This window comes from Rhodanobacter ginsengisoli, assembly GCF_042657065.1.
In the GTDB taxonomy this organism is placed as follows: Bacteria; Pseudomonadota; Gammaproteobacteria; order Xanthomonadales; family Rhodanobacteraceae; genus Rhodanobacter; species Rhodanobacter ginsengisoli.
In genome coordinates this window covers 1,062,478-1,171,660 of the sequence record NZ_JBHSNF010000001.1, presented here as the reverse complement: position 1 = coordinate 1,171,660, position 109,183 = coordinate 1,062,478, and the positions used below count along the sequence as shown (strand labels likewise).

Below are 109,183 nucleotides of genomic sequence, written 5' to 3'. Positions count from 1 at the left end.
TTGATCGGCAGGCCAGTGAAATTGCTCGGAGCGCCGAGCTGCGAACTCGGACCGCCGAGCAAAAAGCTCGGCGGTCCAGACATTTCTTTCGGCGGATCGGGCGGAAAGCCCGGCGATTGAGGTTCCCCGCACCGACCTTGGCCCCGCGACTGCGGCGCCCGCCCAGAGAAGCCCGACGTTTGCGACAAAAAGGTGGACACATCGAGCGCCGTACTCGGTTCCTCATCCACGACTCGCGTCAGTGGTAAATGGCTAGACAGCCATCGCTCATTCGTCGTGCGTCGCCTCGATCAGAAGCGCCTCATAGGCATCCCATCGCCCGCCCAGCCCCACCAGCCACCACGAAAGAAAGTAGGCGAGGAAGAGTGCCCACAGCAGCAGACCGCCCACCATGTGCACCTGTCCGAACGCTTGCCAGTCACCAAAGCGCCAGTCCTTGAACTGCAGGTAGAGGATGGCCAACAGCGGCAGGACGCCCAGTCGCTGCAGGCTACCCGTGAAGAGTCCCGTGCGATACGCAAGCGACGACTTGCGTGCGCTCAGGTAGCGCAGCCGCCGTGCCAGTTCGGCTATTGGAAAGCCCCTCATCTCCTTCACAAGTACTTGCCACCGGTCATAGTCGCGATCCAGCTCGCGCGACAGCTTGTCGTGTCTGCGGTAGAACGTGCGCCATTCGCGCCGGAGCATGCAGACAAAGCCGATCAGCATAGCGATCACACTGAGCCAAATGCCCATTTGCAGAACTAGCAACGCAACGCTCGACTTCACGAACGGTGCCGCGGTACACACCGAGACAAGCAGCCCTACAGAAGCCAACGCAGCGCGGCGCTCCAACGCCCCCAGCTTTTCATCAGAAACATCCCTGGCATATTTTTCGATCTTCTTCTCGATCAATGCATAGGTAAGTGGTTCGTTCGTCATGGGCGTCCCAGCAGGCGATTTCATCGGCGTCATCATGGCGCAACGCCCGGTATACAGCGAGAGCACGCCGCACTGTTCCCGACTCGCCCGCCCTTTTCGGCTAACCTGGTGCGAGGGAGATCGAATGGCTTACTGGTGGGTCAACCACAAACAGACGCGCGACCACGAAATTCGTGGTGGCTACCTGTGGTCGCCCTACCGAAATACGAACGGCGCCTTCAACCAGACCTACGAAAACATGAAGCTCGTACGCCCGGGAGATATCGTGTTCTCGTATGCCCACGGCGGCATCGGTGCCGTCGGTCGTGTCACTGAATCCGCCACACCCAGTCCCAAGCCGCTCGAATTTGGCAACGTGGGCGATTACTGGTCCAACGAGGGTTCGCTTGTCGACGTGGATTTCAAGCAGGCCCACCGCCCGCTACAGCCCAAGGCGCACATCGCGTCCATCGGCCCGATGCTCCCCAACCGCTATTCACCGCTGCAGAAAAACGGCAACGGCAATCAGGGCTGCTACCTCGCCGGCATCTCCGATGCGCTTGGCCATGTACTGATGGCGCTACTGGACATGCAGCAGGTACGCGAACTCGATCAGCCTTCACCGTACATGATCGACCAAGTACCCAACGCCCATGTGCTGGACGATATCCACCGCATCGAGTCGGACCCATTGATCCCGGAAACCCAGCGCCTTCAGCTCGCCAAAGCGCGCGTCGGCCAAGGCTTCTTCCGCAAACAGGTGATCCTTCTCGACAACGCCTGCCGCGTCACTGGCGTCACCGACACCCGCCTGCTGATCGCCAGCCACATCAAACCCTGGCGCGAAGCCAACAACGCCGAACGCCTCAGCGGCCACAACGGCCTGCTGCTCTCGCCGCATGTCGACGCGCTCTTCGACGAGCAGTTCATCACCTTTGAAGACGACGGAAAGATGCATGTGCACCCGTCGCTGTCACGCGATGTGCTTGAACGATGGTCGATTGATCCCAGCAAGTGCGTTGAGCGGTTCCGGCCGGAGCAAACGACGTTTCTTGCGCACCATCGGGACTTGTTTGCCCGGAAATCGACGTCCGTCTAGCAGCTCATAAGTGAAAGCTTATCTGGATCAGAGCCCCTTCCTACGCAGCCAGCACCGCCAACTCGATCCGATACCCCACTGCATTCAGCGCTGCCTCCACCTGCTCCAGCTTCGAGCTGTGCCGCAGATCGAGCAGGCGATCGACTTGCGGCAGGTGCACGTCGAGCAGGCGGGCCAGATCAGCCTTGCGCAGCCCCTTGGCCTGCATCGCTTGATACAGGCCGATCTTGGCTACTGCCAGCGGCGGAAGACTGACCAGTCGCTGGCCGCGCTTGCGTTCGCTGGGCACCGGGATGGGGCGGCGATCCTGCATGTACAGCTGCAGCGTGGTCTCGATGCCATCCACGGCCTCGCGCAGCGCTTCTTCTTCAGTGTCGCCCACGCTGGAACACTCCGGCAGGTCAGGACACGTCACCATCACCGCGCCTTCGACACGCGTCAGCTTGACCGGGTATTTCATCGTTGCTCCTTCGCTTCTTGTTCGTGCGGCGCGGGCTCACAGACCCGGGTCCTTCAGGATCTTTTTCCGCAGCGGCTCGGGCATCTCCTTCGATCCATGCGACGGAAACACCGAAGTTCGCCCCCTGTACCGCGCCATCAGGTGACTACCTTTGCCGGACTCAAAACGCACGCCCTGTCGCCTGAGCCATCGCTGGAACTCGCTGTATTTCATCGCCACATCCCTATGGGCACGAGCCCAGCGTAACAACATTTTTGTTGCAAGCAACATAAATGTTGTTTTCGCCGATCCCTGCGCAGAACCGAGGCCATCGCTCCATCGCCCGCGCAGCGGGCGCACCGAGTGCGGGCCATGGCTAGGGCATGGCGAAGGCATGGCGAAGGCATGGATGCCTGAGTTGAGGCAACGCAGGAGCGGTTGCCCGATGCCAGAGTTGAGGCAACGCAGGAGCAGTTGCCCGATGCCCGTTCGAAAAGCCCGGCCCCGGCTCACGGACTTGCCGGGCATGGCGAGGGCATGGATGCCCGAGTTGAGGCAACGCAGGAGCGGTTGCCCGATGCCCGGCAAACGCCAAGTGGGGTGGCCTTCTCTGTTGGTTACTTTTCTTTACTCCGGGCATCCTGCCCTCCGCCCTTCGGGTCGGCTTCGCCGTTCGCGCCCGTTCCGGACGGGCGCGTGGCCACGCAAGAGAAAAGTGACTCGGGCGCCGAAGGCGCACGAAAGCCTTTCGCTTGCCAGCCAGATCGCACCAGCGTAGCTACTCAAGACGCTGGATCCCAGCGTTCGCTGGGATGACGGCAAATTAAGAAGGCCCTCCAGTTGGCCGGCATCCTCAGGCACCTCGTTTGATCAGCAAGACCAACGCGATGAATCAGACGGCCGTGCGGCCACGCCAAAACGCATCACGCCCTGCCGATGCCATCCAACGCCACCATCACCTCCTCCCCCAACCGCAACCCCGCCACCGCCAGGTTCTCGCGCAAATGCCCCAGCGACGACGTGCCGGGGATCAACAGGATGTTGGGTGCCCGCGCCAGCAACCAGGCCAGCGCCACCTGCATCGGTGTGGTCCCGAGGCTGGTGGCCACGTCCGACAACGTCTGCGATTGCAGCGGCGTGAAACCGCCCAGCGGGAAGAACGGCACGTAGGCGATGCCCTGGGCGGCGAGCGCATCGACGAAGGCATCGTCCGCGCGATGAGCGAGGTTGAACTGGTTTTGCACACAGACCACCGGCGCGATGCGCTGCGCTTCGGCGACCTGGCTGGGGGTGACGTTGCTCAGGCCCAGGTGCCGGATCAAACCCTGCTGCTGCAGCTCGGCCAGCGCGCTGAACTGCGGCTCGATCGAACCTTCGGCCGGCGCATGGACGTCGCCCATGATGCGCAGGTTGACCACGTCCAATACGTCCAGCCCGAGGTTGCGCAGATTGTCGTGCACCGCCCGCACCAGCTCGGCCGGGCTCTGTGCCGGATGCCACGAGGCATCCTCGCCGCGCCGCGCGCCCACCTTGGTGACGATCACCAGCTCGTCGGCGTACGGGTGCAGCGCCTCACGAATGAGCCGGTTGGTGACGTGCGGGCCGTAGAAGTCGCTGGTGTCGATGTGGTTGACGCCGGCGGCCACCGCTTCGCGCAACACCGCCAGCGCGGCGGCGTGGTCCCTGGGTGGGCCGTACACGCCGGGCCCGGCCAGCTGCATGGCGCCGTAGCCCACGCGGTGGACGGTGCGATCGCCGAGCGAAAAGTTGCCTGCCTGCGCCAGCTTGTTCATGGAGTGCTCCGGGATCACGAGGGTGGGGACGGGATGAACTATAGGCACCACGCGACCATCTGATAATCCGGCACAATCGGCACGGGTTGTACGGAGTGCAGGACAATGGCGGCCGAGCTGCAGGATCTCTACGCGTTTCTCTCGGTGGTGCAGGCGGGCGGCTTTCGCGAGGCCGCACGTAGCGGCAGCGATTCGGCCTCCCGGCTCAGCGAGGCGGTGCGACGACTGGAAACGCGGCTGGGCATGCGCCTGCTCCATCGCACCACGCGCAGCGTGTCGCCCACCGAGGCGGGCGCGCGCCTGGCCGAGCGGCTGGCCCCGGCGCTGGCCGAAGTGGAAGCCTCACTGGACGTGGTCAACCACTTCCGCGACCGCCCTGCCGGCACGCTGCGGCTCAACGTGCCGGCCAACGTGGCGCGCACGGTGCTGCCGCCGATCGTCACGCCGTTCCTCAAGCGCTACCCCGAGATCCGGCTGGAGGTGATCGTCGAGGACAGCCTGGTCGACCTGCTGGCCGCCAATTGCGATGCCGGCATCCGCTACGACGAGCGGCTGGAGCAGGACATGATCGCGCTGCCGATCGGTCCGCGCACGCAACGCATGATCACCGCCGCCGCGCCCGACTATCTGGAGGCGCACGGTCGCCCGGAACATCCGCGCGACCTGCTGCAGCATGCCTGCATGCGCGGGCAGTTCTCCGGCGGCGCGATTCCGGCGTGGGAGTTCGAGCGCGACGGCGAGATCGTGCGCATCGACCCGCCCGGCCCGTTGCAGGTGCGCCTGGGCGCCGCCTTCGATCTGGCGGTACAGGCGGCCATCGACGGCCTGGGCATCATCCACCTGTTCGAGGACTGGCTGCGCCCGCACATCGACAGCGGCGCACTGGTGCCGGTGCTCGAGCCGTGGTGGCAAAGCTTCAGTGGTCCGTATCTGTATTACTCCGGCCGCCGCCACCTGCCCTCGCCGCTGCGGGCCTTTGTCGATTTCATCCGCGAGACCTGAGGCGCTCCGCACCGCCGCGCATCGCCTCGACCGGGTTCGGCCCCTACCTGTCGGCAAACAGGGCCTGGATCCGCCCATAAGGCATGGCGCCCTCGGCCAGCGACTCGGAGCGCCCGTTGTCGAGGAAATCCCGCGCCAGTGTTTCGGCGTGCCCCCACAGCATCTGCGCGATGCCGGAGCCCGCACTGAAGCGCCGCACGCCGAGCCGGCCCAGCTCGTGGACCGGCAGCAGTTCCGGCCAGGCCATCAGGTTGAGCGGCAGGTCCACGCCCGCCACGATGGCCTGGATCTCCGCCGGTTCGTGCAGGCCGGGAACGAACAGGCCATCGGCGCCGGCCGCGCGATAGACCGCGCCGCGCGACAGCGTTTCATCGACCCGGCGCGAGGCGTCGGCCAGGCTGGCCAGGTACACGTCGGTGCGGGCGTTGACGAAGATGTCCGCGCCCATCTTCGCGGCGGTGTTCCTGATTGCCTCGATCTTCGCGGCCAGCGCAATCGGCGCGTCGGTGCCGTCCTCGATATTGATGCCGGCGACACCGACGTCGAGCAGTCGCCGGATCGTCTCGCCGACCGCCACGGGGTCGTCGGCGTAGCCGTTTTCCATGTCGACCGACAACGGCACCTTGAGCACGCGCGCGATGCCGGCCGCGGCGTGGATCGCGGCGTCCACCGGCAGCTTCCCTCCATCCGCGTAACCGAGCGCCCACGCCAGCCCCGCGCTGGTGGTGGCGATGGCCGTGGCGCCCAGGCTTTCGAACAGCCGGGCGCTGCCGGCGTCCCAGGCATTGGGCAGCCGCAGCGGCTGCGGACCGGCATGCAACTGGCGGAAGAGGGCTGCGTTCGTTGACATGTTGAGCTCCGATGCATGGACGATGCGGACCGGTGCATTCTGCGCAAAGTTTCGTCCCGGTAACAGGCACCCCCTGGAGCGGTTCGCCGTGATGGCGTGCCGCGCATGGCCAGACCCCCTCGGAGGACCGGAGCCGATGCTCCCGCATCCGCCGGTCGGGCCGGAAGGTGTCTGCATGCGGCCGCCGGACTCCTAGGAAAAAACGACATTCACTTCGCCACCCGGAACGGGCACTCTAGGCTCGATTTTTTTGTCCCGAACATCCGGCATCCACGCTTCAGGAGCACGACATGGCTACGGCTTCCATCGAAATGGCCCCGAAGGTATTCCCCCTTGTCGACGTGGCAGGCGTCTTCGCCCCGAACGAGGTCGTGAAGCTGCAGGGCCTCAAGGGCGATCTGCGCGGGGTGGTGCAATCGGCGAGCAACGTGCGAATCGCCGGCCAGCGGAATCCCATCCTCGGCGTGAAGATTTCGGTCGATCGCGGCGACGTCGGCGAATTCAGGAACGGCGGCTTCGCCGGCTATACGGTGACGTCGGCCGGCGGTGCCACCGGCAAGGTGCTGGAGCCGCCCTTGCTGACCTACGCGGGCAGATTGCTGAAAGCCACCGAAATGCAGAAGATGCTGGTCGCCGCCGAGTCCCTCATCCGCAAGGCGGCCACCTTCAAGAGCGACGGCAATGCGCGGAAGTGGTTCGGCACGAAGGCCACCAGCCGCGACGCGCTGGCGACCATCCACCGCCGCTGCGGGGAGCTGCATCGGGGCGTCGCCGGTCTCGCCAACGTCATCTTTCAATGCACCAACGGCGAGACCATGGGGGGCATTTCCACCACCGATCCGCTGCGGGGCGGGCCGACCTGCCGCATCCAGCTGGGCCGGGGAGTGACCTACGACCGCTACAGCTGGGGCGAACGGGTCTGCACCATCGTCCACGAGATGACGCACTGGTTCCTGGACACGGTAGACGCGGTATCGACTCGGGGCAAGGATGCCTACGGCTACGAATGCATCAAGATGGCCGACAGCGACACGGAGTGCGGCAAGGTGCTGAACAACGCCGACAACTGGGCGTTCTACATCTGCGAATACCGCTCGAATGAGGAAGCCGGCGACTGGAGAAACTTCAGCGAAGCCGAGCTCAGGGATCGCCCTGCCTTCGTTCCGGGTGGCTACAACGTCGACCAGTCGCTGATCGCGCGCTACAACTAGCCCGCGGAATTACGCGGCTTTCCCCGCGGGGACACTGCACCGGGGCCGTGGTCGATCCACTCCCGTTGTACCGGTGAACCGGGAACGACGGACCGCGGCTAGATCCGCGCCGTCGGATACAGCCAGCGCGCATGGGTTCGCGTGAGCAGTTCCGGTACGCCGGAACTCTCGTTCCACAACGCCGCACACTGCCGGCAGCGCATCAGGAAGCTCGGCACGTCAGGCTTCGTCGCGAGGCGCTCGAAGCGGTCATAGGGCGCGTGGTAACCGGATTGGCAGTCGGTGCAAAGCATGCGATCAAGCAAGTCGAGGAAGGACGGCGGTCGTTGACGGGCGGGTGCCGACGAGAGCGCGGCACAGCTTACGCCACCCTCGCCGCCAACTCGACCCGCCACCGCACGGCATGCCGCGCCCGCAAGAGAAAAGCCCGCCGGGTGGCGGGCTTTCTCACTTCAAGACGGCGCGGCGCGTCTTATCCCAGCAGCACCCGGTTCATCCGCTGCACGAACGCCGCCGGGTCCGGCAGCTGCGCGCCCGCGGAAATCTCCGCCTGCTCCAGCAGCAGGGTGGCGAGGTCGCGCGCCTTGGCCTCGTCGGCCTCGGCTTCCACCCGCTTGACCAGGGCGTGCGCCGGATTGATCTCCAGCGTGGGCCTGGACTCGGGCAGGTCCTGGCCGGCCTCGCGCAGCAGGCGGGCCAGATGCGGCGCCATCTCGTAGTCGCTGAGGGCCAGGCACGAAGGCGAGTCGGTGAGGCGGGCGGAAACCTTCACCTCACCCACGCGATCGCCGAGCAGGTCCTTGAGCTTCTTCAGCAGCGGCTCGGCCTCCTTGCTGGCCTCCTCCTGCTTTTTCTTGTCGGCCTCGTCCAGCGGCACGTCGCCCTTGGCCACGCTCTTGAGCTTCTTGCCCTCGTACTCGCTCAGGCTGCCGATCATCCACTCGTCGATGCGGTCGAACATCAGCAGCACTTCGATGCCCTTGGCCTTGAATGCTTCCAGCTGCGGGCTGCCCGCGGCGGCGGCGTAGCTGTCGGCGGTGATGTACCAGATCGCGTCCTGGCCCACGGGCATGCGGCCGATGTAGTCGTCCAGCGAGACATCCTGCCTGGCCGCCTCGCCCCTGGTCGAGGCGAAGCGCAGCAGCTTGGCGATGCGCTCGCGGTTGTTGGCGTCCTCGCTGATGCCTTCCTTGAGCGTGTTGCCGAACGCCTGGTAGAACGTGGCGAATTTTTCCGGCTCGTCCTTGGCCAGCTTCTCGATCAGGTCGAGTACGCGCTTGACGCAGGCGGCCTTGATGCGGTCGAGCTGGCGGTTCTTCTGCAGCAGTTCGCGGCTGACGTTGAGCGGCAGGTCGTCGGCGTCGACCACGCCGCGCACGAAGCGCAGGTAGTTCGGCAGCAGTTCCTCGGCGGCGTCCATCACGAACACGCGCTTGATGTACAGCTTCAGTCCCTTGCGCTCGTCGCGGCCGCCCATCATCAGGTCGAACGGCGGCTGCGAGGGCAGATACAGCAGGGTGGTGAAGCTCTGGCTGCCCTCGACGCGGTTGTGCGTCCAGGCCAGCGCGTCGTTGAAGTCGTGGCCGAGCGACTTGTAGAAGCTCTGGTAGTCCTCGTCGGAGATGTCGGCCTTGGGCTTGGTCCAAAGCGCCGAGGCGGTGTTGGCGGTTTCCCACTCGTCGGTGGGCTTGTCGTCCTTCTCCTTGGGCATGCGGATCGGGAAGGCAACGTGATCGGAATACTTGCGGATCAGCGAGCGCAGCTGCCAGCTCTTGAGGAACTCGTCCTCGTCGGCCTTCAGGTGCAGGATGACCGAGGTGCCGCGTTCGGCCAGCTCGACCTGCTCGAGCGAATACTCGCCCTTGCCGTCGCTTTCCCACTTCACGCCCTCGGACGCCGGCGCATCGGCGCGACGGCTCAGCACGGTGACCTTGTCGGCGACCACGAAGGCGGAATAGAAGCCCACGCCGAACTGGCCGATCAGGCGCGCATCCGCCTTCTGCTGGCCCGACATCGCCTCGAGGAAACGGCGCGTGCCGGAGCTGGCGATGGTGCCGATGTTGGCCACCACCTCGTCGCGATTCATGCCAACGCCGTTGTCGCGCACGGTGATGGTGCGCGCGGCCGGATCCCAGCTCACGTCGATGTGCAGCTCGCTGTCGCCGGCGGACAACTCCGGGTTCGCGATCGACTCGAAGCGCAGCTTGTCGCAGGCGTCGGAGGCGTTGGAGATCAGCTCGCGCAGGAAGATCTCCTTGTGCGAGTACAGCGAGTGCGTGACCAGGTGCAGCACCTGGGCGACTTCGGCTTCGAACTTGCGGGTTTCGGCGGGTGCGTTCATGCGTGGGCGACTCTCATCAGACTTGAAGGATTGAAGATGGAACAAAACAGGTGTTGGCGAGGTGTCGACGCTGCCGACCCCTCGCACGCCTATCCCGCGGGAGAGGGGTCAGGCGCGAGCGCCGCCCTGCAGCACGGCGATGCGCTGGTCCAGCGGCGGATGACTCATGAACAGCGCCTTCAGGCCCTCGGCCAGCGGGCCGGAGATGCCGAAGGCGGCGATCGTGCCGGGCAGCGTGCTGGCGCCGTGGTTCGCCTGCAACCGCTGCAGTGCGGAGATCATCGCACCGCGGCCGGCGAATGTCGCACCGGCCGCATCGGCGCGGAACTCGCGCCAACGCGAAAACGCCGCCACGATCATCGAGGCGAACAGGCCGAACACCACCTGCAGCACCATCACCACCACGAAGTAGCCGAGGCCGCCGCCGCGGTTGTTGCTGCTGCCGGAGAGCCAGCTGTCCACCGCGCGACCGACGAGGCGCGCGGCCAGGATCACCAGCGTGTTGAGCACGCCCTGGATCAGGGTCAGCGTGACCATGTCGCCGTTCGCCACATGGCCGATCTCGTGGCCGAGCACGGCGTTGACCTGCTCGCGATTCATCTGCTGCAGCAGGCCACTGCTGACGGCGACCAGCGCACTGTTCTTGGTCATGCCGGTGGCGAACGCGTTCATCTCCGGTGCGTCGTAGATCGCCACCTCGGGCATGCCGATGCCGGCCGCCTGCGCGTGCCGGCGCACGGCATCCAGCAGCCAGCGCTCGGTCTCGTTCTGCGGCTGGGCGATCACCCGCGCGCCGGTGGAGCGCTTGGCGATCCACTTCGACAGGGCCAGCGAGATGAACGCGCCGCCCATGCCGAACACCGCGGCAAATGCCAGCAGGCCGCCCATGCCGCCATAGCCACGAGCCGCCGCCATCTGATCGATGCCGAAGATACGGCAGACGATGCTCAACAGCAGCAGGACGGCAAGGTTGGTGGCGATGAACAATGCAATGCGACGCATGGCTGTCTCTCGGGTGGCAGTCATGAAGGAACGGGGCGGCATTTGCCGCCCCTGATTATTCGGGGCGGCAAGCGGCCGTTTCAAGGGTGTGACGGCCGCCACATCTTCGCCGTCGACTTCCGCTGGCGGCCATTTCCCGGTCACTATGTCGCACTAGCCGGCCACCGAGTCACCCTAGAATATTCGCATGACCTACCGCGGCCGCTTTGCTCCCTCCCCCACCGGACAACTGCATTTCGGCTCGCTGGTCGCCGCCGTCGGCAGCTGGTTGTGTGCACGCCATGCCAATGGCCAGTGGCTGCTGCGGATGGAGGACATCGACCCGCCGCGCGAGGTCGCCGGCGCGGCCGCCAGCATCCTCGCCACGCTGCCGGCGTTTGGCCTGGTGGCGGATGCACCGACGCTGTTCCAGTCGCAGCGCAAGGCGGCGTATGACGCCGCGTTCGAGCAGCTGCGCACGGCCGACCTGGTGTTCCCGTGCACCTGCAGCCGCAGCGAACTGGCCGCCAGCGGCGGCATCCATCGGGATGGTCGGTGCGTCAAGCCGGCCCGGCCGGAACGCACCCCCGCGTGGCGCCTGCGGGTGCCGGATGTGGAGGTGACTTTCGACGATGCGCTGCAGGGTCCGCAAGGCGAAAACCTGCGCGAGCTGGTCGGCGATTTCGTGATACGCCGCGCCGACGGTTTCTATTCCTACCAGCTGGCCTGCGTGGTGGACGATGCGTACCAGGGCATCACCGAAGTAGTGCGCGGCCACGACCTGCTCGACTCCACCGCGCGACAGATCTGGCTGCAACGCTGCCTGGGCCTGCCGACGCCCGCCTACCGGCACCTGCCGGTGGTACTCGACGCCGACGGCAACAAGCTGTCCAAGTCCGCCCAGGCATGGCCGATCGACCCGGCCGATCCCACGCCGACCCTGCGCCGCGCGCTGGCCTTCCTGCAGCGGCCGCTGCCGACCCTGGTCACCGACGTGGACGGCCTGCTGGCGCACGCGCTGATCGCCTTCGAACCCGCGCTTTTGCCGCAATGCAGCGGTAATTCTTTCGCCTGAGAGGCTATAAAGAAGCAGCGTGCCGGACAGCAGCGCGATGATCTGCAGCATTCATCGGCGATGATCTGGCGCTACCCCTCTGCTTCACCTCACAGGAGATCGGCAACATGACTCAGCGCACGGCATTGGTCACGGGCGGTACCGGCGGCATCGGCACGGCGATCGTCCGCTATCTGGCCGGTCAGGGACACCGCGTGGCCACCAACTACCGCGACGCGAACAAGGCCGAGGCCTGGCGCAAGGCCATGGCCGAAGAAGGCATCGAGGTGTGCATGGTCGAGGGCGACGTCTGCAGCCCGGACGCCAGCGCGGCGATGGTGCGGGCGATCGAGGCCAAGTGCGGGCCGGTCGACATCCTGGTCAACAACGCAGGCATCACCCGCGACTCCACCTTCCACAAGATGGACTACCAGCAGTGGACGGATGTGGTGAACACCAACTTGAACGCCTGCTTCAACGTCACCCGCCCGGTGATCGAGGGCATGCGCGCACGCAAGTGGGGCCGCATCGTGCAGATCAGCTCGATCAACGGCCAGAAGGGCCAGTACGGCCAGGCCAACTACGCCGCGGCCAAGGCCGGCATGCATGGCTTCACCATCTCGCTGGCGCAGGAGAACGCGAAGTTCGGCATCACCGTCAACACCGTCTCGCCCGGCTACGTGGGCACCGACATGGTGATGGCCGTGCCCGAGGAAGTGCGCGAGAAGATCGTGGCGCAGATCCCGCTCGGCCGCCTCGGCCGGCCGGATGAGATCGCCCACGCCGTGGCGTTCTTCACCGGCGACCAGGCCAGCTGGATCACCGGCGCGAACCTGGCCATCAACGGCGGGCACTACATGGGCTGGTGACAAAACAGGAGTGAGTGAAGAGGAGGGAGAGTCGAGAGAAACGGCACAGCTACTCTCTTTTCTCACTCCTCCACACTCACTTCTCACCCGCCGAGCCGAAGCGGCACGACCCGACGGTCACCCGCCAACCATCCCGGAAGCGCCGCGACCCGTGAGTCCGGAGCACGCCATCGCACCACTTCGGCTGGAACGTCGATGCCCGCAACGGGAAGTCCGGTGACTCCAGATCACTAACTACGAAGAGTGGTGTACATTGCATGCGCATTGGTGCATGATTTTCATCGCGAAGCCGATTCCAGCCATGGATCGGGCTTTGCGCCGCGAAATGACGGGCGAATTTTCGGAATGAAGGGGAAGTGCGAGTCGAGGCGGGACCAACCCAGGCCATACGGAGGAATCAGTCATGAAAATGCACGACTTTCCACGGGTTCACCTGCAGCGCGGGCTGCCGGCCATCGCCTGCCTGCTGTTGGCATTCCCCCTTGCGGCCATCGGCCAGATTTACCGGGGTACTTCCTCCATGCCGTCGCCGGGCCATCCCACCGCGGCCTCTTATGACTCGGACCCCGACTTCGGCTCACAGTCATTCGGGCACGACAACACACCGGAAGCCGACGCCAGACCGGGCGAGTATTACTTCAGGATTGCCGCCGCGGCCTTCAGAAAAAAACAGTATGACTACGCGATCGACATGTACACCATCGCGGCATCCTGGGCCTACAAGCCGGCCGAGTACAACCTGGGCGTGATGTATTTTCGTGGACAGGGCGTTCCCGTGGATCGCCCCCTCGGCACGGCGTGGATGGTGCTGGCCGCGGAGCGCGACACCGAGCACTACGTCGCGGTGCGCGACCTGTTTGTCAGCTTGCTCGACGACGCCGAGTTCAGCAAGGCCGATGCATTGTTTGGCCAGTTGCAACCCACCTACGGCGATGCCACCGCCCTGCACAAGGCCGAAGTGCGCTGGGCGCAGACGCGTGCGGCGATGACCGGCTCGCACGTTGGCGGTGTCACGGGCCCGCTGAGCATAGGAGCTCCCGGTGGCACGGGTCGCGGCGGGACTGCCGCCCTCGTCGTCAACCAGAATGTCAGGGGTACCCAGCTTGCCGGGGGGCGACCGAGCATGAACATGCTTATCGGGGCCCAGCAGTCCGTGAACGCCACGGTGTTTCAGGAAGACCACCTGCAGGGCACGATCGCCTACCGGCAATTCCGTCTGAGCGATAATCCGTACGACGTGAAGTTCCTCAACAATTCGATCGGCATCACGTCGGTCGGACCATTGCAGGTGATCAAGCACAAACCTGACGCCTCCCCATCCGACAAGTCTGCCGAAGATACGCCGCACGACTGAGCGCCAGGGGACTGCAACCCGTCGCCCTCTCCTTCCTGGGAAACGGCTTGGGCAAGTAGTCGCTCCCTCGTGTCGTGCACGACAGCGCCGCTTCGATCGGGCTCCTTCGCGCGAGCACCTGCTGCTCGCCTCAGCCCTCTCCCCGTTGGGTGGAGGGGGCAGCGAGCAGCTTCTCCAGCACCTTGCCCACCGCGGCAAAGGCAAACGCGCCGGTGACGTGGGTGGCCGCGCCCAGCCCGCCGCCGCAGGCCAGGTTCAGCGCATCGCCACCGGGTGGACGGGTGCCGCACACCGTGCCGTCCGGTTGCGGGTACTGCACGTTCTGCAGCGAATAGACGGCTGAAACACCGAAGTAGCGATCCGGGTTGCGCGGGAAATTGAAGTCGGTGCGGAGCTTCTTGCGGATCAGGCTGAACATCGCGTCGTGCTCGGTGCGCGACAGGTCGCGCACGCGGATCTGGGTCGAATCGGTGCGCCCGCCGGCCGAACCCACGCTGACGATCGGCAGCTTGCGCCGACGGCACCAGGCGATCGTCTCCAGCTTCACCCGGAACGCGTCGCAGGCATCGAGCACCACGTCGTAGCCGCGATCGAGCAGCTCATCCAGCGTGGACGGGGTGAGGAAACGCTCGATCGCCTCCAGCCGTATGGTCGGATTGATCGCATGCGCGCGTGCGGCCATCACGCCGACCTTGGGCTTGCCGAACTCGCCGTCCAGCGCGTGCAGCTGGCGGTTGGTGTTGGACACGCAGACCTCGTCGGCGTCGATCAGGGTGAGCCGGCCCACGCCGCTGCGTGCCAGCGCCTCGGCGGCCCACGAGCCGACGCCGCCGACGCCGATCACGCAGACATGCGCCTGCGCCAGCGTGGCCACGCTGCCGGAGCCATAGAGCCGCTCGACGCCGGCGAAGCGCTCGGCCGGAAAGCTCGCGTCATTCATGCGCTGCCGCCGGTGACGGCGCTGGTCTGTCTTGAAGTATCACGGGTCTGCCCGATGGTGAGGAATGTCATTTTATCGCGCCTGCATGGATGCGACGCACCCGTGCAGGCTATCCTTGCGCCCTTCTTCGTCACCGATGGAACCGAACCGATGCGTGTTGCCCTGATGATTCTGCTGGGACTGGTGATCGGCATCCTGGGTACGGTCAACGTGATGAGCGCGCTGGACGCGCGCCATCCGATGCCCAAGGCGGTGATGCACACGATGGGCTACCACATGGGTGAACTCGCTCATGCGCTGAAGGCGAAGCAGTGCGACGCCGCGCAGGTCCGGCACCATCTGGAGCGGCTGCAATCCACCGCCACCGATATCGTGCCGGTGTTCGGCATCGCCGAAAAAGACTTCACCGGCAAGGCCACCGAACTGCAGACCCGCCTGCAACAGGCGCTGCAACCCGCGCCGACGAGCTGTGCGGCGCTGGCCACGGCGATCAAGCCGATCGACGACGCCTGCAAGAGCTGCCACCAGCAATACCGCTGAGGTCCCCGCCGCGGCGACGGCACGGGCTAGAAGCGGATCTTGCCGCTCAGCATCTGCCCATACATCACCCAGTCGCCGAGCAGGCTGTACAGCGGGTGCCTGAACGTGGCGGGCCGGTTCTTTTCGAAGCCGTAGTGGCCGATCCAGGCAAAGCCGTAGCCGGCCACCGGCGCCAGCCAAAGCCAGCGCCACTCGCCACTCCACAGCGCAAGCAACACCACCCCGAGCACCAGGCTGCTGCCGACGAAGTGCAGGCGACGACAGGTGCGGTTGCGGTGTTCGCCCAGATAGAAGGGGTAGAACTCGCTGAAACTGCTGAAACCGGACATGTCGTACTCCGTCAGGAATGCAGCTGATTCTGCCACGCCGGGACGGCCGTGCGTCGCTCAGACCAGCGGCAACGGGATGAACTCGTCCTCGTCGCCCGGCACCGTGCCGAACGCCTGCGCCTGCCAATCGGCCTTGGCCCGCTCGATCCGCTCGCGCGTGCTGGCCACGAAGTTCCACCACAGGTGTCGTTCGCCATCCAGCGGCGCGCCGCCGAACAGCATCAGCCGGGTCGGCGCGCCGGCCCGCAGCGCCGGAGCCGACGGCCCGGCCTGCACCGCCATCTGCGTCGCCGCGACGTCGAGTTCGCCCCATTGCACCGCGCCGTCGGTCACGAAGATGCCGCGTTCCCGGTGTTCTTCGGGCACGGCGAGTTCGGCGCCGGCGGCCAGGCTCACTTCCAGCAGGAACATCGGCGCGAACACCTTCACCGGCGACTGCTCGCCATAGGCGCTGCCGGCCACCAGCACGGCCTCGACGCCGGGCAGGCGGATCTGCGGCAAGGCCGCGCGCTCATGATGGTGGAACTCCGGCGCGATCTCGGCATCGCCCTGCGGCAAGGCCACCCAGATCTGCACGCCGTGCAGGGTCTGCCCGTCGCGACGGGGCTCCGGCGGCGTGCGCTCCGAATGCACGATGCCGCGCCCGGCGGTCATCCAGTTCACCTCGCCCGGACGGATGTCGGCCAGGCTACCCAGGCTGTCGCGATGGCGGATCGCGCCGTCGAACAGCCAGGTCACCGTGGCCAGGCCGATGTGCGGATGCGGCCGCACGTCCATGCCGTTGCCGGCGGCAAACACCGCCGGCCCCATGTGATCGAAGAACACGAACGGCCCGACATGACGTGCCTGCAACACCGGCAGCATCCGGCGCACGGTGAAGCCGTCACCCAGGTCATGCAGCTTGCCTTCGATCAGGAACGGTTCTGCTTCCATCGTCTTCTCCACCGCGCGCTCTATTGCCATGCCCGCTGATACTGCACCGGTGCATCGATCTTCGCACCCAGAAGCTGCGCGGCGCGTCTGGGAAAGTACGGGTCGCGCAGGCTTTCGCGGGCGATCAGCACCACGTCGGCCTCGTCGTTGGCGACGATCGCGGCGGCCTGCGCGGGCTCGGTGATCAGGCCGACCGCGCCGGTCGCGATCCCGGCCTCGCGCCGGATCCGCGCCGCAAACGGCACCTGATACCCGGGCCCCAGCGGAATCTGCACGTGGGGCAGCAAGCCGCCGCTGGAGACGTCGATCAGATCCACGCCGAGCGGCTCGAGCTGCTGCGCCAGTTGCACGCTCTGCTCGATATCCCAGCCACGCGGGCCGTCGGCCGGCGCCCAGTCGGTGGCCGAAATGCGCAGCCACAGGGGCAGTTCGGCCGGCCAGACCTGGCGGACGGCGCTGACGATCTCACGCACGATGCGCGTGCGATTGTCGAAGCTGCCGCCGTATTCGTCGCTTCGCCGGTTGCTCAGCGGCGACAGGAACTGGTGCAGCAGATAGCCATGCGCCGCGTGCAGCTCGATCAGTTCGAATCCCGCGGTCAGGGCGCGCTGGGCGGCAGCACGAAAGTCCGCGACAACGGCCTCGATGCCGGCGACGTCCAGCGCCTGCGGCGTGTGCCAGCCGCTGTCGAACGGCAACGCCGAGGGCGCCACGGTCAGCCAGTCGCCCTCGCCGGCGGGCACCGGACCGTGTCCTTCCCATGGACGCCGCGTGCTCGCCTTGCGCCCGGCATGGGCCAGCTGCACGCCGGCGATCGCGCCCTGGGCCTTGATGAAACGGGTGATCGGCTGCCACGCATCCAGCTGGATCTGATTCCACAGCCCGGTATCCTGCGGCGAGATGCGAGCCTGTGCCGATACCGCCGTGGCCTCCGCGATCACCGCACCGGCACCGCCCACCGCGCGGCTGCCCAGATGCACCAGGTGCCAGTCGTTCGGCACGCCCTCGACAGCGGAGTATTCGCACATCGGCGAGACCACCAGACGATTGCGCAAGGTGAGGCTGCGTTGGGTCAACGGTTCGAAAAGATTCATCAGGGGATTCCAGCGCGAATGAGCCACCGAGATGCAGGCGAACTCCGCCGGAATCAAGCGACCGCGCCGGGCGGCGCGACGAACACTGCGTTCCGCGCCTCGAGCCAGCGGGCGATATGCGCCGCGATCGGTGCGGGACTCTTCATCCAGCCGAAGTGATCGGCCGGCTGCTCGCCCAGGTCCGCCGGCGTGATGAGCTCGACCGTGCGGTCGGCGCGGACCAGCTTGTCCAGCAGCCAGTCCAGCGAGGCGGCGGGCCCGAACCAGTCATCGCGCAGGCGCAGCGCCAGCACCGGCAACTGCAGGGCCGCCAGTTGTCGTTCGAAATCCTCAGCCATCCCGTCCACCGCATAGCGTCCGGTGCGCCCGCTACGCGCCCAGTCACGAATCACGCCGCGCGCCTCGTTTCCGCCAAAGCCGATCCGGCGTCCCGGCAGATAACCGAGCAGGTCAGCCAGCAGCGGCGCCAGCGTGTAAGCCAGACCGATCAGCCAGCCATGCCGGAAGCGGCGCCAATAGGGCGACCCGCTGGCCACCAGCAACAGGCCGGCGAACGCATCCGGATGCAGGCTGGCGAACAGTGCACCCAGTTGCCCGCCCAGGCTGTGCCCGCCGATCCAGCAGTTGGCCTGCGGCCAGCGCCCGCGCGCCACCGCCAGGCCGGCGGCCAGGTCATCCTGCAGCAACTCGCGATAGCCCCAGTTGCAGCCGCGGCCGGCGCGAACATCGCTGGAGCCGATGCCGCGCCATTCATGCACGATCATCGCCACGCCGTGCACGGCCAGTGCATCGGCCAGCGCCAGATAGTGCTTCGCCGGTATGCCCATGGCTGGAATCCAGTAGATCAACTGGCGCCATTCCGCGGCCGGCTCGCTCCCGAGCAGGTCGAAGCGGCAGCCGTCGGTAGCGGATACCGGGATCACCAGCGGCTCCTTCACCGTGGTCGCTGTCGCGGGCATCGGGTCGGATGCATTTTCAGACAAGGGGTCGGCCATCCCGACAGGCTAGCGAATTGGCGTGACCACCACAAAAAAGGGCCGGCATGCGCCGGCCCTTGCTGATCCCGTCAATTGCAGATCAAACAGGGGTGACGTCCTCGGCCTGCAGGCCTTTCTGGCCATCGACAACCTTGAAGCTCACTTTCTGGCCTTCCTGCAGGCTCTTGAAGCCCGAACCCGTGATGGCGCGAAAATGCACAAATACGTCGGGGCCGCTCTCACGACTGATAAAGCCGAAACCCTTCGCGTCATTGAACCACTTGACTGTACCCACTTCACGATCCGACATGACTCACTCCGATCCATTCCAGACTCTGAGACAAACCGGCCCAACGGGCCGACGGCTTACTGGGCGTGACAAGGTCCGGTGCATCGGCGGATTCAGGAAATTCGCGCCGGGCACGCGTGTGGCCAAGCAGACACAGTGGGCCAAGCATAACGGATTTCGCGCATAAAGTGATTTGTCAAGCAGCCTGTCATGACCATTATCCGGGCATGAAAAAACCGGGCATCGCTGCCCGGCTTCCCTGACACGAATACACGATCAGGCCGGAGTCACTTCATCGGCCTGCAGACCCTTCTGGCCCTGTACCACCTTGAAGGAGACCTGCTGGCCTTCCTGCAGACTCTTGAAGCCACCGCCGGTAATGGCGCGGAAATGCACGAAAACGTCCGGACCATTGTCACGGGCAATGAAACCGAAGCCCTTGGCATCGTTGAACCACTTGACGGTACCGATCTGGCGATCAGACATGAACAATCACTCCACAAGGTTTATGGGTTCGCCAGGCACAGGTGCTGCCGGGCGACTTAACTGGTATGCAAGGAAACAACCCTGGAGGTAAACGATGTGGCAGATCGCGGATCGGCTGCATCGGGCCACAGACTCTGCTGACCCCGGCAAACACAGTGGCGCGGATCATAGCGGGAGTCCGGGGTGGAACGGAATGAGTCCGATTCGGCTCTATATTTGTCCGGCGAGCGACAAATTCAGATTTCCTTTACCTCCCACCCTGTCTAGTAGGGGTAATTACCTGACCCACTGTCGGCGAATCGTCCAGGTTCAGTCGGCAAGGTCGCCCCGTTGAGGAGAGCGATAATGATCACCCTGTCCCGTCTGGCCCTGGCCACCACGATTGCCGGCCTGCTGCTGACTGGTTGCGCCGAGCACCCCGCTGCCCGGTCGACGAAGGTATCGACCTCATCGGCGACGGTAACGACAACGGAAACCGGCACAGTGCACCGCCAGCACAGCGTGGCCTCCGGCAGCCGAACCGCCACCGAGGCGAACCTGCCCGATCGCACCGGCATCCCCGCCTGCGACGACTACCTGTCCAGCTATCTGGCCTGCCACCGCGCAGCCGCCATTTATGCGCCGGACCAACTGCAATACCGCTACCAGGCCATGCGTACCAGCCTGCTGCGCGATTCGCGGAACCCGGACATTCGCCCGCAACTGGGAGCGCGGTGCAACTCGCTGGCCACCCAGCTGCGCCAGGCCCTGCATGGCAAATCGTGTGCGGAGAACCCGGCCCCGGCCGCCAGTACCCCTTGAGCGCACGCGCCGCCGCCACTCAGGCGGCGCTGTCGAGTGCGGCGCGCAGCGAGCGGGCCAGTCCGGCTGGCTGGGTCCGGCCCAACCGGACTTCCGGAGTGCCATGCCAACGCGCCGTGTCGGCAATCGTCGCGGCCAGGGCCTTCACCAGCAGCGGTCCGGCGCTCACCCCCGGCTCCAGAAAAAGGGCCTTGATCTCGAACACCCCGTCGCCGCGATGGGCCTTGGCATCCAGCCGGCCGACCAGCCGGCCGCGATGCAGGATCGGCAGCACGTAGTAGCCGTAACGTCGCTTTGCGGCCGGCGTATAGCACTCGAGCGTGTAGTCGAAATCGAACATCGCCCGTACCCGCGCGCGATCCCATACCAGCGGATCGAACGGCGACAGCAGCGCGGTGTGGGTAGCACGCAGGCGACCGTGCAAGGCCTTGTCCAGCAAGCCGGCGTGGTCGCGGTGCACATAGCCAGGGCTGGTCCATCCCTGCACTTCAACCGCCAGCAGCTCGCCGCTGGCCAGCAACGGCGCCAGCTCCCGCTGGGTCACCTTCGGCCTCAGCCGGAAATAGTCGGCGATCCAGCCGGCCGGGGTCACGCCCAGCGCGCGCACGCTGTCGAGTATGAAGCGTTGCCGCTGGTCCGCGGCGGAACGCGTGGCGATGGCCGGATCCAGTGGCGGGTCCAGCGCGGCGAGCACATGTTCGGCCAGGTCGTACACACGCTGGAAATTCTCGCGCCGCGCCACCATCAGCTCGCCCAGGGCGAACCACGCCTCCAGCCAGCGCTTCTCCGGTTTCCATGCCCACCAGCCCGGCTTGCCCGCGGCTTCCTTGCTGGCAAAGTCGGCCGCGCGCACCGGACCGGAGGCGCGAATGCCGGCAAGCAGTGCATCCATGTCGGTACGCTGCTCGCGATGCATCCGGGCCGCGTGCCGCTGCGCCCAATGGTGCATGCGCTGGTCCTGCCCGCCCCGGTGCCATGCAAAATCCGCGGCACTGACAAAGCACGCCTCGTGGGCCCAGCATTCGGCCAGTTGCCCCCGGGCGAGCGCCTCGTCCAGCCAGGCCATCGGATAGTCGCCAAGGCGCGCATGCAGCACCAGATAGGGGCTGCGCGCCACCACGTGGATGGTATCGATCTGCAGCAGGCGCATCCGCTCGATCGTGGCCACCACGTCGTTGCGTCGTGGGCGTCGGCGCAACGGCCGCAGCAGGCCCTGGGCAGCGAGTTGCAGCAGCCGCGCCTGGCCAGCACTCAGCATGTGGCGACCAGCTGAAGCGGTGCCCAACGACACCGCTTCTTCACGGCCGGATGGGCAGGATATTGAGCCGGCATTTACAAAGTCCCTGCTAGCTTGAATCTCGAGTTGGGCCACCGGCACGGAAGTACCTCGCCCGATGAATGGCGGATATCCGCACAACCTCACCGAAGCATTCTGGCATGGAGTCTTGACCATGAAATCACGCAAGCCATTGTTGACCGTCGTTACCGCTTCCGCGTTGCTGTTCGCCGGCAGCCTGCTGGCACAGGACACACCTGCAACGTCACCGCCCGCCGAACCGGCAGCGGCAACATCGGCAGCCGCTCCCGCCACGGCTACGCCGACAGCCACCGCCACCCTGAACACGCCATCCGGCGAACTGGTTGTGCACTCGGTCATGCCTCCGCCGCCGGAGGCCGGCCCGGCCCCGGATTTCAAACAATTGTCCGGTGGCGGAAAATACATCACCGAGGATCAGGCCGCAGCCTACCCGCTGCTCGCCAACGATTTCCTGTATGCCGACCACAATCGCGATGGTCGCATCAGCAAGAGCGAATACGAGCACTGGTTGTCGAACAAGTAATCCGCCCCGCCCCTTGCGCCGGCCGCCCCCGCGGCCGGCGCCTTCATGTGCCAGTCACGGTAGCTTGAAGCCGAGCCGCTAGACTGGCGCGCCGCCCCGTCTGGAACCCTATTCATGAAGCGATTGACTGCTGCCGTCTTGGCGGTGCTGTCCGCAGGCATCGTTGCCAGTCCGCTGCACGCGCAGAACCCGGACCCGACCGATATCCGGGGCTGCACCGCGATCGAGAGCGATGCGCAACGGCTGGCCTGTTACGACCAGGTGACCGGCCGGGTGAACCTGCCGGTCGCACAGAAACGGGCCGATCGGGAGATCAGCGCTCCGGGCATCTTCAACCGCGACACCAGCAGCGCAGCGGCGGTGGCCGCGACCGGCAACGACGCCGTGGCCAAACCGCTGTCGTTGCTCGACAGTCGCTGGGAGCTGACCCCGGAAAGCAAGCTGGGCACCTTCAACATTCGCGGGTACAAGCCGGTCTACGTGCTGCCGGCCTTCGCCACCAGCAACCAGAACGAGCAGCCGCACAGCCCCAACCCCGACAATACCGTGGCTCAGGGCGAACAGCTGGACAACATCGAAGCCAAATTCCAGCTCAGCCTGAAAACCAAGGTATGGCAGGGTGTTTTCGGTGATGACGGCGACGTGTGGGTGGGCTATACCCAGTCCTCGCGCTGGCAGATCTACAACACCCGGCTGTCGCGTCCGTTCCGCGAGACCGACTACGAGCCCGAAGCGATGCTGGTGTTCGACACCCACTATGGGCTGTTCGGCTGGGAGGGCCGGTTGCTGGGCATCGGGGTAGATCATCAATCCAATGGCCGCGGCAACCCGCTGTCGCGTGGCTGGAACCGGGTCATCGCGAATGTCGGCTTCGAGCGCGACGGCTGGACCGTGATGGTTCGCCCCTGGTGGCGCATTCCCGAGTCGAAGAGCACCGACGACAATCCCGACATCAGCAACTACATGGGACGCGGCGAGGTGGAGATCGTGCACGAATGGCATGGCCAGGAGTTCGGCCTGTTGCTGCGCGACTCGCTGCGCGGCGGCAGACGCCAGCATGGCGCCGCCAGGTTCAGCTGGAGCTTCCCGATCGCGGGCAACCTTCGCGGCTACGCCGACGTGTTCAAGGGCTATGGCGAAAGCCTGATCGACTACAACCACAACGCCACCTACGTGGGGCTGGGTGTCTCGCTGCTCGACTGGTATTGAGCCGTCCACCAACGACGACGGCCCGGCGATTCGACATCGCCGGGCCGTCTGTTTCAACGCGCCGCGTCAGATCGCAGGGCGATCAGTGCTGATGGCCACCGGCACCGTGCACGTGGCCGTGTTCCAGCTCTTCCGCACTCGCCTCGCGCACGTCGGTCACTTCGATGGCGAAATGCAGGGTCTTGCCGGCCAGCGGGTGGTTGCCGTCGATGAACACCTTGTCGTCCTCGACCCTGGTCACGGTGACGTTGATCTCACCCTGCGGGCCACGCCCCTGGAACTGCATGCCGGGCTGGATGTCCTCGACGCCCTGGAAAGCTTCCCGCGGCACTTCCTGCATCAGCTCGGCGTGGTGCACGCCGTAGCCCTCTTCGGGTGCCACGTCGGCGGTGAACTTGTCGCCGACCGAACGGCCTTCCATCTGCTTTTCCAGCCCCGGCACGATCTGGCCGCTGCCGTGCAGGTAGGTCAGCGGATCGCGACCTTCGGAACTGTCGATGACCTGGTTCTGGTCGTCGGTCAGCGTGTAATGGAAGGCAGCAACGGAGTTCTGGGCAATCTGCATAAACGTCTCGCGAATAGGTTCAAATCCGCCGGCCAGGTGCCGACACGAGCTGACAAGGTTACCAGAACAACGCCGAACCCCCTGCAGGCGCCGACCGGATTGGCGATACTGGGGGCATGATTCAACTGTCACGATGCTGCCTGCACCACCTGTCCCTCCGCCTGCCGATGGCCGCCTGGCTGCTCGCCGCAACGATGCTGGCGACCGCTGCGGAGCCGCCGGCCGCCGGCAACCAGGCCGCGCTGGCGGCGCGGATCGATGCGCTGATCGATCAACCGCGTTTTTCCGGGGCCAGCTGGGGCATTGCGGTGGTCTCGCTCGACAGCGGGCACACCTTGTTCGCCCATCGGGCCGACCAGTTGCTGCAGCCGGCATCCACCGCGAAGCTGTTCACCGCGGCGCTGAGTCTCTCCACGCTGGGCCCGGAGTACCGGATGCCGACCCGGTTGCTGGCCAGTGGGCGTATCGCGCACGGCCGGCTTCATGGTGATCTGGTTCTTTACGGTACCGGCGACCCCACGCTCGGCACGGCCGGCAGCGCCGACTGGGCCGACCAGTTGGCCAGCCAGATGGCCGCACGCAACGTGACCCTGGTGCGCGGCGACCTGATTGCCGACGACAGTTATTTCGCCGGCCCGGCCTACGGCAGCGGCTGGGAGGCGGATGACCTGCAGAGCTCGTTCGCGGTACCGGCTTCGGCGCTCAGCGTGCAGGAAAATATCGTCCAGGTCACCGTGAGCCCGGGCGCGGCGGCCGGTCGTCCGGCACGGCTGCAGTTCGAGCCGAGCGACGCCCGCCCCGACGTGGCAGGCGAGCTGCTCACCGCCGCGCCGGGCACGCCCGACGACATCAACCTGTATCGCGCGCCGGGCCAGGACACCGTGCATGCGTTCGGCGACATCGCAGCCGATGGCCCGGCACAGCACTTCAAGCTGGCCGTGCCCGATCCGGCACAACTGGCGGGCTTGCAGTTGCGCGAGGCATTGAAGCGTCACGGCATTCGAGTCACCGGCAAGCTGCGGGTGCTGCACTGGCCGCAGGATGATCGCGCCCTGCTCGCACAAGCCGGCCTGCTCGGCGAAGTGCTGTCGCCACCGTTGCAGGAGATCCTGCAACGCGGTCTGAAGCGCTCGCAGAACCTGTACCTGCAGAACCTGTTGCTGAACGTGGGTGCGCATGTGCAAGACCCGGTCGACACCGGGTTCAGCAGTACCGAAAGCCGCGGTATTGCGGTACTCGGGCAATTGCTGGGCGAGATCGGCATCCCGCCATCGGCCAGCCTGCTTGGCGAGGGCACCGGGCTGTCGCGGCGCGATCTGGTCACGCCGCAAGCGCTGGTGCGCATCCTGGTCTACCTGGCGGCTCAACCGTATGCCGCGATGGTGCGCGAGGCGCTGCCGATCGCTGGCGTCGACGGCACCCTGATCGGCCGGATGCGCCGCACCGCCGCCGAAAACAATGTGCACGCGAAGACCGGCAGCATGAGCTACGTGTCCTGCCTGGCCGGTTATGTCACCAGCGCGTCGGGCGAACACCTGGCGTTCGCGATCATGCTCAACAACTACGACCGCCCCGCCGATGCACCGGATGCCAGCACCGACGTGGATGCGATCGCCGTGCTGCTGGCCAACTACCGCGGACGCGACTGAACGCAGGCGTCCGGGTTCAGCCGCCGAGTCGGACCAGCATGTCCTTGCCGATCTTCTCCGGCGTGTCGGTGGAAGCGTAGCGCTTCACCACCTGACCCTCGGTATCGACCAGGAACTTGGTGAAGTTCCATTTGATCGCTTCGCTGCCGAGGATGCCCTTGCCCTCGCTCTTAAGCCACTTGTACAGCGGATCGGCGTTGTCGCCGTTCACCTCGACCTTGGCGAACATCGGGAAGGTGACGTCGTACTGGGTCGTGCAGAAGCTCTTGATCTCGGCCTCGTCGCCGGGTTCCTGATGACCGAACTGGTCGCACGGAAAACCCAGCACCACCAGCCCGATGTCACGCTGGTCCTGCCACAGCGTTTCCAGTCCCTTGTATTGCGGGGTGAAACCACACTTGGACGCGACATTGACGATCAACAGCCTCTTGCCACGCCATTCGGCCAGCGAGCGGGGCTTGCCGTCGATATCGTTGACAGTGAAATCGTAGACACTTGACATGCACGCACTCCGTCGAAAGAAGACCTGATCAGGCAGTCTACGCCATCGCGCCGGTCACCCGGCGAAGTCCGGCCGTGCACCCGCGGGACGCAGCCGCCGGATCGCTACCCGGCGCGGCTCAGTCCTCGACGGCGGGAATCTCGAACACCTGCCGCAGGTACGTCACGTAGGCCTTGTCCTCGCACATGTTCTTGCCGGGCGAATCGCTCAGCTTGGCCACCGGCTGGCCGTTGCAGCGGATCATCTTGATCACGATGTTGAGCGGCTGCGGCCCCACGTCATTGGTGAGGTTGGTGCCGACGCCGAACGCCAGCAGGCAGCGCCCACGGAAGTGCGTGTACAGCTGCATCACCTTGGGAATGTCGAGCCCGTCGCTGAAGACCAGCACCTTGTTGCGCGGATCCACCCGGTTCGCGCCGTAGTGCGCGAGTACCTTCTCGCCCCATTCGAACGGATCACCGGAGTCGTGCCGGGTACCGTCGAACAGCTTGCAGAAGTACATGTCGAAATCGCGCAGGAACGCGTTGAGTCCGTAGACATCGGACAACGCGATGCCGAGATCGCCGCGATACTCCCTCGCCCATGCCTCCAGCGCGGCCACCTGCGAATCACGCAGGCGCGGGCCCAGTGCCTGGTGCGCCTGCAGGTATTCGTGCGCCAGCGTACCCAGCGGGGTCAGCTGCAGCTTGCGCGCCAGCCACACGTTGCTGGTGCCGGCCAGTTGCGCCCCCAGATCGTCACGCAGCGTGGTCACCACTTCCTCATGCCACGTCCGCGAGTAACGCCGACGCGTGCCGTAGTCGGCGATCCGGCAACCCGCGTAGTCCGGCGTATCGCGCAACAGCGCGATCTTCTCGCGCAGTCGCCGTCGACCCTCGGCAAGATCCAGGCCTGCGCTGGTCCGCCGGAAATACACCTCGTTGACGATCGCCAGCAGCGGCACCTCGAACAGGATCGTGTGCAGCCACGGTCCGCGGATGCGGATCTCGATCTCGCCGTTGCCCGCCGCCGCGGGGCTGATCTGCACGTACTTCTCGTTGAGCTGGAACAGCCCCAGGAAATCCACGAAGTCGCTCTTGATGAAGCGCCAGCTGCGCAGATAGTCCAGCTCGTCCACGGTGAAACGCAGCTGGCACAGCGCCGCCAGCTCGGCGCGGATTTCCGCGATGCATGGCACCAGGTCGATGCCCGGGTTGCGACACTTGAAACGGTACTCGACCTGTGCGGCCGGATACTGATGCAGCACCACCTGCATCATCGAGAACTTGTACAGGTCGGTGTCGAGCAGCGAATCGATGATCATCAGTGGCTCAAGCGGGGAAGGGGTTGCCTGCGCCGACCATTATCCATGCCGGAGGCCTCCCCCCGTGAACTGCCCGGCGGAGGCAAAAAAAAACCTCATCAGCCAGGGGAGGACTGATGAGGTTTGTCAGGCGGTCTCCAGAGGAGGAAAGACCAGCCCCTCAGCAACACGGTGATCTGTGCCGCTTCCTGTCGCCCTCACGGCGATACAAAAGGTTAGTGCGGTCGACCGGAAAAAGGTTCAAGGTCTGCCGGGGCGATATTCAGCGCGGCTACAGCTCACTTTCGCGCGCCCCCTCCACGAATACATCGAAGAGCCATTGCTCATCGACGGGATGATCCGCCTCCCGATGGTATCGAGACGTGAAAATGATGTAGACGGCCGAACGAATTTCGAGGGCCGCGTGACCACCCCCACCGAACCCCGGCCGCCCCCGCACACGAGGCGCCGCATGATCGCGCGGTTCGGCGCTACCATCGCCCCACCCGCAGTCGATGGCCGCACCGGATCCGGCCGCTGAAGGGCGTGATCGCGGTGAACCGGCGTGGCTGCCGATGACCGCACGAATCAAGCACACAGGGGCAACTGTCTTGCACGGGAACACCTTGAAACGGTTGTTGGCGGGCCTGGCCCTGAACCTGCTGGCCCTCGCGCCGACGATCCGGGCGGCCGAACTGAAGCTCGAGCTGGGCCATGGCGTCCGCGTCTACCACACCGCCGAGCTGCTGCAGCGCAAGGATGTCCGCCGCATCACGGTACCGGCCGACGTGGCGTTCGGGCGGGTCATGCACTACCGCGCGATACCGCTGCGCGCCCTGCTCGACGGCATAGCGCCCGACGATCATCTGCAGTTCGTCGCCACCGACGGCTTTGCCGCCGAGATTCCGGCCGCGCTGATCCTGAACGGTCACGGCAGTGTGGCCTGGCTGGCGATCGAGGATCCGGCGCAGCCATGGCCGGCGCTTGCCAGCGGCCATGGCCATGCCGGTCCGTTCTATCTGGTCTGGACACAGCCGCAGGCCGCGCACATCGGCCCCGAGCAGTGGCCATACCAGCTCGCCGCGATCCGCCAGCTGGCTGGCGTGGCCGAACGCTTTCCGGCGATCCTGCCCGATCCGTCCCTGCCGGCGGGCAGCGAAGTGCGACGTGGCTTCGCGGTGTTCCAGCGCACCTGCTTCGCCTGCCATACGCTGAACGGCGAGGGTGACGCGAAACTCGGACCGGATCTGAACCTGCCGCACAATCCCACCGAATACCTGGGCAACGAGCTGCTGCGTGCCTACGTCCGCAACCCGCAGTCGCTGCACCGCTGGCCGCAGGCGAAGATGTCCGGCTTCGATCGACAGACGCTGTCCGATGTGGAGCTGGACGCGTTGCTGGCGTATCTGCGGCACATGGCGGGGCGCAAGGCGACGACTGCCGGCGCGCCGTGAGGAGGACACGCCGACCGGAACCGGCCATGCGATCCGCTGCGCACGATCGCGCGCCCTGCCCGTGTCGCACCCATCGGCGGCATACTTCCAGCCATCGCAACCGAGCAGGGATCCCCACGCATGCCTGAAACTGCTGCCGACCCCGAGATCGAACTGGCGGAGTGCGTGCTGCCCGCCGGCAACCTCTCCGAGACCCTGCGCTTCTTCGTCGACACGCTCGGGTTCCGCCTCGACAGCATCATGCCCGCCGATGATCCGCGGATTGCCCAGCTCAGCGGCTACGGCCTGCGCCTGCGGCTGGACACGGCCCATGAAGGCGATGCCGGCGTGCTCCGCCTGGGCACCGCCCGGGGCGTCGACCGCGCAGCGCTCGTCGCACCCAACCGCACCCGCATCGAGTTCGGCCCGGCCCGACTTCCGATACGCCTGCCGCCACTGCAGCCCAGCCCGGGCATCCAGCACTTCGACGACCGGCCGGGCGCCTGGAAATCCGGTCGTGCCGGCATGCAGTACCGCGATCTGATCCCCGATCGCCAGGGCGGCCAGTTCATCGCCTCGCATATCCGCATCCCCGTCGGCGGCCCGGTGGGCGACAACGTGCACTATCACGACATCCGCCTGCAGCTGATCTACTGCCATCGCGGCTGGGTACGCCTGGTTTACGAGGATCAGGGCGACCCGTTCGTGATGCGCGCGGGCGACTGCGTACTGCAACCGCCGCGCATCCGGCATCGGGTGCTGGAATCGTCGGACGGCCTGGAGGTGATCGAGATCGGCAGCCCGGCCGAACACATGACCCATCTGGACCACACGATGCAGCTGCCGACCGGCCGCCGGTTGCCGGCCCGCGATTACGACGGCCAGCGCTTCGTGTTCCACCAGGCGGAAAAGGCGCGCTGGAGCCACCTGCCGGACTCCGGTTGGGCGCTGCGCGACCTCGGTCTCGCCGCAGCCACCGGCGGACTGGTCGATGCGCGGGTGTTGCGCCGGGAACCGGCAAGCGAATCTGCCGACGTGCCCGCATTGCAGGACCGGATGTTCGCGTTTGGCTTCGTGCTGCGGGGAAGCATGAGCCTGCGCGTCGACCGGCTGCCCGCGACGCGGCTGACGGCAGGCGACGCATTCGTGGTTCCGTCCGGCATGCAGCCGCAATTCGACGACTGCTCCGACGACGGGGAACTGCTGCAGGTCGCGCTGCCTGCGTGGCAACCCGCCATGCCCTGACCGTTCAGTCGCGCGGTGCGGTCGCCTGCGTCACGGTCATGTCGCGGGAGGGCAGCAATGACTGCAGCTCGCGATCGCGCCGGGCCTTCGGCTCGTGCGCCAGCTGGCGCACGCTGGCATAGAACGCCGGCCAGCTGCGACCGGCACGCCGGAACAGCACCTCGAACGCGGGCGTCCAGCGATCGTACAGGCCGAACGGCAGCAGCCGCGCATTGTTGATCGGCTGCGCCACCCAGCTGTCGTAGCGATGATCTTTCGGCCACTCGCGTTCGCGCCATCGGGCATAACGGCGGCGGAATGCCGCGATCTCGCGCTGCTTGCCCGCGGCCAGCGTCGCATCGTCGGCGCCGCTGGCGTACAGCGCTTTCAGGCGCTGGCGCAGGTCCAGCACCTGTCGGGTGAAGCCGTCGTCCATGGCCTGCCCGGAATCGTCCTGCGCCGGCAGTCCGCGCGACGAGCGCCACTGGCGCAGTCCTTCGCGCTGCACGAAGGTGGCAAAGGATTCATCGAACGCGGTGTCGCCCCGGGCGTAGATCAGCTGGTGCGCCAGTTCGTGGAAGATCGTGCCGGCCAGCTCGTCGTCGTCCCAGCGCAGCATGCTCGAGAGGATTGGATCGGCGAACCAGCCCAAGGTGGAATACGCCGGGACACCGCCGACCCAGACGTCGTCGCCACGTGCCTGCAATCTCGCCGCGTCGGCCCTGGCGGCGGCCTCGTCGAACCAGCCGCGATAGGCCACGCAGCCGGCGATCGGAAAGCATTGCGGCACCGCTTCCACCGAGAAGCGCGGTGCGGCAAACACGTTCCAGACCACGTAGGGACGATCCAGCGCGACATAACCGGTATAGCTGCGATTGTCCGGCAGGCCCAGTTGGCGCGAGGCGAACCGGCGGGCCTGCTGGGCCAGACGCAGCCGCGTCGCGAGCTTCGGATCGGTGGCCGGGTCGCTCAGCAGCTTGCTGACGGCGCGTCGATGGACGATCAATGCACCCTGCCCCTTCGCCGCCTGGGCGTAATAGCGCAGGCTGCCGCAGGCGCACAGCGCCAGGCCCAGCGCGATGATGGCGATGAGCCTGGACAAGTGTTGGCATGGGCGCAGAAAGCGGAACCGGAACATCCGGTGATTGTGCACCACCCGTCAGTGGCGCCTAGTGGCGGTGATCGCGAGGATCGCGCCGATCGGCACGTCGATCGCTGCCGCCATGATGGCCGCTGGAACGGTCGGCGCGAGGCTCGCGGGCACCGCCGGAAGCGCGCCCGCTATCCACGTGACCACGATGATCGCCGTCGTGGTCGCCACCATGCCTCCAGTGGTCGCCCCGGTGGTCATCATGGTCGCCCCGGTATCCGCTGCCCCGGTAGTCCCGATAGCCGCGATAACGCGATCCGCCGTACCAGCCGCTGCTGATGCCGATGCTTACGCCCGGCGCGTAGCAACAGCCGTAGTAGCCGTCGTAATAGCCACCGCCGTAATAACCGTCGTAATACCCGGGCGCCGCGTAGTAGGCACCATCGCCCTGCCCGTAATAGGCATCGCCGCCGTAACCGGAGTTGCGCACATAGCTGTAACCCGGATCGTAATAACAACCCGACAACGCCGCCGCGGCGGTGATCAGGGCAAGGCTGGCCAGCAGGCGTTTCATGATCCGTCTCCACGGGAGTGACGACACCACGCTATTACATCGCGCTTGAATGCGTACTGAGTCGGCGGCACATGGCAGGGCGGCGTTTAGCCGCCAGCCATGTGCCCGCATGACCCGTGCGGGGCGGGGATGACCCGATCAGCCCTTGCGCTTGCCCTGCTCGTTGCGCTGGGACGTCTGCACGCGACCGTCGCCGGCGCCGCCATCGCCGGACACCGGCGGGTGCAGTGCCTGGCCGTTGGAGCCCGCCGCATGCGTCGGGTTGGCTCCCGGCCAGCTCGGGCCACGCTGTACTCGCTCATGCTTGGCATCGAGCAAGGCCTGGATATGCGCCACGGCCTCTTCCGGGCTGATGTGCTGGACCGGCACCTCCACCGGGGCACGCTTGCGCGCGACCGGCCGTTTCGGCGCCGGCTTGGCAGCCGACCTGGCGGCGGGTTTGCCGGCCACCTTGCCGACGGCCGTCTTGACCAACGGCCGCCTGGCGGCCACCGGCTTGCCCGCCGCCGCTTTCTTGACGGCGGCCTTCTTCACGACCTGCTTGCTGGCTGCCTTGCGGGCGACCGGCTTCTTCGCGACGGCCTTTTTCGCGGCCGGGCGCTTTGTCGCGGCTTTCTTCGCGACCGCCTTCTTTGCCGCGGGCTTTTTCAGCGCGGCTTTCTTCAGTGCCGGCTTGCGCGTCGCAGCCTTCTTCACGGCGGCCTTCTTCACGGCCGACTTCTTCACGATAGCCTTCTTCGCTGCCACCTTGCGTGGCGACGACCTGCTCGCGCTGCTCGCCGGTGCCTTCTTCGCAACGACCTTCGTGGCCGTTGCCTTCTTGGCAGTTGCCTTTCTGGCCACGGACTTCTTCGCAGCCGACTTGCGGGTCATAGCCATGCGTTTGTTCTCCAGCGGTGATCAAGGGAAACGCAACCAGTATGCACGCCTCGACCGCAGGCGGCATTCCGCACCGCACGAAGCGTTCATCTCCGGCGTGACGAAATGCCTGTCCCGAAGATGGGCTGCCGCTTGTCAGAAGCTCGGATGGGTCAGGGCGTCGATGAAATGCGGCAGCACCCGAGGGTTCACCAGGATGGCGAAGATCACTCCGTACGCGGCGCCCCACAGGTGCGCGCTGTGGTTGACGTTGCCCTGCCCGCGCCGATCCATGTAGATCGAGTAGCCGGTGTACAGCACCGCATAGACGATCGCCGGCATCGGGACCACCAGCACCAGGATGCGCTGCCATGGCGCCAGCAGGATGAAGGAGAACAGCACCGCCGACACGGCGCCCGAAGCGCCGAGACTGCGGTAGTTCGGGTTCGCGCGATTCTTCAGGTAGGTCGGCAGGATCGAGATCACCAGCCCGCCGATATAGAACAGCGCGAAGCCGAGCGTGCCCAGCGAGTTGCTGAAGAACGGCTCCATCACCCGGCCGAAAAAGAACAGGGTGAACATGTTGAACAGCAGATGCCCGAAATCCGCATGCACCACGCCATAGGTCACCAGCCGGTGGTATTCGCGCTGACGGGTGATGGCCGGCGGCCACAGGATCAGGTCGCTCATCAGCCGGCTGTTGTTGAACGCCATGAACGAGACGATGCAGGTGATGGCGATGATGACCAGGGTAATCGGCATGAACGGCTCCACGGCAGGCGGGCAAAGCTTGGCATCTTGGCGCGCCGGTCCGGCCTTGTCGACTTGCCGCCGCCGGCGCAGCCGACCCGGCCGGTGCTTATGCCGCGGGTTCACCCCCATATTCCAACGGGTCACTGCCGGGATCGGCGCCACACGGTTATCATTGCGTGCTTTGAGCGGCCACGCGCTGCCCGACGGATACCATGGCCTCGCTCCGCTACCTGCATCTGGACGTCTTTGCCGCCACCCTCGGCGGCGGCAATCATCTGGGCGTGGTCATCGGCGCCGATGGCTGGAGCGGCGCCCAGATGCAGCGCTTCGCGCGCTGGACCGCGCTGGTGGAGACCACCTTCGTGCTGCCACCGACCGAGCCGAAGGCCAGCTACCGCGTACGCATCTTCACTCCGCACAAGGAAATCCCGTTCGCCGGCCACCCCAGCATCGGCAGCGCGCATGCGGCGCTGGAGTGCGGACTGGCCGAGCCGCACCATGGCATGTTGTGGCAGGAATGCGCGGCCGGCGTGCTGCCCCTCCTGGTCGAGGGCCGTGGCGCCGAACGCGAACTGCTGCTGCAGTCCCCCGGCGAGCGCATCGTCAGCACCGGCCGCGATGCGCACCCGCTGCTGCCGGCGGCGCTGGCCGGTATCGCACCAGGCGTGCTGCCGCCGGCCCTGGTCGACGGCGGTCGGCGCTGGTGGCTGACCGAAGTGGCGGACGAGGCCAGCCTGCGCGCATGGCAGCCCGATCACCACGCCATCGCCAGGCTGGCGCGCGCCAGCGACAGCATGGGGCTGTGCGCGTTCGCGCGGGCGGCGCATGCCGACTACCAGCTGGTGGTGCGTGCCTTCCCGGCCGGCGTGGGCATCGTCGAGGATCCGGCCTCCGGCGCCGCCAACGGACTGATCGCCGCGTACCTCGCGCAGAGCGAACCGCATGGCACGCTGGCGCAGGGCTACCACGTCAGCCAGGGCCGCGAGATCGGCCATGACGCGCGGCTGGTGGTGCAGATCGACCACGAGGCCATCTGGACCGGCGGACGCAGCCATACCGTGATCGACGGCACGCTGGACTGGACACCGCCCGCTTGAACGACGCGGCGCAAATCTGGGTCGACGCCGACGCCTGCCCGGTGGTGATCAAGGAGATCCTGTTCCGCGCCGCCGAGCGCGCCCGGGTGATGGTGACCCTGGTGGCAAACCAGCACCTGCGCACGCCGCCGTCGCGTTTCATCCGGGCGATCCAGGTGCCGGCCGGCTTCGATGTGGCCGACAACGAGATCGTGCAACGCGTCGCCGCGGGCGACCTGGTGATGACCCAGGACATTCCGCTGGCCGCGCTGGTGATCGCCAGGGGAGCGCTGGCGATCAATCCACGCGGCCTGATGTACACGCCGGAAACGATCGCCCAGCAGCTGTCGATGCGCAACTTCATGGACGAGCTGCGCGGCTCGGGCGTCGACACCGGCGGCCCGTCCGCGTTCCATCCGCGCGACCGCCAGGCTTTCGCCAACCAGCTCGATCAATGGCTGGCGCGACGCCCCGGGAGCTAGTGGCCCTCGCGCTCGTCCAGGTGCGCCCGTTTTGCAGCCACCAGTGACAGCGCCGACCAGTCGAGATCCTCGTCGCCGGCAGCCATCGCCTCGAGCAGGCTGTCGCGCAACACCCCGGCAAACGGCAGCGGCACCCGTGCCGACTCGGCCGCCGCCTGGGCCAGCCCCACATCCTTGAAGCCCAGCGGCAAGGAGAATCCGGCCGGCTTGAAGCGCTGCTCCGCGATCAGCCTGCCGTAGCCCTGATAGGCCGGCGAGGCGAACAGGGTGTTGGTCATCACCTCGAGAAAATCCGCCGCGCTGACGCCATAGGCACGGGTCAGCGCGGTTACCTCGGCCATGCTCTCGATCGCACTGGCCAGCATGAAATTGCCGGCGATCTTGGCCACGCTGGCACGCTCCGGCGCCTCGCCCAGCGGCCACACCTTGCTGCCCATCGCCTCGAGCAGCGGCCGCACCCGCTCGATCGCCGCGGGCTTGCCCGCCGCCAGGATATTCAGCTTTGCGGCGGCGGCCATGTCCGGACGACCAAACACCGGCGCGGCGACATAGTCGAGCCCGCGCCGGGCATGCTCCGCCGCCAGCTCCTGCGCCAGCGCCACCGAGATCGTGGCGTGATTCACATGCACCGTGCCGCGATCCATCGCGTCGAGCAGGCCGCTGTCGAGGATCACCTCGCGCACCGCGCGGTCGTTCGCCAGCATGCTGCACAGCACCTCGCCCTGGGCCGCCCGTTCGGGCGTCGACGCCACCCTGGCACCCAGCGAGGCCAGCGGTTCGCACGCCGCCGCGGAGCGATTCCACACGGTCACCGTGTGCCCGGCCGCGACCAGGTTGCTGGCCATCGCGCTGCCCATCGCTCCGAGACCGATAAATCCGACTTTCATGGAAGGCTCCTCGTCATTGTCCGGCGCGCAGTGAAGCACGCGCGGTGTTCAGGATGCGCGAAGCGCGGGCGGTTCGGCATGCGCCGAAGCGGTACGGCGACGACCTGGATGCCGTCACCATGATCCGGTCGCGGCGACGAGCGACGCAGCGGGAAAGCGCAGTCAGGTAGAGTGTCCGGAGGTGCCGCGCTGACACCGGGGTTTCCGTCGCCGTCCGGTCGCATCGGCCCCGGCCGGCCGGCCGCGATGTCATCCGGCTCATCATGCCTGGAACCAGGGGGAGCGCATGACCTTGTTTCATCCACTGCAATGGCTTGGTCGCCGCCTCGCCCGGTTCCTGTCGAAACCGCGCGCGGTGGAAATGCACTTCAGCACCTCGCGGTTCGATCTGCTGAGCGATTCGCTGTTGAAAGGCGACGTGCTGCTGGTCGAGGGCAGCAGCCGTTTCAGCACGGCCATCAAGTACCTGACCCAGTCGAGCTGGTCGCATGCCGCGCTGTATGTCGGCGATGCGCTGCATGAGCTCCGTCCGGAACTTGGCCTGCAGGTGCTGATCGAGGCCGACGTGATCGAGGGCGTGCGGGCGATCGCGCTGGACGAGTACCGCGGCGTGCACACCCGCATCTGCCGCGCGGTCGGCCTCCAGGCGAGCGAGATCGACAGCGTGATCGGTCATGCCGCCCGCCGCCTCGGCCAGCGCTACGACATCCGCAACCTCGTCGACCTGGTGCGCTACCTGCTGCCGACGCCACCGGTGCCCGGACACTGGCGACGGCAGATGCTGGCGCTGGGCGCGGGCGATCCGACCCATGCGATCTGTTCCACGCTGATTGCCGAGGCGTTCCACAGCGTGCGCTATCCGATCCTGCCGATCATCGATCGCGACTACCGGGCGCTGCCCGGCACCCGTACCGCGCGGAAGGAAATCCTGCGTATCCGCGACTCCAAGCTGTTCACCCCGCGCGACTTCGACATCTCGCCGTACTTCCGCATCGTCAAGCCGATGATCGAGCACGACTTCGACCCGCACCGCATTCACTGGGCATCATCGGCGCCGACCGGTGCGCACAGTCCATCCCTGCCACCGCCCGCCTGACGCGGACGCCGAATGCGCCCGGCCGAGGTCGGCATCGGGCTTCACCGTCCGACATCAACGAACTCGACGTCGGCTATCCAGCGGCGCTGTCTCCGCGCCAGGCGCTCCTCCTTCGTCTCGTCATCCAGATGCGCCGCCGCATGCCGAAGCAGCGACGGATCGACATCCTCGAACGCATTGACGTTGACTACCGCGTACAGCCGGCCGTCGATCAGGCTGGTGGCGACCGGCACCACGCCGCAGCGGGAGCAGACGTGGAACTCGGCGGTGCGGCTGCCGAAGGCGTAGCGCGACACCCTGGCGGGATCCTTGACCGTGACCTTCAGGGTGCCCGCCGGATGCGAGGTCCACACGCCGCCGTGCCTGACGCAGAACGAGCAGCCGCAGGCACGCGCCGGAATCTCGGCGGGATCGGGCTCCCAGCCCAGCACGAAGGCGATGTTGCCGCAGTGGCACCGGCCGTGGATCAGCATGCGTGGAATCTCCGTCGTCGCCCGATCGACCCTGCGCTCCTGAGAGCACTCGCGCCGCGCCACGTGGCGGCCGCTGCAACGACGCCGCCTGGCCCGAGGCCACGCGCGATGCCGTGCGGAAAGGCGATCGTCATTGCAGCTCGGGCAGCGCGGCCAGGCATTTCCTGCGGCAGAGGTAGCGCTTGTTCAGCGCCCCACCGTCATACAGATACCCGGCGCCACCCGCAAAGATTTCCCAGCGATAGAGATGCCCGGACATCCTGATCGAACCCTGGTATCTGCACGGCATGATCATCGCCTCGTCATGGAATTCGGCCGCATCCACCTCGTCGGCGAGGGAAAAATACGTGGCCACATCCGCCTTCGTCATCGTCAGCGAATCGCAGATGGCATGATCGGGCCGGTCCCGATCGATCACCTTCGACAGCGAGCCGACTTCGAATCCGCCCACCCGGTGCATGGACTCACAGGACTGCAGCAACGAAGCGACCAACAGCAGCAGCGGCGCGCACAGCCACAGGCGTTTCATGGAGCGACCCCGGAGAGCACGTACTGGAGCAGCTGCGCGCCCTCGGAAAGCTCCTTCCGGGCGATCGCACCATGTGCATAGACATCGCTCATCCGGTTCAGCCGGAACTCTCCGACCAGGATGTCCACCAGGTACTTCAACGACTTGAATTGGGCCGGCGTGGGCTTCTCGAAGGCGTTTTCCGCGGGCAGATACATCCCGACCACCTCGATGCCCAGGGAGTCGCCATTGGCCGGATATCTCATGGGATATTTCTTGCCGACCTCGTGCTGGGACAGGTTCTTCGCCCGCCGGCCGAAAGCCACGCCCTTTTCATGCATCAACGCAGCGATGGTCTTCAGCTCTTTCGGATCGCAACTCTTTTCCATCTGGCAGCGGGCCACCAGGATGCCGACGTGCCAGCAGATCCGGTCCAGTCGCGCCGTCTGGTAGATGTGCCCCAGCTTGTCCAGCAGGAAATGGGCCCCGGTCTCCTTGCCGCCGGCGTAGGCGCTCAAGGTGCCGGCCGCGCTGGAAGAGTCCGTCCGGTGCAGGACGATGGAGGAAACCTTGTCCAGTGTCCCGTGCTCGATCGACGGATAGAGCTTGATCTCGACATCCTTGTCGACCAGCTTGCCGTCTTCCAGTTTGGCCATGATTTTCTTCCTTGAGGAAAGACCATCTGACCCGAATCGCCGCGGTGGCCGGATCGGGAACGCCCGGGAGATGCTGCGATTCCGGACCCGACGCGTCAAGCCGGATATCCCGGATCAGGGGACGGGTCAGCCCGGCGAAGGCACCGCAGCAGCAAGGGTGGCCAACGCGTCCTCGGCGGCATCGGGGCACGGCGCCGACTAGGCCACCTGCCCCGCGGCCTGCCCCGACGCCCACGCCCACTGGAAGTTGTAGCCGCCGAGCCAGCCGGTGACGTCGACCACTTCGCCGATGAAATACAGGCCGGGGACGAGCCGGGACTGCATGGTGCTGGAGGACAGGCCGTCGGTGTCGACGCCGCCCAGGGTGACCTCGGCGGTGCGGTAGCCTTCGGTACCGCTGGCGGTGATAGGCCACGCGTTGAGCTGGCTGCCGATCTGCGCCAGCTCGGCTTCGCGGTACTGGCGCATCGGCCGGCTCTCGAACCATTGCTCGCACAGGCGCTGCGCCAGCCGTTTCGGCAGGACATCGCCGAGTACGGTCTTCAGTTCGGCCAGCGGCCTGGCCTGGCGTTGCCCGATCAGCCAGTCGCCGGTGTCCTGGTCGGGCAGCAGGTCGATGCGCAGGTCGTCGCCGGGTTGCCAGTAGGAGGAAATCTGCAGGATCGACGGGCCGCTGAGGCCACGGTGGGTAAACAGCAGGCCGGCACGGAAGCTCTGCTTGCCGACCCGGGTCTCGGCCAGCGGCAGGGCCACGCCCGCCAGGTCCTGGTAATGCTCCTGGTGCTTGCCGCTGAGGGTCAGCGGCACCAGGCCGGCGCGGGTCGGCAGCACGGCGTGGCCGAACTGGCGCGCCAGTTCGTAGCCGAAGCCGCTGGCCCCCATGCTGGGAATCGACAGGCCGCCGCTGGCCACCACCAGCGACTCCGCATGCACCTCGCCGCGCGCGGTCCGGACGCTGAAGCCCTCCGGCGTCTTGCGCACGCGCTGCACGCCGCAACTCGCCTCCACGGTGACGCCGGCGGCGGCGCACTCGTCCAGCAGCATGCGCACGATCTGCTTGGAGGAGTCGTCGCAGAACAGCTGGCCCAGTTCCTTCTCGTGGTAGGCGATACCGTGCTTCTCGACCAGCGCGATGAAGTCCCACGGCGTGTAGCGCGCCAGCGCGGACTTGGCGAAGTGCGGGTTGGCCGAGAGGAAATTGGCCGGGCCGGCGCCCGTGTTGGTGAAGTTGCAGCGGCCGCCGCCGGACATCAGGATCTTCTTGCCGACCTTGTTCGCATGGTCGACCACCAGCACCCGCCGGCCGCGCTGGCCGGCGGCGATCGCGCACATCAGGCCCGCGGCACCGGCGCCGACGATCAGCACATCCACTTTCATTCGGTCATCGCCCTGCTCGTTCCGCTGCGCGTCGCAACGGGGCATTATCCATCAGCCGCCGCGCGCGGCATCGCTTACACTGATCCACCGTTCTCCACGAGCTGCCGCCATGCCCTCCTTTGACGTGATCTCCGAAGTCGACAAGCACGAACTGACCAATGCGGTCGACCAGGCCAACCGCGAGCTGTCGACCCGTTTCGACTTCAAGGGTCAGGATGCGTCGTACACGCTGGACGATTTCGTGATCACCCAGAGCGCACCCAGCGAATTCCAGCTGCAGCAGATGCTGGACATCCTGCGCGGCCGGCTGGTGGCGCGAAAGATCGACATCCGCGCGCTGGACGTGGGCGACCCGGAAACCAACCTGGGCGGCTCGCGCCAGAAGATCACCGTGAAGCAGGGGATCGAGCAGCCGATGGCGAAGAAGCTGATCGGCGAGCTGAAGGCGGCCAAGCTCAAGGTCGAGGCGCAGATCAATGGCGACAAGCTGCGCATCAGCGGCAAGAAGCGTGACGACCTGCAGCAGGCCATGGCGTTGCTGCGCCAGTCCGAGGTGGAGCTGCCGCTTCAGTTCGACAATTTCCGCGACTGACGAAGAACCTGCCGAGGCAGCGGCGAGATCGACTGTGGGAGCGACTTCAGTCGCGATGCTCTTGCTTTTGTATGGTTCAGAGCAGAAGCATCGCGACTGAAATCGCTCCCACAAGCATGGCGTGAGTATTCAGGCTTTCGACAGGAGGCGCCCACCCATCGCGGCATTGGCGCCCACCACGATCGCCACCGCCGCCGCATGCGTCAGCAGGTCGGTAGCCGCCGCATCGTAGGCGTGGCAGATCTCCAGCAGGCTGGCCGAGGCGGCGGCGCTGGCCAGGCCGATCAGCACCGCCGTCAGCACCGGCCGCAACGGGCAGGCGCGGCGCAGCATCAGGATCAGCAGCGCCGACAGCGGTACCGAGAAGCTGACGATGAAGACCAGGCAGTCGGCGGACTGGTGCAGGCCGGCGACGCTGGTGCCCGGTGCGATCCACTGGCGCAGGCAACCGAGCCCGCTGGCGCCGATCCACAGCAGCGCACCCGGCAGCGGCAGCCATGCCCATGCCGCGCGGCGACCGGGGACGCCCAGGGTGAACGCCGCCCACGCCGCGCTGATCGCGGTGATCACCGCGCCGAGCGCAGCCCAGGCCAGATCCGGCGCACCGCCCAGCCGGCGCATCATGCCGCCTGCGCCGTAATGCATCAGCAGCACGGCGGCGATCGCCGCCACCGCCAGCAGCCAGCCGACGGCGCGCAGCCCGGGCGGCAGCAACCGCCGCACCGGCACCAGCTCGGTGCCGAGACGGTCGATCAGTGCCTCATGGGATGGCAGCTCGGACATGGCCTCAGGGTTCTCCGTGGAAGCGTTCGCGCAGCGCCTTCAGCGCGCGATGCAGATTGACTTTCAGCGCGCCGGTATTGCGTCCGGTCAACTCGGCCGCCTCGCTCAGCGAGCGCTCGTGCAGTCCCAACTGCTCCGCCGCCTCGCGCTGGCCCGGCGGCAATTCCGCGATGGCTTCGCGCAGGCGCCGGGCACGCTGGGCGCTCTCGGTGGCGGCGCTGGCATCGTCGGCCTCCGGATGGTTGTCCACTGCATATTCGTCGTGCAGCTCGCGACTGTTACGGCGGCCGTGGCTGCGCAACGCATCGATCGCCCGGCGGCTGGCGATCGCGCTGAGCCAGGCATCGTACGAGCGCGCCGGATCGAAGGTGTGGCGCACGCGGTGCACGGTCATCAGGGTTTCCTGGACCACGTCGTCGAGGTTGTCGTGCGCCACGCCCTGGCGCCGCGCCGCCGCGCGGATCAGGGCGACCGAATCGGCCAGCAGCTTCTCGTAGGCGCGGCGATCGCCGGCCTGCGCAGCCGCCATCCACGCCGCCCGACGCTGGTCGGGCGATTCGCCGGTGCTGGCAACGGTGGATTCGACTGGCACGATCCGGAACAGACTCGCCTTGCGGGAAAGTCCACTATCTAGACCCATGAAGCCGGTGGCGGTCAAGGCTTGCGACATGCTCGATCCAGCAGACGTGACCCGAAACGGGCCGCTTGCCGGATATTCGCTGCATCCCCGGCCGACGTTACTTCGTACAAGCAGGTAACCGCCGTCGCGCGGATGGCGAATAGCCAGACAACCAACCACCCACGGACGAAAAACCATGCTCGTGTTGATCCTCGCCTACCTCGGTGGCGTCCTGACCATCCTCAGCCCCTGCATCCTGCCGGTGTTGCCGTTCGTGTTCGCCCGCTCCGACAAGCCGTTCATGCGCAACGGCCTGCCGATGCTGCTGGGCATGGCGATCACGTTCGCAGGGGTGGCCACGCTGGCGGCGCTGGGCGGCGGCTGGGCGGTACATGCCAACCAGTACGGCCGCTACGTGGCGCTGGTGGTGCTGGCCTTCCTCGGCCTGACCCTGCTGTCGACCCATCTGGCCGAGTGGATCAGCCGCCCGTTCGTGGCACTGGGCAACCGCCTGTCGCGGCATTCGGATGGCAACGGTGATTCGATCTGGGGCGCGGCCGGCCTCGGCGTGGCCACCGGGCTGCTGTGGGCCCCTTGCGCCGGGCCGATCCTGGGCCTGCTGCTGACCGGCGCGGCGCTCAATGGTGCCAGCGTGCAGACCACCCTGCTGCTGCTCACCTACGCCGGCGGCGCGGCCACCTCGCTGGGCCTGGCGCTGCTGATCGGCGGCAAGGTGTTCGCGCTGATGAAGCGCTCGCTGGGCGCGGGCGAATGGGTCCGCCGCGCACTCGGCGTGCTGGTGTTGTGCGGCGTCGCCGCGATCGCGCTGGGCCTGGATACCGGCCTGCTGACCCGGATCTCGCTGGCCAGCACCGGCGGCATCGAACAGAAACTGATCGACGCGGTACGCCCGGCGCCGGCGCCGCAGCCGGTGCTGAAGACCGGCGAGCCGCTGCCGGTGGAAGGCACGTTCCCGTCACTGGCCGGTGCCACCGAATGGCTCAACAGCCCGCCGCTGACGACCGAGTCGCTGCGCGGCAAGGTGGTGCTGGTCGATTTCTGGACGTACTCCTGCATCAACTGCATCCGCACCCTGCCGTATGTGCGCGGCTGGGCCGACAAGTACAGGGATCATGGGCTGGTGATCATCGGCGTGCATGCGCCGGAGTTCGCGTTCGAGAAGAACCCGGACAACGTCGCCCGGGCGGTGAAGGACCTGGGCGTGGATTACCCGGTGGCGCTGGACAACAGCTACGCGATCTGGAAAGGCTTCGACAACCAGTACTGGCCGGCGCACTACTTCATCGACGCGCAGGGCCGGATCCGCCATCACCACTTCGGCGAAGGCAACTACCACGAAAGCGAAGACGTCATCCGCCAGCTGCTGACCGCCGCGGGCCAGAAGAACCTGCCCGGCGGCTACGTCAACGACGTTCGCCAGGGGGTCGAGGCCGCGGCCTCCGACGACTCCACCCGCTCGCCGGAAACCTATGTCGGTTACGCCCGTGCACGGAATTTCGCCGGGGGCCAGGTGGCCCATGACGACGCCCTGGACTATCACGCTCCCGCCGTGCTGGGCACCAACCAGTGGACGCTCGATGGCCGCTGGACCGTGCATGGCGAGAACGCGCAGCTGGACCGGGCCGGCGGCGGCATCGCCTACCGCTTCCGCGGCCGCGACCTGCACCTGGTGCTGGGCCCGGGCAGCGACGGCAAGCCGGTGCGCTTCCGGGTGACCATCGACGGCAAGCCGCCGGGTGCCGACCACGGCATGGATACCGACGCCGACGGCAACGGCACGATCGACAGCCAGCGCCTGTACCAGCTGGTGCGCCAGGCCAACGGCAGCGGCGAGCGGCTGTTCGAAATCACCTTCCTCGACCCGGGTGTGCAGGCATACGCCTTCACGTTCGGCTGATCCCACCCCATCCCCACGGAGGTTGCCATGTCACGTCTCGATGAAACCCTCGCGATGGATCGCCGTCGCTTCCTGCGCGCCACGCTCACCGGCGGTGCCCTGCTGCTGACTGGCGGCGGCCTGCTGGCGCCCCGCCTGTTCGCCGCCGCCAACACGCCGGTCGGCAAGCCCGGCAAGGTATTGCTGGAAATCTTTGGCGACGATGGCCGCGACCTCGGTGCGCGCGAGGTGCCGAAGCTGGTGTTGACCGATGCGCAATGGCGCCAGCGGCTGTCGCCGGCGTCCTACGAGATCATGCGTCGCGACGGCACCGAACGGGCGTTCAGCGGCGCGCACGAGAAGCCCGCCGTGCCCGGCCTTTACCGCTGCATGGCCTGTGCCACGGCGCTGTACGACGCCGCCACGCAATTCGACTCCGGCACCGGCTGGCCCAGCTTCTGGCAGCCGATCGCCCGCCGCAACGTGGTCGAGCACAGCGATCACATGTTCGGCATGACCCGTACGGCGATCAGTTGCGCCGGATGCGACAGCCATCTCGGCCACGTGTTCGAGGATGGCCCGCGGCCGACCGGCCTGCGCTACTGCATGAACTCGGTGGCGCTGCGCTTCGTGCCGCGCACGGTCAGCTGAGCCCGGACCGGGGCCGGCGGCGCACGCGACCAGGCGGCTGATCCCCGCTATACCCGGGAGTATTGCGACCAGCGGTTTCGGACGGATGCGGCGCGGTGCCTGCCGAACTTTCCAGTCGCGCGAAGCCGCCCCCTTCCCGTGACGCGCGCGGGAGTCAATACTCCGGCATCGCATTCCCTCCGGCAGTTTGTCCATGACCGACCTGTTCGCCCCCGCCTCGCTGGCCCCGCAGCCGCTCGACCATGCGCTGGCGTTGTCCGCGCGCTACTACACCGACCCGCGGATGCCGGCGCTGGACGCCGCCCAGGTATTCGGGCGCAGCTGGCAGCTGGTCTGTCATCAGACCCAGCTCGCCGGCGTGGGCGACCACGTGGTGACCACCATCGCCGGGCTGCCGCTGGTGATCGTGCGCAGCGATGCCACGACGATCCGCGCCTTCCACAACGTCTGCCGCCATCGCGCCGGGCCGATCGCCAGCTGCGACGGCCGTGGCGCCAGCGGATTGCGCTGCCGCTATCACGGCTGGACCTACGGCCTCGACGGCGTGTTGCGCGGAGCCCCGGAGATGGGCCGAACGCCGGACTTCAACCCCGCCGACATCCGTCTGCCGGAAGTGCGCGTGCAGCGGTGGCAGGGGCTGGTGTTCGTGGCCACCGGCGAGGCGCCGCCGTTCGACGAATTCGTCGCCGGCATCGATGCGCGGCTGGGGCCGGAGCGTGCACTGGACGGCTACGAATTCCATCATCGCGCCAGCTGGGAGATCGACTGCAACTGGAAGGTCTACGTGGACAACTACCTGGAGGGTTACCACGTGCCGCAGATCCATCCGGGCCTCAACAGCCTGCTCGACTACCGCAGCTACGTCACCGAGACGGCGCCGTGGTACTCGTTCCAGTTCAGCCCGCTGGAGAGCGGCGACGAGCTGTACGGCAGCGGCGAGGCGCTGTACTACTTCCTGTATCCGAACACGATGCTGAACATCCTGCCCGGTCGCCTGCAGACCAATCGCGTGCTGCCGCTGGGGCTGGACCGTTGCCGGATCGAATTCGACTTCTACTACGCGCCGGACAGCAGCGAAGCCGGCATCGCGCGCCGCGCCAGGGACATCGCCTTCAGCGACGAAGTGCAGGGCGAGGACGTGACGATCTGCGAGGACGTGCAGCGCGGCCTCGCCTCGGGTTCGTATGAAGCCGGCCGGCTCAATCCGCTGCGCGAAAACGCGGTGCATCACTTCCACGAGCTGCTGCGCCGCACGTATCGCGACGCCAGCCCGCGCGACTGAACGCGGTCCGCCGACCGTATCCGGTCAGCCGCGACCCGGCCACCAGCCACGCCCGCAGCGGGCGTAGCGATCGGCGGCGCGCTCGAACGGATTGCGCACGCTGATGCCGCCGCACAGCAGATAGACCGGCAGGAACAGCGGACCGAGCAGCATGTATTGATAGACATGCGCACGCTCGTGATCGGCGAGCCGGATCGGCGCCTCGATGCCGCGCCCGCTGCGATGCGCGTAGGTGAGGCACGGTATGTCGAGGTCCACGCCGGTGTGCAGGATCACGTTGCCCAGGGTCAGCGCCCCGGCGCCCCACGGCATGCGCTGGAAGACCACGGCGAGATCGCGACGACGCCAGCACACGCGTGCGCCGAAGGCGAGGCCGACGGCTCCGGCGAGCAGACCGCAGAGCGTGTTCGGCGAAGTCCACAAGGCGCCGAGCAGTTGCCCCGCGACGGTCATGCTCCGAGCGGCTGGCGAAACCGGCGACATCGCTACGCCCGCGCCCGGGCTTTCGTCGGCGCGGCGGCTGGGCCGCGCCCCGCGGCCTGCCAGCGCAGCCAGTCGATCACCGCGGCGACCGCCGGACGCGGTGGCGCGGGCGGCCGCACGATCCAGTACGACGGACCGAGCGGCACGCTGAGTTCGCCGCACGGTCGTACCAGGCTGCCGGCGGCCACGTCGTCAGCCGCCAGCCAGTGCCGCGCCAGCGCCACGCCCTGCCCCAGCGCGGCGGCGCGCAACACCAGGTCGGAGGAGGCGTAACGCGCGCCGCCCTGCAGCGCGAGCTTCGCCGGCCCGTGCAACTGTCGCCAGAGTTCCCACGCGGCCTGCGGATCGCGATCGTGCAGCAGGCGCAGGCCCGCCAGCTGCAACGGTTTCGACGGACGTCCGGACGCCTGCCACAGCGCGGGGCTCATCACCGGATACAGCGCATCGTCCATCAGTGCCTCGCTGTGCAGCCCGGGCCACGGGCCACGGCCCATGCGCAGGGCCAGATCGATGCGGCCGTCGTCGAGTGCGTCCAGTTTCTGATCCACCAGCACCGACAGCTCGATCTTCGGATGCGCCTGTTCCAGCTGCGGCAGCCGCGGCAACAGCCAGCGGATCGCGAACGAAGGCGAGGTGGACAGGATCACCGCATGCGCCGGCCGGGTCTCGCGCAATGCGGCCACCGCCTGCCCGATCGCCTGCAGGCCGGCCAGCGTGGCGTGCCCCAGCGCCTCGCCCTGCGGCGTGAAGACCAGCGCGCCCCGGCCTGCCGCGGTGTGCAGCAGGGGCACTCCGAGCCAGCGACTCAGTTCGCCCAGGTGTCGGCTCACCGAGGAATGCGCCATGCCCAGCTCGCGTGCGGCGGCCCGCACACCTCCATGCGCATAGACCAGCGCAAACGCACGCAGCGCATTCAACGGCAACTCGTTCATGGTCGGAATACTAGACCATAAATTGCCCGCGATGGACCACTCTTCACGCCTAAGCTGACAGACATGCCAGCCATTTCGCGCCTGGCATCCGATGCTCCCATTCGACCATTGCCGAGGAGATACCGATGCTCGATCCACTGCTCCCGCTGACCGGCATGCTGTGGGTCGCCGCGCTGACGCCGGGACCGAACAACCTGGTGGTGCTGCGCACGGCCAGCCGCGCCGGATTGCGCGGCGCATTGCCGGCGATCGTCGGCATCGTGCTCGGTGGCCTGTTGTTGCTGCTGCTGACGGCGCTGGGCACGACGACGGTTTTCATCGCGCAGCCGTCGCTGCGATGGTGGATCGGAACCATCGGCGCCTCGTATCTGGGCTGGCTCGGCACGTCCTTGCTCGCCGGCAGCCTCCGGCCCGCTCCCGCTCATGCAACGTCCGGCGCAGGCGCATTGCCGGCCGGCCTGCCGGGGCTGATCGGATTCCAGTTCCTCAACCCGAAAAGCTGGGTGATGGTGCTGACCGCACTTGCGAGCGTGCCGGCCACGGGATGGCGCGGCTACCTGCCGCTGGCGGCGCTGTTCACGGTGATCCCCGCGACCTGCCTGCTGCTGTGGGCCGCGCTCGGCACGTTGCTGTCGCGTGCGTTGGCGCGGCCGCGGGTCCGGCGCCGCGTCGACGCAGGCATGGGCGCGCTGCTGATCGCGAGCGCCGGGCTGCTGCTGATCGAACACTGACCCTCGTCCACCCTGGAGATACTGCCGATGATCGCTCTGCCCCTCGCCCCCGTTCGCCGCGTGCTGTGCCTCGCCGGCAGCCTGCGGCGCGATTCCTGGAACCGTCGCCTGCTGCACGCGGCGATCGACCAGGCACCCTCGACGCTTGCACTGACCGTGTACACCGACCTCGCCGCCGTCCCGCTGTTCGACGAGGACCTGGAACAGCACGATCCCGCCGGCCCGGCCGGCGTGCAGGCGCTGCGTGCGGCGCTGGTGGCGGCGGACGGCCTGGTCATCGCCACGCCCGAATACAACCATTCCCTCCCCGGCGTGCTGAAGAACGCGCTGGACTGGCTCTCGCGCGAGAGCCCGCTGGGCGAGGTGCTGGTCGACAAGCCGGTGGCCGTGCTCGGCGCCAGTGCCGGCCCGTGGGGCACCCGCCTGGCACAGGCGAGCCTGCGCCAGGTGCTGCATACCTGTGGTGCGCTGGTGATGCCGACGCCCACGCTGTTCATGGCCAACGCCGCCGCGCACTTCGACGGGCACGGCACGCTGATCGATGACGCCGGCGCCCAGGCGTTGCAGCGCTTCACGCGGGCCTTCGAGCAATGGATCGGGCGAATGGCTCCTGCCACGGCCGAGGCATCGATCCGCCGCCACGGTTGAGCCAGACCGGCGGCGGAGCACTTGCTTCCCTGATCGCCGCCTCCACTTCCGTGGCATGTCCCTGCCGCGGAGTCGATCATGAGCACGCCACTGGCCATTCCCTGCCCGCATTGCGGCGCGCTCAACCGCGTGCCGTCCGAACGCGTCGGCGAACAGCCCAGCTGCGGCCGCTGCAAACAGGCGCTGTTCGACGGGCATCCGGTGCAGCTGACCGCGGCGAACTTCGATGCCGTGGCCGGTCGTGGCGACCTGCCGGTGCTGGTGGACTTCTGGGCGCCGTGGTGCGGTCCGTGCGTCGGCTTCGCGCCGGTGTTCAACGAGGCCGCCCGCCGGCTCGAGCCACGCCTGCGGCTGGCCAAGGTGGATACCGAGGCACAGCCGCAACTCGCCCAGCGCTTCGGCATCCGCAGCATTCCCACCCTGCTGGTGCTGCGGCAGGGCCGCGAGATCGCCCGACAGGCGGGGGCGCTCAATGCGGCGCAACTGCAGCAGTTCGTGGACGGGGCACTGGCGCAGCGCTGAACTCGCCGACGGGCCGGGCGTGCCCCACGGCAGGCACCCATGCCTTTAAGCACACTCCCGGGAGCACCGCCGGGAGTTAGTCTTGGACCTTTCGTCCGTGAGGAAAGATCCGTGCGCAAGCCCCTGCAAACCGCCCTGCTGGCCGCCCTGGTGCTGGCCGGATTCACCACCTCGACGATCGCGGCCGACAGCCACAAGCCGGCAGCCAGCCAGGATGCCACCAGCAGCAATGGCTTCCATCTGCCGCCGTTGCCGGCGGATGCGCACGTCACGCAGACCACCACGGTGGACGGCAGGACACTGAAGTACACCGTCACCGTGGGCTCGCTGCCGGTGCGCGATGAAAAGGGCACCGCGACCGGCGAAGTGGTGTTCACCGCCTACACCATGGACGGCAAGGACCGGCCGGTGACCTTCGCGCTGAACGGCGGCCCGGGCGCCTCGTCGGTCTACCTCAACCTCGGCGCGATCGGCCCGAAGAAGGTGAACTTCGGCACCGACGGCGACAGCCCGTCGGCGCCGGCCACCCTGCATGACAATCCCGGTACCTGGCTGGGCTTCACCGACCTGGTGTTCATCGACCCGATCGGCACCGGCTTCAGCCGCGCACTGGTGGATGACAAGCAGGCCACCAAGGACTTCTACAGCACCGACAGCGACATCAAGTACCTCTCGCGGATCGTCTACGACTGGCTGGTCAAGAACGGCCGGATGACCTCGCGCAAGTATCTGGTCGGCGAAAGCTACGGCGGTTTCCGCGGCCCGCGCATCACCGATTATCTGCAGACCCAGCTCGGCGTGGCGATGAACGGCGTGGTACTGCTGTCGCCGTATCTGGATCCGTCCGCCTCCGACGACGACAACGTGTCGCCGCTGCCGTGGATGCTGACCCTGCCGTCGATCGCCGCCGCCCACCTGGAGCGTGAGCACAAGCTCAGCGCCGAGGCGATGGCGCCGATCATCCAGTACACCCGCACCACCTATGCGCAGACCTTGCTGAAGGGGCGTTCCGATCCTGCCGCCACCACGGCGATGATCGACAAGGTGACCGAACTGACCGGCCTCGACCCGCTGTTCGTGAAGCGCTCCGGCGGTCGGCTGGAAACCCAGGCCTACCTGCGTGAGGTCTATCGCGCCGAGGGTCGGCTCGGCAGTCGCTACGACTCCAACGTCACCGCATGGGACCCGTTCCCGTATGCGCCGCGCCAGCAGACCGGCGACCCGATCCTCAACGGCATCATCGCGCCGACCACCAGCGCGATGGTCAACTTCGTGACCCGCACCGTGGGCTGGAAGATCGATGCCCGCTACAACGCGCTGAGCTATGCGGTGAACAAGCTGTGGCACCAGGACGACGACGCCAACCGGGGCTCGGTCGCCGAGTTGCGCGAGGCGGTGGCCAACGACTCCAACCTGCGCGTGCTGATCGCGCATGGCTGGGACGACCTGTCCTGTCCGTTCATGGCCTCGGTGCTGATCGTCGACCAGATGCCGGCGATGGGCGATGCTTCCCGCGTGCAGGTCAAGAACTATCCCGGCGGGCACATGTTCTACGCGCGACCGGACAGCCAGGCACAGCTGACCCGTGACGTCCGTGCCCTGTACGGCACCCGATAAGGTCGAGGGAAACGCAGGGCGGGAAAGCTTCCCGCTCTGCGGCATGCCGTCGCCCGGCTAGCACGCCACCGTGCTGGTGCGCACCAGAAACTGCACGCTGAACATCCGCTCCGGGTCAGTCCAGACGTGCTGCACTGCCAGTCCGGCCCGGGCCGCCAGCGCGGCGAAATCCTCCAGCGAGTACTTGCAGCTGTATTCGACGTGGATCGCCTCGTCCGCGCGGAAGCTCACGTTGTTGCGCCCGACCTTCACCTGCTGCTCGTGGCGACTGACAATATGCGTCTCGATGCGGCCGGCCATCGGGTTGTAGTGCGCACGGTGGGCGAATCCCGACAGCTCGAAATTGCTGCCGATCTCGCGATTGAGACGAGCCAGCATGTTGAGGGTGAACGCGGCGGTGACGCCGGCACGATCGTTGTAGGCCGCCTCGATCAGCGCCGGATCCTTTTTCAGATCCACCCCGATCAGGATGCCGCCGGCATCGCCCATCTCGTTGCGCATCTTGCGCAACAGCACCGCGGCATCGTGATTCTCGAAATTGCCGATGGTGGAACCGGGGAAGTACAGCACCGTGTGCCGCGGTGCGCGCGGCGGGATCGGCAATCGCAACGGCTTGCTGAAATCCGCACACAGCGGCTGCAGCGGCAACGACGGAAACTCCTGCGCCAGCCGCGCAACGCTCTGGCGCAGCGGTTCGGGCGAAATTTCCACCGGGACATAGGACACCGGCCGGTGCAGATGCCGCAGCAGCATGCGGGTCTTCAAGCCGCTGCCGCTGCCGTATTCGACCAGCCGCACGTCGCTGCCCAGCACATCGGCAATGCTGCCGGCGTGCTCGTCCATCAGGGCGATCTCGCAGCGCGTGAGGTAGTACTCCGGCTGTTCGCAGATCTGCTCGAACAGGGCCGAACCCTGTTCGTCGTAGAACAGCCACGATGGCAGTCGCTTGGGCTTCAGCGCGAGTCCGTGCTGGGCGACCTCGAGCACTTCGTTCAGTGGCGGGCGACGATCGTCGTCGCTGACACCGCAGGGTTGCATGCTGCTCATCGATCCTGTCCCAGTCGTAGCCCGGCAAACTGCCAGCGGGCGTGTGGAGGAAAAAAATTGCGGTAGCTGTCGCGCAGGTGATCGCGCGGGGTGACGCAGGAGCCGCCACGCAGGACCCACTGGCCGCACATGAACTTGCCGTTGTATTCGCCCAGCGAACCCGGCAGCGGACGAAACCCCGGATAGCTGACATACGGCGAGGCGGTCCACTCCCACACGTCGCCGTACAGCTGCAGCAGACCGTTGCCGTCGGTCGCCGCGCGCGGCTGGAAACGCCGTTCGTCCTGCAGGTTGCCGTCGATCGGCACGCCATGCGCCGCCGACTCCCATTCGGCCTCGGTCGGCAGTCGCGCACCGGCCCAGCGCGCGAACGCCTCGGCTTCGTAGTAGCTCAGGTGGCAGACCGGCTCGTGCGGATCGAGCTCGCGCACGCCGGCGAGCGTGAACTCGCTGGCCAGGTCGTCCTGCCAGTACAGCGGATGCTGCCAGCCTTCGCTCTGCACGGTGGCCCAGCCGTCGGACAGCCACAGGCCGGGCTCGCGGTAACCACCCTCGCGCACGAAGGCCAGGTATTCGGCATTGCTGACCAGTCGGTTGGCCAGTGCATGCGGATGCAGCAGCGTGCGGTGGCGCGGGGTTTCGTTGTCGAACGCAAAGCCCTCGCCACGGTGACCGATCTCGACGATGCCCTCGCGACCATCGACGAACTGCAACGGCACCGCCTTCGTGACTGCCGGCCCGGCCAGGGGAGCACGGTACGCCGGCCGCAAGGGATTGCACCAGAACGCGTGCTTGATATCGGTCAGCAGCAGTTCCTGGTGCTGCTGCTCGTGCTGCAGGCCCAGCTCGACCAGATCGGCCAGCTCCGGGTCCCCGTCACGCTCAAGCAGCTCACCGACCGCGTCGTCGATGTAGCGCCGGTAATCGCGCACTTCGTCCAGCGAGGGCCGCGACAACAGGCCGCGCCGCGGCCGTGCATGCATCGGCCCGACGGACTGGTAGTAGGAATTGAACAGGTAATGCCAGGCCGGGTCGCGCGGCCGGTAGCTCGGGTCGCGCCCCAGCACGAACTGCTCGAAGAACCAGCTGGTATGCGCCAGGTGCCATTTGCCGGGACTGGCGTCGGGCATCGACTGCAGCAACATATCCTCGGCGCTGAGGTCGGCACACAGTTCCATGGTCCGCTGCCGCACCTGCGGGAATCGCGTCGCCGCGCCTGCCGGTACGGACGATGTCCAGATCGTCATGGTCGGTTCCCTCGTACGTTCACCCCAACGGCTACTGGGGGTTTGTCCTGGCAGTGTAAGCCGTCAAAAAACATGCGGGCAAGGATGCCGCAGCAGCCGTTCACTTCTCGTAATCGGCTGATGACCGGCAGATGGCAGCGGCGCTGCGCGCCGGCACCCGCACCACTCTGTCGGACACATCCGACGATCCACGGATCGAAGGCGATGGGCCCGAGGCAGCGGTGGATGGCACAACGCTCCCGTCGTCGTGCGGCGGCATGAAACGAGAAAGCCCGGCCTGGGCCGGGCTTTCTGTTGTTCGGCAACGATGCCTGCGATCAGTCGCCGTCGTCATCGTCGTAGCGGTAGCCGTCGTCCCGCACATAGCGGCTGGGATAACCATCGCGGTAGACCACGGTACGCGTCACCACTCGACGCTCCACCACCGGGGGACCATCCTCGTAGATCACCGTGCGCGACGGCGAATAGACCACCGGCGGACCGTAGTAGACCGGCTCCGGACGCAGCGCATCGCTGACCAGACCGATCACCGCACCGGTGACGATCGCCCCGGCGATCCAGCGACCACCACTCCAGTGACCGCCACCGTGACCGTAGTAACCACCGTGGTAACCGCCGTGATAGCCGCCGCCGCCGTGATGGCCATGACCGCCCCAGCCATGCGCCGAGGCACTCACTGGCATCGCCACGGCCGCCGTCATCGCAAGGCCGAGGGCCAGAAACTTGCTCTTGTTGCTGAAACGCTTGGTCATGACGCTCCTCCTTTGTCGGGATCAATCCTCGTCCCGCCCCGCTTAATGTGCACTGAAGGGTTCATTTTTTGATGCGGGCGCTGTCCCACGGGTTGATTCCGGGGTCCGGCTTGCGGCGGCGCAGCAGCCAGCAACCGTGGATATCGGCACGGCGGGCGAAGTCGAACGGGATGCTGGGTGCGGTCCAATCCTCGATTTCGTAGCGCTGCTCCAGTTCCGCACGATCGAGCTTGAAGCGGCGGAAATTGTTCGAGAACACGATCACGCCATCGCGGGTCAGCCGTTCGTTGCAGGCATCGAGCAGCTTCACGTGGTCACGCTGCACATCGAAGTCGTCGGCGCGCTTGGAATTGGAGAAGGTCGGCGGGTCGACGAAGATCAGGCCGTAGTGCCCGCGATCGCGCTGCAGGAACTCCAGCGCGTCGAACTGCATCAGCCGATGGCTGGAACCGCTGAAGCCGTTCAGCGCGAGATTGCGCGAGGCCCATTCCAGGTAGGTGGCGGACAGGTCCACGCTGGTGGTTTCCAGCGCACCGCCCGCCGCCGCATGCACGCTGGCGGTGGCGGTGTAGGCAAACAGGTTGAGGAAGCATTTCCCGTCCGCCAGCTCGCGCACTTTCGCGCGTACCAGCCGGTGGTCGAGGAACAGCCCGGTATCCAGATAGTCGGTGAGGTTGACCAGGAATTTCAGGCCGTCCTCCTCCACCTCGATGAACTCGTTGCGCTGGTCGAGCTGGCCGTACTTGGAACCGCCCTTGCCGCGTTCGCGGGTCTTGATCGCGATCCGCTCGCGCGGCACGCCGAGCACCTCGCCGGCGACGCGGGCAATTTCGCGCAGGCGCAGGCGGGCGACGTCGGCCGGCACGTCGGCCGGTGCGCGGTATTCCTGGATGTGCAGGTGATCGTTGCCGCTGGTATCGCCATAGACATCGATTGCGGCAGCGTATTCGGGCAGGTCCTGATCGTAGGCACGCCAGCAATGGATGCCTTCGCGGGTCAGCCGCTTGCGCAGGTGCCTGAGGTTCTTCTCGAGCCGGTTCTTCAACATCTGCGCACCGGCCGACAAGGGCTTCGGTTCGCGTGGCGCCTCGTCGCGCTTGCCCAGGTCGAACGTCAGCAGGATGGTTTCCAGCGCGCCGTTGTACAGCACGTAGCGCTTGTCCGCGTGCAGTTGCATGGCACGACCCAGCTCGACGTCGCCGGCCAGCACGGCGGCGCGCCAGCCGCTGAAACGCGCCCGCAGCGTATCGCCCAGCAGGCGATACAGCTTCGGCATCTCGGCGCGTTCACCCAGTCGTTCGCCGTAGGGCGGATTGGTGATGACCAGGCCGTAGTCGATGCCCGGCGGCGGCGCGGCATGGGCGACGTCCTGCTTGTCCAGGGTGAAGAAGCCGGCCACGCCCGCTTCCTGCGCGTTGCGTTTGGCCGTCTGTACCATGCGCGGATCGGCATCGCTGCCGAAAAACACGCTGCGCAGTGCGCGCAGGCCGGTGTCGGCGCGTTGCTTCGCCTCGTCCAGCAAGCCGCGCCACAACGCGATGTCGTGCTGCTGCCAGCCGAGGAAGCCGAAATACTCGCGGCGCAGGCCCGGTGCCACATCGGCGGCCATCAGCGCGCCTTCGATCAGCAGCGTGCCGGAGCCGCACATCGGATCGAGCAGCGCGCCGCCGGCGGCATACACCTCCGGCCAGCGTGCGCGCAGCAGCATCGCGGCGGCCAGGTTCTCCTTCAGCGGCGCCTCGCCCTGCACTTCGCGCCAGCCACGGCGGTGCAACGGCGAGCCGGCCAGATCCAGCGACAGGGTGGCCCGATCGCGGCGCAGGCGCACGTTGATGCGGATGTCCGGCTCGTCGGTGTCGATGCCGGGGCGGTTGCCGTCGCGCTGGCGGAACTGGTCGACCACCGCATCCTTGGTGCGCAGGCCGATGAACTGGCTGTGGGTCAGCTTGCTCATCGCCGTGCCCGCATCCACCGCGAAGGTGGCATGCGCGGCCAGGTGCTGGCTCCAGTCGATATCCTGCACGCCGCGGTACAGCGCATCGTCGTCGGCCGCATCGAACTCGGCCAGCGGCAGCAGGATGCGGCTGGCCAGGCGCGACCACAGACAGGCCCGGTACGCGGTTTCCAGCGAACCGGAGAAATGCGCGCCGGCCAGTGCCTCGCGCACGTCGCTGGCGCCGAGCCCGATCAGTTCGTCGCGCAGCAGGTATTCCAGGCCCTTGGGGCAGGTCGCGAAGTAGTGGCTCATGCGGCATCCGCCAGCTGATCCAGCATCCGCAGGAACTCGGCGGCGATCGCGTCCATGCTCGCACCCAGGCGATGGTCGTCATCCAGCATCAGCAACGGCAACCGCCGCCGGGCAGCGAATGCATGCACCCCCGCCAGCGGACACACCTCGTCGCGCCAGCCGTGGATCAACAGCGTCGGCACTCCCTCGCGCAGGTCGAATGCCCGGGTGTAACCGGGGATCTCGCACGGCGTGGCCAGCAGCAACAGGCCGGCCACCGGCACATCCAGCGAGACCAGCCCGGACACGAATGCACCCATGCTCGAACCGACCAGCAGCGGCGGTGCATCCAGCGCCTCGACCGTGGCGCGCAGGCGGGCGATGCGCGGCGCCACCGAGCCGGCATGGCCACGCGCGTCGTCGGCGGCGTAGTCCGGCCGTTGCGTGCGCCAGCCCAGCGATTCGGCCAGTGCGGCCAGCATGCTGACCTTGGTCGCGTCCGGACTGGAATCCGAACCGTGCGAAAGAATGATCTGGCCGCGCATGGCGGTCTCCATGAAAACTGCAGAATGCAAGGCGGGCATGGTAACAGGCGGCGTTTCCGGGCGGCCCGGCCCATGCGAAACTGCCATCCATGAACCCGATCATTCACGACCAGCCGCTGCCCTACGTCGAGCTGTTGCCCGAACGCGCCGCCGACGCCGTCGAGCTGGTGGTGATCCACTGCACCGAACTGCCGGATCTCGCCACCGCGCGCGACTATGGCGAGAAGGTGCTGCACCCCGGCGGCACCGGCAACAGCGGTCACTACTACATCGACCGCGACGGTGCGGTATGCCGCTATGTGCCGGGCACTCGCGTGGCGAACCATGTACGCGGGCACAACCCGAACTCGATCGGCATCGAGCTGGTCAACCTCGGCCGCTACCCGCACTGGTGGGATTCGCGCCAGCAGCAGATGACCGAGCCCTATCCCGCCGCCCAGATCGACGCGCTGCGCGCGCTGCTGGCCCGGTTGTGCAGCGATTTCCCCAGCCTGCGGCAGATCGCCGGCCACGAGGACCTGGACACCGCGCTGATGCCGGCCAGCGACGATCCCGCGCGGCAGATCCGCCGCAAGCTCGACCCCGGCCCGATGTTCCCCTGGGACCGGGTCCTGCAGGGCAGCGGCCTGACCCGGATCGGCGCCCGCTGAATACCCGGCGGGCCGAGGCCACTATAATCGCGCCTTCCACCGCCGCAACGAGCCCGCCCGATGTCCCCCAACCACGTGACCGAACTGGTCGAGTTGCTGCAGCTCGAGCGGCTGGAAGACAACCTGTTCCGCGGCCAGAGTCGCGACATCGGCACCCGTTTCGTGTTCGGCGGCCAGGTCCTGGGTCAGGCGCTGGCCGCGGCACAGCAGACGGTCGATCCGATGCGCGAGGCGCACTCGCTGCATGCGTATTTCCTGCGTGCCGGCGACATCGAGGCACCGATCGTGTACAGCGTGGAGCGGACCCGCGACGGCGGCAGCTTCTCCTCGCGCCGGGTGGTGGCGATCCAGCACGGCCAGCCGATCCTCAACGGCTCGATCTCCTTCCAGGAACCCGAGCAGGGGGTCGAACACCAGACCACGATGCCGGAAGTACCGCTGCCGGAAGACCTGGAACCGATGCGTCACCTGCCGCCCGAGGAACTGGCGCGGTTGCCGGTGAAGCTGCAGCGCTGGCTGGGCATCGACGGTCCGTTCGAATTCCGCCAGGTGTGGCCGCGCGATGACATGCACCCGGTCAAGCGGCCTCCGATCCAGCACATCTGGTTCCGCCTCACCGCACCGATCGACGACGCGGCGATCCTGCATCGCGCCCTGCTCGCCTACGCCTCGGATTTCCACCTGATCGGCACCGCCACCCTGCCGCACGGCATTTCCTACATGACGCGCAACGTGCAGATGGCCAGCCTCGACCACGCACTGTGGTTCCATCGCCCGTTCCGCGTCGACGAATGGCTGCTGTATTCGTTCGACAGCCCGACCGCCCAGGGCGGACGCGGACTGGCGCGCGGGCAGATCTTCAGCCGCGACGGCCGGCTGGTGGCCTCCACCGCGCAGGAAGGATTGATCCGCGTACGCAACGGCTGAACGACCGATCGCGTAAACTGCACGCATGCGCCAGATCTACACCTCGCCCCGCCAGGAAAACATCGATGCCGTGGTCGCCCTGCTGGCGGAACACGGCATCGAGGCCACCGTGACCAATCGGTCCAACTACAACCGCCCGACCTGGCAGCGGTTCAGCTACATGCAGCGGCGGGACGACCAGGCCAGCTGGCCGCAGGTGTGGATCACCCGCGCCGACGACTACACCGCGGCCCGCGCCCTGCTGCGCGACATCGGCATCGAGCCGGTGATCCGCCACGCCGCCGAACTGGCGGCCGCGCGCAATCCATCGCCGGAGGATCGGCGCCTGCGCACCGCGGCGCGCGTGCGCCGGATCCTGCTGCTGGCGGTGCTGGTCGTGTTCACCGTCCAGATGCTGCGCTACCTGCATGTGATCTGAGCGGCCGCGGCGATGGTGCAGCGCCCTCGGGCCGGCATAGAATCGGGGCATGCGCCGTTCCGACCAAGTCCGCCTGTTCCAGACCCTGCCCCACGCGTGCGGCTATTACCCCGGCCGCACCGCGCAGAACCTGGTGCTCGACCCGGCCGCGCCCCAGCTTGACCAGTTGTATGGCCCGGCACTGGAACGCGGCTTTCGCCGCGCCGGTGGCCATCTGTATTTCCCGCACTGCCCGCAATGCCATGCCTGCACGCCCTGCCGCATCGACGTCGAGCATTTCCAGCCGGACCGGGCCCAACGGCGTTGCCTGAAGCGCAACGCCGACCTCGTCGTCACTGAATGCATCCCCGGCTACAACCGCGAGCGTCACGCGCTGTACGAACGTTACCTGCAGAGCCGGCATGCCGGCGGCGGCATGGACGATGCGGAGGCCAGCGACTTCCGCCGCTTCCTCACCGCACCGTGGAGCCCCACGCTGTTCATCGAGCTGCGCGCGGGCGAACGGCTGCTCGCGGTCGCCGTCACCGACGTCTGCGCGAACGGTATGTCAGCCGTCTATACGTTCTTCGACCCGGACGAAAGCGCACGCAGCCTGGGCACCTACGCGATCCTGCAGCAGGTCGAACTGGCCCGCCGCCGCGGCATGCCCTGGCTGTACCTGGGCTTCTGGATCGAGAGCCATCCGAAGATGGATTACAAGCGGCGCTTCAGGCCGCTGCAGATCCGCACGGCGGAGGGCTGGCAGGCGATGCCGTAGCTGGCGCTCGCTCCTGCTCGCACCGGTCCGCGCGGCGACTCACGTCCCGGCGTCGGCCGCCGGCGGATACGGAAACAATTGCTCCAGCGGGATCGAGACACCATCGTCGCCGACCACCCGGCAATGGCTGCGGTCGAGCTGGCGCGGGTCATCGACTCCGCAGCTGTGCGCGATGATGCCCACCTCATGCATCACGTTGGTCGCATAGTGGTAGACCTTCTCGCTCTTGTCGGTGACCACCAGGCCGCGCTGCAGCTTCGGGTTCTGCGTGGTGATGCCGGTGGGGCAGGTGTTGCGGTTGCACTGCAGCGACTGGATGCAGCCCAGCGACAGCATGAAGCCGCGCGCCGAGTTGACGAAGTCCGCTCCGGTCGACAGGGCGCGCGCCACGTCATAGGCAGTGATCAACTTGCCCGAACCGATCACCTTGATGCGCTGGCGCAGGCCCCTGCTGATCAGCGTGTTGACCAGCTCCGGCAGCGCCTCGTGCAGCGGCAGGCCGACGCCTTCCATCAGGGTCTGCGGCGCGGCACCGGTGCCGCCTTCGGAGCCGTCGACGATGATGAAGTCCGGTGCGCTCTCGATCCCGCGCCGGGCGACTTCGTCGCACAGTTGCTCGATCCACGCCATCCCGCCGAACACCGCCTTGAAGCCGACCGGCTTGCCGGTGAGCTCGCGGATATGCGCGATCGCGTCCATCAACTCGCTCACGTTGGCGATGTCCAGGTGCCGGTTCGGACTCTGCGAGTCCTCGCCGACCGGAATGCCGCGGATCGCGGCGATCTCGGCGGTCACCTTCACGCCCGGCAACAGGCCGCCCATGCCCGGCTTGGCGCCCTGACCCAGCTTGATGCTGACCATCTTCACCTGCTTGTACGCACAGATCGCCTGCAGCTTGTCGTCGTCGAGCCGGCCGTCGGGCGTGCGCACGCCGTACTTGGCGGTGCCGATCTCGAACACGATGTCGCAACCGCCCTCGAGATGGTACGGTGCCAACCCACCCTCGCCGGTGTCCATCCAGATCCCGGCCCGGGCGGCGCCGATCGACAGCGCCCGCACCGCCGGTGCCGACAGCGCGCCGAAGCTCATCGCCGAGATGTTGAAGAAGGCGGCATGGTCGTACGGCTCGCGCGCATAGGGGCCGATGCGCACCGGCTTCGGTTCGACATGGTGGTCGCCCAGCGCGGGAAACGGCGCGTTGACGAAGAACGGCACGCCCTCCTTGCGCAGGTCGCGGGTGGATCCGAACGCATTGGTGTTCTCCGCGTTCTTCGCGGCCCGGTAGACCCATACGCGCTGGGCCCGGTTGAACGGCAGCTCCTCGCGATCACTGGAGTACAGGTACTGGCGGAAGAATTCGCCCAGGTGCAGGAACCAGTAGCGGAAATGCCCGATCACCGGGAAGTTGCGCAGCACCGCATTGGTGGTCTGGTTGCGGTCGACTACCCAGGTCACCAGCACCACCATCACGACCAGGGCGAGCAGCAGCAGGGCGAAGGCCACGCCGGTTTCCACCAGCACCACCAGCCAATGCGCGAATCCGGTTGATTGCATGATTGTTCCCTACCCGATCGAATCCGAATGACGGCGCAGCCGCCGCATACCCCCGCGCCCGGCGGAAGCCAGGCCAGCCTATCGCATCGCATCCGGCCATCGGCCGTGATTACAATTCGATGCGCAGGTGCTCTTTCGCGCGCACCGCCTTGCCGATCGCCGCCTCCAGCGTATCGGCCCGTGCCAGGGTCACCGCCATGCGCCGGCGACCGCTGACCGTGGGCTTGCCGAACAGGCGCAGCTGCGTACCCGGCTCGGCCAGTGCCTCGGCCACGCCGTGGTAACGCGGCCCGCTGCCGTTGCCCTCGACCAGTACCGCGCACGACGCCGAGGGCCCGAACTGATGAATCACCGGAATCGGCAGGCCGAGGATCGCCCGCGCATGCAGCGCGAATTCGGACAGGTCCTGCGAGATCAGGGTGACCAGCCCGGTGTCGTGCGGGCGCGGGCTGACCTCGGAAAAGATCACGCTGTCGCCCGTGACGAAGAACTCCACGCCGAACACCCCCCAGCCACCCAGCGCCCCGGTCACCGCGGCCGCCTGGCGTTGCGCATCGGCCAGCGCCAGCGGGCTCATCGGTTGCGGCTGCCACGATTCACGATAGTCGCCCTCCTCCTGGCGATGGCCGATCGGCGCGCAGAAACTGACCCCGCCCGTATGCCGTACCGTCAGCAGGGTGATCTCGTAATCGAACTCCACGAAACCCTCGACGATCACCCGGCCCTGACCGGCACGGCCACCGGATTGCGCGTACTCCCACGCGTGATTCAGCTCAGCGGGCGTGCGCACCACGCTCTGGCCCTTGCCGGAGGAACTCATCACCGGCTTGATCACGAACGGGTAGCCGATCGCGGCGACCGCCTCGCGATACTCGGACTCGTCATCGCAGAAGCGGTAAGGCGAGGTCGGCAGACCCAGCTCCTCCGCGGCCAGGCGGCGGATGCCTTCGCGATCCATCGTGAGCCAGGTCGCGCGCGCCGTGGGGACCACCCGTTGCCCCTCCTTTTCCAGGTCGATCAGGGTATCGGTGTGGATCGCCTCGATCTCCGGCACCACCAGGTCGGGCTTTTCCAGCTCGATCACGGCACGCAGCGCCTTGCCATTGAGCATGTCGATCACATGACTGCGGTGGGCAACCTGCATCGCCGGCGCATTGGCATAGCGATCCACCGCGATCACCTCCACCGCATAGCGCTGCAACTCGATCGCCACTTCCTTGCCCAGTTCGCCGGCGCCCAGCAGCAGGACGCGCAACGCGTGATCGGAATGGGGAGTACCAAACGGCTTCATGGGCAGGCTCCTGGGGCAAACCCGCATTGTAAGGGCCCGGGCCCGGCAGTGACCGGCGCCAGGCGGACACGGGACGGCATGGGCAGCGGTCGCCAAATATCTTGATATAGATATCATTTTGATATCTAATTCTGGACACTCAAGGGAGGATCGATCCATGAACGAACACAAGGGCTTTTCGCTGGCCGGCATTCCGTTTGTCGGCGTCTGCATCGTGCTGTTCGCCATTGCCACTTTCGCGGTACTGGTCTCCGCCCCGGCGCAGCAGGCGATCGGCGTGGTCGCCGGCCTCGCGCTGGAGGTGATCACCGCCTTCATGCTCAAGGGTTTCTTCCAGGTCGCGCCGAACGAAGGCCAGGTACTGCAGCTGTTCGGCAAGTACGCCGGTACCGCACGGGTGGAAGGCCTGCGCTGGACCAATCCGTTCTACAGCAAGCGGCGCATCTCGTTGCGCGTGCGCAACTTCGAGAGCGGCAAGCTGAAGGTCAACGACAACGACGGCAACCCGATCGAGATCGCCGCCGTGGTGGTGTGGCAGGTGTTGGATACCGCCGAAGCGGTGTTCTGCGTCGACGACTACGAAAACTATGTGCACATCCAGACCGAGTCGGCCCTGCGGCAGATGGCACAGAGCTATCCCTACGACGCCCACGACGACGGCAAGCCCTCGCTGCGCAGCCACGGCGACGTGATCAACTCGCATCTGCGCGACGAGATCCAGACCCGCCTGGGCAAGGCCGGCGTGGGCGTGATCGAGGCCCGCATCAGCCATCTCGCCTATGCCCAGGAAATCGCCCAGGCCATGCTGCAGCGGCAGCAGGCCGGCGCGATCATCGCGGCCCGCACGCGTATCGTCGAGGGCGCGGTCAGCATGGTCGAGATGGCACTGGAACAACTGAGCAGGCGCGGCGTGGTGCAGCTCGACGAAGAACGCAAGGCCGCGATGGTCAGCAACCTGCTGGTGGTGCTGTGCGGCGAACGTGGCACCCAGCCGGTAGTGAACACCGGTACGCTGTACAACTGATCGGGAGTCCGCGCATGACGACCGCATACCTCGTCCTCGTCGCCCGCCGCGCCGCCGCACGCACGGCAGCGCGGCGGCGCCAGCTACACTGACGGCAGCATGGCCACCGAAAAAAAAGCCTATCCGCTGCGCATCAATGCCGCCGTGCTGGAGGCCATGCAGCGCTGGTCCGACGATGAGCTGCGCAGCGTCAACGCACAGATCGAATACGTGCTGCGCGAGGCACTACGCAAGGCCGGTCGGCTGAAGCCCGCCGGCAGCAAAGCCGATCCACCGGTCGACGACGGGCATTGATGCTGGCGCGTCGTGTCGAACATCCCGGTCCGACGGTGCGACCGTGACGTGCCCCTGCCCGGTTCGGGTGTCTGGCCCTGCCGCCCGCCCCGGCCTCAGGGATGGCTTGCCGAGGCGACCTGCAGCTGCGGCAACCTGAGTTCGTCCAGCTCGCCGTCATCGTCGACCACGAACAGCTGGCCGTCGCGCTGCACCAGCGCATCGACATCCTGCAGACCATGCGCGACCTTGAGCCGGCGCAGCGGATGTCCGTCGACGGCGTTGTAGACGACCAGCTGATCGGCCGGGCCATCGGCAACTACCAGCCAGTCGTGGCCACGATCGCGCCAATGCACCAGCGCATTGAACGATGGCGAGGCCGCGCTGGTGCTCTGCGGTGCACGGATCAGCGCCACGCCAGCGAAGGCAATCGCCACCAGGCCCAGTGCCGGCAGCCAGGACGGTATCCGCATGTTCGCCGTGATGTTCATGCGTGCATGCTGGGCCCGCCGCATGACAGGCGGATGACGTCGCCGTTGCCGTGCAGTGCTCAGTCGGTCGGGGAGCGCAGCGACAGTCCAAGCGCAATCCAGCCGACGACGAAGGCCAATCCACCGAATGGCGTGATGACCCCGACCCAGTGCGGTGCACCCAGCGCCAGCGCGTACAGGCTGCCACTGAACAGCACGATGCCGCCGGTAAACGCGGCAACCGCCAGTCGCCCGCTGCGGCCGCGCCCCAGTCCGACCGCCAGCGCCAGCGCCAGTGCATGCCAGACGTGATAGCTCACTGCGGTATGCCACAGCTCCTGGCTGCGCGCGTCGAACACCGCGCGCAGCGCATGCGCGCCGAATGCGCCCAGCAGCACGGCGCTCGCTCCGGCGGTGCCGACCAGCAGAGCGCTGCCGTTACGGACAGTTTGTCGCAGCATGAGCAGATTCCCGGGTCGACGAACGCGCGGCCGCAACCGGTGTCGTATGCTTGATTGGATGATCACCCCGGATTCTCGCATGAAGTCCCGCTCCCTTCTTTTCTCCGCTGCGCTGCTGCTCGGCCTCGGCCTGCTGCTCGGTGGCTGCCAGCGCACCGCCCCGCTGCCGTTCCGGTTGACCAATGTCAGCGGCCACATGCCGGCGCTCGAATTCCACCTCACCGACGACCAGGGCCGGACGGTGTCGGCCGCGGACTATCGGGGCAAGGTGGTCCTGCTGTATTTCGGCTATACGCATTGTCCGGACGTCTGCCCGCTGACCCTGGCGCATCTGCACGTGGTGATGCAGCGGCTGGGCAAGCTGGCCGATGGCGCGCGTATCCTGTTCGTCAGCGTCGACCCCACCCGCGACACACCCCCGGTGCTTCACGCCTACGTCAACGCATTCGATTCGCGTGCAGTCGGCCTGACCGGCAACGCGCGCACGATCGAAACCCTGGTCAAGCGCTATCGCTCGGCGTTCACCCGCGAACCGGCCAGCAGCGACGGCAACTACGAGGTCAGCCACAGTTCGGCGATCTACGTTTTCGATCGCGACGGCCATCCGCGCGTGCTGTCCACGCCGGCCGACTCGCAGGACGACCTCGTGCACGACCTGCATCTGCTGCTCGGCAACGGAGACGGAGCATGAAACCATCCCTCGCCTTTTCCCTGCTGGCGGGCCTGCTGCTTGCCGGCGGCGTGCATGCCAGCGCCGCCGATCATGTGCGGGCCAGTCACGCCTGGATCCGCGTACTGCCCGGCGACTTGCCGGCCGGCGCCTATGTCACGCTGGAAAACCAGGCCGACCAGCCGGTCGCCCTGAGCGGCGCCAGCAGCAGCATCTACGCCCGGGTGATGCTGCACCACAGCGCCGTGGAGGGCGGCATGAGCCGCATGACCATGGTCGATTCACTGACTGTGCCCGCGCATGGCAAGGCCGTGCTGGCGCCGGCGGGATATCACCTGATGCTGATGCAGGCCGCCACCCCGGTGAAGCCCGGCGATACGGTCCGGCTGACGCTGAAGTTCAGCGATGGCAGCACCCTGCCCGCCGATTTCATCGCACGCCCGGCCAACGCGCTGGATGCCGGCGACTAGGAACGGGAATCAGTCGGGAGTGCTGGCGACGATCGCCGGTGGTCTACCCGGACTGCGCGGCAACCGGCCATTGCGCGACAGGCGCAACCACTGGCGCAGCGCGATCAGCCCGCCGATCGATTCGACCAGCGCCGCCGGCACCCAGGTGATCAGGCCACCGACCATCTGCCCGGTCAGCACGTTGAAGGTGAACGCCCGGCCGCAGATCTCGAAAATCGGATAGAGGTCGGTCCGCGAAAAGGTGACGATGGCGCCCGCGAGAATCTGCGGCGTCATGGTGATCGCCGGCGACAACACCCGCAGGCCCGCGACCATCCGGCCCGGCGGATGCGGCCGATGGTCGAGCACCAGCGCCCAGTAGGCAAACCCGCTGATCAGCATCGTCCAGTTCATGAAGCGATAGACCCGCCAGTCCAGCATCGCCAGCGTCTGCAGGTCGGGAATCAGCCAGATCAGCACGAACACGACGAACAGCGTGGTCGCCACCGCGGGCTGCAGCAGCACGCCGCTGACCGCCCGCCATGGCCATGAGCGCTGCAGCGGTCGCAACAGCCGCAGCCGCCATCTCAACGGCAAGCCGGCACGCAGCGCCGCCGCCGGATAGGCGATCACGATCAGCAGTGGCGCCAGATGGTGCAGCAGCAGCTGCTGCAGGCGGTGCATGAAGAACTCATGCTCGGCGTAGTAATCCAGGTAGGTGTGCAGCGACAGGTAGATGATTGCCATGCCGCTCCAGAACGCCAGCTGGCGACTGAAGCTCACACGCAGCCGCCGACTGCCGCGCAGGTACAGCACGCCGATCAGCAGGAACGTCGCGAGGAATACCCACGAAAATTCCCACGGCACCATCCATTTCAACAGCGTAGCAATCACGATCACGGCACCGGGGTCAGCGTACGCACCGGCGATATGACCGGTGCCCACCGCCCAGCATAATGCCGCGCGTCATCGAAGTGTGTGCCGACGCGCCACCGCCAGGCTGCGGCGGATTGCCGCCTTCACCGCAGCCGTCGGTTGCGCCGGCTGCGACGCCAGCCGTACAACAGGCCGATCAGCACCACCAGCGACGGCACCAGCACGATGTTGATGACCTTCACGCGCAAGCCCAGCGCGTCGATCTCGGCATTGAGCTGATGCTGCACGTTGCGCAGCTCCTTGTTGATCTCCAGCTGACGCTGGCGGAACTGCTCGATCTCGCGGCGCTGCTCGGCGGTGACGCTGCCGGCGTGATCGCGCTTGGCCGGCTGCAACTCTTCCAGCCGGCGCCGGGTATCGGCCAGCTCCTGTTCCAGCTCCTGCTCCTTCTGCAGGAATTTCTGGTCGGCGACATTGCGCAACGCCTGTACCCGCGTGAACGGACGCTGCGAGGTGGAGCGGCCACGGATCGACAGCAAGGCCGAGGAACCGCTGAGGTTGTCCACCATGTTGGTGATGAAATCGCCGTTGTTGGCGAAGACCCGCATCATCGTCTGCCCGAGCATGGTCTGCGGCTCCACCCATAACCGGTCGCTGAGCAGATCGGTATCGGCCACCAGGATCACCTCGGCATCCGGCGCGGAACGGGCCCGATGGCCGGGCTCCCCGGCTCGCTCGGGAAATGCGCTGTCGAACGTCCCGCGCAGGCGCGCAGCCAGCACGTAATGTGCGTTGTCGGGCTTGTAGTCCCGCAACAGCCGGGTCGGATCGCCACTGGCTTCCAGCACCCGCGTGGCCGGCACCAGCTCAGCCTCGGCACTGCTCTGCAGCAGGGGAATCAATCGCGTATGCGCCGCCTGCGTCAGGTCGAAGTGACCGATCGTGGACACGTTGATCCGCTGCAGGCTGGCAGTGACCGCATCGTCACGGTTGATCTCCTGCTCGCCGAGGTCGAGCATGGCCGGGTGATTGAGGCTGCTGCCGGCCAGCTCGATCTGCAGCGCACGGCTGCGATCCAGCACGACCGTGTGCGGGTCGTAGACCACGCCCCAGGCAGCGAACAGCCGCGACAGATCCGAAGCGTGATCCGCGGCCAACGCGGCCTCCGAAGCGTATGCCGACGTGCTGTCGAGTTCCGCGTCGGGATCGACAAACACCGCCAGGTGCCCGCCTTGCAGCACGTACTGATCGATCGCATATTCGGCGTCGGGCGACAGCTCTTTCGGGTGGATCAGCAGCACCACCTTCAGCTTGTCGTCGATGTGCCGCAGGCTCGCCGGATCCAGCATCTTCACGTCGAACAACTGGCCGAGCTGCTGCATCACCGCCCACGGTTGCTCGCCGAGCGCCGGATTGCCTTCCACCGGCAGCGAGCTGATCACCCCGATCGACGGCTTGTGCACCTGATTCAGTTCGTACAGCAGCTTGGCGATGTCGTATTCGAGAAAGGTCTCGCGCGCCGGATCGAAAAAGGCAATCGCCAGGGTCTTTTCCGGCACGCGGTCTTCGACGTTGTCGCTTTCGAGATTGCCCGACATGGCGTTGCCGGCCAGTCCGAAAAACACCCGCTCGCCATTGCTGCCGCCGTTGGCCGCGGTGAGGCCGGCGCCTTCGGCACTGGCCTCGTCATCGGAGTACGGCACCGGATCGATGACCTGCAGGCGGATGTGGCCATGCGAGCGGGCCACCATTTCCTGCAGCATCTCGCGCACGCGTTGCTCGTAGCTGCGCAGCTTCGGCAGATCGCGGGTGGCGTGCTCGGAGAAATACAGAGTCAGCCGCAGCGGCCGCTGCAGCGTGTCCACGATGTGCAGCGTGCCCGGCGTCAGCGTGTACAACCGGTCGGTGGTCAGATCGATCCGTGAGGCATGCAGCCAGCGGCTGCTGGCCACGATCAACGGCACGAAGACCAGCACCAGCAGGATCAGCGCGCCATACAGCACGGCGCGCCGGCTGAGATGCAGCGGCGTGTGAAAGACGGGAGGCAGACGCAGGCGCGGCATGTCGTCAGCGTATCCGCTTGAGGTCGAGCAACAGCACGCCGGCCAGCAGCCAGCCGACCATGCTGAGCAGGAAGTACACCAGGTCGCGCAGGTCCAGCACGCCCCGCGCGATTGCCTCGAAATGCCGCAACATGGACAGGTGGGCCACCGCGTTGATCAGCTTGCGCGGCAAGGTGCCCTGGAAGAAGTCCAGCACCTGCGGCTGTCCGACCAGGATCAGCAGCACGCATACCAGGGCGGTCAGGATGAACGCCACCACCTGGCTGCGGGTCAGTGCGGAAAGGCAGGCGCCGATGGCGATGAAGGTGCCGGCCATCAACCAGCTGCCCAGGTAACCGGCCAGGATCACGCCATTGTCCGGCGAGCCCAGATAGTTGACGGTGATCCAGATCGGCAGGGTCAGCACCAGCGCCAGCCCGATGAACAGCCACGCCGCCAGGAACTTGCCCAGCATCGCCTGCCACAGGGTCAGCGGCAGGGTCAGCAGCAACTCCAGCGTGCCGCCCTTGGTCTCCTCGGCCCACATGCGCATCGTGATCGCCGGCACCAGGATCAGGTACAGCCACGGCTGCATCACGAAAAACGGCTGCAGGTCGGCCTGCCCGCGCTCGTAGAAATCGCCTGCGTAGAAAGTGAGGATGCCGGCCAGCACCAGGAAGATCACCAGGAAGACATAGGCCACCGGGGTCACAAAATAGCTGCGCAATTCGCGCCGCATCACCGCATTGACCGGGTTCATGCGCGCTCCCCGGCGACATGTTCCGCGCTGCCGGGCCCGGTGGTGATCTGGCGGAAAACCTCGTCCAGCCGGCCCCGTTCGAGCTGGATTTCGGAAACCTCCAGACCCTGCTTGCGCAACAGGGTTTCGACCGGCTCGAGGATCCGCTCGCCAGGCCTTGGAAACACCGTGATGCGGCCATCCAGCGGATCGACCTCGATCGAGGCCACCTGCGGCAGCCGCCCCAGCATCTCCTGCGACATGCCGCTGCCCGGCGCACTGAACGATACCGCCCCGTGGTAACGCGAACGCGCCTCCAGCTCCGCCGGGGTGGCATCGGCCAGCAACTTGCCGCGGGCGATGATCACCACGCGGTTGCACAGTGCGTGCACCTCTTCCAGCAGGTGAGTGGAGATCAGGATGGTGCGGTCGCGCGCCATCACGTCGATCAGCTGACGCACCGCGTGCTTCTGGTTCGGATCGAGGCCGTCGGTCGGCTCGTCCAGCATCAGCACCGGCGGATCATGCAGGATCGCCTGGGCCAGACCGACCCGTCGGCGCAAGCCCTTCGACAGCGTGTCGATGCACACGTCCAGCACGTCTTCCAGTTGCAGCTGCTGCACCACCGCATCGAAGCGCCGATAGCCGACGTCCGGCTTGAATCCGCGCATCCGCACGATGAACTGCAGAAACTCGCGCACCGTCATCTCGCCGTAGCTCGGCGCGCCCTCCGGCAGGTAGCCCAGTGCGCGTTTGGCCTTCAGCGGCTCGCGGCTGACATCATGGCCACAGACCCGCGCCGTGCCCGAGGTCGGCAGCAGGAATCCCGCGATCATGCGCATCGCGGTGGATTTGCCGGCGCCGTTCGGCCCCAGCAGACCGAGTACCTGGCCCGGTTCGACACGGATGCTCAGCGCGTCCACCGCGGTCAGGTTGCCATAGCATCGGGTGAGCTGGTCGGTTTCGATCATGTCCGGTGATGGGCAGTGGGGATGGCTCGGCGAGCACAGGCAATGGGTGGCGCGGCGGTACAGATCGCCCTGCAATGTACCGCAAGACACCGGCAAAGTTCGGTTTCGGCCGATGTCGCCGACGTGCGTGAACCGCCGGGACTGCAAAAGAAAAGGCCCTTCCTTGGAGGAAGGGCCTTTCGATCTGCCGCAACCGCGATCGGTTTATTCGGCGGCGCTGGCACCCGGGGCGGGTGCTGCGCTGCTGGCCGGTGCCGGTGCCGATGAGGACTCGGCTGGGCCCGCCTCTTCCAGCGTCGGTGGCTGGATACCAGCCTCCTGCTCGGGGGTCTGTGCCGGCGCATCGGTGATCGGCAGGTAGACGTCGTACTTCGCGTAGGTCGTGATGTTGCCGCCGGCATCCTTCACCTCGGGCTTCACCTCGATGTCGTAGGCCCGATTGACCACGTCATCGAACTTGTAGCCGTGGGTCTGGGAGTAGGCCTTGAGCATGTCGCGGGTCTGCGGCACGCCGGCGAACGTGCCGTTCCAGACACCCTTCAGCGCCGCACCGCCAAACGCCAGCGTGGCGCGCACGTCGCCGTCCACCACCAGACGACCGTAGCGATCACGGCTGCCTGCGGCAAGGCTTGCACCCGTGCTGGCAGCCTTCGCCGAGCTGCTGGCTTCAGCCGGCGCAGCGGTGTCCAGCGAAGGCGGGGTTGCCGCGGTCAGCTGCTCGCTCTGGCCATTGACGGTCAGCGTACTGGAATCGATCGGCAGGGCCACATCGAAGCTGTACGTCTGGTCACCGTAGTTGGTGGTGATCAGGATCCGCGGACCGGTCACGTTGACGCCAAGCTTCTTGGCGGCAGCCTGGATCTCGGTGATCGCCTTGCTGACGGCGTCATCCAGGCCTTCCAGGCCCTCCTTGCGGGCGATCGAGGTCGACACCAGCAGGATCGGGGTCGGCTGCGTCTGTTCGATGTACGGAACCAGCTGGCTGTAGTCGATGTTCGGTACACCGGCCAGCACGTTCTGCAGGTTGTTCAGGCTGGACTGGATGAACGTATCGGGATCGCCGTGGATGTACAGGTTGGCGAAGCGGTTGACCAGGTTCCAGCCATAGGCCACGTCATACGACCAGGTCACCTGGGTCAGCTGCCCGCGGCTGCCCTTGCGCTCCAGATCGAGCGTGAAATGCTTGTCCAGGCCGCGCCAGCCGTTGTCCAGGTTCCAGACGATGCTGGCATCCTTGGTGTTGCTGTCGATCTTGTCGAATTCCGGAGTGGCGCTGGCGATGGTCAGGCCGCCGTTGCCGAGCTTGGGGTCGGAACCGACCCAGCTGATCTCGGCACCCGGGCCGTAGGCCTTGCCGGAAAACGTGAACTGCACCGAGGGATCCAGCGCACGCAGCACCGAGTAATCCGGAAACCGGCGGAAGTTGTCCACCATGTCATAGACCTGGCGCATGTCCTTGCCGATATCCAGCTGACGCTCCACATGACCGCTGCCGGGCATGACGACGGCCGCCAGGACACCGAGCGCCACAACGATGACCAGGGCAACAAGAAATTCAAAGACACGCATCATTCCAGAGTTCTCCGAAGCGTCTTTACGCCTACCTAAAGATGTCGCCCCAATCGCCGCAAGAGCCTGCCCGGAGGGCATGACAGGGGGTCGGCAAATGCCGAAGCTACGGATGTTACTTGCTCGCGGGCTGGAACGCCATCGGCTGAAGCCGGTGGGTCGGTAGAGCCGGAAACGGCCCGCCCCAGGCTACCGAATATCGCGATAGCGGATGGATTCCCGCGGGTCGGCCGGGATCACACGATCCCCATCTCCAATGCCTTCAATACGGCACGGGTGCGGTCGCGCACACCCAGTTTCGACAGGATGTTGGAGACGTGGTTCTTCACCGTGCCCTCGGCGACTTTCAGCGAGTTGGCAATTTCCTTGTTGCTGTAGCCACCGGACAGCAGCCGCAGGATCTCGGTCTCGCGCTCCGTCAGCGGATCGGGCTGCTCCAGGCTGGTGAAGTGGTTCTGCATCCGCGCCACACCTGCCATCAGGCGCTGCGTCACCATCGGCGCCACCAGCGAGCCGCCGGCCGCCACCGTACGCACCGCCTCGACCAGTTGCTCCAGCGAGACGTCCTTCAGCAGATAGCCGCGCGCGCCGGCCTTGAGCCCCTGCAGCACCAGCTGATCGTCGTCGAAGGTGGTGAGGATGATGGTGGGCGGCAACTCGTTGCGCGCGGACAACGCCTGCAGCACTTCCAGTCCGCTCATGTTCGGCATGCGCAGGTCCAGCAACACCACGTCGGGCTTGATCCGCGGGATGTCCACCACGGCCTGCGCGCCATCGGCGCACTCGGCCACCACGCGAATATCTTCGGCCAGGTCCAGCAGCGAGCGAACTCCCTGCCGCACCAGATTCTGGTCGTCGACAAGACAAACGGAAATCATCGCGAATCCTCGGGCAAACATGACTCAGGGAGCGCCAAAAGGGAAACGGACATCATGCGTCGTTCCCCACGACGACGCATTTTTACACACCGGATCCGGCCGCCCACATTACGACACATTCAGGGCCGGCGGTTCAAATCGCGAGGGTGCATGGGCCAGCGCGGTGTGTTCGCCCAGCGGCAGCCTGACCGTCAGCGCAAAGCCGCGGCTCAGGCCGGTGTCCAGCGTGACACTGCCGCCGAATTCGGCCAGCCGCTCGCGCATGCCGGACAGACCGTTGCCCGGCTGGATCTGATCGGCGCCACGGCCATCGTCCCGTGCATGCAGGCCCAGCAGGCTGGCGTCGGCGTAGGCGAAATTCAGCCACAGGTTGCGCGCGCCGGCGTGCTTGGCGGTATTGGTGATGATTTCCTGCGCACAGCGCAGCAGCACCTGCGCCCGACGCGGATCCTCCACGCTGAAACGCGGCGGCATCACCACATGCACGTTCAGTCCGGGAACCCCGTCGGTGAGGCTGCGCAGGGCCTGGGTCAGGTCGATCGCATCGTCCTGGCGCAATTCGCTGACCACCTCGCGCACGTCCGCCAGCAGCAGCCTGGCCGTGCTCTGCGCCTTGCGCACATGGGCAGCGGCGGACTCGTTGGTGAGATGGCTGGCGACTTCCAGATTCAGGCTCAGTGCAGTCAGATGATGGCCGATCAGGTCGTGCAGGTCGCGCGCGATGCGCATGCGCTCGGCGATCCGGCTGGACTCGGCCAGTAGTGCGCGGGTGGCACGTAGCTCGGAGTTCAATCGGCGCTGCGCCTCACGCTGCTCGGCTTGCTGGCTGGCCACCGTCGAGGTCACGAACACCAGCACCGAGATGCCCAGATAGATGCTGGCCTGCAGGAAGCCCAGCGCCACGCTGTGGTCGTATTCGGGGAACGTGGCAAAGATCGCGACCAGACTCAGATGCTGCAGCACCAGCCAGAAGGCGGCGAGCCAGAACGGCAGCAGCCATGGCAGCACCAGCGAAGCGACCACCATCAGCATCGCCGACAGTCCGCTGTGGCTGTACCAGCCGACCGCCACCGCCGCTGCGGTCATCAGCGCCAGCCCCAGCAATTTCAGGATCGGGTAACGGCGCGAACCGAGATTGCTGGTCAGCATCCAGTACATCAGGCCGAAGACCAGGTAGCACAGCGTCCACAACAGCAGCGAGAAATTCGGCCGTTGCAGCTGATTGAGCCGTTCGGTGGCCCAATTCGTGATCAGCGGCGTGCCCACCGACAGGTAGGTGAAGAAGCCCGCGTAGCGAAGCAGGCGGATGTGGTTGAAGAATGACCAGCGCATGTCGCGCATCATTGGCCGTACGGCGGTTTCGCGCAATGCGCGAGAAGTCATGCCCTGCCTGCACGGGGCCTGCGGAAGGTTGCTTTACAAAGCCTTTACAAGTGTCGTCGCCGGATGTACGGACCACGGTCGCATGGCATAATGCGCCATCGTGCGAGGTCGATCCGTCGGCCTTGTCCCTGTATCCACCATTGCGGAGCAACGAATGGCCCTTGCCATCCGCGACGTGCGCGAGCACGACCTGGATGCCGTGCTGGCGCTCAACAACGCCGCCGGCCGCTCCATCCTCGCCCTCGACGCCAGCCGGTTGCGCTACTTCTTCGAGCACGCCGACTATTTCCGCGTGGCCGAAATCGACGGTCATCTCGCCGGATTCCTGATCGCCCTGCGTGAAGGGGGGGACTACGAAAGCCCCAACTACCGCTGGTTCGCGCAGCACTACCCGGAGTTCGTCTACATCGACCGCATCGTGATCGCGAATGCCTATCGCCGTCATGGCCTCGGCCGCATTTTCTATTGCGACGTGCACAGCTACGCCGAAGTCCGCGTGCCGCTGCTGACCTGCGAGGTGTTCCTGGAACCACGCAACGACGTGGTCGTGCTGTTTCACGGCACCTACGGGTTCCAGGAAGTCGATCAGCAACAGATGGGGACGGACGGCCCGCAGGTCAGTCTGCTGGCCAAGGACCTGCCGAGCTACGCCTATGTTCGCGACACCTGGCTCGAGCACGGCGGCCTGCCGGACGTGCCGTGGCTGGCCGAGCGCGAGCGCGCCGTCGCGAATGATCCCAACCAGCGCCGCCTCGCCGGAGAGCGGCATCCGTGAACGCAAAAATGGATACCAACGACGCCTGCGACCTGCGCTTCGGCCAGGTCGGCATTGCCTGCGTCCGGGTGCGCCGGGTCGATGCAGCCGCACTTTGTGACGAACTCGAGCGCCGCGTGCGTGCGGCGCCACAGATGTTTGCCCGTGCCGCGGTGGTGCTGGACCTGAGCCACCTGCTCGACCTGCCCGATGATGGTGCCGTCGATGCCTTGCTCGAGGCGGTGCGCAGCGCCGGGATGCTGCCGGTAGGCCTGGCCTACGGCACCAGCGAGACCGAGGCGCTGGCCAAGCGCATGGGCCTGCCGCTTATCGCCAAGTTCCGCGCCGCATACGAACCTGCCGCTGGCGGTCCGGCAGCCGACGCACCCACACCACGCGCAGAGCCCGCTGCCCCGCAGCCCGAGCCGATCCTCTCGGCCCCGGCACCCGGCAGCATGCAGGGGGCCCAGCACCATGTCGGCTCGGTGCGCTCGGGCCAGCAGATCTATGCACGCGACCGCGACCTGATCGTCACCGGGGCCGTGGCCAACGGTGCCGAAGTGATTGCCGATGGCAACATCCACATTTACGGCGGCCTGCGCGGCCGTGCCATGGCCGGCGCCCAGGGCGACGCCAAGGCGCGCATCTTCGTCTCCGACTTCCGCGCGGAACTGGTGGCGATCGCCGGGCAATATCGTGTTTTCGAACAGATTCCTGACGACCTCGAAGGCCAGTCCGTGCAATGCTGGCTGGAAGGCGAAAAACTGTTGATCGCCAAGCTGTGATTACCTACAACAAGAACAATCATGCGGAGATGGGCCCTTGACTGCTGAGATTATCGTTGTCACTTCCGGCAAAGGCGGCGTCGGCAAGACGACGACCAGCGCCTCGCTCGCCACCGGCCTGGCCATGGCCGGCAAGAAAGTCGCGGTGATCGACTTCGACGTCGGCCTGCGCAACCTGGACCTGATCATGGGTTGCGAGCGGCGCGTGGTGTATGACTTCATCAACGTCGTGCACGGCGAAGCCACGCTGAAGCAGTCGCTGATCAAGGACAAGCGCCACGACAACCTGTTCGTGCTGGCCGCCAGCCAGACCCGCGACAAGGACGCCTTGACCCAGGAGGGCGTCGAGAAGGTGCTCGACGGCCTGTCCGAGGACGGTTTCGACTACGTCGTGTGCGACTCGCCGGCCGGCATCGAGAAAGGCGCCCATCTGGCGATGTACTTCGCCGACCACGCGGTCGTGGTGGTCAACCCCGAGGTCTCCTCGGTGCGCGACTCCGATCGCATCCTGGGCCTGCTCGCCAGCAAGACCCGGCGCGCCGAGCGCGGCGAGGGTCCGGTCACCCAGCACCTGCTGCTGACCCGCTACAACCCTGCCCGTGTCGCCATCGGCGAAATGCTCAGCGTCAAGGATGTCGAGGAAATCCTCGGCATCGAGGTGGTCGGCGTGATCCCCGAGTCGGAAAACGTGCTGACCGCCTCCAACAACGGCATCCCGGTGATCGTCGATGTCAATTCACACGCCGGTCAGGCCTACAGCGACACGGTGGCTCGCATCCTCGGTGAAGAACGCCCGTTGCGCTTCATCGACGTGCCCAGGAAGGGCTTTCTCCAGCGCGTCTTCGGAGGTTGATCACGATGGGTATTCTTGATTTCCTGAAGCGCAAGCCGGAAGCCACCGCCACGGTGGCACGGGAACGCCTGCGCATCATCGTGGCGCAGGAGCGTTCCAGCCGCGGCGCGCCGGACTACCTGCCGATGATGCGCAACGAGTTGCTCGAAGTGATCAAGAAGTATGTCCACGTCGATCTCGATGCGATCAACATCAACTTCGAGCGCGACAGCGGCCATGAGATTCTCGAGCTCTCGGTCACCCTGCCGGATGGCAAGCAGGCGGCCAAGGACGAGGCCAAGACCGGCTGAGCGTTCCCGCACCGTTGTCGCCGCATGATCGGCCGGGCGAGCAGGTGTCGCCCGGCCCCGTTCTCCCGCCTCACCGACCTGTGCGCACCGTGCGCAAGCCCATGCCTTCCCCCACCGCCCCCCATTCCGAGTCCAGCGACCTCGCCGCCACCGTCATGCGGGTCGGCCAGATCGGATTCGACGCGCCCGCCGCCCTGCTCGCCCGCTTTGACCTGCAGTTGCAGCGTGTCCCTGCGGGTGAAGCCATACCCGGCAGCTTCTGGGGCGACGAGGAGGCCGGCATCATCGGCAACACCGTCTACGCGCGCGACGACACCCCGGTGCATTCGCTGCTGCACGAGGCAGGGCATCTGATCGTGCTGCCGGCGGAACGGCGCCTGCGCGTGCATACCGACGCCACCGACTCGATCGAGGAGGAGGATGCAACCTGCTATCTGCAGATCGTGCTGGCCGATCAGCTGCCCGGGGTGGGACGCGAGCGGCTGATGACGGACATGGATGCCTGGGGCTATTCGTTCCGGCTCGGCTCGACGCGGGCGTGGTTCGAGCGGGACGCCGGCGAGGCCAGGGAATTTCTGCAGGCGCGCGGGCTGATTCCGGCCACGCCCTGATCGGGCGTCGGCTAACTCGCGTGCCAGTTGCCGTCGTCGCCCTTGCGGTACTTCTTCTTCACTGCGGCCCAGGCGACCTTGTGCGCAGCCTCCTCGCGCGACTCATCGCCGCGCCGATCGTCCCTGTCCGCATACGCATCCCATGCGCCGTTGAATGCGCCCCGGTAAATTTCCTGCGCGTGTTCGGGCAGGTGAGCGCGCACGGCATCCGGCAGCTCGCTGATGGTCTTGTACGGCATGGCATGGCTCCTTCGGACAGATGGTGGGCCGGTCGGCATGGCAACCGCACGCGTACCTTCCATCGTGCCCGGTCAAGCGCCCGTCAATTCCGGGTGGACCGGGGGCCCAACGACCCGCCCGGCATGGCCGACCGCTCACGAGCCGATGCCGTCACCACTTGTCCGGCGAAATGCGGCAAGCCGGCAAGCCCGTCGAGGCGGCCCGCAACCGGACCTGAAGCACTGGCCTCGCGGTCCGGCCCGACCTAAAGTCGGCTCGAGGCGATCCCGACCGCATCGCGCTGGAGCGCACCATGGCCACCCGAAGGCTTGTGCTGCTGTTCGACGGCACCTGGAACAAGCCCGAGTCGAACACCAACGTGGAACGCCTGCGCCGGTGGATCGCGCCGCGCGACCCCGCCGGCACCGGGCAGCTCGTCAACTACATCCCCGGCGTCGGCGTGTCGCGGGGCCTGGCCCATCTGCTCGGCGGCGCGTTCGGCTACGGCCTGTCCGGCAACGTGCTCGACGGCTATCGCTGGCTGTGCGAGACATGGCAGCCCGGCGACGAGCTCTACCTGTTCGGCTTCAGCCGCGGCGCCTACACCGCGCGCAGCCTAGGCGGCCTGATCCGCAAGTGCGGTCTGCTCCGGCGCCACGCCGACGGCAGCGTCCCGGGGGCCGACATCTCGCATGCCTACGATTTCTACCGCGACGTCGCCAGCAAACCGGATGATCCGGCCGCCGTGGCTTTCCGCGCCGGCCATTCGATCGAGGTCGAGATCCACTTCATCGGCGTATGGGACACGGTCGGCTCGCTCGGCATTCCGGATACCGCCTCGTGGTTTCCCTACGCCCGCTCGCACTACCAATTCCACGACACCGAACTCAGCAAGATCGTCAAGTACGCCTATCAGGCACTGGCGCTGGACGAACATCGCCCCGACTTCGCCCCGACGGTATGGACGCGAAATCCCTACACGCTGAAGCCCGGCGAGACGCTCACCTCGAAGAAGCTCGAGCAGATCGAGATCGAGCAGCGCTGGTTCATCGGTTCGCATGCCGATGTCGGCGGCGGCAACGCGCGCGACGGCGCGGGGCGCCGCCCCGATCCACTGCCCGACCTGCCGCTGGCATGGTTGCAGCGCAAGGCCGTCGCCGCAGGGCTGGCCTGCACGGAACTGCTGGTTCCCGCCAGCGACGCCTGCACCGGCGTGCCGCGCAATTCGTACGCGGAATTCATGGGCGGCATCTACAAGGAATTCAAGCCGCCGTTCGATCGCATGCTGGGCAACGGCGTCAACGAAAAAGTGGACGACTCGGTCTGGCATCGCTGGCTCGCCGACGCCGGCTACCGTTCGCCCTCGCTGGTCAGGGCGCTCGCCCGGGCGACCGTCCTGATGTCGGTGGATGCCGTCGTGCCGGACTCGACGAACCACCCTGCCCGGCCATCGCCACCCGCATGACGCGCCTTGCTCCAGGCGTCAGCGCGGCTCGACGATCTCGGTCTGCATCACCACCCCGGCATCCTGATTCGCCAGCGACTGCTCCAGCGGGCGCCGGGTGATGCTGCAGTAACGCCACCACGCCGCCGTGCCGACCAGGGTCAGCGCCGAGGCACCCAGTGCCAGATGCATCATGCTGGCGGACAGCAGCGGCGACAGCACGCCGGCCACCACACTGCACAGCAACAGGCTGGCGAAGGCCTGCACCGACGAAATCCCGCCGCGCTGGTTCGGAAAGCGATCCAGCAGCAACAGCGTCAAGGTCGGAAACGCCAGTTGCACCCCGATGCCGTGCAGGATCAGCGGCAGCATCGACCATGGCAGGCTGGGCTGCGGGAACGCCCACGCCAGCGCGAGGTGCGCGGCGCAGGCCAGCAACAGCGCGGCATAACCCAGGTTCAGGGTGAAACGCACGCTGGCGTGCCCGGCCATCCGGCCGGACAGCCACGCGCCGCCGACCAGGCCGGTCACCACCGGGACGAACAGCCAGGGAAACCCCTGTGCCGACAGGTGCAACAGCCCGCGCACGATGCGCGGAGCCGAGGCGATGTAGAGAAACAGCCCGGCAAAGTTGACCGAGCTGGAAATCAGCAGCGGCCAGAACACGCGATCGCGGTGGAACGAGGCGTAGCTCGCCAGCAGGTGCCGTGGCGCGAACCGGGTGCGGCGCTCCGGCGGATGCGTCTCGTCCAGCAGCAACAGCAAGGCCAGCGACAACAGCGCGGTGAATCCGGTCAGCACCCAGAAGATGCCGTGCCAGCCGCTCAGCGCCAGCAACTGTGCGCCGACCATCGGAGCGATCACCGGGGCCACCCCGAAAATCATCATCACCCGCGACATCATCTGTTGTGCGGCGGCACCCTGCAGGCTGTCGCGGATCAACGCACGCCCGACCACCAGACCCGCTCCCGCGCACATGCCCTGCAGGCCGCGGCACGCCAGCAGCATGGCGAACGAGGTCGACGATGCCGCACCCGCCGAAGCCAGCGCGTACACCAGCATGCCGGTGATGATCACCGGCTTGCGTCCGATCGCATCGGAGATCGCGCCGTGAAACAGGCTCATCGCCGCGTAGGTGACCAGGTACACGCTGATCAGCTGCTGCAGCGCGGCCGCATCCACGCCGAAGTGCGTGCCGATCAGCGGGAACGACGGAAACACCGCGTCGATCGAGAACGGGCCGATCATCGACAGCGCGGCCAGCAGCCAGGGCAGGCTGCGCCGCACGGTGCGATGGGTTGGGTTCATGGCGTCCGGGATCAGTGCGACAAGGCCATGCAGTATAAGGCCCCGGCTTGACGGCAAGGCAGGCAGATCGACTAGGATGGCCGCACGGGAGATGGCATGCCTCCTGCTCCGGGATACCTCCGAGCGCCTGGAACAAACCACCTCACGTGCCATCGCGACGAGGTTGATGATGCCTGCACCACCGGCTTCCGGCGGCGCAGGCGTGGCTGCCGCCGCGGCAACCGGACACCTCAGTTCTGTCAGGAGACGTGCTCGTGGGCTATACCGGATTCGTTGCAATAGGGCTTGGCGGAGCCGTCGGATGCTGGCTGCGCTGGGGATTGGGTTTCCTGCTCAACCCGTTGTTTCCCACCCTGCCGCTGGGCACGCTGGCCGCCAACCTTACCGGCGGATTGCTGATGGGCTGCGCGCTCGGCCTGTTCAGCCATTTCCAGGCGCTTTCGCCGGAACTGAGGCTGTTCGTCATGACCGGCTTCCTGGGTGGCCTGACCACGTTCTCCACGTTCTCGGCCGAGGCCACCACGCTGCTGTTGCGCCAGCAGTACCTGTGGTTCAGCGGGCACGTGCTGGTCCACGTCACCGGTTCGCTGGCGATGACCATCGTGGGCCTCGCTCTTACCCGCAACGTGCTGCGCCACTGATCCGGAGAAGCGCATGAACCAGGAGACGCTGCAGCAAGGCGTACATCTGTATTTCTACTGCCACCTGCGCGCCAGGCACGACGGCATGCTGCTGTCCGAATGGCTGCTGACCCAGGCCCGCCACCACGGCATCGGCGGCGGCTCGGCGTTCCGCGCGATCGCCTGCTTCGGACGCCATGGCGTATTGCACGAGGAACAGTTCTTCGAGCTGACCGACGACCTTGCCGTCAAGGTCGAGTTCCTGCTGCGCGAGGAACAGGCCGAGCAACTGCTGCAGGTAGTTCGCGACGCCGGGGTGGACGTCGTGTATGCGCGTTCGCCGACCAGCTTCGCCGTGCTCGGCAAGAGCTAGGCCGTACCGGCGGCATTCTCTCCCCTCCCCTTCCAATGCGAGGCAAGGCATGAGTCAGGACGATCTGAAGAATCGCGCCAGCGAGCTGCTGGAACAGGCCGGCATCCGCATCGATGGCGACTCGTCGATCGACCTGCGTGTGCACGACGAACGCCTGTATGCCCGGGTGTTCGCCCATGGCTCGCTCGGTCTGGGCGAAGCCTACATGGATGGGTGGTGGGACGCCGACGACCTGCCCGGCCTGTGCACGCGACTGCTTACCGCGGGACTGGATCAGGAACTGAAGACCCTGGACACCCTGCTCGCCCATCTCAAGGCCCGCTTCATCAACCTGCAGCGCGGCGAGCGCGCGTTCGAGATCGGCAAGGTCCATTACGATCTCGGCAATGACCTGTTCCAGGCGATGCTGGGGCGTCGGCTGGTGTATTCCTGCGGCTACTGGGCCAGGGCCGACAACCTAGACGATGCCCAGGCGGCCAAGCTCGACCTGGTTTGCCGCAAGTTGCAGCTGAAGACCGGCCAGCGCGTGCTGGACATCGGCTGCGGCTGGGGCGAGGCGCTGAAATACGCAGCCGAGCGCTACGGCATCGAGGGCGTCGGCATCACCGTGTCGCAGGAGCAGGCCGACTACGCACGCGAGCTGTGCGCCGGCCTGCCGATCGAGATCCGCCTGCAGGATTACCGCGACATCAGCGATCACTTCGACGCGGTCTATTCGATCGGCATGTTCGAGCACGTGGGCGGCAAGAACTACCGCACCTATTTCGAGACCGTGCGCCGCTGCCTGAAGGACGACGGGCTCTCGCTGCTGCATACGATCGGCAGCAACAGCGCGCCGGCACAGACCGACGCGTGGATCGAGAAGTACATCTTCCCGAACTCGATGATCCCCGCCGCCAGCCAGGTCGCCGCCGCGCTGGAGGACCTGTTCGTGGTCGAGGACTGGCACAACTTCGGCGCGGACTACGATCGCACGCTGACCGCGTGGCAGGCCAACATCGATGCCGCCTGGCCGGCCCTGTCGACCCGCTACGACGAGCGCTTCCGGCGCATGTGGCGTTACTACCTGGCCGTTTCCGCCGCGGTGTTCCGCAGTCGCCGCGACCAGCTGTGGCAGATCACCCTGAGCCCGCGCGGCGTCCCCGGCGGCTATCGCGTGCCGCGCTGACGGCCTGCGCGCCCGCCGCGGGAATCGGGACGCCGACATGGTGCGCAGGCTCCACGCCGGTCCGCACGACGCGCTCATGACGCCGAAGCCGCCGTGGCCCCGACCGCATCATCATCGAACCGGGATTGAATTCGGTCGTCGCTTGCCGTGACACTGGCGGCATGAAACCCACCCTGCACGCACGCCTGCTGATCTGCCTCGTCCTGCTGCTCGCCAGCCTTCCGGCCCTGGCGAAACCCGCGCTGTGGGTGGTCAGGGACGCCGACACCACGATCTACCTGTTCGGGACCGTGCACCTGCTGCCGAACGACACCGCGTGGCACTACCCGGCGCTGGACCACGCGCTGTCGGACAGCCGCACGCTGTACATCGAGCTGACCGACGACGACCAGGCCAACATGGCCGCGCTGGTGATGCGCTACGGACTGGACGCGGCGCATCCGCTCACCGACCTGCTCGACCCGTCGGAGTTGCGCCGGCTGAAGACGGCGGCCGATCTGGCCGGCGTGCCGGGCGGCATGCAGACGCTCGGCATGATGCGGCCATGGCTGGCCGCGCTGACCCTGGCAACGGCGCCGCTGCTCAAGGCGGGACTGGATCCGCAGCACGGCGTGGACAAGCAGCTGACGGCGCAGATGCTCGGGGCCGGCAAGCCGGTCGTCGGACTGGAAACGGCAGAGCAGCAGATCCACTTTCTGGCCGACATGTCGCAGCCGGTGCAACTGGCCTTCCTGCGTTCGGCCGTGCGTGAAGCCGGCAAGGCACCGACCGAGCTCACCGAACTGGTCGACGCCTGGAAGACCGGCGATACCGCCGGGATCGCCCGGATTGAAGACGAGGACATGCGGCAGAAGGAGCCCGCGCTGTACAAGCGCCTGCTGGTGCAGCGCAACCAGACCTGGGCCGGGAAGATCGCCGCCATGCTGCAGCAGCCCGGCACCGTCTTCATCGCCGTCGGCGCCGCCCATCTGGCCGGACCGGACAGCGTGCAGGCGCAACTCGAACGGCTGGGCGTGGCGGTCGAACGCACCCCGTGACCACCCGGCCCGATCAGTCGTCTACCCCGGGCACGGCGATGCCGGCGACGGCGTGCGGAACGTACCGGGCCTCGAGCGCCTCGATCTCGTCCGGCGGCAGGCGAATCGCCACGGCGCCGACCGCTTCCTCCAGATGGTGAAGCCGGGTGGCGCCGATGATCGGCGCCGTCACCGGCGACCGCTGCAGCAGCCACGCCAGCGCGGTCTGCGCGCGCGTCACACCGAGCCGCGCGGACACTTCGCCGACCCGCTCCAGCACCCGCCGATCCGCCTCCTGGCTCGCGGCATACACCCCGTCGCCCCACGGATCGGAGGTGCCGCGCACGGTACTGGGCGCGTCCTGCCACGGTCGCGCCAGCCGACCACGCGCCAGCGGGCTCCACGGCACCACGCCGATGCCCTCCGCCGCGCACAGGGCGAGCATCTCGCGTTCCTCCTCGCGGTACAGCAGGTTGTAGTGCGGCTGCATCGCGACGAAGCGCGTCCAGCCATGCCGATCGGCGGTGTATAGCGCCTTGGCGAACTGCCATGCCATCATCGACGAGGCACCGAGGTAGCGCGCCTTGCCGGCCTTGACCACGTCGTGCAGTGCCTCCAGCGTTTCCTCGATCGGCGTGTGCCGGTCCCAGCGATGAATCTGGTAGAGGTCGACATGATCGGTGCCGAGCCGGCGCAGGCTGGCGTCGATCTCGGTCATGATCGCCTTGCGCGACAGGCCGCCACCGTTCGCATCGGCGCGCATCGGATAGAACACCTTGGTCGCGATGACGACTTCCTCGCGCCGGGCGAAGTCGCGCAGGGCCCGCCCCAGCACGCGTTCGCTGTCCCCGCCCGAATACATGTTGGCGGTATCGAAATAGTTGATGCCCAGCTCGAGCGCCCGCCGGATGAACGGCCGGCTGTGCTCCTCGTCCAGGTGCCAGGGTCGCTCGCCCGGCGTCACTTCATAGCTCATGCAACCCAGGCAGATGCGCGAGACCCTGAGACCGGATTTGCCAAGTCGGACGTAGTCCATCGGAATCACCTCGTTGTCGTGATGCGTGAACGGCCCTGCCGCATCGGCCCGGCCTCGCGGTGGATCGCGATGCCGGCGGCCACCAGCGCGATGCCGATCGTCTCCAGTCGCGTGGGCAGCTGATGCAGCACGACGACACCGATCAGGCACGCCGTGGCCGGCAACAAGGCCAGCAGCAGGGCGAACGTGGCCCGCGGCAGCCGTGCCATCGCCAGTTGGTCGCATACGTACGGTATGACCGACGAAGTCACGCCAACGCCGATGCCGGCAGCGAGCAGGCGGGGATCGGCCAGCGCCGGCAGGGCCGGCCGGAAGCCGATCAGCGTGGCGACCACCAGCGCCACCGGCATCGCCGCGGCCAATCGATCGATGCCCGTGCCACTGCCGTCGGCCGCGGCCCGATGGCCAAGCACGATGTACAGCGTGAACAGCGCGCAGTTGGCGAACGCGAACGCGAAACCGAGCGGCGTGCCGGCGAGGCGCAGATGGGTCAGATACCACACGCCGGCGATCACCAGTGCCAGCGCCACGGTGTTGCGCTGATTCCGCAGGCCGGCCAGCGCCAGCGCGATCGGCCCGAGGAACTCGATCGCGCCGACCGTCGCCAGCGGCAGGCGATCGATCGCCAGGTAGAAGCACGCGTTCATGCAGCCGAGCACGAGGCCCAGCGCCAGGATGTTCCAGCGGGCTGCCGCGCCCTGCTGGAGGAAGTGGCGCCATGGCCGCCGCCACGCGACGAAGATCAGCGCGGCGCTGGCGATCCGCAACCAGGCGACACCGAGCGGTTCGACGCGGGCGAACAGCAACACGGCGAACGCCGGGCCGAGGTAGTGGAAGATCGCGCTGACCAGGAAATACGACGCGGGCGGCAGTCGATCGGAAGGGCTTGCAGGCTGGCTATCCATGCTTTCTATTTTGCGAATATCCGGTGCAACATCCATACAAAGTCCAAGGTCATGGCGGAAAGTTATCGATCTTTTGCAAGCCAGGTGAACGATATGTCTCAGATTTCAAATCTGCTCTCCGATCCACGCAATATCGCCCTGCTGCAGGCACTGCAGGAGGATCCGCGTCAGCCCGTCACGCGACTCGCCAGCCAGATCGGCATGTCGGCACCGGCGGTGAAAGAACGCCTCAACCGGCTGGAGGAAACCGGGGTCATCCGCGGCTATCGGCTTGAACTGGACCCGAAGGCACTGGGCTGGCCGATCACCGCCTATGTGCGGGTGCGCCCGATACCCGGCCAACTGCAGAAAATTGCCGAACTGGCGCAGAAGATGCCGCAGGTCGCGGAATGCCATCGCGTGACCGGCGAGGACTGCTTCATCCTCAAGGTGCATCTGGATGCGCTGGAGCATCTGGACCTGATCCTCGACCGCTTCCTGCGCTACGGCCAGACCACCACGTCCATCGTGCAGTCCACTCCGGTGCCGCTGCGGGCGCCGCCCTTGCCTGCCAGCGGCCGCACCGGCCCGTGACCGCCGACCAGCGCATCCCCGGCCCGGCCGGAAACCGCCGCCAGGCACGAATTGCGATTCCGCAAGCTGTCCCGAGCCCGCACGTTCTGGCACCATCGACCGGCTATCCGCGCGCCGCGCGCCACTTTCCAGATGTAACCGCATGAACCTGCAAGCCAATTACGAACAGATCCCGCTGAAGGAATACGCCGAGCGGGCCTATCTCGACTATTCCATGTACGTGGTGCTGGACCGTGCCCTGCCATTCGTGGGCGACGGGCTGAAGCCGGTGCAGCGGCGCATCATCTACGCGATGAGCGAGCTGGGCCTGGCCGCCACGGCCAAGCCGAAGAAATCGGCGCGCACCATCGGCGACGTGATCGGCAAGTTCCATCCGCACGGCGACAGCTCGTGCTACGAGGCGATGGTGCTGATGGCGCAGCCGTTCTCGTACCGCTATCCGCTGGTCGACGGCCAGGGCAACTTCGGCTCGCCGGACGACCCCAAGAGCTTCGCGGCGATGCGCTACACCGAGAGCAAGCTCAGCCCGATCGCCGAGGCGCTGCTGGGCGAACTGGGCCAGGGCACGGTGGACTGGGTGCCGAACTTCGACGGCACCATGGACGAACCGAGCTGGCTGCCCGCGCGCGTGCCGCACGTGCTGCTGAACGGCTCGATGGGCATCGCGGTGGGCATGGCCACCGACATCCCGCCGCACAACCTGCGCGAGCTGGCCAGCGCCTGCATCCGCCTGCTGGACGACCCCGACGCCACCGTCGCCGACCTGTGCGAGCACGTGCGCGGCCCCGACTACCCGACCGCGGCGGAGATCATCACCCCGCGCGCCGACCTGCTGGCGATGTACCAGAGCGGCGGCGGTTCGGTGCGTGCCCGCGCGGTGTACCAGCGCGAGGAAGGCAACATCGTGATCACCGCGCTGCCGCACCAGGTCAGCCCGTCGAAGATCCTCGAGCAGATCGCCGCGCAGATGCGCGCCAAGAAGCTGCCGATGATCGAGGACCTGCGCGACGAGTCCGACCACGAGAACCCGATCCGGCTGGTGATCGTGCCGCGCTCCAGTCGCGTCGATGCCGACGAGACCATGCAGCACCTGTTCGCCACCACGGATCTGGAAAAGAGCTTCCGCGTCAATCTCAACATGATCGGCCTGGACGGCCGCCCCCAGGTGAAGGATCTCAAGCGCATCCTCGGCGAATGGCTGGCGTTCCGCACCAGTACGGTCACCCGCCGCCTCGAGCATCGCCTGGCCAAGGTCGAGCGCCGCCTGCACCTGCTCGAGGGCCTGCGCATCGCGTACCTGAACCTCGACGAGGTGATCCGCATCGTCCGCACGGAGGACGAGCCGAAGTCCGTGCTGATGGCCCGCTTCAAGCTCAGCGAGGAGCAGACCGACTACATCCTCGAAACCCGCCTGCGCCAGCTGGCGCGGCTGGAAGAGATGAAGATCACCGGCGAAGCCGACCAGCTGGAAGAGGAGCGTGCCCGCATCAACGTGCTGCTGAAATCGCCGGCCAAGCTGAAGAGCCTGATCAAGGACGAACTGCGCGCCGACGCCGAGAAATTCGGCGACGATCGCCGCTCGCCGCTGATCGAACGCGAAGTGGCGCAGGCGCTGGACGAGAGCGCCCTGGTCGCCAGCGAGCCGGTCACCGTGGTGCTGAGCCAGAAAGGCTGGGCGCGTGCCGCCAAGGGCCATGACATCGACGCCGACGGCCTCAACTATCGCGAGGGCGACAGCCTGCTCGCGGCGGTGAAGGCACGCACCACCCAGCAGGTGGCGTTCATCGACTCCACCGGCCGCAGCTATTCGACCCCCGCCCACACGCTGCCTTCGGCCCGCGGCAACGGCGAGCCGCTGACCGGCCGCTTCAGCCCCGGCACCGGCGCCAGCTTCGATGCGCTGATCGCCGGGGACAACGACACCCGACTGGTCCTGGCCACGGATTTCGGCTACGGCTTCGTCACCCGCTTCGAGTCGCTGACCGGCCGCAACAAGGCCGGCAAGCAGATCATCAGCCTCAGCGACAAGGCGAAGGTGCTGGCTCCCCAGGTCAGCGCCGACCCGGCGCGCGATCGCATCGTGGTGGTCACCACGGAAGGTCACCTGCTGATGTTCTCGGTGGCCGAGCTGCCCGAACTGGACAAGGGCAAGGGCAACAAGCTGATCGAGATACCCAAGGCGAAACTGGTGGCCGGCGACGAGCGCGTGGCCGGCGTGGCGGTGGTCAGCGAGGGCAAGGGCGAAGTCACCCTGTACGCCGGCCAGCGCAAGCTGACGCTGAAGTGGTCCGACCTGGTCGAGTACGGCGGCACCCGCGCCACCCGCGGCGGCCTGCTGCCGCGCGGCCTGCGCCGGGTGGAGCGGATCGAGACCACGGCCTGAGCGGTGGCCAGGAACTTCCGGCCGGGCGGCCTTTCAAATGCCGGTGTGCACGCCACCCCGGCATCGCGCGTTTGGCACGTCATATCTGCGGAGTTCTGAACATGAAACGGCTAATCGGCGTCATCTCGGGAAGTCTGCTGGTCGGCTCGGTCTGGGCACAGGCCGCGAGCCAGCCCCTCAACCTCAAGTTGCCAGCCGGCGACGCCATGCCACCCAGCGACCTGCCCGCTTCCAGCGCCAGCAGCGCGAAACCCGCAGCCAACCCGCCGGGGGTCTACTACGGCGATACCAGCGGCAGGATGGGCAACACCGGCGCGGTCGCCCGCGCCACCGATTGCGATGATTCCACCTACAATCAGCCGCAGGTGCACGGCGCGGTCAGCACCGGCGTGATGAGCGGCAGCCACATCGGCACCGGCACCTTCAACGCCGGGGAAGTCAACGTGACCAAACGCTACGGCAGTTGCGACGACCCCAGCGGCGGGGTCAGTTTTTCGATCCGGGTCGGCGAGAGTGATTTCCATGGTCGCGGTCGCGGCCACTGACCGACGGCGACGCCCAGGGGGACAACCGATGCACGGCGAATACAAGATGCCCGCCGGAAAATTGATCGTGATCGACCTCGATGTGCAGAACGGCCTACTGGCCGGCGTGCGGCTGAGCGGCGATTTCTTCCTCGAGCCCGACAGCGCGCTGCAGCGCATCAACGCCGCGCTGGAGGGACAGTCGGAACATGCCGACGAGGCACGACTGGCCCTGGCCGTACGCGAGGCGCTGCCCGCCGACGTGATGATGTATGGCATCTCGCCGGAGGCCATCGCGGTGACCGTGCGTCGCGCCGTGCACTGGGATCCCCCGCGTGATTCGCACTGACTGGCGCGACCACGACTGGCAGCTGATCCATGCCGCGCCGCAGTCGCCGTCGCTGCACATGGCACTGGACGACTTGCTGATCCACGAGGTCGGCGCCGGCCATCGCGCGCCGACCCTGCGTATCTGGGAGTGGGCCGCGCCGGCGGTGGTGATCGGTCGCTTCCAGTCGCTGCGCAACGAGGTCGACGCCGACGCGGCGCGGCGCCACGGCATCGAGATCGTGCGGCGGGTCAGCGGCGGCGGCGCCATGTTCATCGAACCGGGCAACACCATCACCTACTCGATCTATGCACCGCAGTCGCTGGTCAGTGGCCTGTCGTTCCAGGAGGCCTATGCCTTCCTCGACGCCTGGGTGATCGGGGCACTGGGCGAACTGGGCATCAAGGCGTGGTACCAGCCGCTCAACGACATCACCTCCGAAGGCGGCAAGATTGCCGGTGCCGCCCAGGCGCATCGCGGCGGCGCGGTGCTGCATCACGTGACGATGGCCTACGACATCGACACCACGAAGATGCTGGAAGTACTCCGCATCGGTCGCGAAAAACTGTCCGACAAGGGCACCGCCAGCGCGGCCAAGCGGGTCGATCCGCTGCGCAGCCAGACCGGCCTGCCCCGCGCCGCGGTGATCGAGCGGATGATCGCCCACTTCCGTCATCTGCATGGCCTCGGCGACGACAGCCTGCGGCCTGACGAGCTGGCTCGCGCCGAGGTGCTGGCGCAGGACAAGTTCTCCAGCGCCAGATGGCTGACCGACGTGCCGTAGGTACCACTGCGGATCGGAATCCCTACAGCCGCGTATAGCTCCACGATTGCATGCGACCGTCCCTGTACGGCATCACGCCATGGAACGGGCGCGGATCGGTGTCGAACACCAGCGGCAGGAAATGGCGATCGCCTTCCCACATCGGCAAGGTCATCAGCTGGTCCAGCGCCACCCATTCCAGGGTGCCTTCGGCGTTGCTGGTCAGCGGCGTGCCCGCGTAGCGGTCGATCACGAAGATGAAGCCGAGCCAGTCCTCGCCCTGCTTGCCGAAGCCGGGCCAGTTCAGCGTGCCGCGCAACTGCATCGACTCGCAGGTGATGCCGGCCTCCTCCAGGATCTCCCGCTGCATGCACGCGGCGATGTCCTCGCCCGGCTCCATCTTGCCGCCCAGCCCGTTGTACTTGCCCAGATGCTGGTCGTCCGCGCGCGCGTTGCGGTGGATCATCAGCACCTGCTGGCGATCCGGCGACAACACATAGCCCAGGGTGGCGACGATCGGGGTGTAAGGCATCGGAAATCCGCGGCAAAAGTCCAAGTTTAACGCCAGCCGGAAGCCACCGGTTGCCGCGGGCGCGGTCGGGCGACGGCATGGGACCGGTCCGCCCGTGGCGGAATTTGTGGGATAGTGATTTTTCGGCGATCCCGCCGCAGCCGATGCACCGACGATGACCCGCCAACGCCCTGCCGAACCGCTCTTGCATCCACCGGCCCGCACGCCGCATCGGGTCATCATGCTCGGCTACCCCGACGCACAGATACTCGATATCACCGGACCCCTGGAGGTCTTCGGCCGCACCGCGCGCTGGCTGCAGGACAAGCACATCAGCCGGCAGCCGGCCTACACGATCGAACTGGTGGCGCCGGAGCCCGGAGCCTTCGTGCTGTCATCCGGCATCCGCATGATCGCCGAGCGCAGCTACCGCGAAGTCACCCGCGCCGACACGCTGCTGATCGCCGGCGGCATCGGCTGCTACCGCGTCATGCAGGATCAGACGGTATTGCGCTGGATCCGCCGCATGGCGCCGCGCGTCACCCGTCTGGGCTCGGTCTGCAGCGGCGCGTTGATCCTGGCGGGCGCCGGCCTGCTGAGCGGGCGGTCCGCCACCACGCACTGGGACTACACCGACAAGCTGCGCCGGATCGACGACTCGATCAGCGTGCAACCGGATGCCATCTATGTCCGCGACGGCAACCTCTACACCTCCGGCGGCGTGACTGCCGGCATGGACATGGCGCTGGCCATGGTGGAAAGCGACTGGGGCCAGCCCACCGCGCTGGCGGTGGCCCAGGAACTGGTGATGTTTCTCAAGCGTCCCGGCGGCCAGTCCCAGTTCAGCGCGCAGCTGGCCGCGCAGTTCAGCGAGGACGACAAGCTGCGCGAACTGCAGCTGTGGATACTCGATCATCTGGACCAGCAGCTGAGCGTACCCCGGCTGGCGGAGATGGCCGCCATGAGCGAGCGCAATTTCGCCCGGCGCTTCGGTGCCAGCGTGGGCATCACGCCGGCGCAATACGTCTCGCGCGCCCGGCTCGAAGCGGCCCGACGGAAACTCGAGGAAACCGATCTGCCGGTCTCCGGGGTCGCCCGGCGCTGCGGTTTTGGCGCGGATGAAACCATGCGCCGGGTGTTTGTCGCGGAGCTGGGCGTATCGCCCAGCGACTACCGCGAGCGATTCCGCAGCAGCGCCGGCTGAATCGGCGCGACTGCGCGGCAGTCAGGACTTCACTGGCTCGTGCCGGCGGCCTTGACGAGGGTCAGTGACGTCGATTTGCCGTCCTGCACGAAGTTGCCGGTCGCGCCGTTGCCGCCCGCGTCCATCTGCCCGGTGAACGTGGCCGGATGACCGGGAATGGCGAACGAAACGCTCAGCTTGCCATCCGCCTGTTGCGCCGTGGTGGGAACGCCGGCAACACCTTGCGCCGGGAAGTCCGTGGTGATCGTGTTGCTGGCGCCGCGGGTCACCAGGTGCACCACCACCGTGCTGTCGGGCGACAGCTTGCCCGACCAGTCCTGGCGCTTGACTGACGTGGTCATTTCGGAAATGCCGTGATTGGATTTCCAGCCGGCGCCCTGGTACTCCATGTAGTTCGCGGTCTTCTGCGCCACCGCCTGGCCGAAATAATCGGCCACGATATGCAGCGACAGATCCACCCCCGAGGTCAGCCCGCCCGCGCTGAAGGTGATCGGATCGGCCTCGACATAGCGCACCTCGCGCACCAGCTTCACGTCGGGAAACTTGCGCGCGAAGTCGCCGAAGTACCAGTGGTGCGTGGTGGCCTGCTTGCCTTTCAACAAGCCGGCCTCGCCCAGTTTGAACGCACCCGTGCAGACCGACATGATCAGCTTGTGCCCGGCATGGATTTTCTGCAGCCACGCACTCAGCCCCGGGCCGCCCGACTGCGCACCGACCACCACGATGTCCGGAACCGGCGCGTCGGCAAAGCTGTAGTCCGGCGTGATCGTCATGCCCGGGTGGTTGCTGCCGGTGGTGTGCAGCGGCTCCCTGGTCGGCGCCACGGTATACAGCTCGAACGGCATGATGTCGTTGCCTTGACCGTCGTCCAGCATGGTGTCCTGGAACACTTCCCAGGGTCCGGCAAAGTCGATCACCGTCGCGCGCTCGCTCAGCACCACGGCCACCTTGATCATGCCGTTCCTGGCCGGGGTCAGCTTCCCGGGCGTGGCCGCCAGGGCATTCAAGGCTGGCAACATCGCCAGCAGTGCAATCAGGCTGAAGGCTTTCATGAAGGTGCTCCGAAATCGTGGGATCCGGGCAACTGTTGCATGGACGCTTTTCAGCCGAAATGACAAATGCCCCACGAATTCCGCCAGGACAGCCAGGCCACGACGCGCGGCCATGGCCGACCCGCGGCAAGCAGCGCCATGGACTACCCAGTCGAGCGGGCAACCGCTTGCCACCCTGCCATGCGGGCGGCATGGCGTCGCACCCCGGCACGAAGCCTTTGCAGGCCTTGCGCGGATGTCCGTGGCCGGCGACCATCGGCAGATGCTTTCATTCGCCGCATGCCCGCCACTCTCCCCATTCCCGCGTCAGCTGACGCGATGGTTGCTCGCCCTGACCCTGTTGGGTGGGGCCGCCGGCTGTGCGCCGACGGCGCAGGCGCTGGACAGCAGCGAGCTGGCGTTCGAGGGGCAGAATTATCGCATCGTCCATGTCGACCTGAAGCGCGAACAGTTGAGCCTGCACTGGCGCGAGCCGCAGAGCGGGCAGGCCTTCGGCAGCATCGAGACGCTGCGCCAATGGGGCGAGGCGCATGGCCGGCGACTGCTGTTTGCCGCCAATGCCGGCATCTACGACCACAAGTCCGCGCCGCTGGGGTTGTATGTGGAAAACGGCAGGACCGTGGTGCCGCTGAACCTGGCCCACGGCAATCCTGCCTCGGGCAATTTCTCGCTGCTGCCCAATGGCGTCTTCGTCATCTACCCGGACGGCCATGCCGCGGTGCGCACCAGTGCCGCATTCAAGACCGATGGCAAGGCGGCGCAGTGGGCGACCCAGTCCGGCCCGATGCTGCTGATCGACGGCAAGCTCAACGAACAGTTCGTCGATGACTCGTCCAGCCTGAAATGGCGCAGCGGCGTGTGCGCAAGAACGCCGACCGAGGTGATCTTTGCGGTCAGCGAGGCACCCGTGAATTTCCACACGTTTGGACGGCTGTTCCGCGACAGGCTCGGCTGCCGCGACGCGCTGTACCTGGACGGCAGCATCTCGCAGCTCTATGTCGACGGCGAGGGCTACGCCGGGGCCCCGGCCTTCATGGTGAAGCCGTACGCCGGCATCTTCGCCGTGTTCGCCAAGCCATGAGGGCGCGCACCGGAGGACGTTGCTGGCGCATCCTGCGCACCTGCCTGCTCACCGTACTGGTTCTGGTGCTGGCGGCGTTCGCAACGGGCTGGTGGCTGCTCGGCGGCAGTCGCCCGCGCCTGGACGGCCGGTTCCATTCGCGCGGCCTGGTCGCTCCGGTCAGCATCGGCCGGGACGCGCTGGGCACAGTCACCATCGATGGCGGCAATCGCAGCGACATCAGTTTTGCGCTGGGCTACGTGCATGCGCAGGAACGCTTCTTCGCGATGGACCTGATGCGTCGCATGAGCGCCGGCGAGCTGTCCGCCCTGGTCGGCCCGGCGGCCCTGAAGGTCGATCTCAACCATCGCCGCCATCGCCTGCGCGCGGTGGTCGAGGCCGCCTACGCCCAATTGCCGCCGGCACAGAAACAGGCGCTCGATCGCTACCGCGACGGCGTCAATGCCGGCCTCGCCGACCTGCGCGTGCGCCCGTGGGAATACCTGTTGCTGGGCAGCAAGCCGCAGCCATGGCGGGCGGAAGACAGCCTGCTGGTGATTGCCGCGATGTACCTGGATCTGAACAGCGATGGGCGCAACGAGCGCGAGCTGCACATGGCCGAAATGCGCGCGGTGCTGCCCGGTCCGCTGGTGGATTTCCTGTTGGCGCCGGACCCCGACTGGGAGGCGCCGCTGAGTGGCCGCCTGTCGCGCTCGCCGGTGATCCCCGCGGCCACGGTGTTCGACCTGCGCCATCGGCCCGCTGTCCCGACATCCGTCCGCCTGGTCGCCGCGCTGGCGCCGGCACTGGATGCGCCGCGTCCCGGCAGCAACAGTTTCGCGGTGGCCGGCGCGCTGACCGGCAACGGCGCGGCGATGCTGGCAAACGACATGCATCTGGGCCTGCGCGTGCCGAATATCTGGTTCCGCACCCGCCTGCGCTATCCCGATCCCGCCGCGCCGAACGGCCAGCGCGACGTCAACGGCGTCAGCCTGCCGGGCACGCCGGCGATCGTCGTCGGCAGCAATGGCCAGATCGCCTGGGGCTTCACCAACAGCTACGGCGACTGGACCGACTGGGTGCGCGTGCAGCGCGATCCGGCCCACCCCGACCGCTACAAGGTGCCGGAAGGCTGGGCGACGATCGCACACCACGACGAGCACATCCGGATCAAGGGCAGGCCCGACGTCGTGCTCACGGTCAAGGACACCCGCTGGGGCCCGATCATGGGCAGGGATGTCGATGGCACGCCGCTGGCGCTGGCCTGGATCGCGCAGCAACCACGCGCCTACAACGTCCAGCTGATGCAGCTCGAGCGCATGCCCGATCTGGCCAGCGCCCTGAACCTGGCACCGCAGCTCGGCATGCCACCGCAGAACCTGCTGGTCGCCGACCGGGCCGGGCATATCGGCTGGACACTCGCCGGCAACAGCATTCCGTTGCGCGCCGGCATCGATCCGCTGCTGCCGTCGGACTGGTCGAAGCCGGGCAGCGGCTGGCAGGGCTGGGCCGCTCCGGCGCAATACCCGCGCATCGAAGACCCCGCCTACGGTCGCCTTTGGACGGCGAACAACCGCACCGTGGACGGCGCCGCGCTGGCCCTGCTCGGCAACGGCGGCCACGATCTCGGCGCGCGCGCGCAGCAGATCCGCGACGATCTGCGTGCCCGGGTGGGGTTCAGCCCCGGCAACCTGCTCGACATACAGCTGGATAACCGCGCCGTGCTGCTGACCCGCTGGCAACGCCTGCTGCAGCAGACCCTGGCCGGCAGCAAGGAACCCGCGCTGCTGCAACTGCGTGAGCTCACCCGGACATGGCGTGACCGCGCCGCCATCGACAGCGTCGACTACCGGCTGGTGCGGGCCTTCCGCACCCGGGTCAGCGAGGCCGTGCTGGCGCCATTCGCCGCGCAGGTGAAGCAGCAGCACGAGGACTTCAGCTGGCCCGGCCAGAACAGTGCCGAAGCGGCCGTGTGGGCCATGATCCGGCAGCAACCGATGCAGTTGCTCGATCCGAAATACGCGCGCTGGCACGACCTGCTGGTCGATGCCGCCCGTCAGGTCGCAAGCGAACTGGGCCGGCAACCCGGCGGCCTCGCCGCGCGCACGTGGGGCGAGTACAACCGCAGCGACATCAAGCACCCGCTGGCCGCTGCCCTGCCCGGCTGGCTGGATCGCTTCATCGACATGCCCGACCAGCCACTGCCCGGTGACAACAACATGCCGCGGGTGGCCGCGCCCGGCTTCGGCGCTTCCGAACGCCTGGACGTATCGCCTGGCCACGAAGCCCAGGGCATCCTGGAAATGCCCGGTGGACAAAGCGACAACCCGCTGTCGCCCTACTTCGGTGCCGGAGATCAGGACTGGGTCAAGGGTCGCCCGACGCCACTGTTGCCCGGCAAGACCCGGCACACGATGACGATGGAGCCGGCAGACCGCTGAGCTGCCGTCACCCCGGCGATTCGTGCACCCCTGCCACGACCAGGTGGTTCAGGGACCGGCCTTGTATGCAAGCACGGTAAGAAACTCATCGTCCTCGATCCGGGGAGCTGGCCACCACAGACGAATGCGCGAGATCAGCGGCAACCGTGCAGGCTCCCTGCCGTAGGGTGACTTGCCCGACTGCATCCGCAGGCTGGCGAGGTCCATGGATTTCCTCACCGCGGTACGACGCCGGCTCTCGATGCGCACGAAGCCTGCAGCGTGCAGCATGTCGATCAGCGCCGACCGGCTGAAGATGACCAGGTGCCGCGGCGTTTCCAGGCCACGCCAGTGAACGCCCCAGCGCCGCGCGCCGCGACTCTGGATATTCGGCGTGTCGACGAACACCACGCCACCGGGTTTGAGCAGACGATGGACGGCCCGCAGAAACGTCGCCGGATCATGCAGGTGCTCCAGTACGTGGCTCAACGTGATGGCATCGAAACACCCTGCCTGCCCAGCGAACGACTCGATGCCGCCAGGGCGCGCATCCAGTCCCCGTTGCCTGGCGATGTCCACTGCCCTTTCGTCTGCATCGATGCCCACGGCTTCCCAACCGGCATCACCGGCATTGCGCAGATAGTCGCCGTTGCCACAACCGACATCCAGCAAGCGCTGACCCGGGAGGGGCCTGGGCAAAAAGCGGAATTCGGCATCGCGTTTCTGCCGCCAGACCGGCGACAGCCGCGCCAGCCAGATCGCCAGCGGGCTCGACGGCTGGCGCCGGGTGCCGTAGCGCGCATTCACATAGCCGTGGGTCAACGCCAGCTTCAGCGCACGCAGCCCCCCCGCCGCGCGCCGTTCTTCGCGTGCGCGGCCCGCGGCATGCGTGTAGTAGACGTCATAGGCCCTGCCGATGCTGGCCTCGTCTGGCCGTGGATCGAGATAGGCGCTGTGGCAGCGCGTGCAGCGATAGAGGTTCCAGCGCCCCGCCGCCGAAAAAAACACGTTGTCGACCAGGTCCCTGTGCAGCAGCTCGCGACCCGCGTTTGCGCAGGCCGGACAAGTCGCCACGTGTTCCAGCTCCCCGGCCGGCCACGGCTTGTCCCAGGCGGGTCGGGCTGCATTCGCGGGGATGTTTCGGGACATGCTGCTGACCGTGCGATACGGGCGAAACTGCGGGAGCGTCGAACATTGCCACAACGCGGTACGCCGCGACCATCTCGCAAGATCCAGCGGCAGCGACCGTTCACGAAGCGCAGGGTTTCGCTGCACCGGCCACCGGCCCGACTGCTGGGCCCAGTCGGCGCGATGCGTCCCTGCTGGCTGGCCGGATCAGGCCAGACATCGCGAAGAGAGGGCCGACCCGGTGTCGATGCCGGTCACGGGGGCACCGGGCGGCAAGGAAGGCCGACTGGAACGCGCGTCAGATTATTTGATGCTATCTTGCCGCGAACAGTCGCGACGGATATGACGACCGCGACGCGGTCGACCGTGGATCCGGCAGGGAATTTCGCCGCGAGGACTGGATGGCCAGGCACGACAGCGTCGGATGTCCGTTCTGCAGGACTCTGAGCCAACGGCGTTTTGCTACCGCCAGCGTGATCCCCACCAACAGGATCAAGCAAGCTCATGACAACAACGGCAAGCCCCTCCGCACCGACCAGCGTGCCGCTGGTGATCGGCGTGACCAGTCATCGCAATATTCCTGCGGACGAGATCGAACCGATCCGGCGGCGCGTGCGGCAGTTCCTTGCCACGCTGCAAGGCGATTTTCCCGAGCTGCCACTGGTCGTGCTGTCGGCGCTGGCCGAGGGCGGGGATCAACTCGTCGCCGAGGAGGCGCTCGCCGCCGGCGCGCGCCTGATTGCACCCTTGCCGTTGCCGCGCGAACTCTACACGAAGGACTTTGAAGCTCCGTCCACGCATGCCGTATTCGATTCACTGTGTGCCCGCGCCCAGGTGATCGACCTGCCCCTGCTGCCGGACAACTCGCACCACGGCATCGGCAGCCACGGACTGCAGCGCGATCGCCAGTATGGCCAGGCGGGCGTGTTCATCGCGCGCCACTGCCACCTGCTGCTGGCCATCTGGGACGGCAAGCGCTCCGACCGGCTCGGCGGGACGGCCCAGGTCGTGAACTATTTCCTCAGTGGCGTGATGCCCGGGTTGATCGAACGGCGCCACAGCATGCGCCGGCACCTTTTCGGCAGCGGCGACGAACGCCTGGTGTGCCAGATCGTCTGTTCGCGCGAGACCGACGATGGCGCACCGTCGGCACCGCTGCAGCCGGGACAATTGCTGTGGCGTACGCAGACCGGGCTGTCGCCCATCGACGCGCCCATGCCAGCGGCCTTCCGCAACACGTTCGAGCACATGGCCGAATTCGATGGCGACTGCGTGAAGTATCGCGATGAGATAGAAGGTTGCGGGGCCGCAGGCGACACGTCGCGCGGCAACGACGCGCCCCCGGCGCGACCCGAGGCGACGCTGTTCCGCGCCGCCGACTGGCTGGCTGTGCACTTTCGCCAGCGCGTGCTGCTGGCGATGCGGATCATCTACACGCTGGCCGCGGTGATGGCGATTGCCTTCACGATCTACGACAACCTACCCGACCAGGACGATTTCATCTATGTCTTCCTGCTGCTGTTCGCCAGCGGGGTATGCCTGAGCACGATCGCCAAGCGACGTGGCTGGCACCGCAAGTACCTGGACTATCGCGCGCTGGCGGAGGGTTTGCGGGTGCAGGGCTACTGGCACCGCGCCGGTATTTCGCTGACCGGCGATCCGGAGTTTGCCCAGGACAGCTTTCTGCAGAAGCAGGACATCGAACTGGGCTGGACCCGCAACGTGATGCGCAGTGCCGGACTGGGCCAGGCGGGTAACAAGCCGGACGATCCGGACCGGGAGCTGCATGAAGTCATCTGCGAATGGGTCGGCGATGCGGCGCATGGCGGCCAGATGGACTATTTCCGGAACCAGGCGGTGCAGCGGACCCGACAGCATCATCTGACCGAGACCCTGGGCCTCGCCAGCCTGTTCACCGGTATCGGCATCAGCATCGTGCTGGCCGCGCTGGCTCACCAGTTGTCGGCGGATACCAAGAATGCCCTGGTGATGGTCATGGGTGTGTTCTCGATCCTGGCCGCTGTACGCGAAGCGTATGCGTTCAAGAAAGCCGACAAGGAGCTGATCAAGCAGTACCGCTTCATGCAACGCATCTTTGCCGAGGCACGCACCGCACTGGACAATGCGATCGACGCCACCGAGCAGCGCGACATCCTGCGTTCGCTCGGCGAGGCCGCGCTGGCCGAACACGCGGAATGGGCCCTGATGCACCGCCAGCGTCCGCTGGAACACGGCAAGATGTGACGACCGGCGAGGTTGCCGCCCACGCGTCGGGACGCTAGCCCAGCAGCCGCTCGCACACCGCACGGTACACGGCGGGAAGTTGTTCCAGCGCGTCGAGCGCAACGCACTCGTCGACCTTGTGGATACTCGCGTTGACCGGCCCCAGCTCCACCACCTCGACCCCGAGTGGCGCGATGAAGCGGCCGTCCGAGGTACCGCCACCCGTACTCTGTTCGGGATCGACGCCGCAGAGGTCGCGGCACACCGCGACCACTGTCTCGCGCAGCACGCCGCCTGGCGGGGTGAGGAACGGCTCGCCGGAGAGGTTCCAGTCCAGCGCATGGTCGAGGCCATGCTTGTGCAGGATCGCCTCGGTGCGTGCGCGCAGCTCGGCCGCCGTGCTGGCCGTGCCGTAGCGGAAATTGATCAGGGCGCTGAGTGCACCGGGAATGACGTTGTTGGCGCCGGTGCCCGCATTGAGGTTGGACACCTGAAACGAGGTCGGCGGGAAATCCGCATTGCCCTCGTCCCAGCGCTCGTCAGCCAGCTCGGCCAGTGCGGGGGCGAACGCATGGATCGGGTTGAGCGCCTTCTCCGGGTAGGCCACGTGACCTTGCACGCCACGTACGGCGAGCGCGGCGGACAGCGAGCCGCGCCGGCCGACCCGGATCAGGTCGCCCAGGGTCTCCTTTGACGATGGCTCGCCCACCACGCACCAGTCGATCCGCTCGCCGGTGGCACGGAAGTGCTCGGCCACCCGGCGCACGCCGTCGAGGTTGGTCGGACCCTCCTCGTCGCTGGTCAGCAACAGGCCGACTCGTCCGCGATGGTCGGGCTGCGCCGCCACGAACCGCTCCAGCGCCACCACCATGGCGGCGACCGAGCCCTTCATGTCGGCGGCACCGCGGCCGTATAGAAGGCCATCGCGGATGGTCGGCTCGAACGGCGGACTGTGCCACGCAGCTTCCGGGCCGCTGGGCACCACGTCGACATGCCCGAGAAAGGCCAGCGTCGGCCCGGCGCCCGGCTCATTGTCCAATCCATGCGTCGCCCAGAAGTTATCCACCTCGCCATAGCGCAGGTGCTCGACGCGGAACCCGGCCCGCGCCAGGCGTTCGCCGATCAGCGCCAGGCAGCCGGCATCCTCGGGAGTGACCGATCGGCGGCGGATCAGGTTGCAGGTGAGCTCAAGCACATCGGACATGGCGGAGGCGTCCCGGTCATTGATACGTATCGAGGCATTCGTATGGCAGCAACAGGCTACTTGCCGAACAGCTTCTTGAAGCCGTTGTCGGTGAAGCCCACGCTGACCGTGCCGTCAGCCTGCACGACTACCGGGCGGCGCATCAGCGCCGGGTATTCTTTCAGCAACAGCGTCCACTCGGGGTCGGAACCGGGGTTCTTGCGTTGTGGCAGCAGGTTGCGCCAGGTGGTGGACGACTTGTTGACCAGCTTCTCCCAGCCCCCCAGCTGCTGCGCCCAGGCCTTGAGCGTGGCCGCCGGCAGCGGGTTGGCACGGTAGTCGACGAAATCGTGGGCCACCTCGAAGCGGGCGAGCCAGTTGCGCGCCTTCCTGCAGGTATCGCAGTTGGGCAGGCCGTAGATTGTGAGGCTCATTCGGCGCTCCTCAACAGCTCGTTGATGCCGGTCTTGGAGCGTGTCCTGGCATCGACCTGCTTGACGATGATCGCCGCGTACAGACTGTGACTGCCATCCTTCGCCGGCAGGCTGCCGGCGACCACCACGCTGCCGGCCGGCACACGGCCATAGCTGGTTTCGCCGGTGGCGCGGTTGTAGATGCGGGTGGACTGGCCGAGGAACACGCCCATGCCGATCACGCTGCCGCTCTCCACCACCACGCCCTCGACCACCTCGGAGCGGGCACCGATGAAACAATTGTCCTCGATGATGGTGGGATTGGCCTGCAGCGGTTCCAGCACGCCGCCGATACCGACGCCGCCGGACAGGTGCACGCCCGCGCCGATCTGGGCACAGGAGCCGACCGTGGCCCAGGTATCGATCATGCTGCCGCTGCCGACGTAGGCACCGATGTTGATGTAGCTCGGCATCAGCACAGCATCCCTGGCGATGTGCGCACCGCGGCGCACGAGTGCCCCAGGAACCACGCGGGCGCCCAGGCCAAGCAACTCGGCATCGTTGCCCTGCGCAAAGCGCAGCGGCACCTTGTCGAAGGCCTGGGCGGGGCCGCCGTCGACCACCCGGTTGTCGTTGATCCGGAAGTACAGCAGGACCGCCTTCTTGATCCACTGGTTCACCGTCCAGCCGCCATGGCCATCCGGCTCGGCCACGCGGCGTTCACCGGATTCGAGCAGGTCGATGACCCGGCCGATGGCCGGACGCAGGTGCGTCTCGATCTCGGTCTGCTTCAGTTCGTTGCGGCGCTCGAAGGCGTCGTCGATCAGGGTTTCAAGGGCTTGCATGGGATTCGTTCACCGGTTGAAGGTCGATCGGGGCGGAAGCCGTAAAGAGTACACGCTGCAACCATCATTGCCGCGGCGCGCAGGCATCCCGTCACTGCCGGATTCATCCATTCTTAACGGCTGGCGGCGGTAAATGGGGCGCCGCCCGACTTCATGCGTTCCTTCCGAACCAGAACGCACGTGAGCCGCGAGGTCGTGGACTGCCGTCATGCGATCGACCATCAGCAGTGTCACCCATCAGTCGAGGAGCCGGAAATGAGCCCGTTGAAAATCGCGATCCTGGTCGGAAGCCTGCGCATGGATTCGTTCAACCGTCGTCTTGCCCGCGCCGTGGAAAGACTCGCGCCAGACGACTTCGCGTTCAAGCACATCCAGATCAACGATCTGCCGCTGTACTCGCAGGATTTCGACGCAGCCTACCCTCCCGCCGCCACCCGGCTGAAAAAGGACATCGAAGCGGCCGACGGATTGCTGTTCGTCACGCCCGAATACAACCGCTCGGTACCCGGCGTGCTGAAAAATGCGATCGACGTCGCCTCGCGCCCCTGGGGTACCAATTCGTTTGCCGGCAAGCCGGGAGCAGTCATCGGCAGCTCGATCGGCTCGACCGGCACGGCGCTGGCACAGCAGCACCTGCGCAACATCCTGGCGTATCTCGACGTGCCGACGCTGGCCCAGCCGGAAGTGTTCATTCACTTCAAGGACGATCTGATCGCCGACGATGGAAGTATCGGCAGCGACGGCACGAGAAAATTCCTGCAGGGTTTCGTGGACAACTACGTGGCGTGGATCCGGCGCTTCGCGCGCTGACCTCGGCCGGAACGGCGCGGTGATCGCCCGGTCCGGTCCTGCACGCGTCCTGCCATCTTCACCAGCTGGCAACGCAGCCTGTGTGCATCATGTTGCCGGCTCCGCGCCAGGGCGCGCAGCCGAATCCGTCTACAAACTGCCAGGGGTGGATTGCGTCATGCGCGAACAGATCAGCGTGGGATTCATGGTTTTTGTCGCCGATGGCGAGGAAGGCATCGGCTCGGTCCGCGAGATCAGACACGGCTTGCCCGAGATGGTCGTCTACATCGAGAATGCCGGCGACTTCGTGATACCGCTATCGGCCGTCAAGGACGTCCATTCCGAGAAGGTCGTACTGGATCTGGACCGCCTGGATATCCGACTGCGCGACGCGATCCGGCATGCACGCGATTCGGAAGATCCGAATTTCGAAGCGCCGGCCTCCGAGGAGGAGGAATAGACGGGCATTCCCCCAGCGGGCGCAGTTCTCCGGAGAGGCATGGCTGACCGAGACGAGCAGAAACTGAACCACCGGCTCGACCGCATAGAACGGCACCTGCCCGGCGGGATTCGCCGAAGCCTGCGCTGGCTGCGCGAGCCTTCCTCCCGCTGGATGCGCATCCCGGCCGGCCTCCTCCTGGTCGTGGCGGGCATCTTCAGCATCCTGCCCTTCCTGGGGCTGTGGATGCTGCCATTGGGCCTGCTGCTGCTCGCCCAGGATCTGCCCTTCCTTCGGCGCCCGATGCGGCGTGCGTTGCTCTGGATCGAGTGGCGCTGGATCAGCTGGAAGCGCACGCGCCGGCGCGTACCGCCGGAGAACAACGAAGCCGCCGGCGATGCGTGCAAGGCCGCCTCCGCGCGACGCCGGTGATTCGGCCCGATCGAAAGCCGCCACTGACTTGCCTGCACACTGAAGAAACACACATGCAACGAATGGCCCCGCTACGCGATGGCTGCCGAATGCATTATCGGGGGAGACTGAAATTCCGTCGGTCAATCGGCATCAGTCCCGCGGATTCTTCGGTGGATCGACTGCTCTCGGAGCATTCGATCCAGTACCAATGACTGGTTTTGTGTCGGCATTTGGGGATAATGCTGCAATCCCTCCCGGAAGGCGGTGCGAACTCATGGCGCAATATAATCTGGAGTCTTTGCTGGCCCCGCTCGGTGATGATGCGCCGTCGGGAGAAGACCTCGAATACGATCCGGAGTTTCTCGCCCTGGAACGCGCCGCCGCGCCGAAAGCCGAACGCGCAGTGGGAGACAACGTCAAGGCCGCCGAAGAGCCCGACTGGGACAAGGTCGTCGAGCTGGCCGAGGCGGTGCTGCGTCGCTCCAAGGACCTGCGCGCCGCCGTTCATCTGACCACGGCATGGATGCGCACATCCGGCATGCCCGGCTGGAACGCGGGCCTGGGCCTGATCCGCGGATTGCTCGAGCATTTCTGGGACACCGTGCATCCGCAACTCGACGCCGAGGACGACAACGACCCGACCATGCGCGTCAACTCGGTGGTGCCACTGGGCGATCTGCAGGGCGTGCTGGGTTATTTTCGCACCACGGCTTTCGTGCAATCGCCCCGACTGGGACGATTTTCGCTGCGCGACCTGCGTATTGCCAATGGCACGCTGAAAGTCGCCACGGCAGATAATGAGCCGAACGCATCACTGACCGAAATCGAAGCCTGCTGCATGGACTGCGCCGAGCAGGAACTGGTCGCGGTAGCAGCCGCCATCAGCGAGTCACTCGATCACGCCAAGGCCATCGACGGCATTTTCAACGATCGTGTCGGTACCGCAGGCCCTGATTTCAAGAACCTGCTCGGTGATATCTACGAGTTGAAGAAGTTTGTCGATCCGCAACTCGCGCGGCGCGTGCCTACGGCGGGCGAGGCGGAAGCGGGCGGCGACCTCGCAGAGGGTGGTGGCGAGGCGGCTCGTGCCTCATCCACCGGTGCGATCGCCGGTCCGCAGGACGTCATGCGCCGGCTGGACGAGCTGTGCGATTACTACACCCGCTGCGAACCATCGAGTCCGGTGCCCCTGCTGCTGCGTCGCGCACAGCGCCTGGTCGGGATGGACTTCATGGATTTGCTGAAGGATCTCGCGCCCGGCGGCATCTCGGAGCTGAGGGTCGTCTCCGGCACCCCGGAGGAGTAGCCACCCGCAACCTCTTCAACAGCGGGGAAACGCTGCGGGCATGCTCAGTAGATACCCTTGCAGCTGTTGCCCGACGCGCGCACAAAAAGCTGCCGCACCGACGGATCCCAGCTCAGCGAAAGCCCGCCGGGAAGTCCGGCAGTGATGCCCGCCGACGCAATCTGGCTGATCGGCCCGATTGCCTCGCCATGTCCGTCGCCGAACGTCACCTTCGCGCTGATCGCATAGCTCAACGGGTCGGTGCAGCCTTCAATCACGATCCGCTGCGAGACCGTCCCCGCACCGCTGATATCAGGCATGGTCCCGGCAATCGGCGGCATCGCATGGCCAGCTCCGCCATGGCCCGCGCCACACGTGGCGGTCAGCGAGTAGCTCACCGAAAGCTTCGCCGGTGCTGCGACCTGTACGGCTGCGATGGCCTCCGGCTGGGAGGTGCAACCGACCAGGAATGCCTTGCGCCGGGATCGCACATGCAGCACATAACCGCCGGATGGCAGCCCGGTACTGTCCGGCAACTTCAGTTCGATACGGCTGGGCGACAAGCCGGTCACACTGGGCTGAACGCTCTGCGGCCTGCCCTGCCTGTCGGTTGCGGTGACCAGCGGACTTTCACACTGGGCGTCGAAGAGATTCTCGCCCACCAGCGCGAAGGCCATCTCCTTGCGGCTCTCGCGCAGCACGAACAGCGGCCGATGATCCATCGTCTCGACGCCATTGATGACCGGCTGCAGCTTCGATGAACCCGATGCCGCAGCAAGCAGGTCCACGGTACTGGCCAGCGCTTCGGCCATGGCCGTGGCATCGGCGTCAAGGCAGCCCCTGGTCGCGTCGAGGTAGGCACGGGCGCGCTGGGCTGCGGCATAGGCGCGATAGGCACTGCCTTTCGCCTCCGTGCCGATGGTGTCGATCGGCTTGACCGCATCGTTGCCCAGGGTCCTGCGCAGCGCATCTGCCATGCTGGCGAGATGCTGGCTGGTGGCGCCAAGACTGGACTGCGGCAGCCTGGCCGCGCGTGCGGCCAGATCGTGCCGGGCCGCCTCGAGCTGGGTGAGAACAATCGAGCCGGTCAATCGTGGCGCGAGTTGCGCCACGGCCGGGCCACCAAGGCTCGAGGCAAGCAGCCAGCACAGGATGCCGGCACCGAACCTGCCCACGCTCATCGTGGAGACTTCATCGGGCCGCCGACCATCCCCATGCCGGCGGTATCCTGGCAGTCGGCCTGATCGGGCTGGTCGGGGTCGCAACCGGCCTGCTGATCCGCGGGCAGCCTTACACCGGACGGCACAATACCGTACGAGCGATAGTTTGCGGTGACCACGCTCGGGTCGATGTACGAGTCTCCATGGTTGCCGTTCTGCGCGCTGCCAGCGCCCGTGGCGGTCGGCACGTTGATGGCGAAACCACCGGTCAGCGGCAACAGGTTGCCGCTGCTGTCCACCGCGTAGAAGTACGCCGGCGGCAGGCCCACGTTGGCGATCGTCTGCGGACCGGTGCCCACCACGTAGAGCGGCGCGGAAGCGGCGCCCATTCGACCGGTCGAGCCCCACACGCCGAGACTGTCATAGACCGGCGCGGTTCCCAGCTGGAACAGGTCGCCATGGGTCACGGACAGATAGAAGGCCGAGGTTCCGGCGTTCACCGTGAACGCACTCCCGGCCACCGAAGCCAGGGTCAGCGTCTTGTCGTTGGTCATGCTGAACCCGGCCAGCGACGTGAAGTTGCCCAGCGTGCTGACCATGTTGCTGATGCGGTTCGTGGCCGTGCCGAGCGTCGTGGCCCCCACCGCATGCCCGCTCAGCGTTTCTGCGGTGATCACGCCGCTGCCGCCTTCGCTGATCGTGCCGGCCGAATTCAGCGTGGTGGCCGTACCACTGACAGCACCATTGATGGCCAGGTCTCCAGCCGTCGTGGTCAACGTCGTGGCGGCGCCGCCGCTGATCGGGCCATTCACGGAGAGCGCCTGTGCATTGCTCAGCTCGAAGTTCGTCGCGCTGAAGCTGCCCAGGCTGCCGACGTGATTGCTGCCGGTCAGTGTCGTTGCACCGGCCGACTGGCCGCTGAGCGTGCCGGCGATCAGGTTGCCGCCGCTGCCTTCGCTGATCGCGCCGGCCGAATTCAGCGTGGTGGTCGTGCCAGTGACCGCACCATTGATGATCAGGTCACCGGATGTCGTGGTCAGCTTCACCAGCGGACCGCCATCGACCGGACCGGCCACCGTCAGCGTCTGGGCATTGGTCAGGCTGAGGTCTGCGCTGAAGCTGCCGAGGGTGTTGATGTGGTTGGCACCATCGAGAACGGTGTTGCCCGTGGAGTTCCCCGTCAGCGTTCCGGTGGTGATCACGCCGCCAGTGCCTTCGGTGATCGTGCCGGCCGAGTTCAGCGTCGTGGTCGTACCGCTGATGGCACCATCGATCGCCAGGTCACCCGACGTCGTGGTCAGCGCCGTACTGGCGCCACCATCGAGCGGACCGTTGACCGTCAGCGCCTGCGCGTTGCTCAGGGCGAAGTTCGCCGCGCTGAAACTGCCCAGGCTGCCGACATGGTTGCTGCCGTTCAGCGTCGTCGCCCCGGCGGACTGGCCGCTCAACGTGCCAGCGGTGATGCTGCCGCCACTGCCTTCGCCGATCGCGCCGGCCGAGTTGAGCGTCGTGGTCGTGCCGCTGACCGAGCCGTTGATCGCCAGGTCTCCCGACGTCGTGGTCAGTGCCGTGCTGGCACCGCCGATGAGCGGGCCGTTGACTGTCAGCGCCTGCGCGTTGGTCAGGGCGAAGTTTGCCGCGATGAAGCTGCCCAGGCTGCCGATGTGGTTGTTGCCGGTCAGCGTCGTCGCACCGGCGGACTGGCCGCTCAGCGTGCTGGCGGTAATGCTGCCGCTACTTCCCTCAGTGATCGCACCGGCCGAGTTGAGCGTCGTGGTCGTGCCGCTGACCGCGCCGTTGATTGCCAGGTTTCCGGCCGTCGTGGTCAAGGTCGTGCTGGCGCCCCCGCTGAGCGGCCCCGCCACGGTCAGCGCCTGCGCATTGGTCAGGGCGAAGTCCGTCGCACTGAAGCTGCCCAGCGTACTGACGTGATTGGCCCCGGTCAGTGCCGTGGCACCACTCGACTGGCCGCTGAGGGCGCCTGCGGTGATGACGCCGCCGCTCTGACTGATGTTGCCGCCGGCAGCCAGCGCCACCGTGGTCCCCGTGAGGTTCCTGCCCAACGCCAGATTGCCCGCCGACGCCAGTGCCACCGCGCCACCGGCAAGTGCGGTGTTCACCGTCAGCGCCCCGCTCGTCGTTTTCAGGCTGATGTTGCCGGAGCCGCCCGTCGTCGTCAGCGGCCCGCTCACCGTCAGTGCCTGCGCGTTGATCAGGCTGAAGTTCGCCGCAGCGAAATTGCCCAGCGTGCCGATCCTGTTGGCCTGATCGAGCGTCGTGCTGCCCACCGAGCTACCGGTCAGCGTGCCGGCAGTCATGACGCCGGCGCTCTGATTGATGGCCGCTCCGCTGACCAGGCTCAGTGCCCCCGAGGCGGTCACGTTGCTGCTCAGGTTCAACCCGCCATGCCCGGTCAACGATATGTTTGCGCCGCTCAAGGCACCGGGGGTAGTAAGCGATCCGCCGTTGGAGGTCAGCGTCAGGTTTGCGGTACCGGTGTTGATCGAGCCCGCCGGGAGGGTCAGCACGCCACCGGCAATCAGGCTCACCGCACCATTTGTGCCATTGCTCAGTCCCGCCATCGTCAGATTGTTGGCATCGGTGATCGACACTCCGGTGCCGCTGGCTGTCACCGCTCCGCCAAAGTCGTTGCCGGCGTTGGTCAGCGTGATCGCGCCGCTGCCCGCGTTGATCGTGCTGCTGCCGGTCACGTGCAGCGTACCGGTCTGGCTGATCGCGCCGTTGTTGCTGGTCGCCGCCAGGTTTCCGCCCACGCTGCCATGGCCGAGGTTCAGCGCGCCGTGGCTGATCACCGTCAGCGCTCCGGTCGACAGCGTGCCCAGGGTCAGCGCGTTCGTGTCGGTGATCTGGGTCGTGCCACCGGTCAGGCCTACCGCACCGGTGAAATCGTTGCCGGTGTTGGTCAGTGTGATCGCGCCGCTGCCCGCGTTGATCGTGCTGCTGCCGGTCACGTGCAGCGCACCGGTCTGGCTGATCGCCCCGTTGTTGCTGGTCGCCGCCAGGTTTCCGCCCACGCTGCCATGGCCGAGGTTCAGCGCGCCGTGGCTGATCACCGTCAGCGCTCCGGTCGACAGCGTGCCCAGGGTCAGCGCGTTCGTGTCGGTGATCTGGGTCGTGCCACCGGTCAGGCCTACCGCACCGGTGAAATCGTTGCCGGTGTTGGTCAGTGTGATCGCGCCGCTGCCCGCGTTGATCGTGCCGCTGCCGGTCACGATCAGCGCACCGGTCTGGCTGATCGCGCCGTTGTTGCTGGTCGCCGCCAGGTTGCCCGTCACCGTGCCGCTGCCCA

115 protein-coding genes and 1 riboswitch are annotated in these 109,183 nt (G+C 66.7%); of the genes, 55 read left to right on the top strand and 60 right to left on the bottom strand.

Features of this window, described 5'->3' with window-relative positions; all coding sequences use genetic code 11:
• Positions 1 to 267 precede the first annotated feature (267 nt).
• On the bottom strand, positions 268 to 957 hold the full coding sequence (locus ACFPPA_RS05240) for a hypothetical protein (RefSeq protein ID WP_377317946.1): 690 nt from the start codon (positions 955 to 957) through the stop codon (positions 268 to 270).
• 88 nt (positions 958 to 1,045) lie between these two features.
• Here ACFPPA_RS05240 and ACFPPA_RS05235 point away from each other — a divergent pair, with 88 nt between their 5' ends.
• Positions 1,046 to 1,999, top strand: a complete 954-nt coding sequence (locus tag ACFPPA_RS05235) for an HNH endonuclease (RefSeq protein ID WP_377317944.1) — start codon at positions 1,046 to 1,048, stop codon at positions 1,997 to 1,999.
• Between the two features lie 40 nt (positions 2,000 to 2,039).
• On the opposite strand, the gene ACFPPA_RS05230 is transcribed toward ACFPPA_RS05235, so the two are convergent.
• The 3 genes from ACFPPA_RS05230 to ACFPPA_RS05220 form a co-directional block, all read right to left on the bottom strand.
• Positions 2,040 to 2,459: a type II toxin-antitoxin system HicB family antitoxin gene (locus ACFPPA_RS05230; protein ID WP_377317942.1), complete on the bottom strand. Its 420-nt coding sequence runs from the start codon at positions 2,457 to 2,459 to the stop codon at positions 2,040 to 2,042.
• A gap of 36 nt (positions 2,460 to 2,495) precedes the next feature.
• A complete protein-coding gene (locus tag ACFPPA_RS05225) occupies positions 2,496 to 2,672 on the bottom strand; it encodes a type II toxin-antitoxin system HicA family toxin (RefSeq protein ID WP_377317940.1) in 177 nt (58 codons plus the stop codon).
• 689 nt (positions 2,673 to 3,361) lie between these two features.
• The gene (locus tag ACFPPA_RS05220) at positions 3,362 to 4,231 is read right to left on the bottom strand and encodes an aldo/keto reductase family oxidoreductase (RefSeq protein WP_377317938.1); all 870 of its coding nucleotides are present in this window, start codon (positions 4,229 to 4,231) and stop codon (positions 3,362 to 3,364) included.
• Between the two features lie 105 nt (positions 4,232 to 4,336).
• On the opposite strand from ACFPPA_RS05220, the gene ACFPPA_RS05215 reads away from it, so the two are divergent.
• Positions 4,337 to 5,233, top strand: coding sequence for a LysR family transcriptional regulator (locus tag ACFPPA_RS05215; protein ID WP_377317936.1), 897 nt, complete (start codon positions 4,337 to 4,339; stop codon positions 5,231 to 5,233).
• A 43-nt stretch (positions 5,234 to 5,276) separates the two neighbouring features.
• On the opposite strand, the gene ACFPPA_RS05210 is transcribed toward ACFPPA_RS05215, so the two are convergent.
• Positions 5,277 to 6,083, bottom strand: a complete 807-nt coding sequence (locus ACFPPA_RS05210) for an isocitrate lyase/PEP mutase family protein (RefSeq protein WP_377317934.1) — start codon at positions 6,081 to 6,083, stop codon at positions 5,277 to 5,279.
• A 290-nt stretch (positions 6,084 to 6,373) separates the two neighbouring features.
• Between ACFPPA_RS05210 and ACFPPA_RS05205 the strand changes: the two genes are divergently transcribed.
• Positions 6,374 to 7,294 carry a M35 family metalloendopeptidase gene (locus tag ACFPPA_RS05205; protein ID WP_377317932.1) on the top strand — a complete coding sequence of 307 codons (921 nt, stop codon included), beginning with the start codon at positions 6,374 to 6,376 and terminating at the stop codon, positions 7,292 to 7,294.
• A 98-nt stretch (positions 7,295 to 7,392) separates the two neighbouring features.
• Here ACFPPA_RS05205 and ACFPPA_RS05200 read toward each other — a convergent pair whose 3' ends face one another.
• The 3 genes from ACFPPA_RS05200 to htpX form a co-directional block, all read right to left on the bottom strand.
• Complete coding sequence (locus ACFPPA_RS05200; RefSeq protein WP_377317930.1) at positions 7,393 to 7,587, bottom strand: hypothetical protein; 195 nt, start codon at positions 7,585 to 7,587, stop codon at positions 7,393 to 7,395.
• 179 nt (positions 7,588 to 7,766) lie between these two features.
• Positions 7,767 to 9,635: a molecular chaperone HtpG gene (gene htpG / locus ACFPPA_RS05195; RefSeq protein WP_377317928.1), complete on the bottom strand. Its 1,869-nt coding sequence runs from the start codon at positions 9,633 to 9,635 to the stop codon at positions 7,767 to 7,769.
• Between the two features lie 108 nt (positions 9,636 to 9,743).
• Positions 9,744 to 10,637 (bottom strand): protease HtpX, encoded by an 894-nt coding sequence (gene htpX / locus ACFPPA_RS05190; protein ID WP_377317926.1) that lies wholly within the window; start codon positions 10,635 to 10,637, stop codon positions 9,744 to 9,746.
• 187 nt (positions 10,638 to 10,824) lie between these two features.
• On the opposite strand from htpX, the gene gluQRS reads away from it, so the two are divergent.
• From gluQRS to ACFPPA_RS05175, 3 genes are all read left to right on the top strand, one after another.
• Positions 10,825 to 11,691 (top strand): tRNA glutamyl-Q(34) synthetase GluQRS, encoded by an 867-nt coding sequence (gluQRS, locus tag ACFPPA_RS05185; protein WP_377317924.1) that lies wholly within the window; start codon positions 10,825 to 10,827, stop codon positions 11,689 to 11,691.
• A gap of 107 nt (positions 11,692 to 11,798) precedes the next feature.
• A complete protein-coding gene (phbB, locus tag ACFPPA_RS05180) occupies positions 11,799 to 12,539 on the top strand; it encodes an acetoacetyl-CoA reductase (RefSeq protein WP_377317922.1) in 741 nt (246 codons plus the stop codon).
• 403 nt (positions 12,540 to 12,942) lie between these two features.
• Entirely contained in the window at positions 12,943 to 13,893 is a 951-nt protein-coding gene (locus tag ACFPPA_RS05175) for an SEL1-like repeat protein (protein ID WP_377317920.1), read from the top strand.
• Positions 13,894 to 14,023: 130 nt separating this feature from the next.
• Here the strand turns inward: ACFPPA_RS05175 and ACFPPA_RS05170 are convergent, their stop codons facing one another.
• Positions 14,024 to 14,833, bottom strand: coding sequence for a tRNA threonylcarbamoyladenosine dehydratase (locus ACFPPA_RS05170; RefSeq protein ID WP_377317918.1), 810 nt, complete (start codon positions 14,831 to 14,833; stop codon positions 14,024 to 14,026).
• A 150-nt stretch (positions 14,834 to 14,983) separates the two neighbouring features.
• Here ACFPPA_RS05170 and ACFPPA_RS05165 point away from each other — a divergent pair, with 150 nt between their 5' ends.
• The gene (locus ACFPPA_RS05165) at positions 14,984 to 15,373 is read left to right on the top strand and encodes a cytochrome C (protein WP_377317916.1); all 390 of its coding nucleotides are present in this window, start codon (positions 14,984 to 14,986) and stop codon (positions 15,371 to 15,373) included.
• 26 nt (positions 15,374 to 15,399) lie between these two features.
• On the opposite strand, the gene ACFPPA_RS05160 is transcribed toward ACFPPA_RS05165, so the two are convergent.
• The 6 genes from ACFPPA_RS05160 to ACFPPA_RS05135 form a co-directional block, all read right to left on the bottom strand.
• Entirely contained in the window at positions 15,400 to 15,702 is a 303-nt protein-coding gene (locus ACFPPA_RS05160) for an Mpo1-like protein (RefSeq protein WP_377317914.1), read from the bottom strand.
• Positions 15,703 to 15,759: 57 nt separating this feature from the next.
• Entirely contained in the window at positions 15,760 to 16,635 is an 876-nt protein-coding gene (locus ACFPPA_RS05155) for a pirin family protein (RefSeq protein WP_377317912.1), read from the bottom strand.
• Between the two features lie 20 nt (positions 16,636 to 16,655).
• The gene (locus ACFPPA_RS05150; RefSeq protein WP_377317910.1) at positions 16,656 to 17,729 is read right to left on the bottom strand and encodes an NADH:flavin oxidoreductase/NADH oxidase; all 1,074 of its coding nucleotides are present in this window, start codon (positions 17,727 to 17,729) and stop codon (positions 16,656 to 16,658) included.
• A gap of 53 nt (positions 17,730 to 17,782) precedes the next feature.
• Positions 17,783 to 18,688 carry an alpha/beta hydrolase family protein gene (locus tag ACFPPA_RS05145; RefSeq protein ID WP_377317908.1) on the bottom strand — a complete coding sequence of 302 codons (906 nt, stop codon included), beginning with the start codon at positions 18,686 to 18,688 and terminating at the stop codon, positions 17,783 to 17,785.
• A gap of 118 nt (positions 18,689 to 18,806) precedes the next feature.
• On the bottom strand, positions 18,807 to 19,016 hold the full coding sequence (locus ACFPPA_RS05140) for a cold-shock protein (RefSeq protein ID WP_377317906.1): 210 nt from the start codon (positions 19,014 to 19,016) through the stop codon (positions 18,807 to 18,809).
• A gap of 255 nt (positions 19,017 to 19,271) precedes the next feature.
• Positions 19,272 to 19,481 (bottom strand): cold-shock protein, encoded by a 210-nt coding sequence (locus ACFPPA_RS05135; protein WP_189439646.1) that lies wholly within the window; start codon positions 19,479 to 19,481, stop codon positions 19,272 to 19,274.
• A 345-nt stretch (positions 19,482 to 19,826) separates the two neighbouring features.
• Here ACFPPA_RS05135 and ACFPPA_RS05130 point away from each other — a divergent pair, with 345 nt between their 5' ends.
• Positions 19,827 to 20,282 carry a hypothetical protein gene (locus tag ACFPPA_RS05130; protein WP_377317904.1) on the top strand — a complete coding sequence of 152 codons (456 nt, stop codon included), beginning with the start codon at positions 19,827 to 19,829 and terminating at the stop codon, positions 20,280 to 20,282.
• Positions 20,283 to 20,301: 19 nt separating this feature from the next.
• Here ACFPPA_RS05130 and ACFPPA_RS05125 read toward each other — a convergent pair whose 3' ends face one another.
• The gene (locus ACFPPA_RS05125; RefSeq protein ID WP_377317902.1) at positions 20,302 to 21,540 is read right to left on the bottom strand and encodes a winged helix-turn-helix domain-containing protein; all 1,239 of its coding nucleotides are present in this window, start codon (positions 21,538 to 21,540) and stop codon (positions 20,302 to 20,304) included.
• Between the two features lie 193 nt (positions 21,541 to 21,733).
• On the opposite strand from ACFPPA_RS05125, the gene ACFPPA_RS05120 reads away from it, so the two are divergent.
• Together ACFPPA_RS05120 and ACFPPA_RS05115 are read left to right on the top strand one after the other, a co-directional pair.
• Positions 21,734 to 22,123, top strand: coding sequence for a hypothetical protein (locus ACFPPA_RS05120; protein WP_377317900.1), 390 nt, complete (start codon positions 21,734 to 21,736; stop codon positions 22,121 to 22,123).
• Positions 22,124 to 22,237: 114 nt separating this feature from the next.
• Entirely contained in the window at positions 22,238 to 23,332 is a 1,095-nt protein-coding gene (locus ACFPPA_RS05115) for a phospholipase A (protein WP_377317898.1), read from the top strand.
• Between the two features lie 82 nt (positions 23,333 to 23,414).
• Here ACFPPA_RS05115 and ACFPPA_RS05110 read toward each other — a convergent pair whose 3' ends face one another.
• Positions 23,415 to 23,897, bottom strand: coding sequence for an FKBP-type peptidyl-prolyl cis-trans isomerase (locus ACFPPA_RS05110; RefSeq protein WP_377317896.1), 483 nt, complete (start codon positions 23,895 to 23,897; stop codon positions 23,415 to 23,417).
• 116 nt (positions 23,898 to 24,013) lie between these two features.
• Between ACFPPA_RS05110 and dacB the strand changes: the two genes are divergently transcribed.
• Positions 24,014 to 25,546 (top strand): D-alanyl-D-alanine carboxypeptidase/D-alanyl-D-alanine endopeptidase, encoded by a 1,533-nt coding sequence (gene dacB, locus ACFPPA_RS05105; RefSeq protein WP_377317894.1) that lies wholly within the window; start codon positions 24,014 to 24,016, stop codon positions 25,544 to 25,546.
• A 16-nt stretch (positions 25,547 to 25,562) separates the two neighbouring features.
• Here the strand turns inward: dacB and ACFPPA_RS05100 are convergent, their stop codons facing one another.
• The gene (locus tag ACFPPA_RS05100) at positions 25,563 to 26,048 is read right to left on the bottom strand and encodes a glutathione peroxidase (RefSeq protein WP_377317892.1); all 486 of its coding nucleotides are present in this window, start codon (positions 26,046 to 26,048) and stop codon (positions 25,563 to 25,565) included.
• A 118-nt stretch (positions 26,049 to 26,166) separates the two neighbouring features.
• Positions 26,167 to 27,351, bottom strand: a complete 1,185-nt coding sequence (gene pncB, locus ACFPPA_RS05095; RefSeq protein WP_377317890.1) for a nicotinate phosphoribosyltransferase — start codon at positions 27,349 to 27,351, stop codon at positions 26,167 to 26,169.
• Between the two features lie 605 nt (positions 27,352 to 27,956).
• Between pncB and ACFPPA_RS05090 the strand changes: the two genes are divergently transcribed.
• Positions 27,957 to 28,784, top strand: coding sequence for a cytochrome c (locus ACFPPA_RS05090; RefSeq protein WP_377317888.1), 828 nt, complete (start codon positions 27,957 to 27,959; stop codon positions 28,782 to 28,784).
• Between the two features lie 120 nt (positions 28,785 to 28,904).
• A complete protein-coding gene (locus tag ACFPPA_RS05085; RefSeq protein ID WP_377317886.1) occupies positions 28,905 to 30,008 on the top strand; it encodes a cupin domain-containing protein in 1,104 nt (367 codons plus the stop codon).
• Positions 30,009 to 30,012: 4 nt separating this feature from the next.
• On the opposite strand, the gene ACFPPA_RS05080 is transcribed toward ACFPPA_RS05085, so the two are convergent.
• From ACFPPA_RS05080 to ACFPPA_RS05065, 4 genes are all read right to left on the bottom strand, one after another.
• Complete coding sequence (locus ACFPPA_RS05080) at positions 30,013 to 31,089, bottom strand: aminopeptidase (protein ID WP_377317884.1); 1,077 nt, start codon at positions 31,087 to 31,089, stop codon at positions 30,013 to 30,015.
• A 67-nt stretch (positions 31,090 to 31,156) separates the two neighbouring features.
• Positions 31,157 to 31,651, bottom strand: a complete 495-nt coding sequence (locus tag ACFPPA_RS05075; protein ID WP_377317882.1) for a hypothetical protein — start codon at positions 31,649 to 31,651, stop codon at positions 31,157 to 31,159.
• A gap of 138 nt (positions 31,652 to 31,789) precedes the next feature.
• The gene (locus ACFPPA_RS05070) at positions 31,790 to 32,377 is read right to left on the bottom strand and encodes a histone H1-like repetitive region-containing protein (protein WP_377317880.1); all 588 of its coding nucleotides are present in this window, start codon (positions 32,375 to 32,377) and stop codon (positions 31,790 to 31,792) included.
• Between the two features lie 288 nt (positions 32,378 to 32,665).
• Positions 32,666 to 33,271: a rhomboid family intramembrane serine protease gene (locus ACFPPA_RS05065; protein ID WP_377317878.1), complete on the bottom strand. Its 606-nt coding sequence runs from the start codon at positions 33,269 to 33,271 to the stop codon at positions 32,666 to 32,668.
• A 203-nt stretch (positions 33,272 to 33,474) separates the two neighbouring features.
• On the opposite strand from ACFPPA_RS05065, the gene ACFPPA_RS05060 reads away from it, so the two are divergent.
• Together ACFPPA_RS05060 and ACFPPA_RS05055 are read left to right on the top strand one after the other, a co-directional pair.
• Positions 33,475 to 34,359, top strand: coding sequence for a PhzF family phenazine biosynthesis protein (locus ACFPPA_RS05060; RefSeq protein WP_377317876.1), 885 nt, complete (start codon positions 33,475 to 33,477; stop codon positions 34,357 to 34,359).
• The gene (locus ACFPPA_RS05055) at positions 34,356 to 34,820 is read left to right on the top strand and encodes a YaiI/YqxD family protein (protein WP_377317874.1); all 465 of its coding nucleotides are present in this window, start codon (positions 34,356 to 34,358) and stop codon (positions 34,818 to 34,820) included. Before ACFPPA_RS05060 ends, ACFPPA_RS05055 begins: the two co-directional genes overlap by 4 nt.
• Here ACFPPA_RS05055 and ACFPPA_RS05050 read toward each other — a convergent pair.
• Positions 34,817 to 35,707 carry an NAD(P)-dependent oxidoreductase gene (locus ACFPPA_RS05050; RefSeq protein ID WP_377317872.1) on the bottom strand — a complete coding sequence of 297 codons (891 nt, stop codon included), beginning with the start codon at positions 35,705 to 35,707 and terminating at the stop codon, positions 34,817 to 34,819. The two genes, ACFPPA_RS05055 and ACFPPA_RS05050, sit on opposite strands and share 4 nt — an antisense overlap.
• A gap of 286 nt (positions 35,708 to 35,993) precedes the next feature.
• Between ACFPPA_RS05050 and ACFPPA_RS05045 the strand changes: the two genes are divergently transcribed.
• On the top strand, positions 35,994 to 36,803 hold the full coding sequence (locus tag ACFPPA_RS05045) for a YiiX/YebB-like N1pC/P60 family cysteine hydrolase (protein ID WP_377317870.1): 810 nt from the start codon (positions 35,994 to 35,996) through the stop codon (positions 36,801 to 36,803).
• Positions 36,804 to 36,844: 41 nt separating this feature from the next.
• On the opposite strand, the gene ACFPPA_RS05040 is transcribed toward ACFPPA_RS05045, so the two are convergent.
• From ACFPPA_RS05040 to ACFPPA_RS05025, 4 genes are all read right to left on the bottom strand, one after another.
• Positions 36,845 to 37,276, bottom strand: a complete 432-nt coding sequence (locus tag ACFPPA_RS05040) for a GFA family protein (protein WP_377317868.1) — start codon at positions 37,274 to 37,276, stop codon at positions 36,845 to 36,847.
• A 130-nt stretch (positions 37,277 to 37,406) separates the two neighbouring features.
• Positions 37,407 to 37,805, bottom strand: coding sequence for a hypothetical protein (locus tag ACFPPA_RS05035; protein ID WP_377317866.1), 399 nt, complete (start codon positions 37,803 to 37,805; stop codon positions 37,407 to 37,409).
• Positions 37,802 to 38,440 (bottom strand): peptidoglycan recognition protein family protein, encoded by a 639-nt coding sequence (locus tag ACFPPA_RS05030; protein ID WP_377317864.1) that lies wholly within the window; start codon positions 38,438 to 38,440, stop codon positions 37,802 to 37,804. The genes ACFPPA_RS05035 and ACFPPA_RS05030 overlap by 4 nt, the downstream gene beginning before the upstream one ends.
• A gap of 198 nt (positions 38,441 to 38,638) precedes the next feature.
• A complete protein-coding gene (locus ACFPPA_RS05025) occupies positions 38,639 to 39,817 on the bottom strand; it encodes a BaiN/RdsA family NAD(P)/FAD-dependent oxidoreductase (protein WP_377317862.1) in 1,179 nt (392 codons plus the stop codon).
• Between the two features lie 109 nt (positions 39,818 to 39,926).
• Between ACFPPA_RS05025 and ACFPPA_RS05020 the strand changes: the two genes are divergently transcribed.
• A complete protein-coding gene (locus tag ACFPPA_RS05020) occupies positions 39,927 to 40,409 on the top strand; it encodes a YajQ family cyclic di-GMP-binding protein (protein ID WP_377317860.1) in 483 nt (160 codons plus the stop codon).
• A 129-nt stretch (positions 40,410 to 40,538) separates the two neighbouring features.
• Here ACFPPA_RS05020 and ACFPPA_RS05015 read toward each other — a convergent pair whose 3' ends face one another.
• Both ACFPPA_RS05015 and ACFPPA_RS05010 read right to left on the bottom strand, forming a co-directional pair.
• Entirely contained in the window at positions 40,539 to 41,192 is a 654-nt protein-coding gene (locus ACFPPA_RS05015; protein WP_377317858.1) for an NrsF family protein, read from the bottom strand.
• 4 nt (positions 41,193 to 41,196) lie between these two features.
• Positions 41,197 to 41,862, bottom strand: coding sequence for an RNA polymerase sigma factor (locus tag ACFPPA_RS05010; RefSeq protein ID WP_377317856.1), 666 nt, complete (start codon positions 41,860 to 41,862; stop codon positions 41,197 to 41,199).
• 145 nt (positions 41,863 to 42,007) lie between these two features.
• Between ACFPPA_RS05010 and ACFPPA_RS05005 the strand changes: the two genes are divergently transcribed.
• The 3 genes from ACFPPA_RS05005 (at position 42,008) to ACFPPA_RS04995 (ending at position 45,641) form a co-directional block, all read left to right on the top strand.
• Positions 42,008 to 43,729 carry a cytochrome c biogenesis protein DipZ gene (locus tag ACFPPA_RS05005; RefSeq protein ID WP_377317854.1) on the top strand — a complete coding sequence of 574 codons (1,722 nt, stop codon included), beginning with the start codon at positions 42,008 to 42,010 and terminating at the stop codon, positions 43,727 to 43,729.
• 27 nt (positions 43,730 to 43,756) lie between these two features.
• Complete coding sequence (msrB, locus tag ACFPPA_RS05000) at positions 43,757 to 44,359, top strand: peptide-methionine (R)-S-oxide reductase MsrB (RefSeq protein ID WP_377317852.1); 603 nt, start codon at positions 43,757 to 43,759, stop codon at positions 44,357 to 44,359.
• Positions 44,360 to 44,552: 193 nt separating this feature from the next.
• Complete coding sequence (locus ACFPPA_RS04995; protein WP_377317850.1) at positions 44,553 to 45,641, top strand: aromatic ring-hydroxylating oxygenase subunit alpha; 1,089 nt, start codon at positions 44,553 to 44,555, stop codon at positions 45,639 to 45,641.
• Between the two features lie 24 nt (positions 45,642 to 45,665).
• On the opposite strand, the gene ACFPPA_RS04990 is transcribed toward ACFPPA_RS04995, so the two are convergent.
• Both ACFPPA_RS04990 and ACFPPA_RS04985 read right to left on the bottom strand, forming a co-directional pair.
• Positions 45,666 to 46,094, bottom strand: coding sequence for a hypothetical protein (locus tag ACFPPA_RS04990; protein ID WP_377317848.1), 429 nt, complete (start codon positions 46,092 to 46,094; stop codon positions 45,666 to 45,668).
• 32 nt (positions 46,095 to 46,126) lie between these two features.
• Complete coding sequence (locus ACFPPA_RS04985) at positions 46,127 to 47,056, bottom strand: LysR substrate-binding domain-containing protein (protein ID WP_377317846.1); 930 nt, start codon at positions 47,054 to 47,056, stop codon at positions 46,127 to 46,129.
• 125 nt (positions 47,057 to 47,181) lie between these two features.
• On the opposite strand from ACFPPA_RS04985, the gene ACFPPA_RS04980 reads away from it, so the two are divergent.
• The 4 genes from ACFPPA_RS04980 (at position 47,182) to ACFPPA_RS04965 (ending at position 50,574) form a co-directional block, all read left to right on the top strand.
• On the top strand, positions 47,182 to 47,787 hold the full coding sequence (locus ACFPPA_RS04980; protein WP_377317844.1) for a LysE family translocator: 606 nt from the start codon (positions 47,182 to 47,184) through the stop codon (positions 47,785 to 47,787).
• A 27-nt stretch (positions 47,788 to 47,814) separates the two neighbouring features.
• On the top strand, positions 47,815 to 48,435 hold the full coding sequence (locus ACFPPA_RS04975) for an NADPH-dependent FMN reductase (protein ID WP_377317842.1): 621 nt from the start codon (positions 47,815 to 47,817) through the stop codon (positions 48,433 to 48,435).
• Positions 48,436 to 48,513: 78 nt separating this feature from the next.
• On the top strand, positions 48,514 to 48,957 hold the full coding sequence (gene trxC / locus ACFPPA_RS04970) for a thioredoxin TrxC (protein WP_377317840.1): 444 nt from the start codon (positions 48,514 to 48,516) through the stop codon (positions 48,955 to 48,957).
• A gap of 111 nt (positions 48,958 to 49,068) precedes the next feature.
• Positions 49,069 to 50,574 (top strand): S10 family peptidase, encoded by a 1,506-nt coding sequence (locus ACFPPA_RS04965; protein ID WP_377317838.1) that lies wholly within the window; start codon positions 49,069 to 49,071, stop codon positions 50,572 to 50,574.
• Between the two features lie 57 nt (positions 50,575 to 50,631).
• Here the strand turns inward: ACFPPA_RS04965 and egtD are convergent, their stop codons facing one another.
• From egtD to ACFPPA_RS04940, 5 genes are all read right to left on the bottom strand, one after another.
• A complete protein-coding gene (gene egtD, locus ACFPPA_RS04960; RefSeq protein WP_377317836.1) occupies positions 50,632 to 51,621 on the bottom strand; it encodes an L-histidine N(alpha)-methyltransferase in 990 nt (329 codons plus the stop codon).
• Entirely contained in the window at positions 51,618 to 52,868 is a 1,251-nt protein-coding gene (egtB, locus tag ACFPPA_RS04955) for an ergothioneine biosynthesis protein EgtB (protein ID WP_377317834.1), read from the bottom strand. The genes egtD and egtB overlap by 4 nt, the downstream gene beginning before the upstream one ends.
• A 317-nt stretch (positions 52,869 to 53,185) precedes the next feature.
• Positions 53,186 to 53,620 carry a hypothetical protein gene (locus ACFPPA_RS04950; RefSeq protein ID WP_377317832.1) on the bottom strand — a complete coding sequence of 145 codons (435 nt, stop codon included), beginning with the start codon at positions 53,618 to 53,620 and terminating at the stop codon, positions 53,186 to 53,188.
• Between the two features lie 61 nt (positions 53,621 to 53,681).
• Positions 53,682 to 55,868, bottom strand: coding sequence for a bifunctional 23S rRNA (guanine(2069)-N(7))-methyltransferase RlmK/23S rRNA (guanine(2445)-N(2))-methyltransferase RlmL (gene rlmKL / locus ACFPPA_RS04945; RefSeq protein WP_377317830.1), 2,187 nt, complete (start codon positions 55,866 to 55,868; stop codon positions 53,682 to 53,684).
• Complete coding sequence (locus ACFPPA_RS04940; protein WP_377317828.1) at positions 55,865 to 56,392, bottom strand: alpha/beta hydrolase; 528 nt, start codon at positions 56,390 to 56,392, stop codon at positions 55,865 to 55,867. The genes rlmKL and ACFPPA_RS04940 overlap by 4 nt, the downstream gene beginning before the upstream one ends.
• An 89-nt stretch (positions 56,393 to 56,481) precedes the next feature.
• Between ACFPPA_RS04940 and ACFPPA_RS04935 the strand changes: the two genes are divergently transcribed.
• The 4 genes from ACFPPA_RS04935 to ACFPPA_RS04920 are packed head-to-tail and all read left to right on the top strand — an operon-like array spanning position 56,482 to position 59,144.
• Entirely contained in the window at positions 56,482 to 57,042 is a 561-nt protein-coding gene (locus ACFPPA_RS04935; RefSeq protein ID WP_377317826.1) for an N-acetylmuramoyl-L-alanine amidase, read from the top strand.
• Positions 57,043 to 57,102: 60 nt separating this feature from the next.
• Complete coding sequence (gene tesB, locus ACFPPA_RS04930) at positions 57,103 to 57,969, top strand: acyl-CoA thioesterase II (RefSeq protein WP_377317824.1); 867 nt, start codon at positions 57,103 to 57,105, stop codon at positions 57,967 to 57,969.
• 25 nt (positions 57,970 to 57,994) lie between these two features.
• Positions 57,995 to 58,387 carry a hypothetical protein gene (locus ACFPPA_RS04925; protein WP_377317822.1) on the top strand — a complete coding sequence of 131 codons (393 nt, stop codon included), beginning with the start codon at positions 57,995 to 57,997 and terminating at the stop codon, positions 58,385 to 58,387.
• 49 nt (positions 58,388 to 58,436) lie between these two features.
• A complete protein-coding gene (locus tag ACFPPA_RS04920; protein ID WP_377317820.1) occupies positions 58,437 to 59,144 on the top strand; it encodes an arginyltransferase in 708 nt (235 codons plus the stop codon).
• 39 nt (positions 59,145 to 59,183) lie between these two features.
• Here ACFPPA_RS04920 and ACFPPA_RS04915 read toward each other — a convergent pair whose 3' ends face one another.
• On the bottom strand, positions 59,184 to 60,698 hold the full coding sequence (locus ACFPPA_RS04915) for an FMN-binding glutamate synthase family protein (protein WP_377317818.1): 1,515 nt from the start codon (positions 60,696 to 60,698) through the stop codon (positions 59,184 to 59,186).
• Between the two features lie 109 nt (positions 60,699 to 60,807).
• Positions 60,808 to 61,989 (bottom strand): formate-dependent phosphoribosylglycinamide formyltransferase, encoded by a 1,182-nt coding sequence (gene purT / locus ACFPPA_RS04910; RefSeq protein ID WP_377317816.1) that lies wholly within the window; start codon positions 61,987 to 61,989, stop codon positions 60,808 to 60,810.
• 157 nt (positions 61,990 to 62,146) lie between these two features.
• Here purT and ACFPPA_RS04905 point away from each other — a divergent pair, with 157 nt between their 5' ends.
• Positions 62,147 to 63,013, top strand: a complete 867-nt coding sequence (locus ACFPPA_RS04905) for an SPFH domain-containing protein (RefSeq protein ID WP_377317814.1) — start codon at positions 62,147 to 62,149, stop codon at positions 63,011 to 63,013.
• 99 nt (positions 63,014 to 63,112) lie between these two features.
• Entirely contained in the window at positions 63,113 to 63,307 is a 195-nt protein-coding gene (locus tag ACFPPA_RS04900; RefSeq protein ID WP_377317812.1) for a type II toxin-antitoxin system antitoxin, read from the top strand.
• A gap of 95 nt (positions 63,308 to 63,402) precedes the next feature.
• Here ACFPPA_RS04900 and ACFPPA_RS04895 read toward each other — a convergent pair whose 3' ends face one another.
• Both ACFPPA_RS04895 and ACFPPA_RS04890 read right to left on the bottom strand, forming a co-directional pair.
• Positions 63,403 to 63,777 (bottom strand): YncE family protein, encoded by a 375-nt coding sequence (locus ACFPPA_RS04895; RefSeq protein WP_377317810.1) that lies wholly within the window; start codon positions 63,775 to 63,777, stop codon positions 63,403 to 63,405.
• 59 nt (positions 63,778 to 63,836) lie between these two features.
• Positions 63,837 to 64,217 (bottom strand): DUF423 domain-containing protein, encoded by a 381-nt coding sequence (locus tag ACFPPA_RS04890; RefSeq protein WP_377317808.1) that lies wholly within the window; start codon positions 64,215 to 64,217, stop codon positions 63,837 to 63,839.
• A 79-nt stretch (positions 64,218 to 64,296) separates the two neighbouring features.
• Between ACFPPA_RS04890 and ACFPPA_RS04885 the strand changes: the two genes are divergently transcribed.
• Both ACFPPA_RS04885 and ACFPPA_RS04880 read left to right on the top strand, forming a co-directional pair.
• On the top strand, positions 64,297 to 64,908 hold the full coding sequence (locus ACFPPA_RS04885; protein WP_377317806.1) for an SCO family protein: 612 nt from the start codon (positions 64,297 to 64,299) through the stop codon (positions 64,906 to 64,908).
• Entirely contained in the window at positions 64,905 to 65,357 is a 453-nt protein-coding gene (locus ACFPPA_RS04880) for a copper chaperone PCu(A)C (RefSeq protein WP_377317804.1), read from the top strand. Before ACFPPA_RS04885 ends, ACFPPA_RS04880 begins: the two co-directional genes overlap by 4 nt.
• A 9-nt stretch (positions 65,358 to 65,366) precedes the next feature.
• Here ACFPPA_RS04880 and ACFPPA_RS04875 read toward each other — a convergent pair whose 3' ends face one another.
• The 7 genes from ACFPPA_RS04875 to ACFPPA_RS04845 form a co-directional block, all read right to left on the bottom strand.
• Complete coding sequence (locus ACFPPA_RS04875) at positions 65,367 to 66,230, bottom strand: cytochrome c oxidase assembly protein (RefSeq protein ID WP_377317802.1); 864 nt, start codon at positions 66,228 to 66,230, stop codon at positions 65,367 to 65,369.
• Positions 66,231 to 66,355: 125 nt separating this feature from the next.
• Positions 66,356 to 68,275 (bottom strand): GldG family protein, encoded by a 1,920-nt coding sequence (locus ACFPPA_RS04870; protein ID WP_377317800.1) that lies wholly within the window; start codon positions 68,273 to 68,275, stop codon positions 66,356 to 66,358.
• A 4-nt stretch (positions 68,276 to 68,279) separates the two neighbouring features.
• The gene (locus tag ACFPPA_RS04865; RefSeq protein ID WP_377317798.1) at positions 68,280 to 69,014 is read right to left on the bottom strand and encodes an ABC transporter permease subunit; all 735 of its coding nucleotides are present in this window, start codon (positions 69,012 to 69,014) and stop codon (positions 68,280 to 68,282) included.
• Positions 69,011 to 69,964: an ABC transporter ATP-binding protein gene (locus ACFPPA_RS04860; protein WP_377317796.1), complete on the bottom strand. Its 954-nt coding sequence runs from the start codon at positions 69,962 to 69,964 to the stop codon at positions 69,011 to 69,013. The genes ACFPPA_RS04865 and ACFPPA_RS04860 overlap by 4 nt, the downstream gene beginning before the upstream one ends.
• A gap of 204 nt (positions 69,965 to 70,168) precedes the next feature.
• The gene (locus ACFPPA_RS04855; protein ID WP_377317794.1) at positions 70,169 to 71,536 is read right to left on the bottom strand and encodes an SRPBCC family protein; all 1,368 of its coding nucleotides are present in this window, start codon (positions 71,534 to 71,536) and stop codon (positions 70,169 to 70,171) included.
• Positions 71,537 to 71,769: 233 nt separating this feature from the next.
• Positions 71,770 to 72,411, bottom strand: a complete 642-nt coding sequence (locus ACFPPA_RS04850) for a response regulator (protein ID WP_377317792.1) — start codon at positions 72,409 to 72,411, stop codon at positions 71,770 to 71,772.
• A gap of 108 nt (positions 72,412 to 72,519) precedes the next feature.
• Positions 72,520 to 73,743, bottom strand: a complete 1,224-nt coding sequence (locus ACFPPA_RS04845; RefSeq protein WP_377319454.1) for a sensor histidine kinase — start codon at positions 73,741 to 73,743, stop codon at positions 72,520 to 72,522.
• Between the two features lie 205 nt (positions 73,744 to 73,948).
• On the opposite strand from ACFPPA_RS04845, the gene ACFPPA_RS04840 reads away from it, so the two are divergent.
• The 5 genes from ACFPPA_RS04840 (at position 73,949) to ACFPPA_RS04820 (ending at position 77,087) form a co-directional block, all read left to right on the top strand.
• Positions 73,949 to 74,569 (top strand): GNAT family N-acetyltransferase, encoded by a 621-nt coding sequence (locus ACFPPA_RS04840; protein ID WP_377317790.1) that lies wholly within the window; start codon positions 73,949 to 73,951, stop codon positions 74,567 to 74,569.
• Positions 74,566 to 75,333 (top strand): septum site-determining protein MinC, encoded by a 768-nt coding sequence (minC, locus tag ACFPPA_RS04835; RefSeq protein ID WP_377317788.1) that lies wholly within the window; start codon positions 74,566 to 74,568, stop codon positions 75,331 to 75,333. The genes ACFPPA_RS04840 and minC overlap by 4 nt, the downstream gene beginning before the upstream one ends.
• A 37-nt stretch (positions 75,334 to 75,370) precedes the next feature.
• Positions 75,371 to 76,186, top strand: a complete 816-nt coding sequence (minD, locus tag ACFPPA_RS04830; protein WP_377317786.1) for a septum site-determining protein MinD — start codon at positions 75,371 to 75,373, stop codon at positions 76,184 to 76,186.
• A gap of 5 nt (positions 76,187 to 76,191) precedes the next feature.
• Positions 76,192 to 76,476 carry a cell division topological specificity factor MinE gene (minE, locus tag ACFPPA_RS04825; protein WP_377317784.1) on the top strand — a complete coding sequence of 95 codons (285 nt, stop codon included), beginning with the start codon at positions 76,192 to 76,194 and terminating at the stop codon, positions 76,474 to 76,476.
• Between the two features lie 101 nt (positions 76,477 to 76,577).
• Positions 76,578 to 77,087, top strand: coding sequence for a hypothetical protein (locus ACFPPA_RS04820; protein WP_377317782.1), 510 nt, complete (start codon positions 76,578 to 76,580; stop codon positions 77,085 to 77,087).
• Between the two features lie 11 nt (positions 77,088 to 77,098).
• Here the strand turns inward: ACFPPA_RS04820 and chaB are convergent, their stop codons facing one another.
• Positions 77,099 to 77,326: a putative cation transport regulator ChaB gene (gene chaB, locus ACFPPA_RS04815; RefSeq protein WP_377317780.1), complete on the bottom strand. Its 228-nt coding sequence runs from the start codon at positions 77,324 to 77,326 to the stop codon at positions 77,099 to 77,101.
• 293 nt (positions 77,327 to 77,619) lie between these two features.
• On the opposite strand from chaB, the gene ACFPPA_RS04810 reads away from it, so the two are divergent.
• On the top strand, positions 77,620 to 78,771 hold the full coding sequence (locus ACFPPA_RS04810; RefSeq protein ID WP_377317778.1) for a DUF2235 domain-containing protein: 1,152 nt from the start codon (positions 77,620 to 77,622) through the stop codon (positions 78,769 to 78,771).
• A gap of 18 nt (positions 78,772 to 78,789) precedes the next feature.
• Here the strand turns inward: ACFPPA_RS04810 and ACFPPA_RS04805 are convergent, their stop codons facing one another.
• The gene (locus ACFPPA_RS04805) at positions 78,790 to 80,058 is read right to left on the bottom strand and encodes a multidrug effflux MFS transporter (protein ID WP_377317776.1); all 1,269 of its coding nucleotides are present in this window, start codon (positions 80,056 to 80,058) and stop codon (positions 78,790 to 78,792) included.
• Positions 80,059 to 80,136: 78 nt separating this feature from the next.
• Positions 80,137 to 80,241, top strand: a riboswitch (Fluoride riboswitch).
• 71 nt (positions 80,242 to 80,312) lie between these two features.
• Between ACFPPA_RS04805 and crcB the strand changes: the two genes are divergently transcribed.
• The 4 genes from crcB to ACFPPA_RS04785 all read left to right on the top strand — a co-directional run bounded on the left by crcB (position 80,313) and on the right by ACFPPA_RS04785 (position 83,256).
• The gene (crcB, locus tag ACFPPA_RS04800; protein WP_377317774.1) at positions 80,313 to 80,699 is read left to right on the top strand and encodes a fluoride efflux transporter CrcB; all 387 of its coding nucleotides are present in this window, start codon (positions 80,313 to 80,315) and stop codon (positions 80,697 to 80,699) included.
• 13 nt (positions 80,700 to 80,712) lie between these two features.
• Entirely contained in the window at positions 80,713 to 81,051 is a 339-nt protein-coding gene (locus ACFPPA_RS04795; RefSeq protein ID WP_377317772.1) for a DUF190 domain-containing protein, read from the top strand.
• Positions 81,052 to 81,100: 49 nt separating this feature from the next.
• On the top strand, positions 81,101 to 82,219 hold the full coding sequence (gene cfa / locus ACFPPA_RS04790) for a cyclopropane fatty acyl phospholipid synthase (RefSeq protein WP_377317770.1): 1,119 nt from the start codon (positions 81,101 to 81,103) through the stop codon (positions 82,217 to 82,219).
• A 161-nt stretch (positions 82,220 to 82,380) separates the two neighbouring features.
• On the top strand, positions 82,381 to 83,256 hold the full coding sequence (locus tag ACFPPA_RS04785) for a TraB/GumN family protein (protein WP_377317768.1): 876 nt from the start codon (positions 82,381 to 82,383) through the stop codon (positions 83,254 to 83,256).
• Positions 83,257 to 83,269: 13 nt separating this feature from the next.
• Here the strand turns inward: ACFPPA_RS04785 and ACFPPA_RS04780 are convergent, their stop codons facing one another.
• The gene (locus ACFPPA_RS04780; RefSeq protein ID WP_377317766.1) at positions 83,270 to 84,271 is read right to left on the bottom strand and encodes an aldo/keto reductase; all 1,002 of its coding nucleotides are present in this window, start codon (positions 84,269 to 84,271) and stop codon (positions 83,270 to 83,272) included.
• 5 nt (positions 84,272 to 84,276) lie between these two features.
• Complete coding sequence (locus ACFPPA_RS04775) at positions 84,277 to 85,176, bottom strand: EamA family transporter (protein ID WP_377317764.1); 900 nt, start codon at positions 85,174 to 85,176, stop codon at positions 84,277 to 84,279.
• 93 nt (positions 85,177 to 85,269) lie between these two features.
• On the opposite strand from ACFPPA_RS04775, the gene ACFPPA_RS04770 reads away from it, so the two are divergent.
• From ACFPPA_RS04770 to ACFPPA_RS04750, 5 genes are all read left to right on the top strand, one after another.
• On the top strand, positions 85,270 to 85,749 hold the full coding sequence (locus tag ACFPPA_RS04770) for an Lrp/AsnC family transcriptional regulator (RefSeq protein ID WP_377317762.1): 480 nt from the start codon (positions 85,270 to 85,272) through the stop codon (positions 85,747 to 85,749).
• A gap of 142 nt (positions 85,750 to 85,891) precedes the next feature.
• Positions 85,892 to 88,132, top strand: coding sequence for a DNA topoisomerase IV subunit A (parC, locus tag ACFPPA_RS04765; protein WP_377317760.1), 2,241 nt, complete (start codon positions 85,892 to 85,894; stop codon positions 88,130 to 88,132).
• 101 nt (positions 88,133 to 88,233) lie between these two features.
• Positions 88,234 to 88,677: a hypothetical protein gene (locus ACFPPA_RS04760; protein WP_377317758.1), complete on the top strand. Its 444-nt coding sequence runs from the start codon at positions 88,234 to 88,236 to the stop codon at positions 88,675 to 88,677.
• A gap of 28 nt (positions 88,678 to 88,705) precedes the next feature.
• The gene (locus ACFPPA_RS04755) at positions 88,706 to 89,005 is read left to right on the top strand and encodes a biotin--protein ligase (RefSeq protein ID WP_377317756.1); all 300 of its coding nucleotides are present in this window, start codon (positions 88,706 to 88,708) and stop codon (positions 89,003 to 89,005) included.
• Positions 88,992 to 89,768 (top strand): lipoate--protein ligase family protein, encoded by a 777-nt coding sequence (locus ACFPPA_RS04750; protein ID WP_377317754.1) that lies wholly within the window; start codon positions 88,992 to 88,994, stop codon positions 89,766 to 89,768. Before ACFPPA_RS04755 ends, ACFPPA_RS04750 begins: the two co-directional genes overlap by 14 nt.
• A 22-nt stretch (positions 89,769 to 89,790) precedes the next feature.
• On the opposite strand, the gene ACFPPA_RS04745 is transcribed toward ACFPPA_RS04750, so the two are convergent.
• Positions 89,791 to 90,279, bottom strand: coding sequence for an NUDIX hydrolase (locus tag ACFPPA_RS04745; protein WP_377317752.1), 489 nt, complete (start codon positions 90,277 to 90,279; stop codon positions 89,791 to 89,793).
• A gap of 154 nt (positions 90,280 to 90,433) precedes the next feature.
• On the opposite strand from ACFPPA_RS04745, the gene ACFPPA_RS04740 reads away from it, so the two are divergent.
• Positions 90,434 to 91,462, top strand: a complete 1,029-nt coding sequence (locus tag ACFPPA_RS04740; RefSeq protein WP_377317750.1) for a GlxA family transcriptional regulator — start codon at positions 90,434 to 90,436, stop codon at positions 91,460 to 91,462.
• A gap of 29 nt (positions 91,463 to 91,491) precedes the next feature.
• On the opposite strand, the gene ACFPPA_RS04735 is transcribed toward ACFPPA_RS04740, so the two are convergent.
• Positions 91,492 to 92,514 carry a GlxA family transcriptional regulator gene (locus ACFPPA_RS04735; RefSeq protein WP_377317748.1) on the bottom strand — a complete coding sequence of 341 codons (1,023 nt, stop codon included), beginning with the start codon at positions 92,512 to 92,514 and terminating at the stop codon, positions 91,492 to 91,494.
• Between the two features lie 262 nt (positions 92,515 to 92,776).
• On the opposite strand from ACFPPA_RS04735, the gene ACFPPA_RS04730 reads away from it, so the two are divergent.
• Both ACFPPA_RS04730 and ACFPPA_RS04725 read left to right on the top strand, forming a co-directional pair.
• On the top strand, positions 92,777 to 93,595 hold the full coding sequence (locus ACFPPA_RS04730) for a phosphodiester glycosidase family protein (protein ID WP_377317746.1): 819 nt from the start codon (positions 92,777 to 92,779) through the stop codon (positions 93,593 to 93,595).
• Entirely contained in the window at positions 93,592 to 96,015 is a 2,424-nt protein-coding gene (locus tag ACFPPA_RS04725; RefSeq protein WP_377317744.1) for a penicillin acylase family protein, read from the top strand. The genes ACFPPA_RS04730 and ACFPPA_RS04725 overlap by 4 nt, the downstream gene beginning before the upstream one ends.
• 48 nt (positions 96,016 to 96,063) lie before the next feature.
• On the opposite strand, the gene ACFPPA_RS04720 is transcribed toward ACFPPA_RS04725, so the two are convergent.
• Positions 96,064 to 97,143 carry a class I SAM-dependent methyltransferase gene (locus ACFPPA_RS04720; protein ID WP_377317742.1) on the bottom strand — a complete coding sequence of 360 codons (1,080 nt, stop codon included), beginning with the start codon at positions 97,141 to 97,143 and terminating at the stop codon, positions 96,064 to 96,066.
• A 483-nt stretch (positions 97,144 to 97,626) separates the two neighbouring features.
• On the opposite strand from ACFPPA_RS04720, the gene ACFPPA_RS04715 reads away from it, so the two are divergent.
• Entirely contained in the window at positions 97,627 to 99,366 is a 1,740-nt protein-coding gene (locus ACFPPA_RS04715) for a hypothetical protein (protein ID WP_377317740.1), read from the top strand.
• Between the two features lie 34 nt (positions 99,367 to 99,400).
• Here the strand turns inward: ACFPPA_RS04715 and dapE are convergent, their stop codons facing one another.
• Genes dapE through dapD form a run of 3 tightly spaced genes read right to left on the bottom strand, consistent with a single transcriptional unit; the run spans position 99,401 to position 101,786 of the window.
• Positions 99,401 to 100,549 carry a succinyl-diaminopimelate desuccinylase gene (gene dapE, locus ACFPPA_RS04710; protein ID WP_377317738.1) on the bottom strand — a complete coding sequence of 383 codons (1,149 nt, stop codon included), beginning with the start codon at positions 100,547 to 100,549 and terminating at the stop codon, positions 99,401 to 99,403.
• 56 nt (positions 100,550 to 100,605) lie between these two features.
• Entirely contained in the window at positions 100,606 to 100,962 is a 357-nt protein-coding gene (locus tag ACFPPA_RS04705; RefSeq protein ID WP_377317736.1) for a Spx/MgsR family RNA polymerase-binding regulatory protein, read from the bottom strand.
• Positions 100,959 to 101,786 (bottom strand): 2,3,4,5-tetrahydropyridine-2,6-dicarboxylate N-succinyltransferase, encoded by an 828-nt coding sequence (dapD, locus tag ACFPPA_RS04700; RefSeq protein WP_377317734.1) that lies wholly within the window; start codon positions 101,784 to 101,786, stop codon positions 100,959 to 100,961. Before dapD ends, ACFPPA_RS04705 begins: the two co-directional genes overlap by 4 nt.
• A gap of 255 nt (positions 101,787 to 102,041) precedes the next feature.
• On the opposite strand from dapD, the gene ACFPPA_RS04695 reads away from it, so the two are divergent.
• The 4 genes from ACFPPA_RS04695 (at position 102,042) to tssA (ending at position 104,734) form a co-directional block, all read left to right on the top strand.
• On the top strand, positions 102,042 to 102,596 hold the full coding sequence (locus ACFPPA_RS04695; RefSeq protein ID WP_377317732.1) for an NADPH-dependent FMN reductase: 555 nt from the start codon (positions 102,042 to 102,044) through the stop codon (positions 102,594 to 102,596).
• Positions 102,597 to 102,753: 157 nt separating this feature from the next.
• Complete coding sequence (locus tag ACFPPA_RS04690; protein WP_377317730.1) at positions 102,754 to 103,035, top strand: hypothetical protein; 282 nt, start codon at positions 102,754 to 102,756, stop codon at positions 103,033 to 103,035.
• Positions 103,036 to 103,074: 39 nt separating this feature from the next.
• Positions 103,075 to 103,446 (top strand): hypothetical protein, encoded by a 372-nt coding sequence (locus ACFPPA_RS04685; RefSeq protein ID WP_377317728.1) that lies wholly within the window; start codon positions 103,075 to 103,077, stop codon positions 103,444 to 103,446.
• A gap of 256 nt (positions 103,447 to 103,702) precedes the next feature.
• Positions 103,703 to 104,734, top strand: coding sequence for a type VI secretion system protein TssA (tssA, locus tag ACFPPA_RS04680; protein WP_377319453.1), 1,032 nt, complete (start codon positions 103,703 to 103,705; stop codon positions 104,732 to 104,734).
• A gap of 44 nt (positions 104,735 to 104,778) precedes the next feature.
• Here the strand turns inward: tssA and ACFPPA_RS04675 are convergent, their stop codons facing one another.
• Together ACFPPA_RS04675 and ACFPPA_RS04670 are read right to left on the bottom strand one after the other, a co-directional pair.
• A complete protein-coding gene (locus tag ACFPPA_RS04675; RefSeq protein WP_377317726.1) occupies positions 104,779 to 105,894 on the bottom strand; it encodes a hypothetical protein in 1,116 nt (371 codons plus the stop codon).
• Positions 105,891 to 109,183: beta strand repeat-containing protein (locus ACFPPA_RS04670; protein ID WP_377317724.1), on the bottom strand; the 3,293-nt coding region annotated here is incomplete at its 5' end. The genes ACFPPA_RS04675 and ACFPPA_RS04670, both read right to left, overlap by 4 nt.

Bases quoted from the DNA above. Each gene is read 5' to 3' on its own strand.
- ACFPPA_RS05240 (WP_377317946.1), bottom strand. From the start codon at position 957: ATGATGACGCCGATGAAATCGCCTGCTGGGACGCCCATGACGAACGAA.
- ACFPPA_RS05235 (WP_377317944.1), top strand. From the start codon at position 1,046: ATGGCTTACTGGTGGGTCAACCACAAACAGACGCGCGACCACGAAATT.
- ACFPPA_RS05230 (WP_377317942.1), bottom strand. From the start codon at position 2,459: ATGAAATACCCGGTCAAGCTGACGCGTGTCGAAGGCGCGGTGATGGTG.
- ACFPPA_RS05225 (WP_377317940.1), bottom strand. From the start codon at position 2,672: ATGAAATACAGCGAGTTCCAGCGATGGCTCAGGCGACAGGGCGTGCGT.
- ACFPPA_RS05220 (WP_377317938.1), bottom strand. From the start codon at position 4,231: ATGAACAAGCTGGCGCAGGCAGGCAACTTTTCGCTCGGCGATCGCACC.
- ACFPPA_RS05215 (WP_377317936.1), top strand. From the start codon at position 4,337: ATGGCGGCCGAGCTGCAGGATCTCTACGCGTTTCTCTCGGTGGTGCAG.
- ACFPPA_RS05210 (WP_377317934.1), bottom strand. From the start codon at position 6,083: ATGTCAACGAACGCAGCCCTCTTCCGCCAGTTGCATGCCGGTCCGCAG.
- ACFPPA_RS05205 (WP_377317932.1), top strand. From the start codon at position 6,374: ATGGCTACGGCTTCCATCGAAATGGCCCCGAAGGTATTCCCCCTTGTC.
- ACFPPA_RS05200 (WP_377317930.1), bottom strand. From the start codon at position 7,587: ATGCTTTGCACCGACTGCCAATCCGGTTACCACGCGCCCTATGACCGC.
- htpG (WP_377317928.1), bottom strand. From the start codon at position 9,635: ATGAACGCACCCGCCGAAACCCGCAAGTTCGAAGCCGAAGTCGCCCAG.
- htpX (WP_377317926.1), bottom strand. From the start codon at position 10,637: ATGCGTCGCATTGCATTGTTCATCGCCACCAACCTTGCCGTCCTGCTG.
- gluQRS (WP_377317924.1), top strand. From the start codon at position 10,825: ATGACCTACCGCGGCCGCTTTGCTCCCTCCCCCACCGGACAACTGCAT.
- phbB (WP_377317922.1), top strand. From the start codon at position 11,799: ATGACTCAGCGCACGGCATTGGTCACGGGCGGTACCGGCGGCATCGGC.
- ACFPPA_RS05175 (WP_377317920.1), top strand. From the start codon at position 12,943: ATGAAAATGCACGACTTTCCACGGGTTCACCTGCAGCGCGGGCTGCCG.
- ACFPPA_RS05170 (WP_377317918.1), bottom strand. From the start codon at position 14,833: ATGAATGACGCGAGCTTTCCGGCCGAGCGCTTCGCCGGCGTCGAGCGG.
- ACFPPA_RS05165 (WP_377317916.1), top strand. From the start codon at position 14,984: ATGCGTGTTGCCCTGATGATTCTGCTGGGACTGGTGATCGGCATCCTG.
- ACFPPA_RS05160 (WP_377317914.1), bottom strand. From the start codon at position 15,702: ATGTCCGGTTTCAGCAGTTTCAGCGAGTTCTACCCCTTCTATCTGGGC.
- ACFPPA_RS05155 (WP_377317912.1), bottom strand. From the start codon at position 16,635: ATGGAAGCAGAACCGTTCCTGATCGAAGGCAAGCTGCATGACCTGGGT.
- ACFPPA_RS05150 (WP_377317910.1), bottom strand. From the start codon at position 17,729: ATGAATCTTTTCGAACCGTTGACCCAACGCAGCCTCACCTTGCGCAAT.
- ACFPPA_RS05145 (WP_377317908.1), bottom strand. From the start codon at position 18,688: ATGCCCGCGACAGCGACCACGGTGAAGGAGCCGCTGGTGATCCCGGTA.
- ACFPPA_RS05140 (WP_377317906.1), bottom strand. From the start codon at position 19,016: ATGTCGGATCGTGAAGTGGGTACAGTCAAGTGGTTCAATGACGCGAAG.
- ACFPPA_RS05135 (WP_189439646.1), bottom strand. From the start codon at position 19,481: ATGTCTGATCGCCAGATCGGTACCGTCAAGTGGTTCAACGATGCCAAG.
- ACFPPA_RS05130 (WP_377317904.1), top strand. From the start codon at position 19,827: ATGATCACCCTGTCCCGTCTGGCCCTGGCCACCACGATTGCCGGCCTG.
- ACFPPA_RS05125 (WP_377317902.1), bottom strand. From the start codon at position 21,540: ATGCTGAGTGCTGGCCAGGCGCGGCTGCTGCAACTCGCTGCCCAGGGC.
- ACFPPA_RS05120 (WP_377317900.1), top strand. From the start codon at position 21,734: ATGAAATCACGCAAGCCATTGTTGACCGTCGTTACCGCTTCCGCGTTG.
- ACFPPA_RS05115 (WP_377317898.1), top strand. From the start codon at position 22,238: ATGAAGCGATTGACTGCTGCCGTCTTGGCGGTGCTGTCCGCAGGCATC.
- ACFPPA_RS05110 (WP_377317896.1), bottom strand. From the start codon at position 23,897: ATGCAGATTGCCCAGAACTCCGTTGCTGCCTTCCATTACACGCTGACC.
- dacB (WP_377317894.1), top strand. From the start codon at position 24,014: ATGATTCAACTGTCACGATGCTGCCTGCACCACCTGTCCCTCCGCCTG.
- ACFPPA_RS05100 (WP_377317892.1), bottom strand. From the start codon at position 26,048: ATGTCAAGTGTCTACGATTTCACTGTCAACGATATCGACGGCAAGCCC.
- pncB (WP_377317890.1), bottom strand. From the start codon at position 27,351: ATGATCATCGATTCGCTGCTCGACACCGACCTGTACAAGTTCTCGATG.
- ACFPPA_RS05085 (WP_377317886.1), top strand. From the start codon at position 28,905: ATGCCTGAAACTGCTGCCGACCCCGAGATCGAACTGGCGGAGTGCGTG.
- ACFPPA_RS05075 (WP_377317882.1), bottom strand. From the start codon at position 31,651: ATGAAACGCCTGCTGGCCAGCCTTGCCCTGATCACCGCCGCGGCGGCG.
- ACFPPA_RS05065 (WP_377317878.1), bottom strand. From the start codon at position 33,271: ATGCCGATTACCCTGGTCATCATCGCCATCACCTGCATCGTCTCGTTC.
- ACFPPA_RS05060 (WP_377317876.1), top strand. From the start codon at position 33,475: ATGGCCTCGCTCCGCTACCTGCATCTGGACGTCTTTGCCGCCACCCTC.
- ACFPPA_RS05050 (WP_377317872.1), bottom strand. From the start codon at position 35,707: ATGAAAGTCGGATTTATCGGTCTCGGAGCGATGGGCAGCGCGATGGCC.
- ACFPPA_RS05045 (WP_377317870.1), top strand. From the start codon at position 35,994: ATGACCTTGTTTCATCCACTGCAATGGCTTGGTCGCCGCCTCGCCCGG.
- ACFPPA_RS05040 (WP_377317868.1), bottom strand. From the start codon at position 37,276: ATGCTGATCCACGGCCGGTGCCACTGCGGCAACATCGCCTTCGTGCTG.
- ACFPPA_RS05035 (WP_377317866.1), bottom strand. From the start codon at position 37,805: ATGAAACGCCTGTGGCTGTGCGCGCCGCTGCTGCTGTTGGTCGCTTCG.
- ACFPPA_RS05030 (WP_377317864.1), bottom strand. From the start codon at position 38,440: ATGGCCAAACTGGAAGACGGCAAGCTGGTCGACAAGGATGTCGAGATC.
- ACFPPA_RS05025 (WP_377317862.1), bottom strand. From the start codon at position 39,817: ATGAAAGTGGATGTGCTGATCGTCGGCGCCGGTGCCGCGGGCCTGATG.
- ACFPPA_RS05020 (WP_377317860.1), top strand. From the start codon at position 39,927: ATGCCCTCCTTTGACGTGATCTCCGAAGTCGACAAGCACGAACTGACC.
- ACFPPA_RS05015 (WP_377317858.1), bottom strand. From the start codon at position 41,192: ATGTCCGAGCTGCCATCCCATGAGGCACTGATCGACCGTCTCGGCACC.
- ACFPPA_RS05010 (WP_377317856.1), bottom strand. From the start codon at position 41,862: ATGTCGCAAGCCTTGACCGCCACCGGCTTCATGGGTCTAGATAGTGGA.
- ACFPPA_RS05005 (WP_377317854.1), top strand. From the start codon at position 42,008: ATGCTCGTGTTGATCCTCGCCTACCTCGGTGGCGTCCTGACCATCCTC.
- msrB (WP_377317852.1), top strand. From the start codon at position 43,757: ATGTCACGTCTCGATGAAACCCTCGCGATGGATCGCCGTCGCTTCCTG.
- ACFPPA_RS04995 (WP_377317850.1), top strand. From the start codon at position 44,553: ATGACCGACCTGTTCGCCCCCGCCTCGCTGGCCCCGCAGCCGCTCGAC.
- ACFPPA_RS04990 (WP_377317848.1), bottom strand. From the start codon at position 46,094: ATGACCGTCGCGGGGCAACTGCTCGGCGCCTTGTGGACTTCGCCGAAC.
- ACFPPA_RS04985 (WP_377317846.1), bottom strand. From the start codon at position 47,056: ATGAACGAGTTGCCGTTGAATGCGCTGCGTGCGTTTGCGCTGGTCTAT.
- ACFPPA_RS04980 (WP_377317844.1), top strand. From the start codon at position 47,182: ATGCTCGATCCACTGCTCCCGCTGACCGGCATGCTGTGGGTCGCCGCG.
- ACFPPA_RS04975 (WP_377317842.1), top strand. From the start codon at position 47,815: ATGATCGCTCTGCCCCTCGCCCCCGTTCGCCGCGTGCTGTGCCTCGCC.
- trxC (WP_377317840.1), top strand. From the start codon at position 48,514: ATGAGCACGCCACTGGCCATTCCCTGCCCGCATTGCGGCGCGCTCAAC.
- egtD (WP_377317836.1), bottom strand. From the start codon at position 51,621: ATGAGCAGCATGCAACCCTGCGGTGTCAGCGACGACGATCGTCGCCCG.
- egtB (WP_377317834.1), bottom strand. From the start codon at position 52,868: ATGACGATCTGGACATCGTCCGTACCGGCAGGCGCGGCGACGCGATTC.
- ACFPPA_RS04950 (WP_377317832.1), bottom strand. From the start codon at position 53,620: ATGACCAAGCGTTTCAGCAACAAGAGCAAGTTTCTGGCCCTCGGCCTT.
- rlmKL (WP_377317830.1), bottom strand. From the start codon at position 55,868: ATGAGCCACTACTTCGCGACCTGCCCCAAGGGCCTGGAATACCTGCTG.
- ACFPPA_RS04940 (WP_377317828.1), bottom strand. From the start codon at position 56,392: ATGCGCGGCCAGATCATTCTTTCGCACGGTTCGGATTCCAGTCCGGAC.
- ACFPPA_RS04935 (WP_377317826.1), top strand. From the start codon at position 56,482: ATGAACCCGATCATTCACGACCAGCCGCTGCCCTACGTCGAGCTGTTG.
- tesB (WP_377317824.1), top strand. From the start codon at position 57,103: ATGTCCCCCAACCACGTGACCGAACTGGTCGAGTTGCTGCAGCTCGAG.
- ACFPPA_RS04925 (WP_377317822.1), top strand. From the start codon at position 57,995: ATGCGCCAGATCTACACCTCGCCCCGCCAGGAAAACATCGATGCCGTG.
- ACFPPA_RS04920 (WP_377317820.1), top strand. From the start codon at position 58,437: ATGCGCCGTTCCGACCAAGTCCGCCTGTTCCAGACCCTGCCCCACGCG.
- ACFPPA_RS04915 (WP_377317818.1), bottom strand. From the start codon at position 60,698: ATGCAATCAACCGGATTCGCGCATTGGCTGGTGGTGCTGGTGGAAACC.
- purT (WP_377317816.1), bottom strand. From the start codon at position 61,989: ATGAAGCCGTTTGGTACTCCCCATTCCGATCACGCGTTGCGCGTCCTG.
- ACFPPA_RS04905 (WP_377317814.1), top strand. From the start codon at position 62,147: ATGAACGAACACAAGGGCTTTTCGCTGGCCGGCATTCCGTTTGTCGGC.
- ACFPPA_RS04900 (WP_377317812.1), top strand. From the start codon at position 63,113: ATGGCCACCGAAAAAAAAGCCTATCCGCTGCGCATCAATGCCGCCGTG.
- ACFPPA_RS04895 (WP_377317810.1), bottom strand. From the start codon at position 63,777: ATGAACATCACGGCGAACATGCGGATACCGTCCTGGCTGCCGGCACTG.
- ACFPPA_RS04890 (WP_377317808.1), bottom strand. From the start codon at position 64,217: ATGCTGCGACAAACTGTCCGTAACGGCAGCGCTCTGCTGGTCGGCACC.
- ACFPPA_RS04885 (WP_377317806.1), top strand. From the start codon at position 64,297: ATGAAGTCCCGCTCCCTTCTTTTCTCCGCTGCGCTGCTGCTCGGCCTC.
- ACFPPA_RS04880 (WP_377317804.1), top strand. From the start codon at position 64,905: ATGAAACCATCCCTCGCCTTTTCCCTGCTGGCGGGCCTGCTGCTTGCC.
- ACFPPA_RS04870 (WP_377317800.1), bottom strand. From the start codon at position 68,275: ATGCCGCGCCTGCGTCTGCCTCCCGTCTTTCACACGCCGCTGCATCTC.
- ACFPPA_RS04865 (WP_377317798.1), bottom strand. From the start codon at position 69,014: ATGAACCCGGTCAATGCGGTGATGCGGCGCGAATTGCGCAGCTATTTT.
- ACFPPA_RS04860 (WP_377317796.1), bottom strand. From the start codon at position 69,964: ATGATCGAAACCGACCAGCTCACCCGATGCTATGGCAACCTGACCGCG.
- ACFPPA_RS04855 (WP_377317794.1), bottom strand. From the start codon at position 71,536: ATGATGCGTGTCTTTGAATTTCTTGTTGCCCTGGTCATCGTTGTGGCG.
- ACFPPA_RS04850 (WP_377317792.1), bottom strand. From the start codon at position 72,411: ATGATTTCCGTTTGTCTTGTCGACGACCAGAATCTGGTGCGGCAGGGA.
- ACFPPA_RS04845 (WP_377319454.1), bottom strand. From the start codon at position 73,743: ATGCGCTGGTCATTCTTCAACCACATCCGCCTGCTTCGCTACGCGGGC.
- ACFPPA_RS04840 (WP_377317790.1), top strand. From the start codon at position 73,949: ATGGCCCTTGCCATCCGCGACGTGCGCGAGCACGACCTGGATGCCGTG.
- minE (WP_377317784.1), top strand. From the start codon at position 76,192: ATGGGTATTCTTGATTTCCTGAAGCGCAAGCCGGAAGCCACCGCCACG.
- ACFPPA_RS04820 (WP_377317782.1), top strand. From the start codon at position 76,578: ATGCCTTCCCCCACCGCCCCCCATTCCGAGTCCAGCGACCTCGCCGCC.
- chaB (WP_377317780.1), bottom strand. From the start codon at position 77,326: ATGCCGTACAAGACCATCAGCGAGCTGCCGGATGCCGTGCGCGCTCAC.
- ACFPPA_RS04810 (WP_377317778.1), top strand. From the start codon at position 77,620: ATGGCCACCCGAAGGCTTGTGCTGCTGTTCGACGGCACCTGGAACAAG.
- ACFPPA_RS04805 (WP_377317776.1), bottom strand. From the start codon at position 80,058: ATGAACCCAACCCATCGCACCGTGCGGCGCAGCCTGCCCTGGCTGCTG.
- ACFPPA_RS04795 (WP_377317772.1), top strand. From the start codon at position 80,713: ATGAACCAGGAGACGCTGCAGCAAGGCGTACATCTGTATTTCTACTGC.
- cfa (WP_377317770.1), top strand. From the start codon at position 81,101: ATGAGTCAGGACGATCTGAAGAATCGCGCCAGCGAGCTGCTGGAACAG.
- ACFPPA_RS04785 (WP_377317768.1), top strand. From the start codon at position 82,381: ATGAAACCCACCCTGCACGCACGCCTGCTGATCTGCCTCGTCCTGCTG.
- ACFPPA_RS04780 (WP_377317766.1), bottom strand. From the start codon at position 84,271: ATGGACTACGTCCGACTTGGCAAATCCGGTCTCAGGGTCTCGCGCATC.
- ACFPPA_RS04775 (WP_377317764.1), bottom strand. From the start codon at position 85,176: ATGGATAGCCAGCCTGCAAGCCCTTCCGATCGACTGCCGCCCGCGTCG.
- ACFPPA_RS04770 (WP_377317762.1), top strand. From the start codon at position 85,270: ATGTCTCAGATTTCAAATCTGCTCTCCGATCCACGCAATATCGCCCTG.
- parC (WP_377317760.1), top strand. From the start codon at position 85,892: ATGAACCTGCAAGCCAATTACGAACAGATCCCGCTGAAGGAATACGCC.
- ACFPPA_RS04760 (WP_377317758.1), top strand. From the start codon at position 88,234: ATGAAACGGCTAATCGGCGTCATCTCGGGAAGTCTGCTGGTCGGCTCG.
- ACFPPA_RS04755 (WP_377317756.1), top strand. From the start codon at position 88,706: ATGCACGGCGAATACAAGATGCCCGCCGGAAAATTGATCGTGATCGAC.
- ACFPPA_RS04745 (WP_377317752.1), bottom strand. From the start codon at position 90,279: ATGCCTTACACCCCGATCGTCGCCACCCTGGGCTATGTGTTGTCGCCG.
- ACFPPA_RS04740 (WP_377317750.1), top strand. From the start codon at position 90,434: ATGACCCGCCAACGCCCTGCCGAACCGCTCTTGCATCCACCGGCCCGC.
- ACFPPA_RS04735 (WP_377317748.1), bottom strand. From the start codon at position 92,514: ATGAAAGCCTTCAGCCTGATTGCACTGCTGGCGATGTTGCCAGCCTTG.
- ACFPPA_RS04730 (WP_377317746.1), top strand. From the start codon at position 92,777: ATGCTTTCATTCGCCGCATGCCCGCCACTCTCCCCATTCCCGCGTCAG.
- ACFPPA_RS04725 (WP_377317744.1), top strand. From the start codon at position 93,592: ATGAGGGCGCGCACCGGAGGACGTTGCTGGCGCATCCTGCGCACCTGC.
- ACFPPA_RS04720 (WP_377317742.1), bottom strand. From the start codon at position 97,143: ATGTCCCGAAACATCCCCGCGAATGCAGCCCGACCCGCCTGGGACAAG.
- ACFPPA_RS04715 (WP_377317740.1), top strand. From the start codon at position 97,627: ATGACAACAACGGCAAGCCCCTCCGCACCGACCAGCGTGCCGCTGGTG.
- dapE (WP_377317738.1), bottom strand. From the start codon at position 100,549: ATGTCCGATGTGCTTGAGCTCACCTGCAACCTGATCCGCCGCCGATCG.
- ACFPPA_RS04705 (WP_377317736.1), bottom strand. From the start codon at position 100,962: ATGAGCCTCACAATCTACGGCCTGCCCAACTGCGATACCTGCAGGAAG.
- dapD (WP_377317734.1), bottom strand. From the start codon at position 101,786: ATGCAAGCCCTTGAAACCCTGATCGACGACGCCTTCGAGCGCCGCAAC.
- ACFPPA_RS04695 (WP_377317732.1), top strand. From the start codon at position 102,042: ATGAGCCCGTTGAAAATCGCGATCCTGGTCGGAAGCCTGCGCATGGAT.
- ACFPPA_RS04690 (WP_377317730.1), top strand. From the start codon at position 102,754: ATGCGCGAACAGATCAGCGTGGGATTCATGGTTTTTGTCGCCGATGGC.
- ACFPPA_RS04685 (WP_377317728.1), top strand. From the start codon at position 103,075: ATGGCTGACCGAGACGAGCAGAAACTGAACCACCGGCTCGACCGCATA.
- tssA (WP_377319453.1), top strand. From the start codon at position 103,703: ATGGCGCAATATAATCTGGAGTCTTTGCTGGCCCCGCTCGGTGATGAT.
- ACFPPA_RS04675 (WP_377317726.1), bottom strand. From the start codon at position 105,894: ATGAGCGTGGGCAGGTTCGGTGCCGGCATCCTGTGCTGGCTGCTTGCC.